This window comes from Flectobacillus longus, from assembly GCF_030056705.1.
Classification (GTDB): domain Bacteria; phylum Bacteroidota; class Bacteroidia; order Cytophagales; family Spirosomataceae; genus Flectobacillus; species Flectobacillus longus.
The window spans coordinates 1-104624 of sequence record NZ_JASHIC010000030.1; the positions used below are offsets into that span (position 1 = coordinate 1).

At 37.7% G+C, this 104624-nt stretch carries 71 protein-coding genes; 35 read left to right on the plus strand and 36 right to left on the minus strand.

Features of this window, described 5'->3' with window-relative positions:
* Positions 1-316: 316 nt before the first annotated feature.
* The 5 genes from QM491_RS20560 to QM491_RS20580 all read left to right on the plus strand — a co-directional run bounded on the left by QM491_RS20560 (position 317) and on the right by QM491_RS20580 (position 8278).
* Positions 317-883, plus strand: a complete 567-nt coding sequence (locus QM491_RS20560; protein WP_283329410.1) for a YceI family protein — start codon at positions 317-319, stop codon at positions 881-883.
* Between the two features lie 326 nt (positions 884-1209).
* On the plus strand, positions 1210-3081 hold the full coding sequence (locus QM491_RS20565; protein ID WP_283329411.1) for a M61 family metallopeptidase: 1872 nt from the start codon (positions 1210-1212) through the stop codon (positions 3079-3081).
* Between the two features lie 68 nt (positions 3082-3149).
* The gene (locus QM491_RS20570) at positions 3150-3881 is read left to right on the plus strand and encodes a hypothetical protein (protein ID WP_283329412.1); all 732 of its coding nucleotides are present in this window, start codon (positions 3150-3152) and stop codon (positions 3879-3881) included.
* Positions 3868-5490, plus strand: coding sequence for a S8 family serine peptidase (locus QM491_RS20575; RefSeq protein ID WP_283329413.1), 1623 nt, complete (start codon positions 3868-3870; stop codon positions 5488-5490). The genes QM491_RS20570 and QM491_RS20575 overlap by 14 nt, the downstream gene beginning before the upstream one ends.
* 451 nt (positions 5491-5941) lie before the next feature.
* Positions 5942-8278 (plus strand): alpha-L-rhamnosidase-related protein, encoded by a 2337-nt coding sequence (locus tag QM491_RS20580; RefSeq protein WP_283329414.1) that lies wholly within the window; start codon positions 5942-5944, stop codon positions 8276-8278.
* Positions 8279-8620: 342 nt separating this feature from the next.
* Here QM491_RS20580 and QM491_RS20585 read toward each other — a convergent pair whose 3' ends face one another.
* A complete protein-coding gene (locus QM491_RS20585) occupies positions 8621-9988 on the minus strand; it encodes a DUF4369 domain-containing protein (RefSeq protein WP_283329415.1) in 1368 nt (455 codons plus the stop codon).
* A 282-nt stretch (positions 9989-10270) separates the two neighbouring features.
* On the opposite strand from QM491_RS20585, the gene QM491_RS20590 reads away from it, so the two are divergent.
* Positions 10271-10837 (plus strand): TetR/AcrR family transcriptional regulator, encoded by a 567-nt coding sequence (locus tag QM491_RS20590; protein ID WP_283329416.1) that lies wholly within the window; start codon positions 10271-10273, stop codon positions 10835-10837.
* A gap of 148 nt (positions 10838-10985) precedes the next feature.
* On the opposite strand, the gene QM491_RS20595 is transcribed toward QM491_RS20590, so the two are convergent.
* The 3 genes from QM491_RS20595 to QM491_RS20605 all read right to left on the minus strand — a co-directional run bounded on the left by QM491_RS20595 (position 10986) and on the right by QM491_RS20605 (position 14443).
* Positions 10986-12287 (minus strand): aminotransferase class V-fold PLP-dependent enzyme, encoded by a 1302-nt coding sequence (locus tag QM491_RS20595; RefSeq protein ID WP_283329417.1) that lies wholly within the window; start codon positions 12285-12287, stop codon positions 10986-10988.
* 476 nt (positions 12288-12763) lie between these two features.
* Complete coding sequence (locus QM491_RS20600) at positions 12764-13165, minus strand: septal ring lytic transglycosylase RlpA family protein (protein ID WP_095167487.1); 402 nt, start codon at positions 13163-13165, stop codon at positions 12764-12766.
* Positions 13166-13459: 294 nt separating this feature from the next.
* Entirely contained in the window at positions 13460-14443 is a 984-nt protein-coding gene (locus tag QM491_RS20605) for an aldo/keto reductase (protein ID WP_283329418.1), read from the minus strand.
* Between the two features lie 390 nt (positions 14444-14833).
* On the opposite strand from QM491_RS20605, the gene clpB reads away from it, so the two are divergent.
* On the plus strand, positions 14834-17434 hold the full coding sequence (gene clpB, locus QM491_RS20610; RefSeq protein ID WP_283329419.1) for an ATP-dependent chaperone ClpB: 2601 nt from the start codon (positions 14834-14836) through the stop codon (positions 17432-17434).
* A 78-nt stretch (positions 17435-17512) separates the two neighbouring features.
* On the opposite strand, the gene QM491_RS20615 is transcribed toward clpB, so the two are convergent.
* From QM491_RS20615 to QM491_RS20655, 9 genes are all read right to left on the minus strand, one after another.
* A complete protein-coding gene (locus QM491_RS20615; RefSeq protein ID WP_283329420.1) occupies positions 17513-18064 on the minus strand; it encodes a hypothetical protein in 552 nt (183 codons plus the stop codon).
* A gap of 9 nt (positions 18065-18073) precedes the next feature.
* The gene (locus QM491_RS20620; protein WP_283329421.1) at positions 18074-19147 is read right to left on the minus strand and encodes an AAA family ATPase; all 1074 of its coding nucleotides are present in this window, start codon (positions 19145-19147) and stop codon (positions 18074-18076) included.
* A gap of 386 nt (positions 19148-19533) precedes the next feature.
* Complete coding sequence (locus tag QM491_RS20625) at positions 19534-20310, minus strand: RMD1 family protein (RefSeq protein ID WP_283329422.1); 777 nt, start codon at positions 20308-20310, stop codon at positions 19534-19536.
* A gap of 149 nt (positions 20311-20459) precedes the next feature.
* A complete protein-coding gene (locus tag QM491_RS20630) occupies positions 20460-21035 on the minus strand; it encodes a hypothetical protein (RefSeq protein WP_283329423.1) in 576 nt (191 codons plus the stop codon).
* Between the two features lie 347 nt (positions 21036-21382).
* On the minus strand, positions 21383-24052 hold the full coding sequence (mutS, locus tag QM491_RS20635) for a DNA mismatch repair protein MutS (RefSeq protein ID WP_283329424.1): 2670 nt from the start codon (positions 24050-24052) through the stop codon (positions 21383-21385).
* A gap of 434 nt (positions 24053-24486) precedes the next feature.
* Entirely contained in the window at positions 24487-27564 is a 3078-nt protein-coding gene (locus QM491_RS20640; protein ID WP_283329425.1) for an efflux RND transporter permease subunit, read from the minus strand.
* Between the two features lie 94 nt (positions 27565-27658).
* Complete coding sequence (locus QM491_RS20645) at positions 27659-28759, minus strand: efflux RND transporter periplasmic adaptor subunit (RefSeq protein WP_283329426.1); 1101 nt, start codon at positions 28757-28759, stop codon at positions 27659-27661.
* A gap of 19 nt (positions 28760-28778) precedes the next feature.
* Positions 28779-30047, minus strand: coding sequence for a TolC family protein (locus tag QM491_RS20650; protein WP_283329427.1), 1269 nt, complete (start codon positions 30045-30047; stop codon positions 28779-28781).
* A gap of 521 nt (positions 30048-30568) precedes the next feature.
* Entirely contained in the window at positions 30569-30931 is a 363-nt protein-coding gene (locus QM491_RS20655) for a hypothetical protein (RefSeq protein ID WP_283329428.1), read from the minus strand.
* Between the two features lie 356 nt (positions 30932-31287).
* Here QM491_RS20655 and QM491_RS20660 point away from each other — a divergent pair, with 356 nt between their 5' ends.
* A complete protein-coding gene (locus QM491_RS20660) occupies positions 31288-31794 on the plus strand; it encodes a hypothetical protein (RefSeq protein WP_283329429.1) in 507 nt (168 codons plus the stop codon).
* Between the two features lie 132 nt (positions 31795-31926).
* Here the strand turns inward: QM491_RS20660 and QM491_RS20665 are convergent, their stop codons facing one another.
* Entirely contained in the window at positions 31927-32685 is a 759-nt protein-coding gene (locus QM491_RS20665) for a DeoR/GlpR family DNA-binding transcription regulator (RefSeq protein ID WP_283329430.1), read from the minus strand.
* Between the two features lie 248 nt (positions 32686-32933).
* Between QM491_RS20665 and QM491_RS20670 the strand changes: the two genes are divergently transcribed.
* The 11 genes from QM491_RS20670 (at position 32934) to QM491_RS20720 (ending at position 50866) form a co-directional block, all read left to right on the plus strand.
* Positions 32934-36125: a SusC/RagA family TonB-linked outer membrane protein gene (locus QM491_RS20670; RefSeq protein ID WP_283329431.1), complete on the plus strand. Its 3192-nt coding sequence runs from the start codon at positions 32934-32936 to the stop codon at positions 36123-36125.
* Between the two features lie 259 nt (positions 36126-36384).
* Complete coding sequence (locus QM491_RS20675) at positions 36385-37914, plus strand: SusD/RagB family nutrient-binding outer membrane lipoprotein (RefSeq protein WP_283329432.1); 1530 nt, start codon at positions 36385-36387, stop codon at positions 37912-37914.
* A gap of 207 nt (positions 37915-38121) precedes the next feature.
* On the plus strand, positions 38122-39435 hold the full coding sequence (locus tag QM491_RS20680) for a gluconate:H+ symporter (protein WP_283329433.1): 1314 nt from the start codon (positions 38122-38124) through the stop codon (positions 39433-39435).
* A 100-nt stretch (positions 39436-39535) separates the two neighbouring features.
* The gene (locus tag QM491_RS20685) at positions 39536-40894 is read left to right on the plus strand and encodes an alpha-L-fucosidase (protein ID WP_283329434.1); all 1359 of its coding nucleotides are present in this window, start codon (positions 39536-39538) and stop codon (positions 40892-40894) included.
* Positions 40895-41057: 163 nt separating this feature from the next.
* Positions 41058-41546 (plus strand): RidA family protein, encoded by a 489-nt coding sequence (locus QM491_RS20690; RefSeq protein ID WP_166551394.1) that lies wholly within the window; start codon positions 41058-41060, stop codon positions 41544-41546.
* A 183-nt stretch (positions 41547-41729) separates the two neighbouring features.
* Positions 41730-42842 carry a D-TA family PLP-dependent enzyme gene (locus QM491_RS20695; RefSeq protein WP_283329435.1) on the plus strand — a complete coding sequence of 371 codons (1113 nt, stop codon included), beginning with the start codon at positions 41730-41732 and terminating at the stop codon, positions 42840-42842.
* Positions 42843-42942: 100 nt separating this feature from the next.
* Positions 42943-44016: a dipeptidase gene (locus QM491_RS20700; RefSeq protein WP_283329436.1), complete on the plus strand. Its 1074-nt coding sequence runs from the start codon at positions 42943-42945 to the stop codon at positions 44014-44016.
* 78 nt (positions 44017-44094) lie between these two features.
* The gene (locus QM491_RS20705; RefSeq protein ID WP_283329437.1) at positions 44095-46368 is read left to right on the plus strand and encodes a family 20 glycosylhydrolase; all 2274 of its coding nucleotides are present in this window, start codon (positions 44095-44097) and stop codon (positions 46366-46368) included.
* Positions 46369-46795: 427 nt separating this feature from the next.
* Positions 46796-48541 carry a GMC family oxidoreductase gene (locus QM491_RS20710; protein WP_283329438.1) on the plus strand — a complete coding sequence of 582 codons (1746 nt, stop codon included), beginning with the start codon at positions 46796-46798 and terminating at the stop codon, positions 48539-48541.
* 164 nt (positions 48542-48705) lie between these two features.
* Positions 48706-49368, plus strand: coding sequence for a gluconate 2-dehydrogenase subunit 3 family protein (locus tag QM491_RS20715; RefSeq protein WP_283329439.1), 663 nt, complete (start codon positions 48706-48708; stop codon positions 49366-49368).
* Positions 49369-49633: 265 nt separating this feature from the next.
* A complete protein-coding gene (locus QM491_RS20720) occupies positions 49634-50866 on the plus strand; it encodes a serine hydrolase domain-containing protein (RefSeq protein WP_283329440.1) in 1233 nt (410 codons plus the stop codon).
* A gap of 205 nt (positions 50867-51071) precedes the next feature.
* Here the strand turns inward: QM491_RS20720 and QM491_RS20725 are convergent, their stop codons facing one another.
* On the minus strand, positions 51072-52751 hold the full coding sequence (locus tag QM491_RS20725) for a M61 metallopeptidase family protein (RefSeq protein ID WP_283329441.1): 1680 nt from the start codon (positions 52749-52751) through the stop codon (positions 51072-51074).
* Between the two features lie 270 nt (positions 52752-53021).
* Here QM491_RS20725 and QM491_RS20730 point away from each other — a divergent pair, with 270 nt between their 5' ends.
* Positions 53022-53567 (plus strand): nuclear transport factor 2 family protein, encoded by a 546-nt coding sequence (locus tag QM491_RS20730; protein WP_166551401.1) that lies wholly within the window; start codon positions 53022-53024, stop codon positions 53565-53567.
* A gap of 402 nt (positions 53568-53969) precedes the next feature.
* Complete coding sequence (locus QM491_RS20735; protein ID WP_095167440.1) at positions 53970-54692, plus strand: YebC/PmpR family DNA-binding transcriptional regulator; 723 nt, start codon at positions 53970-53972, stop codon at positions 54690-54692.
* Between the two features lie 103 nt (positions 54693-54795).
* On the opposite strand, the gene QM491_RS20740 is transcribed toward QM491_RS20735, so the two are convergent.
* On the minus strand, positions 54796-54984 hold the full coding sequence (locus QM491_RS20740) for a hypothetical protein (protein ID WP_283329442.1): 189 nt from the start codon (positions 54982-54984) through the stop codon (positions 54796-54798).
* Positions 54985-55203: 219 nt separating this feature from the next.
* On the opposite strand from QM491_RS20740, the gene QM491_RS20745 reads away from it, so the two are divergent.
* Positions 55204-56277, plus strand: coding sequence for a DUF922 domain-containing protein (locus QM491_RS20745; RefSeq protein ID WP_283329443.1), 1074 nt, complete (start codon positions 55204-55206; stop codon positions 56275-56277).
* A 149-nt stretch (positions 56278-56426) separates the two neighbouring features.
* Here the strand turns inward: QM491_RS20745 and QM491_RS20750 are convergent, their stop codons facing one another.
* Complete coding sequence (locus QM491_RS20750; protein WP_283329444.1) at positions 56427-56882, minus strand: heme-binding domain-containing protein; 456 nt, start codon at positions 56880-56882, stop codon at positions 56427-56429.
* 248 nt (positions 56883-57130) lie between these two features.
* On the opposite strand from QM491_RS20750, the gene fdhD reads away from it, so the two are divergent.
* From fdhD to QM491_RS20780, 6 genes are all read left to right on the plus strand, one after another.
* Entirely contained in the window at positions 57131-57973 is an 843-nt protein-coding gene (gene fdhD, locus QM491_RS20755; protein WP_283329445.1) for a formate dehydrogenase accessory sulfurtransferase FdhD, read from the plus strand.
* A gap of 381 nt (positions 57974-58354) precedes the next feature.
* A complete protein-coding gene (locus QM491_RS20760) occupies positions 58355-60652 on the plus strand; it encodes an FdhF/YdeP family oxidoreductase (protein ID WP_283329446.1) in 2298 nt (765 codons plus the stop codon).
* 112 nt (positions 60653-60764) lie between these two features.
* Complete coding sequence (locus tag QM491_RS20765) at positions 60765-62015, plus strand: C1 family peptidase (RefSeq protein WP_283329447.1); 1251 nt, start codon at positions 60765-60767, stop codon at positions 62013-62015.
* 341 nt (positions 62016-62356) lie between these two features.
* Entirely contained in the window at positions 62357-63547 is a 1191-nt protein-coding gene (locus tag QM491_RS20770; RefSeq protein ID WP_283329448.1) for a TlpA family protein disulfide reductase, read from the plus strand.
* A 269-nt stretch (positions 63548-63816) separates the two neighbouring features.
* Positions 63817-64188, plus strand: coding sequence for a response regulator (locus QM491_RS20775; RefSeq protein WP_283329449.1), 372 nt, complete (start codon positions 63817-63819; stop codon positions 64186-64188).
* A gap of 157 nt (positions 64189-64345) precedes the next feature.
* The gene (locus tag QM491_RS20780; RefSeq protein WP_283329450.1) at positions 64346-65107 is read left to right on the plus strand and encodes an MBL fold metallo-hydrolase; all 762 of its coding nucleotides are present in this window, start codon (positions 64346-64348) and stop codon (positions 65105-65107) included.
* A gap of 341 nt (positions 65108-65448) precedes the next feature.
* On the opposite strand, the gene QM491_RS20785 is transcribed toward QM491_RS20780, so the two are convergent.
* The 4 genes from QM491_RS20785 to QM491_RS20800 form a co-directional block, all read right to left on the minus strand.
* Entirely contained in the window at positions 65449-66774 is a 1326-nt protein-coding gene (locus QM491_RS20785) for an ABC transporter permease (protein WP_283329451.1), read from the minus strand.
* Positions 66775-66815: 41 nt separating this feature from the next.
* Positions 66816-67736, minus strand: coding sequence for an ABC transporter ATP-binding protein (locus QM491_RS20790; RefSeq protein WP_283329452.1), 921 nt, complete (start codon positions 67734-67736; stop codon positions 66816-66818).
* A gap of 159 nt (positions 67737-67895) precedes the next feature.
* Entirely contained in the window at positions 67896-68291 is a 396-nt protein-coding gene (locus tag QM491_RS20795; protein ID WP_283329453.1) for a hypothetical protein, read from the minus strand.
* A gap of 250 nt (positions 68292-68541) precedes the next feature.
* Positions 68542-69069 (minus strand): RNA methyltransferase, encoded by a 528-nt coding sequence (locus tag QM491_RS20800; RefSeq protein ID WP_283329454.1) that lies wholly within the window; start codon positions 69067-69069, stop codon positions 68542-68544.
* A 370-nt stretch (positions 69070-69439) separates the two neighbouring features.
* On the opposite strand from QM491_RS20800, the gene hemN reads away from it, so the two are divergent.
* The 3 genes from hemN (at position 69440) to hemA (ending at position 74463) form a co-directional block, all read left to right on the plus strand.
* Entirely contained in the window at positions 69440-70804 is a 1365-nt protein-coding gene (hemN, locus tag QM491_RS20805) for an oxygen-independent coproporphyrinogen III oxidase (protein WP_283329455.1), read from the plus strand.
* A 453-nt stretch (positions 70805-71257) separates the two neighbouring features.
* Positions 71258-72631 (plus strand): tryptophanase, encoded by a 1374-nt coding sequence (locus tag QM491_RS20810; protein WP_283329456.1) that lies wholly within the window; start codon positions 71258-71260, stop codon positions 72629-72631.
* A gap of 632 nt (positions 72632-73263) precedes the next feature.
* On the plus strand, positions 73264-74463 hold the full coding sequence (hemA, locus tag QM491_RS20815; RefSeq protein WP_283329457.1) for a glutamyl-tRNA reductase: 1200 nt from the start codon (positions 73264-73266) through the stop codon (positions 74461-74463).
* A gap of 527 nt (positions 74464-74990) precedes the next feature.
* On the opposite strand, the gene QM491_RS20820 is transcribed toward hemA, so the two are convergent.
* Positions 74991-76364: an MATE family efflux transporter gene (locus tag QM491_RS20820; protein WP_283329458.1), complete on the minus strand. Its 1374-nt coding sequence runs from the start codon at positions 76362-76364 to the stop codon at positions 74991-74993.
* Between the two features lie 567 nt (positions 76365-76931).
* On the opposite strand from QM491_RS20820, the gene QM491_RS20825 reads away from it, so the two are divergent.
* Complete coding sequence (locus QM491_RS20825; RefSeq protein WP_283329459.1) at positions 76932-78383, plus strand: glyceraldehyde-3-phosphate dehydrogenase; 1452 nt, start codon at positions 76932-76934, stop codon at positions 78381-78383.
* Positions 78384-78621: 238 nt separating this feature from the next.
* On the opposite strand, the gene QM491_RS20830 is transcribed toward QM491_RS20825, so the two are convergent.
* The 11 genes from QM491_RS20830 to QM491_RS20880 all read right to left on the minus strand — a co-directional run bounded on the left by QM491_RS20830 (position 78622) and on the right by QM491_RS20880 (position 95574).
* Positions 78622-80328, minus strand: coding sequence for a RagB/SusD family nutrient uptake outer membrane protein (locus QM491_RS20830; protein ID WP_283329460.1), 1707 nt, complete (start codon positions 80326-80328; stop codon positions 78622-78624).
* Between the two features lie 144 nt (positions 80329-80472).
* Complete coding sequence (locus tag QM491_RS20835) at positions 80473-83619, minus strand: SusC/RagA family TonB-linked outer membrane protein (RefSeq protein ID WP_283329461.1); 3147 nt, start codon at positions 83617-83619, stop codon at positions 80473-80475.
* Positions 83620-83716: 97 nt separating this feature from the next.
* Entirely contained in the window at positions 83717-84631 is a 915-nt protein-coding gene (locus tag QM491_RS20840; protein WP_283329462.1) for a carbohydrate kinase family protein, read from the minus strand.
* Between the two features lie 14 nt (positions 84632-84645).
* Complete coding sequence (locus QM491_RS20845; RefSeq protein ID WP_283329463.1) at positions 84646-85974, minus strand: sugar porter family MFS transporter; 1329 nt, start codon at positions 85972-85974, stop codon at positions 84646-84648.
* Positions 85975-86155: 181 nt separating this feature from the next.
* Positions 86156-88864 carry a substrate-binding domain-containing protein gene (locus QM491_RS20850; RefSeq protein ID WP_283329464.1) on the minus strand — a complete coding sequence of 903 codons (2709 nt, stop codon included), beginning with the start codon at positions 88862-88864 and terminating at the stop codon, positions 86156-86158.
* A 141-nt stretch (positions 88865-89005) separates the two neighbouring features.
* A complete protein-coding gene (locus QM491_RS20855) occupies positions 89006-90589 on the minus strand; it encodes a glycoside hydrolase family 32 protein (protein ID WP_283329465.1) in 1584 nt (527 codons plus the stop codon).
* 262 nt (positions 90590-90851) lie between these two features.
* Positions 90852-91271, minus strand: coding sequence for a hypothetical protein (locus tag QM491_RS20860; protein ID WP_283329466.1), 420 nt, complete (start codon positions 91269-91271; stop codon positions 90852-90854).
* Between the two features lie 108 nt (positions 91272-91379).
* Positions 91380-91898 (minus strand): DUF2911 domain-containing protein, encoded by a 519-nt coding sequence (locus tag QM491_RS20865; protein ID WP_283329467.1) that lies wholly within the window; start codon positions 91896-91898, stop codon positions 91380-91382.
* Positions 91899-92017: 119 nt separating this feature from the next.
* A complete protein-coding gene (locus QM491_RS20870) occupies positions 92018-92857 on the minus strand; it encodes an SdiA-regulated domain-containing protein (protein WP_283329468.1) in 840 nt (279 codons plus the stop codon).
* A gap of 108 nt (positions 92858-92965) precedes the next feature.
* Complete coding sequence (locus QM491_RS20875) at positions 92966-93259, minus strand: Rdx family protein (RefSeq protein ID WP_283329469.1); 294 nt, start codon at positions 93257-93259, stop codon at positions 92966-92968.
* A gap of 89 nt (positions 93260-93348) precedes the next feature.
* Entirely contained in the window at positions 93349-95574 is a 2226-nt protein-coding gene (locus QM491_RS20880) for a carbohydrate binding family 9 domain-containing protein (protein WP_283329470.1), read from the minus strand.
* Between the two features lie 471 nt (positions 95575-96045).
* Here QM491_RS20880 and QM491_RS20885 point away from each other — a divergent pair, with 471 nt between their 5' ends.
* Complete coding sequence (locus tag QM491_RS20885) at positions 96046-97458, plus strand: APC family permease (RefSeq protein ID WP_283329471.1); 1413 nt, start codon at positions 96046-96048, stop codon at positions 97456-97458.
* Between the two features lie 345 nt (positions 97459-97803).
* On the opposite strand, the gene QM491_RS20890 is transcribed toward QM491_RS20885, so the two are convergent.
* The 3 genes from QM491_RS20890 to QM491_RS20900 all read right to left on the minus strand — a co-directional run bounded on the left by QM491_RS20890 (position 97804) and on the right by QM491_RS20900 (position 101287).
* The gene (locus QM491_RS20890) at positions 97804-98469 is read right to left on the minus strand and encodes an HAD family hydrolase (RefSeq protein WP_283329472.1); all 666 of its coding nucleotides are present in this window, start codon (positions 98467-98469) and stop codon (positions 97804-97806) included.
* Positions 98470-98560: 91 nt separating this feature from the next.
* Positions 98561-99730 (minus strand): trans-sulfuration enzyme family protein, encoded by a 1170-nt coding sequence (locus tag QM491_RS20895; protein WP_283329473.1) that lies wholly within the window; start codon positions 99728-99730, stop codon positions 98561-98563.
* A gap of 213 nt (positions 99731-99943) precedes the next feature.
* Positions 99944-101287, minus strand: coding sequence for an APC family permease (locus QM491_RS20900; protein WP_283329474.1), 1344 nt, complete (start codon positions 101285-101287; stop codon positions 99944-99946).
* Between the two features lie 489 nt (positions 101288-101776).
* On the opposite strand from QM491_RS20900, the gene corA reads away from it, so the two are divergent.
* The gene (gene corA, locus QM491_RS20905; RefSeq protein ID WP_283329475.1) at positions 101777-102721 is read left to right on the plus strand and encodes a magnesium/cobalt transporter CorA; all 945 of its coding nucleotides are present in this window, start codon (positions 101777-101779) and stop codon (positions 102719-102721) included.
* Positions 102722-103253: 532 nt separating this feature from the next.
* On the plus strand, positions 103254-104324 hold the full coding sequence (locus tag QM491_RS20910; protein WP_283329476.1) for a mechanosensitive ion channel family protein: 1071 nt from the start codon (positions 103254-103256) through the stop codon (positions 104322-104324).
* Positions 104325-104624: the final 300 nt, after the last annotated feature.

Below are 104624 nucleotides of genomic sequence, written 5' to 3' on the forward strand. Positions count from 1 at the left end.
ATTACACTTATAATCAGACTTTTGACTTCTTTTCTTTTAATAATTTTATCCTTAAAGATTCTCTAACATGTTATAGCAGTCGTTATTATTTAACCGCTATAATCTATTTAGCCTATTTGTCAACTATGAGAAAAATATCGCTGTATATACCGATATTTTAGGCTTATAGCTAAATTTTAGAAACCCTTAAATTTATTTTTTTAAGTTGGATACAATTCAGCAGTTTAATCATTGAAACTGTCAAATTATCTTTTTCAATTGCAAATTATTTTCTTTTTATACTTTATCTATTTTAACCCCAAAAACTTTCATTACCATGAAAAAAATCAGCCTTCTCTCTTTTCTTTTAGTAGCTTCATTAAGCACATTTGCTCAAAAATGGTCAGTAGATAAAGCACACGCTAAAGTTGGCTTTAGTGTTGTACACATGATGCTTTCGGATGTAGACGGTTCATTCAAAAAATTTGATGCTTCTATCACTTCTTCGAAAGATGATTTTTCTGATGCTACATTTGAATTCACTATCGACGCAAATACAATCAGCACAGATAACGATATGAGAGATGGACACCTCAAAGGCGATGGTTTCTTTGATGTAGCCAACTTTCCAAGTATCACATTCAAAAGTAATTCTGTACAAAAATCAGGCGCAAAAACTTTGAAAGTAGCTGGCGACTTGACTATGCACGGCGTAACAAAACCAGTAACATTTGATGTAACATTGAATGGTCTTGGCGAAAACCGTCAAAAGAAAAAATTAGCTGGTTTCAAAGTTGTAGGTACTATCAAGCGTTCTGACTTTGGTGTTGGTGGCAAAACTCCTACAGCAGTAGTTAGCGACGAAATCGAATTGAAAGCAAACGGTGAATTTGTTCAAAACTAATTGATTCAGATTTTCTAGAAATATCAACTGCGCTAGTGTTTAAGACCAAAACACTAGCGCAGTTTTTTTATATAGTAAAAACTTAATACTTGAGGACTTCCTCAGGACTAGCGATAATCACTCAACCCTCCTCCACTCATCACACGATACGACGTTTTGACACAATCTATCCTTCTCAAAAAGCAATAAACGCCCAGAATCTTGTATATTTGGGCAAAGCGCCCTTAGCTAATACTTTCTGAGTTCATACAACATGCACATACAAATTCCGTTGTAGGAACAAATTGAGCCTTTGTTCGCTTCAAGAACTTTAATTTTTTTATTCAATGAAAAAAACTATTTTGACGCTCTGCGCACTCGTTATGTGTGTTGGGTCTTTTGCGCAAAAAGTTACCCAAAATGCTTCGTATCAATTCTTTGTTGACTTAACTACTGTCAAAAATGATAAACTAGAAGTATCATTAATTGCACCTAAAATCAATAAGGACGAAATCACGTATAATCTCCCAAAGATTGTTCCTGGAACTTACGCCAACTATGACTTTGGTCGTTACATTACAGACTTCAAAGCTTTTGACGCTGCTGGTAAAGCCCTCAAAGTAGAAAAGCTTGACAAAAACAGTTATAAGATTGCTAAAGCTAAAAGTCTTTACAAAATCACTTATTTGGTAGATGACACTTGGGATTCTCCCGAAATCAGTGGTGAATATGTATTTGAACCTGCGGGTACGGATATTGAAAAGGATACTTTGTTTGCTGTTAACACACACGGTTTCTTTGGCTATTTCGATAATTTGAAAAACGTAACCTACAACGTCAATTTCTCGAAACCAAAGGGCTTTTATGGTGCTACGTCGATGATTGCAAGCAAAAGCGATGCAAGCAGTGATTTGTTTTCGGCAGGTAATTACAATGATTTGGTAGATGCACCAATCATGTATTCAAAACCAGATACTACAGTATTGAAAGTAGGTGGCGCAGATATTTTGATTTCGGTGTATTCTCCCAACAAAAAAGCAACTTCTGCTGAGATTGCTGCCAATGTCAAAACGTTGTTGGAAGCACAAAAAGAATATTTGGGTGGCACTTTGCCCATCAAAAAATATGCGTTCTTGATTATTTTGTCAGACAATTTGAAAAATGGTAGCTATGGCGCTCTCGAACATTCGTATTCGTCTTTCTATTATTTGCCAGAGGCTTCTGCCGAAGAACTTTCTCAAACAGTTAAGGACGTTTGTGCTCACGAGTTTTTCCATATTGTAACGCCATTGAGTATCCACGCTGAAGAAATTGGCAACTTCGACTTCAACAAACCAAAAATGTCTAAGCATTTGTGGATGTACGAAGGTATGACCGAGTATGCGGCAGGTCACATGCAAATCATGTACGACTTGATTCCTTTGGGTCAATATTTGAATATGCTTCGTAACAAAATCAACAATATGTATGATCGTTACGATGAAAAAGTGCCATTTACCGAAATGAGTGCTGATGTGTTGGAAAAATACAAAGACCAATATCCAAACGTGTACGAAAAAGGTGCTTTGATCGGCTTGTGTTTGGATATCAAACTACGTCAGCTTTCGAAAGGAGCTTACGGAACACAAAATTTGATGCGTGATTTGTCAAAATATTACGGTAAAGAAAAGTCATTTAAAGACCCAGAATTGTTCGACAAAATCACGGAGATTACTAAATTCCCGGAACTTCGTCAGTTTTTTACAAAATATGTAGAAGGCAATCAACCTCTACCACTAGAGGAAATCTTCCAAAGTGTAGGGATTGAATTCCAAAAAGAAGCAAAAGTTCGTGAGAAATCTATTGGCGTATCAGTTTACAGCCTAGGACTCAATCAAGAATCAAAAGCGATTTATATCCTCGACGACGAAGGAATTGATGCTTTCGGCAAAAAATTAGGATTGAAAGCTGGTGACGAATTTGTTTCCTTAAATGATAAAGCTTTAGATTTGGCTAACTTCCGTAATACACGTATGGACTTTATGCAAAATGCCAAAGAAAACGAAGCAATCAATATAGTTGTGATGCGCAAAGAAGGAGACAAGAAAGTCGAAGTAAAACTTTCAGCGCCTTTATTTATTCCTGAAATTATTGAGAAAAACTTGCTTAAACCAGTAGCTAATCCAACCGAAGCGCAAGTGACTTTGTTGAAAGCATGGTTGTCGCCAGCAAGTAAATAATCATTGACTTTTGCTATTTAATTAGCTATTTTCAAGTCTAGCATTTCAAACAATGCTAGACTTTTTTTATGCAAAAAATCTACCCTATCAAATGCCCAAAACTATCAGATAGTTATTGGATTCGAGGCTTACATTTCTTGGTTGTATCCTTTTTTTATGCCTGTTCATCTTCAGATTCGGTAGACTTCAAACCTAGCACTTTAGTCACAAAAGACTACCTAATGCAAGAAAAAGGGCAGTTTTGCATTTTTTCAGTTCGTCAAATTTCTTATTCGCTCAATCAAAAAGCAACAGAAACTCTTTTTATCGAAAAACATATAGTTATCGACCATCCTGTTGACAACGAAGGTGTACTGATTGCTATTTTTCGTAAAAACCAAGAAAATGCAAGTTGGATTGAAACTGGCAGAAAATTGGTAGTTTTACAGAATAGCAAAATAATAGAGATTCAAAGCAACCAAACACAGTGTATCTTGGTCAATCCAATTGAAGTTGGAACCCAATGGAATTTTCAATTATATAATCAAACAAAAGCACAGCAAGCCCAAATTATTCGCGTTCTACCTCAAGTTATCTATTCAAACAAAACGATTTCAAATCTGGTAGAGGTTGAATTGTTTAAAGATTCGAGTGCTTTAAGTTTACAAAAAAAGCAAGTCTTCTTGGCACCAAATTGGGGCGTTGTTTTCTCAAAAGAATCAAATGTTTCTTATTGTTATGAAGGCAATTGTTTGGGCAAAGGACAAATCAACTATGGAACAGTTATCACTTATGATTTGATAGATTATGGCAAAGAATAAACTTTTTTTACTACTTTTTCCCTTCTTATTTAGTCTTTCAAGCTTGGGACAAGGAGCTCTTAAATATTTGGTTTTATTAAAAGACAAAAATAATTCCCCCTATCAAGTCTCTCAAGCTAGACAATTTTTGTCGGCTCGTGCTATTGATCGGAGAGCCAAACAAAATATTGCTATCAATACGCAAGATTTTCCTGTAAATACCACCTATATCAATCAAATCAAACAAACGGGTGCCAAAGTTTGGTACACTTCTCGTTGGATGAACGCTGCTCTTGTCGAAGCCACTCCAGAAGAGCTAACACAGATTTTAGCATTAAATTTTGTAAAAGGGTTAGAAGGAAAAGGGGCATTAAGAAGCTATGCTAGTATGCTTTCGGCTGCCCGAAGAGTATCTAAATTTGCGATGGAGGATAGCCCAGCTCCGACAGGTTACGGGTTATCCGAAACTCAAAACCTTATGCTCGGCGTAGATGCCATGCACAATCAAGGTTTTCAAGGGCAAAATATGTTGATTGCGGTGTTTGATGCAGGTTTTACAGGTACCAACACAATTCCTGCCTTTAGTCATTTATTCAACAACAACAGGGTGATTCAAACGTATGATTTTGTCGAAAACAATACATTTGTCTATAACTATCACTCACACGGCACCAATGTACTGTCATGTATGGCGTCTTTACAAACTGGAAGAATGATTGGCACTGCACCAGAGGCGTCTTATGCACTATTCAGAACCGAAGACGACGACAGCGAGTCGATTTTGGAAGAGGTCAACTGGCTTATTGCTGCCGAGCGTGCCGATAGTTTAGGTGTAGATTTAATTAATTCTTCTTTAGGATATACTGAATTTGACGATGCCAATACCAATCATACCTATCAGGATATGAATGGCAAAACAACCATTGCCGCCAGAGCAGCCAAATGGGCTGCGCAAAGAGGTATCATTTGTACTATCAGTGCGGGCAATGAAGGCGCAGATACTTGGAAGTATATCTCTACCCCTGCCGATGCCGACTCGATTATTGCGGTTGGAGCGGTTACAAGCACACGTAATGTTGCATCATTTAGCTCACGCGGACCCAGTTCTGATGGAAGAATTAAGCCCGACTTATCGGCTATGGGGCAAAGTGTTGCCGTACTAAATACCGCTGGAAACGCTACAGTTTCTAGTGGCACTTCGTTTTCTTCTCCTATTCTTTGTGGAATGGTAGCAGGGTTGTGGCAAGCATTGCCTAATAAAAAAGCTCAGGAAATTATTCAATTATTGAAAGAGACAGCCAGTGACTATAGCGCACCAAACAATACAATTGGTTATGGTATTCCTAATTTTAATATTGCTTATCTAAAGGCACAAATTCCCTTATTTGAAGGCATTTCTTTGGCATTTCCTAATCCGATTAATGACCAGCTAAAAATAGCTTTATCTGATTTTTCCACTCAAAAAAACTATAACTATCAAATTTTTGACAGTCAAGGAAATGAAATATTACAAGGTAGTATTTCAAATGCAATTACTTTTATCAATAGCTCCAACTGGTCAAAAGGCATGTATATTCTCAAACTTACGGTCAATCAACAAATCGTAGAACATAAAATCATCAAGCTATAAGTAATCGTGCAGAATAAGATTTAAGTTATGTATTTAGGCACTAGGCAACAGGCACAAGGCACAGAGTGTTAAAATGTTTTTTATTACCCACAACCATGCTTTTTCCCAAAACCCACCGCCGAAAGCTGTTAACTGAAAGCCCCAAGCATAATCTTAAATTTTATTTTACCTACTAACTTAAGTATTAATGCAAAATAAAATTGCATTAATACGCTTTAAGCTGTAAGCCGTAGGCATTAGGCAAAAGAGCTTAAGTTATTTCATGAGAAATTCATTTCAACTTTTAGCCTACAGCATAAAGCCTAGAGCTTTATGCCGTGTGAATAAGTAAAGCTTTTTTACCTACGGCTTACTGCTTAAAGCGTATGAATGAATTCTGAAATCGGGGAGTATTTTTCAATCTATCCAAAGATTTTTTTATATTTATCGGATGTTTATCCCCCGCTATAGCATGAGGTCAATATTATACAAAAGTCTTTGTTTTCTTGCTGCCATCATTTGTTCACTCTCTTCTCTAGCACAGTTTCATCGCGAAGCTCGATGGATTAGTGTGACTGAACCTCAAAAAGCAAATCAGTGGATTTGTTTTAGAAAAAAAATTACCCTCAAAAAAGCCATGGCAACAGCCATGACCAAAATCGCCGTAGATTCCAAGTATTGGTTATGGGTCAATGGGCAATTGGTAGTACGTGAAGGTGGACTCAAACGTGGTCCTAATCCACAAGATACCTATTATGACAATGTGGATTTAGCCCCGTATTTGAAAGCTGGAGAAAACACTGTCGCTATTTTGGTTTGGTATTTTGGCAAAAAAGGGTTTAGTCATAACAGCTCTGGACAAGCAGGACTCCTATTTGATTTACCTACGCCAAGCGGTAGTAATTGGGTTAGTAATGCCTCTTGGCTTTGTAGAGTTCATCCTACTTTTGGAGAAACTCAAGCTCCATTTCCTAATTATCGCCTAGCCGAATCCAATATTTATTTCAATGCCCAAACTGATATTGAAGGTTGGTTTGAACCAAAATTTGATGACTCTCATTGGGAGTCTGCCAGTGAAATGGGTGCTGTTGGAGACACTCCTTGGAATAATTTAATTGAAAGACCTATTCCACAATGGCATTATAGTAGCCTACAAAACTATATAAACACCCCTCCTCTCCCACTCAATAGCCTTGGTGATACGCTAGCCTTACAACTTCCTAAAAATCTAGCCATCACTCCTTATTTTAAAATTGAGGCAAAAGCTGGGCAAAAAATTGATATTCGTACCGACAACTATTATGGTGGTAGCGAACCTAATCTTCGTACTGAATATATTACCAAAAATGGTGTACAAGAATTTGAAAGTCCCGCCTATTTTAATGGTCATACAGTCAAATATTTTTTCCCAAAAGGTATCAAAATTTTATCTGTTCAATACCGAGCCACTCGCTACAATTATGAAATTCAAGGAGATTTTACTTGTAATGATGCTTTTTTGAATAAACTAAAAGAAAAAGCGCTGACTACGCTCAACCTCAATGTACGAGATGTCATATCTGACTGTCCTGACCGTGAGCGTGCTCAGTGGTGGGGCGATGTGGTAATCAATGAAGGAGAAATGTTTTACTACTGGAATCAAGCAGGGCATCAATCTCTACAAAAAGCTATTCGTGAGTTAGTAGCTTGGCAAAAGCCCGACGGAGCGCTTTTTTCCCCTATTCCTGCGGGCAATTGGGATAGAGAACTTCCTGCCCAAATGTTGGCTAGTATTGGCGAATATGGCTTCTGGAACTATTATCGATATACGGGTGACTCGGCACTGATTGCTGAGGTATATCCTGCTATCAAAAAATACCTTTCACTTTGGGAGATAGATGAAAATCACTTAGTAAAACATCGAACTGGTGGCTGGATGTGGCACGACTGGGGACAAAATGTAGATGTAGCACTACTGGATAACGCATGGTATTATTTGGCAATGAAAGGACTATGCAAAATGGCACATTTGTTGGGTTTAGAGGAAGATGTGGCAGCGTATGCTTATCAAATGCAAGAAATGAAAGATGCTTTTAATGAGACCTATTGGCGCGGTAATTTCTATAGAAGTCCCAACTATAAAGGCATTACTGATGATAGAGGCAACGGTCTGGCAGTAGTAGCAGGTCTGAGTAGCCCAGAACAATATGGCTCCATTAGCTTATTCCTGAGTCAGGAGTTGCATGCAAGTCCATACATGGAAAAGTATATTTTGGAAGCATTATTTCTGATTGGGGAAGATAAAAAAGCTATTGCTCGTATGAAAACCCGTTACAAATCTATGGTCAATAGTCCTATTAGTACCCTGTGGGAAGGTTGGGAACTCAACAGCGCTACTTACGGCGGTGGCACTTACAATCATGGTTGGACTGGTGGTCCAGCAACTCTTCTTTCGCAATATGTAGCAGGTATTAGTCCTTTGACAAATGGTTTTAAAACTTATAAAATACAGCCCCAAATAGGCATTCTGACCTCAATAAAGGCACAAGTGCCCTGTCCAGCAGGTTTGATAAAAGTAAATATTCAAAACACCCCTCAACAATTTACACTAAACACAGAGGTACCAGTAGGCATGCAAGGAGTCATATCAATTCCGATTTTAACCGATATTTATTCCGAAATTACGTGTAACGGAACTGTGATTTTTGCTAATGACAAATACATTAATGCCCTGCCATGGCTAGACTTAGTACCTGGCAATGAGCATTATTTTAATTTTGAAGTAAAAAATGGTGGGAAGATAGTTTTTGTGGCGAAGAATAAGAAGTGAGGGATAAGGCACATAGTAGCAAAGATGCAGAGTGGCAAAGGCACAAAGTAGCAAAGGCACAAAGTAGCAAAGGCACAAAGGGAGTAATTTATACATTTTCCCTTTGTGCCTTTCTTTGTTACTCTATACCTTTGTGCCTATTTTTTCTTCCTCTTCTCCTCAGCATTAATTAATTTCAAATATGGAGGGAAAATTGTTTTGTGGCGAAGAATAAGAAGTGAGGGATAAGGCACATAGTAGCAAAGATACAGAGTGGCAAAGGCACAAAGTAGCAAAGGCACAAAGGGAGTAATTTATACATTTTCCCTTTGTGCCTTTCTTTGTTACTCTATACCTTTGTGCCTATTTTTTTCTCTTCTTCTCCTCAGCATTAATCAAATTCAGATACTGTTCTGTATCCAATTTCTTGTTGGCTAGTATTTTATAATTTGCATCTAGCAAAAATACATTAGGGTACGTTTGGGTATTATAATCATTGGTAAAGTCAATACTTGAACTATTGTCGTAGCCATGAATAAACTTTTGTGCTTTAAAATCCTTGATAAATTTCTTCCAATCCTTTTTATCTTTTTCTTGTCCGCGCACCCCACAAGCCATAAAAACTTTTACGCCTTTTGCTTGTAATTTGGGATAATCCTCCACTAACTTTTTGGTTGTTTCTTGACAATGATGACAATTGGGGTCATAAATCATAACCAAGATATACTTTGATTTGGTTTGATAAAGACTTACAGGCCTTCCAAGAGTATCACTCATTGGTAAATCTTTGAGTGTATTACCAATCAGCACTTTTTTCATACGGTAAACATATTCAAAGTTTCGTAATACTGTAGCCGAATCCCAAAGTGCCGCATTACGAATCATATATTTTTCGGCTACATGGGTGTACACAGCCTCTTTGCCTAAATATTCAGTAGAAAGGAATTTCTGGGCAATTTTACTAAATACATACTTTCTTTGATCTGATTTGGGAGGTGTTCGGTCAAGTAATTTGTCAGAAATCTTAATCAAAGTATCTGGCGAATAAGGACCTTCAACTATTTTGAGATAGCTTTCCAAAACTGGTCCAAGAAATGGCGTTCGCATCATGCGTTCGTCTTCAAGGGCTACATTATCAAAATAATGTTTGAGCAAATATTCATTGTGTCTAATCGTATCTTCAGCTGTAGGTTTGGCAGGATATGGCGGTGGTATTATCTCTGTATTGATCCGAACAATATTAGCAGCCAGAGATTCTTGCCCATATTTCTGAACAAATGCTTTTTTAAAGGCATCAATATCGGCTATTAACTTAGGGCGTTCGTTGGCAGGGGCACTTTGAATTTTAGCTCCTTTTTCATTGACTGTTCTCAAAAACTCCGCAAACTGACGAGCTTCTTCAGAGCCAACAATTTCCATTTTTCCGTATAAATCAGACTTATCGGTGTTGACACTAAAGTTTTGAGACGTAATTAAAAAATCGAATATCCTCTGATTACCTTGCACCAATATATAAAACCCTAAGGGTAAATCTTTTTTACCTTGAAATAGGATTTTTCCATCACTATTTGCTTTTGCAGTATCCAAAGCCAAATAGCTTTTTTCAAAGCCATTAACCAAATAAAATGTAGAATCTCTCAGCCCTTTTATCTGTATCTCAATACGATGTTGTGCATTCAGTTTAGCTGTCATTATGCCCAAAAATAAAAGGCATATTATCCATCTCTTCATTCTAATATTAAGTTTTGTTGAAAAACGAATTTACATAATAATCTTGTTTGTACCTTATGATTAACAAAAGATTAACACGTTCATGTTGCATTTTATCATGATTTGATAATGACCTTGACAAAGGTAATATGGTATAAAAAATATAAAAAATTGTAGGATTCAAACTATGATTTACCATTTAATAAACTCTAAGGCATTTTTTGCAATTATGCCCCCTATTCTCAGCTAAATACTTGTAAATTAGCTCAATTAATTTTTTCTAAAACTATCTTGCCATCAAGTATGCCTATTCAAAAAGTTACTAAAAATGAGATAATAGCCAAAGCCCTAAACGTGTTCAGTAATAAAGGTTACCACAACACTTCTATGTCAGACCTTGCAGCGGAAGTTGGTCTGCTAAAGGGAAGCTTTTATCATTACTTTATTAGTAAAGAAGAATTAATGGTGCAAATTCTTGAGAGTATTGATTATGAGTTGAAAAGCAACGTTTACCCTCTAGCCCAGCACAAACAATATCCTGCCTCTAAACGAATGAAGTTGTTTATGAAAGGATTAAGTAAAGTAATTGTGCACAAAAATGGAGGTTGTATTTTGGGAAATACAATTTTAGAAACGGCCAACATTTACCCGTCGTTTCGTGTATTACTCACTACTATTATGGATGGAATCATCCAAAGCTTTACTTCTATATATCAAGAGCTTTATACACAAGAACAAGCCCATATATTGGCACAACAAACCCTTATGGAGTTAGAAGGTGCCATTATGTTCTCTAAACTATATAGTAATCCGAGCATATTTCAGGATTTTCAAAAACGAATGATTCAGCGCGTCGAAACTGATTCATAGGTATTCTATTTAGTCAAATACTCCATTTACTAATCAGGCATCAAGCTTTATCAAATGCTTGATAGCGCAATTTTACACTATTATATCTCAAAATTTTATTGGCTATTGTTTCGTTAATCTTACAAGATTAACCAGATATTTCTTTGTCCTAAGGTTTTGTAGGAAGTGCCGAAGCTATTTCTTGTATTACCCTTACTACCTTTTCCATGTCTTTGATAGGCGTATAAATATGAGGGGTTACTCGCACTCCTATTATATTTTCCCAAGTAACAGGCGAGGTATAAATTCTTCCCTTTTTCATCAATGCTCCATGCAATTCCGAGGACGTCATTCCTTTAAATCCTATAAGAGCTATTGCCCCCGAAAACTCAGATTTTAGAGAGGTCTGAGTATAAAAATTTGGCAAATCCAAACAGCGAGTCAGCAGATAGTTTTTGAGATATTGTAATCTTTTTTGGATTCTTAGGGTACCAATAGCATTATGAAAATTGACAGCATGTCCTATTGCCATTTCTATCGGAAATGAGCGAGTTCCAAGTCCTTCAAATTTTCGAATGTCGTCTTTCAAAGGATTATCTGAAGGTGTATGTGTCCACAAGCTAGCAATATGTTCTTTTTTGACCCAAAGTAAACCTGTTCCAAAGGGTGCACAAAGCCATTTATGCAAGCTTGCACCCAAATAGTCACAACCTAAGTCAGGGATTTTAAAATCGATTTGTGCAAAAGTATGAGCAGCATCTACGACAACTTTCACTTGAGGATTTTTCTTTTTTACTGCCTCAGAAATGGCTTTTACGGGTAATAACTGTCCAGTCCAGTTAATCATGTGAGTAACATGAACGATTTTGGTATTAGACCCTACCAAATCAACATATCTTTTGACTAATAAATCTTTATCCTCACAAGGCAATGGGTTATGATTGACATACTTGATAATAATTCCTTCTCGCTTTTCACGCTGTCGCCAGCCATGAAGCATATTCGGATAATCCTGCAAGGACATGACTACTTCGTCTCCTTTTTGTAAATCTAAACCCAAAATAATCGTATCTAATGCCTCTGTTGCATTGCGGTTAATTGCTATTTCATCAGGCAAACAACCTGCTAAATCTGCCAATTTGCTACGAACAGCCTCACGATTTTCATCCAAAATTCGCCACATATAATAGGTTGGCGCTTCATTGCTTAGCTTGTTATAATGAGTAAGGGCGTCTTGTACCATAATAGGTTGTGGACTCACCCCAGCATTGCTCATATTAATCAAATTAGGCGAAGCAGAAAAAGCCAACTGAATTTGAGCCCAATAATCCTCGTCGGTCGTAACATCTTTTTCGGGTGCGTAGCTAAGAATACGTTGGAAATTTTGATGAGTTGCTTGACTGGCAAAAGGTAAGGCAGATAAGCCGCCTGTACCAAGTACAAGGTTTTGTAGAAAATTTCGTCTTTGCATTTTTCAGTTTATTGAGTTTGAGGTAAGAAGGTTTAGCTTAAGCACAAAGGCACAAAGGCACAAAGGCACAAAGGCACAAAGGCACAAAGGCACAAAGGCACAAAGGCACAAAGTGTTTTATCTCAGTATTTTGGGAAGCATCAAGCCAAATCCTTCCTAAATTTAACACACTATCGTTGATATTTGAAGATTTGATAATTTGAAAATTAGGAAAAGGGATTCTATCTATGTTAAAATCAAAAAATCCCCTCACAACAACTCCTCACCTAACCCATCAACCCTGTCCCCTAACCCCTATTTCCCAAAACACACTTTGTACCTCTGTGCCTGATCCCTTTGAACCTCCAAACAAAAAACTCCTTAACTAACCCCTCTCCCCTATCCCCTAAACACACTTTGTGCCTTTGTGCCTTAAAAAAACAAAAAAAATCCTCATACCCGAAGATATGAGGATTCATAGAAGGAAAAGATTGTTCCTAATTGCGAGCACTTGCATAAAGTGCATTTGGAATTTCTTGTTTAGAGAGGACCCTAACACGTACATTACCTATACCTCGTCTAACTATTCCAATTTTTTTGGCAGCCGCATAACTCAAGTCTAAAAGTACTTTTCTTCTATGCGGGCCTCTGTCGTTTACACGTACCACAGCCTTTTTGCCGTTGGATTTGTTGGTTACTTCCAACAAGGTACCATAAGGCAAACTACGATGAGCTGCTGTGTAGCCATTATTTTTGTAGCGTTCGCCACTTGAAGTCCGTCTGCCGTTGAATTTACGAGCATAAAACGAAGCTTTACCCTGAAATGACCGTGCATCTTTTGCTACAATTGATAGTGAAATTACACTACAAAAAATAAGCAATAAAATGGATTTTACCATGTCTATTTTTTGGATGATGGACTACAAAATTACGGTAAAATCCTGTCATTTACAAGCTTGCACAATACTTGTGAGTTTACGGCATTGTACTTTATTGATATACATTTAACTTTTTTCTATTTGAGTAATTTCTTTGATTAGTACAAAAAATAGGCTATCTCGACGGATAGCCCAATTTTTCAAGAAAACCAACAGATACTTTTTCTTTAGCAAAAGGCATCTAATTTTTCTAAAAAAAATATTTCTAAAAAGCCAATTTTAACAAATATTAACAAATTTCAACCCTCAAGTTGGCTAGTATTTGCCACGAATCGCAGGCTTAATTTGGGTATCATATACCTCTCTCAAAGCTGTATGAATTTCGGCAGATAAAGGTTGTAAATCACTTGAGCTTACGTTTGACTCTACCTGCGAGATTTTGGTAGCGCCAGGAATAACTGTTGTAACAGCTGGATGATCCAGAATCCAACGCAACGACCATTGTGCCAAACGCTCATCTGGCATAAGATTTCCTAGGCTCTGAGCAAATTCTACACCTTGTTCAAAAGCCACTCCTGAAAATGTTTCACCAACATTGAAAAACTCACCATTGGCATTATAATTACGATGGTCTGTGGCAGCAAAAGCCGTATTCTTGGTATATTTTCCACTCAAAAGCCCGCTCGCTAGAGGCACACGAACAATCAATGAAACGCCTTTTTCTTGAGCTTTAGCAAAGATTTCGTCCGCAAGATGTTGACGGAATAGATTAAAGATAATTTGTAAAGAAGCCAAACCTTCCTGCTCCAAACAAATAAGTGCCTCTTCGGCCGTCTCGACACTTACCCCCCAGTATTTGATTAAACCTTCACATTGAAGTTTTCTCAGAGAGTCAAAAACATCTCCTTTTTGTAATTCTTCGGTTGGGATACAGTGTAATTGTTCCAAATACAACTGTTCCAATTGAAGGTTTTGAAGAGATTCTTCTACATGGCGTTTGATGGCCTCATAGGTAAAATTTTGTGGCCAACCATTACCATTATCTCCTCGTCTTCCTAGTTTGGTCGCTACGTAGATTATTTCAGAACGGGTTTTCAAAAACTTGCCAATAACTTTCTCACTAATACCGCCACCATATACATCGGCTGTGTCGATAAAGTTACCTCCTAAATCCACAAAGCGATTAAGAATTTCGAAGGCAGACTCTTCGGTTACATTTCCCCAATCGGCACTGCCTAACTGCCAAGTACCAAGACCGATTTCACTAATAAGTTCTGTTTGAAATTTTCTGAGTTGCATGATGATTAATTGTGAATGAATGATTTAGTGATATTGTTTAATTGTAAATGAGCGAATGGTGAATTGTGAATGTAAATTTTCAATTAATTACCAGTGCTTATAATCATGAGTAATCGTGCCAAATAACAGTTTGTAAATTTTTATTGTAAAATACAGATATTACAAAATACAATCGCAATTCAGTATTAATACTAAAATTTATTCCCCTACAAATCTAAAGACAATATGACATTATAAATGCTGATTTGGGGGTATTCTACTGAAATTTTGGCTGATAAAAATTCTCTAAATATCTCAAAACAAGACATTTTTTCCGATTATACGGATTGGATTCATATTTGATAAATAATTAGCTAATAAAACAAATCAGGACAAAACAAAACTACTGATATGAACTTTAATAAATACACCACCAAAACCCAGGAGATTATCCAGCAGGCAGCTACGATTGCCTCGGGTAATGGTCAGCAGGCCATCGAAGCGGGGCACTTGCTGAAAGCGATTCTTGAAGAAGACGGCAATACTTCGGGCTTTTTGTTGAAGAAAATGGGTGTGAATGAAAATATCCTATTGACCAAACTTGAAAGTATTGTTAACTCCTATCCAAAAGTATCAGGCGGACAACCTTATTTGGCGAATGACGCCGCCGCTGCTCTGACAAAAGCCGAAAACTTATTGAAAGATTTTGATGATGAGTTTGTCAGCGTAGAAATACTTTTGATGGGTTTATTGTTAGGAAAGGACTCCGTAGCTACTTTATTGAAAGATAGTGGCTTCAAAGAAAATACACTCAAATCAGCGATTAAAGAACTTAGAGGTAACACCAACGTGAAAGACCAAAATGCAGAAGCAACCTATCGTTCACTAGAACGATATGCTCGTAACTTAAATGAATTAGCCAAATCAGGAAAAATCGACCCAGTGATTGGTCGTGATGAAGAAATTCGTCGTGTTTTACAGATTCTTTCTCGCCGTACCAAAAACAACCCAATGTTGATTGGTGAACCAGGCGTAGGTAAAACCGCTATCGTAGAGGGCTTAGCACAAAGAATCGTATTGGGCGACGTACCCGAAAACCTTCGTAGCAAAACGATTTATACCCTAGATATGGGCTTGTTGATTGCAGGTGCCAAATACAAGGGTGAGTTTGAAGAGCGTTTGAAGGCTGTTATCAAAGAGGTAACCGACGCAGAGGGTGAAATCATCATGTTTATTGATGAAATACATACCTTGATTGGCGCAGGAGGCGGTGGCGATAGTGCTATGGATGCGGCCAACTTGCTCAAACCAGCTTTGGCGCGTGGCGAATTGCATGCGATTGGTGCAACTACGCTCAAGGAATACCAAAAATATATTGAGAAAGACAAAGCACTCGAACGTCGTTTCCAAGCCGTAAACGTTGGTGAGCCAGATGTGACAGATGCCATTTCTATCTTGAGAGGTATCAAAGAGAAATATGAACTTCACCACGGGGTACGTATTCAGGATGATGCAGTAATTGCAGCGGTTGAGCTGTCAAACCGCTATATTTCAGATCGTTTTTTACCTGATAAAGCCATCGACTTGATGGACGAAGCAGCCGCAAAAATGCGTATGGAAATTGATTCTGTTCCTGAAGAAATTGACGACTTACAACGCCGTATCATGCAACTCGAAATTGAAAGAGAAGCGATTCGTCGTGAAAATAATAAAGAGCGTGAAACCATTATTAGTCGTGAATTGGCAGAATTGACTGAGAAAAAGTCTGGTTTAATGGCCAAATGGCAATCCGAAAAATCGGTGCTCGATAATGTTCGCAAAATCAAAGAAGATATTGATCGCTTGAAATTAGAGGCAGAGCAAGCAGAACGTTCTGGCGATTATGGTAAGGTAGCAGAGATAAGATATGGTAAATTACTTGAGGCGGAAAACAAGCTCAAAGAGCTACAAACCCCGAAAGTAGAAGAAAACACCATGCTTCAGGAAGAAGTTACAGCTGAGAATATTGCCGAAGTTGTAGCGAAATGGACAGGGATTCCTGTATCGAAAATGATGCGTGCCGAACAAGAAAAACTCTTGCACATGGAAGAAGAACTAGGCAAACGTGTAGCTGGACAAGAGGAAGCGATTGAGGCTATTTCAGATGCAGTACGTCGTTCACGCGCTGGTATGCAAGACCCTCGCCGTCCGATTGGTTCATTTATTTTCTTGGGTACAACAGGGGTTGGTAAGACCGAATTAGCCAAATCACTTGCTGATTATCTATTCAACGATGAGAATGCGATGGTCAGAATCGATATGTCTGAGTACCAAGAACGCCATGCGGTAAGCCGTTTGATTGGAGCACCTCCAGGATACGTAGGTTATGATGAAGGTGGACAGTTGACCGAAGCTGTGCGTCGTAAACCTTACAGTGTAATTTTGCTCGATGAAATCGAAAAAGCACACCCAGACGTTTGGAATATCCTTTTGCAAGTACTAGACGACGGACGTCTGACTGACAATAAAGGACGTATTGCCAATTTCAAGAATACGATTATCATTATGACTTCAAACATTGGTAGTCATATTATTCAAGAAAAATTGGGAGAAATGGAAGGGTGGAATGACCATATTGTTTTAGAAAAAGCCAAAGAAGAAGTCATGAGCTTATTGAAACAAGTGGTTCGTCCAGAGTTTTTGAACCGTGTGGATGAAATTGTAATGTTTGAGCCACTTTCTAAAAACAACCTTCACAAGATTGTTGAAATACAGTTCAAACAAATACAAGACCGTTTGAAAGAACAGGGTATCACTCTGGAAGCTACCGACGAAGCCTTGACTTTCTTAGCTGAAGAAGGTTATGACCCAACCATGGGTGCTCGTCCACTCAAGCGTGTATTGCAAAGAAGAATTTTGAACGAACTATCAAAACAAATTCTTGGTCATTACGTAAGCAAAGATTCTATTGTGATGATGGAATTGGGCGAAGATAAATCATTAAAATTCTCGAACGTTACAGTCGAGGTTTAAGTCAAATAGTTGGTTGAGGAGAAAAAAGGAGACTACAGGGTTGTGAGATGGGTTGTGTGGTGGTCTCCTGTTTTATTTTTAAGTTATCCAAGGTAAAAATTCAGAAGCTTTATCTTTGGTTAATACTAAAAAAGACTTAATACCAAATAGTTTTGCATAAGAACCAAATTTAGACTTATATTTTGTATTGATATTAGTAATATATGTAGAGTCTGCATCAATCCAATTAATAATTGACAAAAGCTTAATCTTAGTTGTAGAAGAAATCTCAAATGGGGAACATTGTTTAATTTCCCTACCATTTTTCGTGTCAAGTAATACTGACATGAACATACAAACTGAATCTACAGACTTTTTCAGAAGATTTTCAATCCTGTAATTTGAAATATTCTTTTTAATCTTTTGTATTTGATCTGGAGTGAAGCTAGGGTCAGTTTCCTCATTTAATAAATTATTCCTCCAATCTTTGAGTTCAATCAAGTATAAAATATCATTTTGTTGGTCAAACCAACAAAAATCCATTTCAGCAAAATTATTTTGGTTTTTCTTATACCAATCACACTGACCCAATCTAAAATAATTCTCATCTGGGAAATTTAATGTAATGTTACTTTCTGTAAAACTAGGCATAAGATAGAACTATTTTAAATCAATACTAATTTCTTCATCATACATTTTAAGTGCTTCATCAATAATTGAATTAGATGGTAGTACTCCATCAATTAAGTCATGATATGAATTAATTATCGTTTTTCCATCTTCTCTTCTCATATTCCAACACCTAACATTTAGCTCATCTCTTTTAGCACAATTTGCAAGCTGTTTTATTACAAAATAGCTATGAGATGCAAGAAATATTTGAACGCCAGCTTTACTCATAGCCACTAACATCTCTACCATTTGTCTGATTGCATCTGGATGTAGAGCAGTTTCAGGTTCGTCCATAAAAAGAATTGTACCTTTGCCAAGCTGCCTATTTGTTATTAAGGTAGTAAGTATCCCAATTTTTTTAATACCTTCTGCCGTTTGTTGCATGGCAAATTGTTGGTTACCTTTTTTGAATATAAACGGTTGTTCATTGAGTCCAGTTTGCTCAATTTTCCCCTCAAATAAATCTTCAAGTGTTTGATTTACTTGGCTTAATTCATTGGCTACTCGCCCTTTCGTAGTTGGAATATTGAGAGCCTTTATTAAATCAAGATAAGTATCATCAAAACCTACCCCAAACTGTAACTCTCTAATATTTCGAATATCATTAAATGCGGTTAATACTTCCTTTGCTGGAATAAAAAGAGCGTTAATTGTATTATTTGGCAAAGGCACAACGTGATCTATACAAGTGGATATAGACTTTTCTGTTCTTTCTCCAAATGAAAAATAAATTGGTTGTCTATATTTCCCATTGTTTCCAGCTATTGTAATATTTACATCAAGCTTCTCTTTACTACCTTTCAAAACCAAATCTCCCAGACCATTTTTACGTGGCATAAATGTGTCTAGAAGTTTGTCTGAAAGCTCTTTTTTGAAAATAACATCTGATTGTTTTGCTTTAATACTATATATTTCGAGTGCTTTCACCGTTCCATATAAAAGCTTAAGTATTCCTGTTTTTCCAGTATCGTTCTTTCCTATTATTAAATTTATTGAAGGTATGTCCCTGAGGGTCAACTCTGAGTGAACCATGAAGTTTTTTATAGTTATTGAATCTATCATATTTTTAAATCATTGGTTTATTTTCTAATTCGAAGCTATATATGAACTTCAAATCTAATGTTAATGACTTTTTTTATTTTGATTATCTATTCTTCAACATAGATTTACTTATTATTGTTTTTTTAGTGTAAAAAAGAGTAGTCATTTTGATTAACATAAACTCATACCTATAAAAATACTACATCGAAAGGTAATTATTGACTCAATAAAGCATCAAATTAAAGATCATGAATCTTGATTTAATTATGTAATCAAGATAAGCATAGTTCAAACTTCCACCCAAAATAACACTCAATTTATTGAAATGTCTCCTTATCGACCTCTTTACAACAAAGCATTTAAACACTTTGTCCCTTTATTATTTTCTTCCTTTGCCACTTAAGTTCCTAAAATATCTTCGTAAATATCAAGTCAAACACTTCTATCAAAATCAAGATAATGATAACCCATTCGAGGCGGGTGCTTTCTCTATTTTGAACTAGCTCCATAAAAAGGGTAAGGTTTTCTTGAACGATTTTGAGTTTGTATTCAATATCTTGATAACGCATTTTGAGGTCGAAGGTCTTTTTTAAACCTTTATCGATGCGTTCTAAATGTTCATTTTCCCAAGCTTCTTCGGGTGAGTCAAAAATATAGAGGTTATCGATAATACTATTTTTGATATTGATAGTTCTGCCGATAAACTTCAGGAGTTCGCTTTGGGAGCTTTTGAGCCGCCCGTGATGCTCTAACTCATCTGTCATTTGCTTGGTGCTGGTGGCAATTTTATAAGTCAATGCCTCATAATAATCCAATGCCACAGACTGACCAATATTGAGCATAATGATACGGATAGAATCATCTGTAAGCTCGGATACTGTGATAGAGTTATGCTTGAGAACAACCGAAATTGAAGGGTCTGTCTGGACGATAAAGTCATCTTCAAACTTTTCCTCAATGAGTCCTTCTGCGTAGTTTTTGATAAATTTCAAAAATTCACTCTTCTCCAAATCATTAACACCCGCAAAAACTACTAATCCATAACTCAATAAATAGATATAGGTATCGTCTTCACGCTTATAGAATAATTCTGAATTGTTGTAAAGAGAAGGTTCGCTGGTATAGTCTTGTTTAAACTTCTTGAGGTTAAAGACTTCCGATATTTGGTATGCATCGATTTTCATACAAGTATAATTTGAGGCTTTGCGTATTCGCCTAACTCAAATTTACATTTTTCAACCATAACCTTGGTTTAATTCTATATGAAAAATTTATGAAGGAGTATTTATATAGAGACGCAATGCCTTGCGTCTCTATATTAGCAGCATTTCTACTATTTCTTGGGTTTACAGTCGTAACAATAATCCGAAAGTTCAGCAATTTCGGCTAGTACTTGCGTTCTGATTTTAGTCAATTCTTCGGTGTTTTGTCCTAGCTTGGTTGCGGTTTGAATGTAGTTTTCACGCGCTTGAAGTTCTTTTTGGAGTTCTTCTTGGGCATTGGCGTAAAACTCGCTATTTGAAAAGGCTTTCTTCTCTTCAAAAAGGCGCTTTCTAAATTTACGAGCATACAATTCTGTCACATCAAAAATACACTGTGAATAGGCCACCAACTGCTGTTTTTGTTCCTCTGTATTTGCCACTAAGTAAGAGGTATTTCTGGTAAAAACTGCTTTAACTTTATTATTGAAATTCTTGGTCAACATAAACGAAGCAGCACTCATTCGAAATCCAAAATCGATACTGCAACTGGCTTGACATCCATATAAATTACCACTATTCGATGGTGACTTCGCTATAAAATCACTGATTTTCAATGGACTTTCTCCGCTCCAAACGATAACACTTTGGGCATTTGATTGGGTAATTTGAAAGATAGAAAAAAGCAAAATTAATGAGTATTTGAGCATAGTCTTATGGAGTTATTTTAAAGGTAACGATGTGTTTGGATTTGAAATTGTCGATTTATGTACCATATTGAGTGATTTAGCGATTGCTTGAATGAGTGATTAGTCTAAATATGAAATACATTTGTAGAGACGCAATGATTGCGTCTAAAGAGGTATCATGCTGAAAGATAGTATCAAAAATTAGTTTTGAACTAGGTAATGCTAGACGCACCTTGACAGTTGATCAAAAAAGGCGATCGAAAAACTAAATCTCAATCGCCTTTTTTGATACTATATTTCAAAATAATCACTCAATCGCTCATGCACTAAATCACTTAATCGGGAATGACTGTTTCCTAACTTACAATTTATTCAAGCATCTTTTTAAACTCATTCAGTTTCAGCAAGGCTTCTATTGGAGAAAGCGTATTGACGTCTAATTTCTTCAGAGCTTCCTGTATTTTCTCAAGTTTCGGATTACTTGCTTCAAAAATATTCATTTGATAATTCTGTTTTGGCATCTCTTTGATGGTAGTGCGATGTTGTTCTTTAGAACGATTGCGTTCTAATTCCGCCAAAATTTCGTTGGCACGATGCACTACACTCACAGGCATACCTGCCAATTGCGCCACATGAATACCAAAACTGTGCTCTGAACCACCTTCCATCAACTTACGCATAAAGATGATTTTGTTGCCTACTTCTTTTACCGAAACATTGAAGTTTTTGATACGTTTAAAGTCAGTAGTCAACTCATTTAGCTCATGATAGTGTGTCGCAAATAGCGTTTTGGGTCTGAAATGAGAGTGATTATGCAAATATTCGGCAATAGCCCAAGCAATAGATACCCCATCATAAGTACTTGTACCACGTCCAATTTCGTCCATCAAAACTAAGCTTCTGTCTGAAAGATTATTCAAAATACTTGCCGTTTCGGTCATTTCGACCATAAAGGTAGACTCACCTTTACTCAAGTTATCGCTGGCTCCTACACGGGTAAATACCTTATCTACAATCCCAATTTCGGCTGCTTGAGCAGGGACAAAACAACCAATTTGTGCCATTAATACAATCAAGGCTGTTTGGCGCAACAAGGCAGATTTACCCGCCATGTTTGGTCCTGTAATGATAATAATCTGTTGTTCGGCATCATCCAAATGCAAATCGTTTGGCACGTATGCTTCGCCCAATGGCAATTGCTGTTCAATTACTGGGTGGCGCCCTTCTTTAATTTCGAGAATTTTAGCATCGGTAACATTAGGTTGCGTATAATTATTTTTCTCTGCCACTTTTGCAAAGTTGGTCAGTACATCCAATACGGCTATCATCCTTGCATTTTGTTGAATTTGCAAGACATATTCATTGGCTACGTTTACCAAATCATTGAAAATACGCTGTTCGATGACAAAGATTTTATCTTCAGCTCCTATAATTGTTTCTTCGTATTCCTTTAGTTCTGGCGTGATATAACGCTCAGCGTTTACCAAAGTTTGTTTACGAATCCAATCAACAGGCACTTTATCTTTATGCGAATTGGTTACTTCCAAATAATATCCAAATACTTTATTAAAGGAAATCTTCAGTGAAGTAATACCAGTACGCTCAATTTCTCGATTTTGTAATTTTATCAAAAAGTCTTTTCCTGAATAGGCCACCTTCAATAAAGCATCTAAATCTTCATCGACGCCCTCACGAATCATATTACCTTGATTGGTCACAATAGGAACTTCGTCACGGAGTTCTTTCTGGATTTTTTCTAGTAAAAAATGACAAGGGTTCAACTGGTCAGCATAGCGTTTGAGAACGTCAGCGCCCAAATCATTACCAAAATCCAAAAGTGCTTCTTGGATATGCCCCTTGATTGGTTCGATATGTGACAAGGCTTTTTTCAATTGCAACATCTCACGAGGATTGATACGACGTACCGCTACCTTCGAAATCAAGCGTTCTAAGTCGCCAATTTGCTTGAGATGCTGCTGTAAAATATCTCGTAGTTCTACATGTTTTTTGAAAAAGGCAACGGTATTTAATCTTTCTTGAATTAATGATTTTTCTTTGAGGGGCAGCACCAACCACTTGCGCAACAAACGTGCACCCATGGGCGTATGGGTTTGGTCAATGATAGTAATCAAAGGCACTCCGCCTTCTTGTTGAGGATGAACAAGCTCCAGGTTACGAATGGTAAATTTATCTAGCCATACATACTTATCTTCCTCCAAACGGTTGATACGAACGATATGTCCTACTTCTCGGTGCTCAGTCTCAGCGAGATAATGTAAAATTACCCCAGCGGCAATGATACCTTCATTGAGCGTCTCTACTCCAAAACCTTTTAACGAATTGGTTTTGAAATGATTAATCAACAAAGGATAGGCAAAATCATGCGTAAATACCCATTCTTCTAAAGCGAAAGTATTGAACTTATCGCCAAACAGTTGGGTAAACTCTTGTCGGTATTTTTTACAATACAATACCTCGGAAGGCATAAAACTTTGTAGAAGTTTTTCAATATAAGGAGCACCTCCTTGTGAGCATAAAAACTCCCCCGTAGATACATCTAAAAACGAAATACCAATGACATCTTTTGAAAAACCTGCAAAGGAAATCGAAGCTAAATAGTTATTTTGCTTTACATCAAGTACGTTATCGTTGAAGGATACCCCAGGCGTAACTAGCTCAGTAACACCACGTTTTACGATACCTTTGGCTGTGGCAGGGTCTTCTAACTGGTCGCAAATAGCCACACGCTGACCTGCACGTACTAATTTGGGTAAATATGTATCCAAAGAGTGGTGTGGAAAACCAGCCAGTTGGTCATCAGCATTACCATTGTTACGACGAGTCAAAACAATACCTAAAATTTTAGAAGCGGTAACGGCATCTTCGCCAAAAGTTTCATAAAAATCCCCTACCCTAAACAGCAATAAGGCACCAGGATATTTGGCTTTAATTTGATTGTATTGTTTCGAAAGAGGTGTTTCGTTTGCTTTTTTAGCGGGTTTATTATCAGTATCTGTATTCTTTGAAGGTCTTGCCATTATGGTATTGATGTAATTGCTAGATTTTGGGGTCGATATAATTGGTTGATGGTATTGTTGATAATATTTTGGATATCTGCTATTTGATTATGGACTTAGAAGAATTGTTAATTTCCCAAATTCGTATCTACAGATATAACACTTAAATTTTATACAATACTAATCAAGAATAGAAAGTATGTTGACATTAACATGCTCCGCACTATGCTTTAGGCTATTCATTTTCTGAATGTGCCCACTGGCCTACAGCCATTTCCTATTCAAGCTTACAAAATTAGAGTTTTTAAAGGAATATTGTTTTGTAAAAAAGAAAAATCACTGCCAGCATTGCCGGCAGCGATTCCTAAACAGACAAATAGATTATTTAGTCTTTAAGCTAAAAGCTTGTTATATTTTTAGAAGATTAAGGAAAATGTTTCCTTATCTCTGTATTTCTATTTATTTCTATACACTCTTTCGTAGAATAATGGGAAAATAAAGAGCGTCAATATAGTTGCACCAATCATCCCACCAATTACTACAATTGCAAGAGGCTTTTGAGATTCTGAGCCAATACCTGAAGAAGTAGCGGCTGGTAACATCCCGAAAATACCCATCATAGCGGTCATCATTACTGGACGAACCCTCGATTTGACCCCTTCAGTAATCGAGTCGAGCAAGGTCATTTTCTTATGGAGGTTTTCTTTAAATACCTCAATCATAATTACCCCATTTTGAATACATATACCAAACAAGGCAATAAAACCAATACCTGCCGAAATACTGAAATTGGTATGCGTAACCAACAAGGCTACCGAACCACCAATAATCGCAAACGGTACATTAGAGAATACCAAACCTGCATCTCTCAAGCTACCAAACATTACATAGAGGATAAAGAAAATCGCAATCATCGAAATAGGAACTACTTGCGCCAATCGTTTAGACGCACGTTGTTGGTTTTCGAAATCACCTTTCCATTTCATGTCGTATCCTTTTGGTAGGCTAGGAATGACTTTTTTCACTTCTTGTTGCGCTTCGGCAATGGTACTACCCATATCACGACCACGAACAGAGAATTTCACAGCAATAAAACGCTTGGTATCTTCACGGAAAATCAAACTTGGACCTGTCAATGTTTTTACTTCTGCGATTTGCTTAATAGGTATTTTAGTACCGCTCATAGATGGCACCATCAAATTGCGAATCTCTTGCTCTGACTTACGGAATTCCGATTGGAAACGTACACGAATATCAAATTTGCGTTCACCTTCGTACAACTGACTGGCAGTCTGTCCACCAATCGCCATGGCTACTACGGCATCAGCATCGGCTGTTTGTACACCATAGAAGTTCATTTTCTGTTGGTCAAGCTCAATATGCAATTCTGGCTGTCCAAGGTTACGGATAATACCTAAATCCTCGATACCTTTTACACGGCGTAATACCTTTTCTACTTTCTCTGCTTCACCTTCCAAAAACTCAAAGTCGTTTCCATAGATTTTTACGGCAATTGAACCTTTTACCCCTGATACCGCTTCTTCTACGTTATCCATAATAGGTTGCGAGAATCCAAATACAACTCCTTGGAAAATACTCAATTTGTTTTCCATTTTTTCAATCAGTTGCGCTTTGGTTAGCTTACTAGCCCATTCTTTTTGTGGATAAATATCTACGTGAAATTCGACATTATAGAAACCCGTTGGGTCAGTACCATCGTTCGGGCGACCTGCCTGCGAAAGTACCTGACGAACTTCAGGGAAGCCTTCAAATACCTTACGAATATCGTTAGCATAACGCACAGACTCGTCCAAACTAATACTACGTGGCATTGTGGCACGCACGTAAATAGAGCCTTCGTTGAGTTGAGGCAAGAACTCTGTTCCGTGAATAGTTAAGGTCCAAAAGCCCACAACCGTAATAATACCAGTTGTAATGAAAGTAAATCTTTTATGCGTAAAACAGTAGTTGAAAAGCTTCATCGAATACTTCATTACAGCATCGACTAAGAAATTACTTTTCTCTCTTACGTTTTTATTCATTAAGATACTTACCATCACAGGCACCAAAGTCAATGTAAAAATCAAGGCACCGAGCAAAGCTGAACCCAATGTCCAAGCCAATGGCGTAAACATTTTACCTTCTACTTTTTGGAAGGCAAAAATGGGTAGCAAAGCAATCAAAATAATGATTTTTGAGGTAAAAATCGCTTTACCCATGCTCGTACCTGTACGCTTGATAATCGACATTTTAGCCAATTTATTAAAGCGCTCCATTCCCACATGCTCCGCTTGATGAGCCAAAACCACAATAAGCCCTTCGACTACCACCACTGTACCATCAATAATAATCCCGAAGTCTACCGCTCCTAATGAAAGTAGGTTTACGTTCATACCAAGAAGTTTCAGACAACAGAACGCAAACAGCAAAGCCAACGGAATAATCATCGATACAATCAAGGATGCACGCCAGTCAGCTAAGAAAATCAATACGATTAATGTTACCAAAACAATCCCTTCAATAAGGTTGTGCGTTACTGTTTCGATACAAAAATCTAGGAGCGTTTGACGATTATAAAACGTTTTGATTTTTACACCATTAGGAAGAATTTTTGAATTCAACTCCTCCACTTTCAGATTCAAGCTTTGAATTACCTCTGAAGGATTCTCTCCTTTACGCATTACCACAATACCTTCTACAGCATCATTGTCTTCGCCACGACCCACTTGTCCCAAACGAGGTAAAGCCGACTCTGTTACGGTTGCAACCGTTTTTACATAAACAGGTACGCCATTGATATTATCGACCAAGATATTTTGAATGTCTTGGATATTCTTCAATAAACCTATCCCACGAACCACGTAGGCTTGGTTGTTTTTGGTAATTACGTCACCTCCAACGTTGATATTACTTTTCTCAACAGCCGTAAATACATCTAGTGGCGTAATTTTATAGTCCTGAAGCAAATTAGGATTTACACTAATCTCATACGTTTTTACCTCACCACCAAAACTTACAATATCTGCCACGCCTGGTACTGAGCGTAAATTACGGTCAATCACCCAGTCTTGAATTTCCTTAAAACGACGTGAAGTCATCCCTTTACCTTCGAGGGTATAGCGGAAGATTTCGCCCGTTGGTCCATAAGGCGGTTGTACTTCAGGCTCTACGCCATCGGGCAGTTCAACGCCCATCAAGGCATTATTAACCTGAATACGAGCAAAGTTATTGTCAACACCGTCGTCGAACATAACCACTACTACAGATAAACCGAATAGCGTTGTTGAACGAACTGTAGTTTTCTTTTGCACCCCGTTCATCGAGATTTCGAGCGGAGCAGTTACAAATTTTTCAATTTCCTCAGCACTACGCCCAGACCATTGAGTAATGATAGTTACCTGAGTATTGGTAACATCAGGAAAGGCATCAATTGGAGTATTGATAAAACTAGAAATACCTCCAATCACTACCACAGCAGTAAAAAAGAATACTGCAAATTTATATTTGAGCGATAACGCTAATACCTTTTTCATTCGAATGAGTGATTTATAAGAATACTGTTTTGAACAATTTTTGCATAAGCTGAATAGCATTTTTTAGTCGAAAAAACACTATTTACTTTACACACTAGTTTACCAATGCGTTGTACACCAACAATTGGTTTTTGTTCATTACATTTTCACCCTCTTTCAAACCTGAAATCACATAAGTTTTATTAGAGTTTTGTTTCGCAATCTGGATTTCTCTTACCTCCAAATGCTTGGCATCCTTATAAACAACCACAAAGTTTTTGTTTTGGTCAAAAATTACTGCCGACGAAGGAATCGCAATGCTTCTATCTGCCGAACTGTAACTTACGTCTACCTGTGCAAACATTTCTGGTTTCATCAAAAAGCCAGGGTTTGGCATATTGATACGAACCTGTAAAGTACGAGTTTCAGGGTCTAGTGCATTACTCATTTTGTTTACTACCCCTTTAATGACTTTATCAGGATAAGAAATCAATTTTACTTGTACTTGAGAGCCTACATGAACTTTAGCAATATCCGCTTCATACACGTTTGCTACCACTTGAATTTGAGATAAGTCAGCAATGGTAAAAAATGCTCCTGTTTCGCCTTCGTGAAAAGACATTTTATCAGAAATGGCATTGTTTTTTTCAATTACATAACCTGAAATTGGCGCTTTCAAGGTATAAAACGCATTTTTTACACTATAAATACTAGATACTTCTTTGGCTCGTTTCAATGACCCTTGAGCTTTCAACACATCGTTTTGGGCAAAAGTCACGTCTTTTTCAGATGCCAAACCTGCTTTGTACATATCTTTTTGTACTTGCAAGTTTTTCTGAGCCGAAAGCAAATCTGAAGTAGCACTAACCGTTTGATTTTCAACGTCTGCCACCTCCGATGAGTGAACTACAGCAAGTGTTTGTCCTTTGTTGACAAAATCACCCAAATTAGCATGGATTTTTTCGATAACACCATCCACCAACGGAGATACTTTTACTTGTTTATCTTCGTAAGGCATTACTTTGCCTGTCAACTGCAATTGGGTTTGAATAGGCTCCAAGGTTGCGGGCGCCAAGCTCAATTCTTGCTTTAGGCGTTGCGAAAGTTCAAAAGGCTGATCCTCAGCTTTTGATTCATTATCTGCCTGAGAAGAGCTACAAGCAGTAGCCAAAGTTGAGATTGCAAGAATTGAAAGATACTTTATATGCTTTTTCATTGTGATGTCTGTTTAAATCTTAAAGAACTTTTTTGCCTACTACAAAATTGAGATTTTCGAATGTCTGCATTCTTGTGTTTTGAAGTGTATTGATTTGCGTAACGGTAATTTTATACGACTCTAAAAAGTCCATAAACTCTAGCAGAGTGATATTACGCTTTTGGTAGTTTTGTACTACTCCGTCAATCAATTTATTAAAACTTGGCAAATAGTTTTTATCAAGTGTCTTATACAAACGTTCGGCTTCTTGTGCTTTGAGCAAGGCTTGCAAAACGTCATTGTTAATTTGTACGTCGGTTTGTGCTAAATTTTGTTTGTTTGCTTGAATTGTATTTTCAGCAATCTTGATATTTCCTTGATTTTTATTGAACACTGGCAAATCCATCGCAATAGTTAAGCCATGGTAATTATTGAGATAACTACCTGCACGGTCATAGCTATAGCCAATCGTCAAATCAGGTGTAGCCATTGCTTTTTGCAAAGCTAAGTCTGCCGAAGCCAATCTTACAGATGCTTCTTGAATCTTACGGTCATAGCGATTATCAGTGGCATTGTTGATTAACTCGCTGAGCTGTAACCCTATTACGCTTTTTTGTTCCAAAGCATTGTCATCTACAACTGGATGTACCGTTTTGGTAGAAGGATCCGACAAAAGCACTTTGAGTATAGCCTGATTATCAGTGATTTCCAAAATGATATTTGAACGTTCTGTTTCCAGACTTACTAAAAACGACTGTAAACGAATCAGTTCTTTTTGTGGAACATTACCTCTGGTAACTTGATCAGAATAAGCATTTAAGAGCTTATTAAGTGTTTCTATTTCCTGCTCGTATGTAGCTAACGTTTTTTGTAAATAATGAATCGTATAAAAGCTACTATGTAGCTGATATGTTAAACCTCTTACGATTTCAAAGAATTGATAATCAGTAATCTCTGCATTAATTTTAGCAACATTGACTTGCTTATTCCGTTTTCCTGCCAATAAAATCAATTGTTGAATCTGCAAAGTTCTTTCGCCAAAAGCGCCAATAGGTGCATCATTGGCAATGGTCTTCTTTGTATTCAAACCTTGTTCGTAATTGATGTTAGGATTAGGCAAAAGTTTTGCCTGAATAATTGCAGCTTTGGAGGCTTCAATGTTATACTTCTGAGCCAGCAAAGTAAGGTTGTTTTTAACAAACTGTTGTTCGGCCTCGTCAACGTTTAAGCGCAATGTATCACGGCTTTGTGCTAAAGCCACATTTGCACTACACATCAGGCCGAAAATCCATACCAAATAGGATTTCATAATTTTGAGTCAAGTGATTAAAATGAAACGGACAAAACCTTGTGTATGCCCCCGCATACACACTAAGTAATAGTTCTCAGTACGTTTGGAATAGTGGGTAAAATTTCAACACCAACTAAGCCTAACTTCTGATTTGCACTATTTCTTATATGCTATCGATTCAGAAACAGAAAGTGGTTCTGAACAGAAAGCTTCATACAATCAGCCCGAATTCTGGAAAGAGTATTGAAGTAACCTGAAGCAATAAATTTGGGTCGAATGTCAGCAAAATTACGTACGTATAGAATTAATATGGCCAATAACCACATTACATACCTGTTTTACAACACCTTAAGCAAAGTTACACTTCTCTATCGAGCCTTGATTGTATAAGTAATCTAAGCTTTTAGACCAATGCAAAATCAATTTTTCTGCATAATAGCTACACAGAATTGTCCTTGCACTGTTGTCACCTCAAAGGGCTAATGTTGATTTTTAATACTGTTTTTAGGGAAATATAACGAGTGAGTAGTGTGCTATTTTCAAATTAAATAGACACAATGAAGGATAAATAACTTTTTTGAAAAGGATAAATGAGATACAAATGGCGTATCTGAGCGTTGTAATGTTTGAATTATAGCGTGTTCGGTACTTGATACATCCGTATTAGAAGTCAGTCCGTGAGAACGCTCAGAACTTTCGTCTTTCTCTTCCTGATTATCAAGAAGTACATTATTTTCAACTTCAAAATGACGACCAAATGTTCTTTTTTTACTAAACTTTGAAACAGTTTTGCTAACCTTTGTATAGCTACTTTTGATCTTTCCGTCATGAGCATAACCGCTCATTGCTATGATCCATAGCACAAGTGGTAATATCCATTTGAATAAACGAAAAGCTTTCATAGTACGCAAATTGACTAGTCTTCACTGATTTTTTAAAGAAGCTTATAGTTGCTGGTCGTAAAGATACAGATTAGTTTTGATTATCTGTTCTTAAAAACTGTTAAATTATTATAGATATTGTAAGACAGTCATTGATTTTCTTAGAATAAATTTTATGACAATTCTTTCCTAAAATAGATAGACTAATTTTGGCACATTAGTTGTAATTTTAACCTTGTTTTTCATTCGACTATCAATAAATGAGTTGAATTGTCCGTTGTTTTAGTATTCATTTCCCTAATGGATTATGTACTCGCAAGCATTCGGTAATTACTTACTTCGTTTACAATCAACCCTAATAAATCATACATATTCACATGGCTAAAAGATTTCAGGTATTAGATTCGTTTTCACACATTAGTAACTCTATTAGTGCTCCTATTCACGCCCTAGTATCGGTACAATATCCACAATTGTCGGGTTTGCAAAGTTTGCAGGATAGTATTAATTCTATTTTCAAAAAGAAAAGAGCGGTATATGTAGCCCTTTCTGACCAAAAATTGTATCATATCCACACGGTTGGTTCCTCGGTGACCTCTTCCAAAGAAATTCCGTTTGAGCATATCGAATCCATTCATATTGATTCTTCAAGCCAGCACCGTGATTTTAACGCGCCCAAGATTACTCTTTCAGTAAAAAAACAAGGAAAAAAGCCTGAATCACAAGCACTTGAGTTCATTTTATTTCCATCATTGTTTTTCCCGAACTTAAAATATTCAGAAAATCATACAGAAATTATGCAGTTTGTTCAAATGCGTGAACATTTATTGGAGAACTTGAAACAAGTAAAAGAGAAGATCGAATCCAAGGTGGAGAACGTGTAGTTTTTACTCAGATATAAACATGAATCTTCCTAAATTTTGAGATTAGGGTTATTCTCCAACCGTATCAAAAAGCGGTCGAAAATTGATTTTAGACCGCTTTTTTGATGAATAGCAGGAAAATATGGCTTCTTTTTACAAAAGTGTTGCTCCTTTATTTTGATAAGGTCCTAATTTGGCATCGTTGGGGTCGAGGTCGGTTACTAAGTAATTGATTTCTGATAAATCTGCAATTTTCATCTTCATGACAGAATCCAATTTTTCAGCAATAGACAATACTGCTACTTTTTTGGAGGCCTTAATCATCGCCTTTTTTACCAATACTGTTTCCCAATCTGAATCTGTAAATCCACCTTTTGTATCAATGGCATTACTGCCCATAATACATAAATCTGCACGCATTTCGGATAAACGTTGGTGTACTTCACCGCCTACTGCCATCTGGCTATAACGAGATAACTGTCCGCCCACCATGATAATATCAACGTTGGGTTTATCCAATAACTCTACTGCGGTCAAAGGGTTTACGGTCATAAATGTAATACGAAGCGAATCAGGAATGAGCTTGACCAACTCCCTGATGGTAGTTCCTCCGCCAACGAGCACCAACATTCCTTCTTTCAACAACCCCAAAGCTTTTCTAGCAATCTCTTGTTTAGAGCTGTGCGCATAGGTTTCTTTCACTTGAGAAGAATAGTGATAGGCTTTTGACATTGCCCCTCCTCTAATTTTTATAATCTCTCCCTCCTCGGCCAACTCATTCAAATCTCGTCGAATGGTATCTTCCGAAACATTTAATACATCCACTAGCTCAGCGAATGTTACACGGGTATGAACATTGATTTCCTTCAGTATTAAATCTTTTCGTTCTTTTTTAAGGAGGTTAACTGACATATTCAAGGAAGGTTGTTGGTTATGGTTTGCAAAGATAGCAAAAAGACCAAGTTTCTATATCCTTATTAAGTGGGAGAAAGTATTCATATTTTGCAAAAATTGAGAATAAATACTCATTATTTGAAAAATTTGCAGAATTAAATTGCAATAAATGCAGGTTTATTTAAAATTTATCCTAAGTTTGTAAATAAATAGCGCAACAAAAATTGCAAATTTTGCAAAAACCCAAATCTCCAACTAAACAAGCTATGATGAAAACTCGACTATTACCTCGCTCACAAAAGTTGCTGTGGCTATCTGTGCTAGGAAGTATGACCTTTCAAGGTTATGCTTCTGAGCTTGCAGAGCTCCATTTAGCTCATAAGAGCAATATTACATTCAATATGTTTGGCACACTTCCAGTTTCAGGTGTGATTACTTCTGCCAAAGATGGTAGTCCGATTATTGGAGCCTCTGTTTTTGTAAAAGGTAATCCCAAAATTGGTACTTCGACAGATGCCTCAGGAAAATTCAAATTGGGAATTCCTGATAACATTACAAGTATTACGTTGGTCGTATCGATGGTAGGATACGAACCGCAAACAGTGGAACTTTCGGCTAATCAAACTGCTGTATCAGTTACTTTAAAAGAAAGTGTACAAAACATCCAAGAAGTAGTAGTAACTGCTTTGGGTGTGAAAAAAGACAAAAAAGCACTTGCCTACTCAGTAACAGAAGTAAGTGGTAGCGAATTTACTCAAGCTCGTGAAACCAACTTAGCCAATGCTCTTTCTGGTAAAATTGCTGGGGTAAACGCAACAAGTTTGGCAACAGGTGCGGGTGGTTCGAGTAGAGTGGTAATTCGTGGTAATGGCTCATTATCAGGCGATAACCAACCTTTATATGTAATCAATGGTATGCCTATCGACAACAGTACGCCAGGCGGTAGCCCAACTACAGGTGGTAGTGGTCACAATGTTGACCGTGGTGATGGTATTGGTGGTATCAACCCCGACGATATTGAAAGTATCTCAGTCTTGAAAGGTGGTACAGCAGCAGCCTTATATGGCTCGCGTGCTGCCAACGGTGTTATTTTGATTACTACGAAAAAAGGTACTGTTCGTAAAGGTATTGGTGTAGAATACAACGCTACTGCTACAATCGACGATGTCGTTGACTTTACTGACTGGCAATATATGTACGGTCAAGGAGACGGTGGCGTAAAACCAACTTCGCAAGCGCAAGCCGTAAGCTGGGGACGTCGTTCGTGGGGTGCCAAAATGGACGGACAGCCTTATATTGCTTTTGATGGAAAAGAACATCCTTATTCTCCACAACAGAACAATATTAAGAACTTTTACCGTACAGGTTCGACTTTGAGTAATACCATTTCATTTAGTGGTGGTACTGAGGCCTTGAACTTTAGAGCATCAGTAGCAGACATCAATAACAAGAGTGTATTGCCAAATTCTACCTTCAATCGTAAAGTAGCCAACCTAAGCATTAATGCTAAATTAGGCGAACGTATTTCGATGGAGGCTTTGGCACAATATAACTTAGAAAAAGCTCACAACCGTCCGAGTGCTGGTGATGCGCCAGGTAACCCTAACTGGGCAAACTACATGATTGCCAACACAGTAGATATTCGTTGGATGGATCCAGGCTATGACGCAACAGGTCGCGAAGTTCAATGGAATGAAACTCCTTATGCTTCCAATTCTTACTTTGTTGTTAATAAATTTAGAAACGATGATACCAAAAACCGCTTTATTGGTCAGTTTGGTTTGAAGTATGATATTTTGAAAAACCTTTTTGTAAAAGGTAATATCAGCCGCGACTTCTATAGCTATGACTTCACAGGTATTATCCCAACAGGAACGGTGTATACAACAAATGCAGCAGGTGAATATCAAGGTATCAAATCGACAGTTACAGAAAACAACTCTATGTTGACTGTAAACTACAATACCGATTTAGGTCCGGTTCACATGAATGCGATGTTAGGTGGCAACCAACGCTCTTTCGAACGTTCTGAAATTTATACTAACGGTACACAATTCATTATTCCAAACTTTTACAGCTTTACCAACCTGACTACAGCTACGACTCGTCCAGTAACGCAACGTTTGGCGACGAACTCGGTATTTGGCTCGTTAGACCTTGATTACAAAGGTGTCTTGTTTTTAAATGCTTCAGCTCGTCAGGATTGGTTCTCTACATTGGGTATCAAAAACAATACTATTCTTTATCCAGCAGTAGGAACCAGCTTTGTATTATCACAAGCTACAGAAATGCCGTCTTTTGTCAACTATGCTAAATTGAGAGCTTCTTGGGCTCAAGTAGGTGGTGGTGTACCAGACCCATATACCTTGAATCAAAGCTATAGTATGGTAACAAGTAGCGGACAGCCATTGCAACAAATCACAATGACTAATGGTGAGTATCTTCTTAACAACCCAAGTTTAAAGCCATTTACTTCAACCACTTGGGAAGCAGGTCTTGATACCAAATTATTCAATAATCGCTTAGGAGTAGATTTGACTTATTACTTGCGTCGTACGACTAATGATATTGTAAAAACTGCTATTTCAGGAACAAGTGGTTATCAAAATACCTACGTTAACGTTGGACAAGTAGACAACTCAGGTATCGAATTATTGTTGACGGGTTCTTTGGTAAAAACCAAAAACTTTAGTTGGAATGCAAGCTTCAATATGGCTTATAACCAAAACAAAGTAGTTCAATTGACTGAAGGTGTAAATACCATTCAATTAGCTACTTCGGTAGGTTCTTGGGCTTATGTCAATACAGATGCAGGTCGTCCTTATGGTATCATCAAAGGTTATACGATGGTTACTGACTCAAAAGGTAATATCGTTTATGATACTTCTACAGGTTATCCAGTAAAAGGCCCAATCAAAGAAATTGGACAAGGCGTAGCGCCGTTGACAACAGGTTTAAGCAACTCGTTTACCTACAAAAATTGGAATTTTGATATCTTGTTAGATGGCAAATTCGGCAACGATGTATTCTCGGTAATGAACGTGTACGCAACTCGTTTTGGCTTACAAAAAAGTACTTTAGCAGGTCGTGACAATGGCTTGGTATTGAATGGTGTAACTGCCAACGGCGATTCTTACACTCGTACAGTACCAGTATCTCAGTTGCGTCTTTACTATGACAACTTGAAAAACTACTCAGACCTATTTGTGTATGATGGAAGCTTTATCAAGTTACGCCAAATCGTTTTGGGCTACAAAATTCCAGCGAAATACCTAAGCTTTGCGAAGATTCAGTCGGCATCTATCTCTTTTGTGGCACGTAACTTATTTGTGTTGTACAAAAAGACAGAAAACTTTGACCCAGAATCAAGTTATACTAACAGCAATGCCCAAGGTTTCGAGGCATTTGGTTTGCCAAGAGCACGTAGCTACGGTATCAACTTAACAGTGAAATTCTAGGATGTGGTGAACTGATGGAAAATCGGGATGTGTTTTTAGGGGCGAATTTTTTCGCCCACTAATTCAGAGAGAGTGCGGAATGAGGAGTTGTGAATATAAATTTTCAATAACCCCAATTATATCATATTCTGTGAGAAAACTCATTTTTGAAATCCCTTTTCCTTTATTCAGTAAACCCCAACATGTAGCATTTTCAACATAGGATAAATTCAAAAAATTGTGCTAAAGAGTCAGCTCAATAGCGTATTACCTGAGACTTATGAAAAAGAGACATACATTCAAAACCCTTCTTTTTATGGCTGGTGTTGCACTTTTCAGTTCGTGCGACAACGGTTTTGAAGAACTCAATATCAACCCCGATACTTCTCCCATCATTGTGCCATCTTATATGTTTAGCAAGGCACAATACGATGCACTCAACAATAGCTGTGCTAGTACGTATGAGTTTGCAGCGGGAGGTTCGATTCAACATTTTTCGACATACAAAGATGTACCAGGTATTGGAGATAAATATTTTTTCTCACAAGGTACTTACCCGTATGACTTCTTCAACAACGCTTATCCGTTAGGCGTAAACGAAGTTCAGACAGTTATCAATGCTGTTAAAAACGATCCTGCACAAGTAAACCTTTATGCGATAGCTCGTATTTGGCGTGCTTATACTTTCCACCGCATTACAGATTTGTACGGAGATATTCCATACTCTGATGCTGCACAAGGTTATACTGCTTCTAAATTCACCCCAAAATATGACTCTCAACAAAGTGTTTACTTGGATATGTTGAAAGAATTGGAGCAAGCAGCAACGAGTTTGGATGCAACCAAATCATCGTACGCAAGTGCTGACATTGTATATGGCGGAGATGTGACAAAATGGAAAAAGTTTGCTTATTCATTAATGCTTCGTTTGTCGATGCGTATGACCAAAGTAGATGCTGCAACGGCAAAAACTTGGGCACAAAAAGCCATCGCTGGAGGCATCATATTGGATGATAAGGATTTGGCAAAAGTACAATACATTGCTAACGGTCAGGACATCAACAAAAACCCTGTTTCGTTGGCTTTGCGAGGCAACAACTATGCTGTGGCAGATGGTAACAACAATACCGAAGGTGGTAAGTTTTCAAATACATTTATTTCTTTCTTGAAAACTAACAAAGACCCTCGTTTGAGTTCAATTGCAGTTGTTTGGGTAGATAAAAAGCAAGATACTACTGCTACCATACAAAAAGGTATGCAAAACGGTTTGTTACAAAAACCTGCCGATTTTATTACGTATTCTGAGCCAAATATCAACACCGTGTTGAAATTGGATGCGCCAATGGTCGTAATCAGTAATGCCGAAATGAATTTCTTGATGGCTGAAGCTATTATTAGAGGTTGGGCATCTGGCGACGCAGCAAGTTACTACCAAGGTGGTATATCTGCTTCGATGCGCAATATGGCTATCTATGGTGACGCAGCAGCTATTTCAACTGCAAAAATTAATGCTTATTTGTCGACTCATACTTTCCCTGCAAGTTTCGATGCGCAGATGGAACAAATTCACTCACAAATGTGGGTATCTTTATTCCCAGACGAAGTAGAGGTATATTCTAACTGGAGAAGAACTGGTTATCCTAAATTAACGCCAGTGAACATTACAGGTAACCTGACCAATGGTACGATTCCAAGACGTTTGATTTATCCAATTGTTGAAGAAAACCTCAACGGACCAAACCTCAAAGAAGCAATCTCTCGTCAAGGTGCTAATACGCTTACAACTCGTATATGGTGGGATAAAAACTAACCAAGTCGGCGTGTAGAATGAAGAGTGAGGAGTTTCAAAACCTCACTCTTTAATTTAAAAAACCTTATTTATCCTTTTTAATACCCCAAAATAAGACGTAAACTTTAGCGTGTGGACAATGTGTAAAGGTGATTTTTTGACTACAGAATAAAACAATTAGAAAATTAAAGTAATCTCATCACTTTTAACTCTGCACTCAAAATTCCTATGATTTTATTGCTTGTAATTGCTTGTATTGGACTATTAGTGCTACTGATTACTGTTGCGAAGTTCAATCCATTTTTGGCTTTTTTGATTACCTCCTTAGTGGCAGGTATCAGCATGGGAATGCCCCTCGAACTCATCAGCAAGTCTATTCAAAAAGGAATAGGCGACATGTTGGGCTCATTAGTTGGTGTAATTGCCTTAGGGGCCATGTTGGGCAAATTGGTGGCTCAAAGTGGCGCTGCACAACGTATTGCCTCAGTCATGATGGGACTTTTTGGCGAAAAATACATTCAATGGGGCTTAGTTTGTACAGGTTTTATTATCGGAATACCTCTATTTTATAATGTAGGTTTTGTGTTGATGATTCCTTTGATTTTTTCGGTGGTATATCAATACAAATTACCAGCTGTGTATATTGGCTTACCCATGCTGGCATCTTTGTCGGTGGCACATGGTTTCTTACCTCCTCACCCCTCGCCTGCTGCTTTGGTAGCGCAGTTTCATGCAGACATGGGGCAAACTTTACTGTACGGAATCATCATTGCGATTCCGACAATTATTATTGCTGGCCCGCTTTACTCTCTAACCCTAAAAAATATTTCCTCAAGTCCCAACTTGAGTTTTGCGACTACTTCCGAACCCAATCAAATTTTACCCAGCACCTTTCTGAGCTTTTTTACAGCCTTATTTCCTGTTTTTATGATGGCAGGAACCACTATTCTCACAAGTATTTTGCCAAGTGATTCGCCTTTGATACCAGTTTGTAAACTAATTGGTGATCCTGCCATGGTCATGCTATTGGCGGTTTTGGTAGCAACCACTACTTTGGGAGGACTGACAAGTAAAGCGCTTTCCAAAACGATGAATACTTATTCTGAAGCGGTAAAAGATGTAGCAATGGTGCTCTTAATCATTGCTGGAGCAGGTGCGCTCAAACAAGTTTTTATGGAAAGTGGAGTAAGCGATACCATGGCTTCTTTGCTCAAAAATGTCAGTATTCACCCTTTGATTCTTGGCTGGTTGATTTCCGCTTTTATTCGTGTATGCCTAGGCTCAGCTACGGTAGCGGGCTTAACTACCGCTGGAATTATGGCGCCCATGATAGAGACGCTACAGGTAGATCCTAACTTAATGGTATTATCCATTGGTGTAGGTAGTTTAATGTTTTCGCATGTAAATGACCCTGGTTTTTGGATGTTCAAAGAATATTTTAACCTTAGTATAAAAGATACCATCCGCTCTTGGTCAATGATGGAAACCCTTGTCGCAGTTGTAGGTCTGATAGGTGTACTCATCATCAATTCCTTTTTATAAGACTGTTAAATAATAAGTCCAAGACTAAGTCTTGAGCTGGGAGTTTAGCGATTATTCCGAAATCCAACATCAGAAATGAATGTTTTTTAAAGCACATATTATGAAAAAGTTATTAGTTATTTTTTTACTCGTGTTGAGTTTTTCACCAATCGGAAATGCTCAAAAACAACAAGTTACCAACCAACCTAATAGAGTCAATTGGTTTCAGAACCTTGGCTTTGGCATGTTTATCCACTGGAATGTGGACGTTACACTAGGTGCTGTGATTAGCCACTCTTTGGCTGGGGCATCCACCGAATATGTCGAAAAATACATCAATGAGCTTCCTAAATACTTTAACCCCTATAAATTCAAACCTGAAGATTGGGCTAAAATGGCCAAATTAGCAGGAATGAAATATGTGGTATTTACCGCCAAACACCATTCAGGTTTTTGTATGTTCGATACCAAAACTACGCCTTTCAATGTAATGAATACCCCTCTGAAAAGAGACATTACCAAAGAACTCATCGAGGCTTTTCGCAAAGAAGGTATCGCTATTGGCTTATATTTCTCTCCTGAGGATTTTTACTTTTTCCATAAAAACAATATCCCTATTGGTCGCTTGCAATTGCCTCAGCATTTTCCTGCTAAAAACCCTAGTTTAATGGCTTATGACAAGGAACAATTGAAAGAATTATTGACTAAATACGGCAAAATCGACATTCTATTTATCGATGGTCCAGGTGATGGTTTGAGAGAATATGCTTGGACAATCAATCCAGAATTGGTCATTACACGTGATTTGATGACTACGCCAGAGCAAAATACGCCTGACGAGCCACTTCCTCGCCCTTGGGAAGCTAATTACACCATGGGTACTGACTGGCAATACAAACCCACAAACGACCCACATAAATCTGGTACAGAAATCATCAATATGTTGGTCGAAATGCGTGCTAAAGGAGGTAACTTTTTGTTGAACATAGGACCAAAGCAAGATGGCGAAATCCAGATTGAACAAGAGGCTTTGCTACAAGAAGTAGCCCTTTGGAACTTTGCCAACTCAGAGGCTATTTACGCCGTAAAACCTTTGCCTATTGTACGTGAGGATAATGTTTGGTACACACAGTCAAATGACGAAAAGTATATCTATGCCATTGTAAGAAGAGCTAATTGGCAAGATTGGAAATACGGTACTCGCAAAAACTTGGTATTGACACACCTTGAAGGCAACGCTCAAACTAAAGTTTCGATTCTAGGATATAAAAGCGAGTTGGTAGAATACAAAGATGGCTTCGATGCAAGCACTTATGTTGCTCCAACTTCAATCGGATTAGTAGTTAGTGCTGTAAATGGGCAACGTTTTTATACAAACAACCAATGGCCAAATGCAGTAGTGCTCAAAATCGAAAATGCGAAGTTTAGAAAATTAACACATACCAAAGTAACACAATCAACTTTGGATGGAGCTAAATAGAAGCTTGAGGTTGGGTATTCTAGAAAGAGTTTATCGTTTTCCTAAATACTCAACTGTTTAAACGCTTTACAACCTTGTTTTTTCTCAAAAACCTTATTTATTTACACTCAATTTTTTGAATTTTATTTTTAATTAATATTACATTTTCAATAAAAACTATTTTATGGAACAGTTGGTAGAACAATTAACCCCTTCAGAGGCATTTGCAAAATTAGGACTTTCATTACCTCCTGCCCCACTACCATTGGGCGTATACAAACCATATCTTATCGACGGCAAATACTTATATGTTTCGGGTCATGGTCCTGTACAGGATGACAAAAGCCTTATTATTGGACGCATCGGTCGTGAGTTAGACATGGAAGAAGGCAAATTGGCTGCTCGCCAAGTGGGTTTGACCATTTTATCAACCATCCAAACACATTTAGGAAGTCTCGACCGTGTGAAGCGAGTAATCAAAGTGTTGGGTATGGTCAATTGTGTAGATACTTTCGAAAGACATCCATACATTATCAATGGTTGTAGTGAGTTGTTTGCGCAAGTTTGGGGCGAAGAAAACGGTATTGGTGTTCGTAGTGCGGTAGGTTTTGGCTCATTGCCAGACAATATTCCAGTTGAAATCGAGGCATTGTTCGAGTTAGTAAGCGAATAAATATTGCGTGAGGACTGCACGAAGGATTTTAAGAATCATTCAAATCGGATATTGGATTGCGGAGATGCAATCTCCTTTCTTGAATCTTACAGCACAATATTTCCGAAATCAGAAATCACAAATCCTCAATGGCTTAAACACTTCTTCAGCTTTCTTTTTTTGAAACAAAACTAACAAAACACCATGGCTGAAACTGCTTGGTACAACTTACAAAATTTAGATACCTTGGATACCCCCGCTTTGGTGTGGTATCCTTCGCGTATCGCTCAAAATATCGATACCTTGGTAACAATGCTACCAGAGGTAAGTCGACTTCGTCCGCATGTCAAAACGCATAAATGTCAGGAAGTAACCGAACTGATGTTAGCAAAAGGTATTACTAAATTCAAATGTGCTACCATTGCCGAAGCCGAAATGCTCGCAATATGCCAAGCACCTGATGTATTGCTGGCGTATCAACCAGTGGCGACGAAGTTGCAACGCTTTATTACCCTAATTCAAACTTATACTACTACCCAATTTTCCTGCTTGGTCGATGACTTGTCGGTTGGACAAGCCATCGCCACAGCGGCGATACAGCATGAGATTACGATAAATGTTTATATCGACCTAAACGTTGGCATGAACAGAACAGGAATCTTACCTCAAAAAGCCGAAGAACTTATTAATACACTTCTTGACTTAAAAGGTATTGCAGTAAAAGGACTCCATGCCTATGATGGTCACATTCGTGATCAAGATTTGGCGTTGAGAACAGAAAATTGTCACCAAGCTTTTGTACCTGTATTTAAATTGATTTCAGAATTTTCTGAAAAAGGAATAAGCCTTCAAGTAGTAGCGGGAGGCTCACCGACTTTTCCAATTCATGCTCAAAATCCACAGGTAGAATGTAGTCCTGGCACTTTTCCTCTTTGGGATAAAGGCTATAAGGATGCTTTTCCAGAACAAGCTTTCGAACCTGCTGCTTTGGTTTTGAGTCGAGTAATTTCTCATCCGAGTACCAACCGAATTTGTATTGATTTAGGGCACAAATCTGTCGCTGCCGAAAACGACTTGAACCGAAGAGTACATTTTCTCAATGCGCCAGATGCTCAGTTTATCGGACAAAGCGAAGAGCATTTAGTGTTGGAAGTATCAGATATACAGGACTTTCCGATTGATAAAGTTTTATATGGTGTACCAATCCATGTATGTCCAACGGTAGCCCTTTACGAAAGAGCCTATCTTGCAGAAAACCAATCTATTACTGATAGGTACTGGAAAGTTATTGCAAGAGACAGAAAGATAAATGTATAAATACAGCCATAAGCTCTAAGCCGTAAGCATTAGGCAAAATTGAATTTGTATTTTGCTTAATGCCTAAAGCTTACGACATAAAGCCTTTTTAAGAAATCCCATGTTTACTATAGATGCCCATCTCGACCTTAGCATGAATGCTATGGAATGGAATCGAGATTTAAGAAATACTGTATTTGAAATTCGTGAAAGAGAAAAAGATCTTTCCGATAAACCCGACCGTGCGAAAGGCACAGTCGCATTTCCTGAATTACGCAAAGGAAATGTAGGTTTGGTCGTTGCGACGCAAATCGCACGATATGTTGCTCCTGACAACCCACTCCCAGGCTGGGCATCGCCCGAGCAGGCATGGGCACAGACTCAAGGGCAAGTGGCTTGGTATCAAGCTATGGAGGCTTGTGGCGAAATGGCACAAATCAACGATTTGGCTAGCCTAGAAAAACATCTTGCCCTTTGGTCAGATACCACTATTCCAAACGAACAGAAAGCTATTGGTTATATCCTAAGTCTAGAGGGTGCCGATTCTATCGTAACAGTTGACCATGTCGCCAAAGCGCATGAATATGGTTTAAGAGCTATTGGTCCTGCCCATTATGGTCCTGGGCGCTATGCGCAAGGCACAGACGCCACGGGAGGATTGGGTCCGCACGGACGTGATTTGCTCAAAGAAATGGAACGACTCAATATCATCCTTGATGCTACGCATTTGTGTGATGATAGTTTCTGGGAAGCCTTAGACCATTTTCATGGAAACATTTGGGCGAGCCACAACCTTTGTCGTAGCTTGGTAAATCATAATCGCCAATTTAGTGACGAACAAATCAAGGAGCTCATCAATCGTGGTGCTGTAATAGGTGGTGCCTTGGATGCTTGGATGATGGTGCCCAACTGGGTGAGAGGCGTATCTACGCCAGAAAACATGAGCTGTAATCTGGAAGTAATGCTCGACCACCTCGACCATATTTGTCAAATTGCTGGTAATGCCAACCATATCGGTATTGGCTCTGACTTAGATGGGGCGTTTGGAAAAGAACAAAGCCCTTATGATTTAGAAACCATCGCCGACCTTCAAAAAATCCCTGATATGCTTCGTAAAAGAGGCTATTCTCAAGAAGATATTGAGAAGGTCATGCACGGTAACTGGTTAAGATTTTTAAGAAATGCTTGGAAATAGCAAGTGCAAGGGGCTTTACCCTTGCACTTTTTTTTCATACAATAACCTCATCAATCAACAATATTGACACATTGTTTTATGTGCTCCAAAACTCTTTTTTCGCTTTTCTTCGCTTTTTTATTTTTGGGGAAAACTTCTGCCCAAAATACCATTTCTATCATTCCCAAACCTGTTGAAATGCAAGTTTCAAAGGGTTATTTTAGGTTAGAAAAAAATGTTACTATCTCTTTGCAAAACTCTGCTTTGCAAGAAACTGCACAGTTACTTCGATTAGGAATACAACAAATCCGTCCGAGTTCTGTAAGTATAAAAAATAGCACTTCCAATGCAATAAAGGGCATTTACTTAGAAATTGACAGCAATCGTGTAGTACAAAAAGAAGGTTATTCTCTTGCTATCAGCGCAACAGGGATCAAGCTAATAGGCCATGATGCTGCGGGTGTTTTTTATGGTACGCAAACTCTTTTACAACTCATTCACCAACAAGGAAATCTTCCTTTTATCCAAATCAAAGACTATCCAAGATTTGGTTATAGAGGTATGCACCTAGACGTTGGACGACGTATTTTCTCGGTTATATTTCTCAAAAAATACCTCGATTTATTAGCGCTTTACAAATTCAACACCTTTCATTGGCACCTTACCGAAGACCAAGGTTGGCGCATAGAAATCAAGCGATATCCTCAATTACAAAGCGTAGCAGCCTATAGAAACGAAACCATTATTGGACATAAAAAAGACTCGCCTCATCGTTTCGATGGTAAATCTTATGGAGGTTTTTATACCCAAGAAGAAGTAAAAGAAATCGTCGCTTTTGCCCAAAAACGCCACATTACAGTCATTCCCGAAATCGAAATGCCAGGTCATGCTCGTGCAGCATTGGCAGCGTATCCGCAATTAGGATGTACAGGTGGGTCCTATCAAACTGCCACTTTTTGGGGAGTTTTCGATGATGTTTTTTGTGCAGGTAACGATAGTACGTTTACTTTTTTGCAAAATGTTTTAGATGAAATTTTGCCCCTATTTCCAAGCAAATACATACATATTGGTGGCGATGAATGTCCAAAAGTGCGTTGGAAAAGTTGTCCAAAATGTCAAAAACGCATGCAAGAAAATCATCTGAAAGATGAGCATGAACTACAGAGTTATTTTATCCAAAAAATGGAGAAATATCTGAATGCAAAAGGTAAAAACCTGATTGGCTGGGACGAAATCTTGGAAGGAGGTCTTAGCCCTAAAGCTACAGTGATGAGTTGGCAAGGCGAAGCTGGCGGTATTGTAGCAGCCCAACAGCATCACGATGTCGTTATGTGCCCCGAAAGTCACTATTATTTAGACTACTATCAATCTTTGCAAGCTTCAGAACCAATTGCAACTGCGGGTTTTACTCCTCTTGAAAAAGTGTATCGTTATGAGCCTATTCCAGCCATATTGAACCCTACAGAGCAAACTTATATCAAAGGTATTCAAGGAAATGCTTGGTCAGAATATCTCGTTTCGGAGGCACAAGCCGAATATATGCTTTTCCCAAGAGCATTGGCCATTGCCGAAACAGCTTGGTCGCCCAAAGCGCAGAAAGATTATGACGATTTTCTCCAAAGATTAAGGCTTCAAGAAAAAGTTTTAAAACAACGAAAAGTACATTATTTTAACAGATATGAAGAAATTCAGGCTCGCTTTCAAACCAATACCAACGGCTCGGAGTCTATCTATCTGACAAGTTCTTTATCTAATGCCACTATCCGCTTTACTGAAGATGGTAGTCAGCCCAATACTCAATCCAGCGTTTGGAAGGACGGACTTTCTATCTTTAAACCTACTCTTATCAAAGCTCAATTATTTGATAAAAATGGTGCGTATGGACAGGTTTGGGAACAATGGGTGAATGTTAATTTGGCGACAGGCAAAAGTATTACTTTCAAAAATGCACCTCAAACGCCCTATCTCCCAACAGATGCTTATGCTTTGAGCAATGGTATTATCGGTACACATCGATATAATACTGGACAATGGATAGGCTTTCGGGGTGAGGATTTAGAGGTAGTGGTTGATTTAGGCAAAAGTCAAAGTGTTCAAGAAATAGGCATCAGTGTTCTCAAATATCACTGGCAACGTATGTGGGAACCTACAGAACTTTCGTTTTGGATTTCGGAGGATGGTAAAGCTTATGAAAAAGTAGGTAGTTTTAAAGATTTTCCAGAAAATGCCATCAATACAGTATCTCTAAAAGTAACAAACAAAACCGCCCGATTTATCAAGGTAATTGGGGTCAATAAAGGTACTATCCCAGCAGGCGAATACGGCGCAGGCGCCAAGGCATGGTTGATAGTGGATGAGTTGTTTATTTATTGAGTGAGTGATCATTGAGTGATTTAGTGATTGTTTTTTCCTGTGGAGACACAATATCTTACGTCTCATAACAAAGATGAAGGAATTCTCTAATTACTAAATGGCTCAATAACAACCTCTCAATTAAAGGAATATGACAATATAGGGTAGGAATTTTTATAAAATGTCGTATTTTGCAATTGAAAAACAGGATGGTGAAATTGCCTTTAGAAAGCATCAACAAACAGAATAAGATTGAGTAAATTCTTCAAATAAAACTGCGTCAGCGCTTGTAAGAGACATTTTCGTATCATAATTTCATGTGCTTAAACCTTTAACCTTCGGGTTAGATTCCATCCAATTTTTGAAAAACATTTAATTTGGTAATCACATACCTCTGTATGAAAGATTATCACAAAGCGAAATAATTACCTAAAAAGCTATAAAAACTATGTTTGATTTTCAAATCAAAGAAAACAACACCGTATTCGACGTGGTGATTGTTGGTTCGGGTGCTGGTGGTGGTATGGCTGCACACGAGCTTACCAAAGCTGGAGCAAAAGTCTGTGTTTTGGAAGCAGGTCAGCCCTTCGACCCTGCCGATCCTAAAAACATTACTCAACTCAAATGGCCGTATGAATCTCCGCGCCGTGGCGCTGGTACAACTCGTCCTTTTGGTGATTTTGATGCTGCTTATGGTGGCTGGGAAATCGAAGGAGAGCCTTATACGCGTGCCGCAGGAACGAAGTTCGACTGGTTCCGTTCGAGAATGGTGGGTGGTCGTACCAACCACTGGGGACGTATCTCTCTTCGTTTTGGACCTGATGACTTCCGCAGAAAAAGTATCGACGGATTGGGTGACGACTGGCCTATTGGTTATGACGATGTAAAACCTTATTATGACCGCTTGGACAAAATGGTGGGTATCTTCGGAACAGTTGAAGGCTTAAGGAATGAGCCAGATGGTATTTTCTTACCTCCTCCAAAGCAACGTTTGCACGAGTTGATGTTACAAAAAAGTAACAAACGCTTGGGTATTCCAACCATTCCGTCACGTCTTTCGATTTTGACAAAACCTATCAACAACGACCGTGGACAGTGTTTTTACTGTAACCAATGCGGACGTTCTTGTCAGGCTTATGCCGATTTCTCAAGTTCATCGGTATTGATTAAGCCAGCGCTCAAAACAGGTAATTTGACCATGATTACCTACGCTATGGCTCGTGAGGTATTGACTGACCCAACTACAGGTTTGGCTACTGGAGTATCATACGTGAGTACGCTTGATATGCAAGAATACACTGTAAGAGGAAAAATCGTTATTTTGGCAGCTTCAGCGGGTGAAACAGCTCGTTTGTTACTCAACTCAAAATCTGCCCGTTTCCCTCAAGGCTTAGGTAACTCAAGTGGTATTGTAGGACGCTATATCAATGACTCAACAGGTGCTTCTCGTTCAGCAATTATTCCAGCTTTGTTTGACAGAAAACGTTATAACGAAGATGGCGTAGGCGGTATGCACGTGTACACTCCTTGGTGGGGCGACAACAAAAAACTGGATTTTGCTCGTGGTTACCACATTGAATACTGGGGCGGTATGGGTATGCCTGCTTACGGATTCGGTTGGGGTATCGAAGGAATCAACGGTAGCTTCCCTACTCGTGAGGGTATTACCAAAGCTGCTGGTGGTTATGGTGCATCGTTGAAAGACGATTATCGTCGTTTTTATGGTGCTTACGTAGGTATGGCTGGTCGTGGTGAACCTATTCCTTTGGAAAGTAACTACTGTGAAATCGACCCGAATGTGGTTGATAAATTTGGTATTCCTGTACTTCGTTTCCACTACAAATGGAGCGAACACGAAATCAACCAAGCCAAACACATGCAAGATACTTTCGAGCAAATCATCCATGAATTAGGAGGTATTGCTTTAGGGGCAAAACCTGGAGCCGACAGAAACTACGGTTTGGAGGACCCAGGAAAAATTATTCACGAAGTAGGTACTGCTCGTATGGGTAACGACCCTAACAAGTCGGTATTGAACAAGCACTGTCAAGCACATGATGTGAAAAACCTATTTGTTGCCGATGCTGCTCCATTTGTTTCGCAAGGTGACAAAAATGCTACATGGACTATCATGGCACTTTCGATGCGTACTTCGGAATATATTATCAATGAAGTGAAAAAGAAAAATCTATAAGACATGAGTGAGTATCAGTGCTGAATGATGAGTTGTGAATTGTGAGTGTAAATTTTATTTATCAGTATTTTATCTCACCAATCAATTAAAATCAATACATACAAATAATTGATTTACAGCAAATTCAACCAACTGTTATTTACTTATTCAAACCTTTTATTCAGATGAAAAGAAGAGATTATCTTAAAAATATTGGTTTTACTTCGTTGGGAATGGCAGTGCTTGGACCAGAAGTAAAAGCCGCTGAATTACTCGAACAGCAAAAGCCTATTAAAAAAGGCGCAAAAGTAGCATCTGCCAAATCAGACGACATCAAAATCCCTGGTGGTCGTACCAAAGATGAGGCTATTCGTGATGCCAAATTGATGGCTGAGAAGTTTTTCACAGAGCACGAAATGAAAACGATCACCATTTTGGTAGATATTATCATTCCAGCCGATGGCAAGTCGGGCAGCGCTTCGCAAGCTGGCGTGCCTGCTTTTATCGAATTTATCGCTAAAGATAGACCAAGCGAGTTTAAGACGCCATTGCGTGGAGGTCTTCGTTGGTTAGATTCACAATCAATCAAGCGCTTTAGTAAGGATTTTGTAGGTATTACGCCACAACAACGCATTGAAATTGTAGAAGACATTGCTTATCCTGCTAATGCCAAGCCACAGTTTTCGCAAGGCGTTTCGTTTTTTTCTCTTATGAGAAATTTAACTGCGACGGGTTTTTTCTCAAGCGAAATGGGTATTAAAGACATTGGCTACGAAGGCAACCGCCCTAACCAATGGGACGGCGTTCCTGAAGATGTCTTGAAGCAATATGGCTTGAGCTACGAATAAATTGTAATTTTGAAAAGGGTTTTAACAAGTGTTGTTAAAACCCTTTTTTTATTTTCTAACCTTATTTTTGCAAATAGTTTTTTCTGAAGAAATATTGAAAAACATCACTTAGTGGTGTAAATTGCAATAGAGTTTTGAGCAAAACTTCTGAAAAAACAGATACGAAGTTTGAAAAATGAGATTTTACCGCCAACAAATCACATTTTTCTAGAATTCTCTCCTCCACTGAATAACATTATATAAAACATCCTTAATTTTTAGAGTTGTGACGCAGATTACGAAGCAGTTTTTTTACTTTACCTTATTAATCGTTTTGGGCATAGTTGCCTGTTCCCATCAGCCAAACCAGTGGGGTGATACCACAACAAACAGTGCTTCGGCTCGCAATGATAGTATCGCCAAGCTTTTTGATGCTACCACAGCCTCTCGTAAAGCAGCTAAGTTGGATACTTTTTTCAGAAATCTTCAAAAAACTGCCAAATTCAATGGCGTAGTATTGGTTTCACAATATGGAAAAATCATCTATAAAGGCGCTTTTGGCTACAAAAGTTTTGCTAAAAAAGATACAAATACCACCGAAACGTTGTTTCAATTAGCCTCTGTTTCTAAGCAGTTTACGTCGGTTGCTATTATGCAATTGCACGAAAAAGGTTTGATTAATTACAACGACCCCGTTTACAAATACATTCCGAGCTTTCCTTATGACCCAAGCATCACGATTCGTAGCTTGCTGACACACTGCTCGGGTATTCCCAACTATGCGTATGCGCTCGACAAGGTTATCAATAAAAAAGAGCCTATGTCAAACGAGCAAATTGTAAACTTATTTGCCAAGCATAAGCCAGGGATTAACTATTTGCCTAATGCTCGCTTTAACTACAATAACTCCAACTATGTTTTGTTGGCCTATATCGTAGAGAAATTAACAAATATGTCGTTTAGAGAATATGCCCAAAAGCATCTTTTTGCACCCGCGGGTATGTCCAAAACCTTTATCTATGACCCTAGTAAGTCTGAGATGGTGGCCAATGCAGCCTTAGGATATACGCCAAGAAGAGGTGGTTACTGGCAAATTCCGTTCGATCATTTGGATGGCGCTGTGGGCGACAAAGGAATTTACTCGACGGTAGAAGATATGTTTAAGTGGGATATGGCATTGAATAGCGAAAAATTAGTCAAGCAAAGTACTTTACAAGAAGCTTTTGTTCCAGCCCATCATTTCAAAAATTTAATTAATAAAAACTATGGCTACGGCTGGCGTTTACAATTGATGGACGATGGCTCTTGGTTGACTTTTCATACAGGTTGGTGGCATGGTTTCAAGAACTATTATCTCCACAATCCAAAAGATAATTCCTCTATTATCATTCTTCAAAACGTAGCCAATCATGCTTTGGCACGTGTAAAAGTTGCGCAATCTATCTTATATCCTGATAAGGCTTGGTACTTTATGAAAGGTGAAGCATTCCCTGAAGAAGTAGAAGGCGGACATGAGTAGTTGCGAGTTATGAATTCAGAGTTGTGAGTTTTTTAAATTTCAGTAAGATTCAGCTTTATCATTAAAATAAAATTGATGTAGTAGCAACCGCAAGGGTTGCCACTACATTTCAAAAACTCACAAATAAGAATGCCTTCAAATAAAATAAAATTATCATAAAGCACTAATTACCAATTGAGTACTCATATCTAACACCCCACCTTACTCATTCCTTTTTCACAAACTCATACGCATCAACACTTCCTTTTCTTGGCTGAAAAGTAATCGTATATTTTTTCCCTTTTCTCAAAACTGGAATCGTCAATGTATTTGAATAACTTGTATAGGTTTTGTTGATATTAATAGAAGCTAAAATTTTGTCTCCTTCTTGTAAACCTACTTTGGCAGCTTCTGAATTGGGGACTAGTCCTTGGACAATTTCTCCTTTTTGAACTTTCATCGGTTTTGCAAAGCCCAAATCAAATAACCCTGTTGTGGTTTTCTTTACCGTATATCCTTCATAAATATCAGGTTCAGGAACAATTAACTTTCCACTTAGCATTGCCTTCCAGTCGTCTACAGCCCACTGTCCAGCCGATGAGGCTAAGAGATTTTCCCATGTTTCCTTTGTGACATATTTACCAGCTTGAGCTTGTTGGGTTATTTGGTTGATTAACCCTACAACTGTCGTTTGACTATGCGTACGCTTTAGTTTGGCTTCAAGATTGGCAAAATACATCGCCCCTCTCGAATACCCGATTGACCACGCATTTCGTCCTGACCACTTTACACTAGGTATATCTTTTTCGGAAACTTCACGAATTGCATTGGTATAATAAAGTGCAGCCTCCTCATTGACAAGCTTACCAAATTCTGCGGGTGTGTATAATCCAGCCTCAAGCGGAAGCACCATACACAAATAATCTGCAATACCCTCGCTATACCAATCATCTTCACCTTCTTGCGCATGAAGACTTCCTACAAAAGCATGTACTGTTTCATGAGCAATCAAGGAGTGAATATCGGCGGTGGTGGCATCTTCAGAAGGTGGCAAATATAGCGTGTATCCTCCCATTACAGCAACGCCACTGGCGAGTGGTCCGCCATCGTAAGTTCGGATAAAAATTCTGAAAGGGCTCTCAGAATTTCCATTCAGACGGTTACGCAAATGCGTATATACTTTTTCGACCCAGTCTGCGGCTTGATTCATTTCGTCTGACTTTCGACCTAACGCATACAAGCTAAAGCCTTTATCTCGACCTTTATCAGGATAGGTAAACATTTTTCCTACAATAAACTGACAAAACATCAATTCACCTAAATCAGCTTTTATTTGGCAATCATTTTCACCCTTTGAAGTAACAGCGATAAAACCTTTGGGTAAATGCCATTTCAAGGATAAATCGACAGATGTAAGTGTTTCAGGATATAATAAAAAACTCGTAAACGCCCCTGCCAACCCTCCTCCTGTAGCTTGTAAATCAATATGTGGGCCTCGGCGCTTAGGAATAGACACTGCCACTGGCACATGGTAATCAATCTTTATAATCTTTCCTTCTACAGCCCGATTTCCTTTCCAAACTTGAAGGTTTAAGTCATTGATACTGGTGTCGGGATAAGCTCGATAGCTTACAGCTCCTTGCATGTCTATAACAGAAAGCTGAGTCACCACATCGGTTGTTCTATCCAAATAAGGTCGTAGAGAGTTGAACAGTAATTTTAAATCGTGACCTTTGTTCGTCTCATATTGTATCGAATAACTTACATGCAAACCTACGGCTTTACCTGATTTATCAAGGTCTGGGCTCAAGTGTAGCTCTTGGATTGTTGGTATCTCCTGAGCATTTATTACTGATGTACTTATTGTGAATAAGAGTAAAAAGAAGTTACTTTTACGAAGTATCATATAAAGGTGAATTAGGAGATGGATGAACTGTAATTTAGCAGAAAATAGACAAAGTGGCAAAGGACAAAGTATTTTATTGATGCTCAAATAGACAAAGCTTATTCAGTACTTACACACTATTTGAGTTTACTATACGTTTATAGGAAAGTTTAATAACATATTAAGTGTGCAAAACTTTAAAAATTACATATCTTTACAGCCTTAGGCATTAGTGGCATTCTTTTCGCTACAAATTCCCCAAAGCTTCAATAATCAAATTTTTCCAACATCATGAAGATTAAATCATTACTTCTCGGCTTATTAATGCTGGTAGGATTTCAAATCAAAGTGCAAGCGCAATCGGAAGATGAAGGCATCAAAGCCTGCATCAACAATTACCTTGATGGAGTAATGCAAGGTGATACGGCTCGTCTCAACCGTGCTTTTCATCCTACAGCTTTGCTTCGTAGTGTAAACACCAACACAGGAGCACTACAAGACCTTTCGGTTCGGAAGTTTGTGGCAACAACTCCAGCAGGTGGTATTCAGACTAGAGGAGGTTCTACCAAGCTAGTGTCTTACTCATATATTGGTGTTTCGGCTCTTGCTACAGTCGAACTTCGTTTTGGTGATTTCAAGTATGTGGACTTATTAAGCATGTTGAAGTTTGGTGACAATTGGAAAATTGTAAGCCGTGTATTCAGCCGTGCAGATTTGGATGCTACTGTAAAAGGTACAGGCGCTGCACCAAGTGCTGGTGCTCCTGCTGCGTCAAAACCACCTGTAGTGAAAAAATCAAGTGCAAATGTAAAACCAAAAGCTGATGATGGTTGGTAGTATTGGGGCTTAGGGCTATTGGCTTTGAGCTAACAGCTTCTTATAACTCTTTAATATACTTTCTTCAAGCTCTGAAATAGATGATAAGGTGACTAGGCATAGCTTAGTTACCTTTTTTATTTTTGAACAGTTTGAAACTACTCAAAAAATGACTCTAAGTGTAGAACACTTAAACTATAAATTAAAGCACTGGAACTAGATTACTAAAATCATTTTATTCCATTCTGAAATTCCCAACTACTTTTGTACCTTTGCATTCGCAAAAAATTACCCTTTAGGTCTACTTTATTTTTTGGAATAAAGTATCAGCCTAATTTCTTGATACATAAATTACTGAACATACGAAAAAGTCTGAAAATTGTATTTTTCTAGACCCACATCAATTTCAAATGACCAAATAAAATGGGAAGAGCCTTTGAATTCCGTAAAGCCAGAAAGTTTAAAAGATGGGGCCAAATGGCCAAAACTTTTACCAAAATCGGTAAAGATATTACAATCGCTGTAAAATCAGGCGGTCCAGACCCTACCTCAAACTCTCGTTTGCGTGCAATCATGCAAAATGCTAGAGCGGTAAACATGCCAAAAGTCAATATCGAAAACGCCATCAAACGTGCTACTTCGAAAGACCAAGAGGATTACAAAGAGATTGTATATGAAGGATATGGCCTACACGGCGTAGCAGTCTTAGTAGAATGTACTACCGATAACACTAACCGTAGTATTGCCAACGTTCGTAGTTACTTTACCAAATGTGGTGGTAGCGTAGGTACTTCGGGTATGCTTGACTTTATTTTTGACCGTAAGTGTATTTTCAAAATTGCTAATAATGGTACAACTGACATCGAAGAGTTAGAGTTAGAACTTATCGACTTTGGTGCAGAAGAACTGTTCTTAGATACAGAAGCTAACCAAATCAATATTTATGGTGGCTTTACCGCTTTTGGAGCAATTCAAAAATACTTAGAAGAGCAAGGTTACGAAATTCAAGGTGCTGATTTTGAACGTATTCCTACTGATTTCAAAAAACTTACAGAAGAACAAGCTGCTGATATTGAAAAGCTTATTGATAAATTAGAAGAAGACGATGATGTTCAGAACGTGTATCACAACATGCTTGTAGAATAATATCAACAAAGGTTTTCAAAATAAAAGGGAATAAAGCTATGCTTTATTCCCTTTTATTTTGGCTAAGTAATCGTGTATTTTTCTTTACATTTATCGCATTCTCTCAATCTATCTGATTATTCTTCGAATTATAAGCAATAGCAAATACAAGTCCTTCCAATATAATTCCAACTGTAGCTGTTAGGGTATCTCCTAACCAAATTAAAATTACGCAAAAAACCACGAACAATGCAATGAGTTCGAATGTTGACAAATCGTTTTCTACTTCTTGTGAATGATGTGAATTTCCCATAGTCTTAGTCAATAGTTTATATTTTTTATTGAATATAACCAATTTGAATTATTCCTCCTAATTTTTATTTACCTTAATGTAAGTATAAGGACGTTATTAGTTAACTGTAAATCTGTTACTAGAATGAACTTATAACCAGAAGGTTATATTCAATATACACCATAGTTATATTATTAATTTATACTTTCATGTTACTTAAAAGAAAAAAATGATTTTACGATGAAACACCTCTTCTTTTTTATGATGTGCTTTATGTCTCCATTTTGTCATTGGGGACAAAATCTAGTAAAATTTATACCCTTACAAACAAGCGAACCTCCGCTTACTCCTACGTACTTCTACATCGAAAAAGTATCAGATATTCGCAATAACTCCTCTCGAATTGGCCATGCCTATGGAGTTGATAATGCTTCGTTACAACTCAAGCCAAGTTATTCTTTAAGCAAGTATAGTCGAAGTTTTTTCCGTAATCCTATACGTCGAGATACGCTTGGCTATGCCATTACCATTCATATCAAAAATCTAGATATACAAGAAAAAATTAAGGATAATATGATTCATGGGGAATGTGGCATTGAACTAGTATTTTCTTTCGACAGAGCTGGAACTGATGTTGTATTAACCAGTTTTAAAAGTAAAACCCTTTTCAAACGCTCATTAGGAGAGTACGACAATTATCAGAAAATGATTGAGAGATTATTCCGAAGGGGTGCCGAGCACCTAAATCAATGGATGTCTTTGAATTATGATAAAAATCCGATCCTCGCAAAATCTCTTGTAGTCAACATTCTCCCAGATTATCGCATCGATAATCCAGATAAAGGTGATACTTTATTTTGGAGTTCTTCAAGACCTTTACGATGGAGCGATTTTCATGGAAAACCTCCTGTTTTTACACCTTATGCAGCCCAAGTCTTTTCAAATTTTGAATATATTGGAGATGTAAAGTTTCATAAAGGAATCCTTACTGCCAATTTGCAATTTAAAGCTTACGTTCTAAAATCCTCTTCATGGAACGCCCATGCAGGCAATAACGAAGCGGCATTAGACCATGAACAACTACATTTTGATATTACGAAAACCATCATTGAGAAATTCAAAGAAAAGGCTCGCCAAATTACTTCGGTGGAGGATTATGATAGCGAAATTCAATTGCTATTTATTGATATGTATCGATTGATGAATAAACTTCAGAAACAATATGATGCCGAAACCAATCACTCTATCAATGTGATTGCTCAAGAACGTTGGCGAATAGAAGTGAGAAATGAACTGAGAGGGTATGGGATATGAATTTGAAAATTGGCAAATTTGAAGATTTGAAAATTTGAAGCCATGAGTTTTAATAATAGATACGACCATAACTTCTCATGAAATTATCAACCGTATCTACTATAATCGGAGAGCATATTGCCTACGGCTTACAGCCTAAAGCCTAATGTCTATTTAGCTAAACTATCCTGTAAGGCTTTTGCCCACGTGGCGATGGCTTTTGAATCTTGGTCAGAAAGAATAGCATCTTTATGAATCCAAGTATATGAATCAAGAGGCATCCAGTGATCTGTTACGGCTTCGGCTACCTCCTCTAATTTATGTGCAGCTTTTTTCTTTGGATAGCTCGCAAATTCAGAGAAATTCAATTCGTCTTTTCCTTCCTCTACATGATGATTAAGCCACCAACCTACTGGCTGAATATTGCTATACCAAGGATAGGTGGTATTGTTGGAATGACAATCGTAACACGATACTTTCAAAGCTTTTTGTACGTCTGCGGGTACTTCATAGTGCTTCGTAATATCATTGGCGCTCACACCCTCGGATTGATTTTTGGCAGGACGAATAAATTGAATAGCTACTGCCAATACAGCAATACCAATAAGAATACGTTGTTTGTTCATAATCTGAGGAGTTTTGTTAAATAATGGTTTGATGGCAAAGGCACAAAATTGCGTTGACTCCCCTATTCTTATCGTAGTAAGGATAAAACGCTTTGGTAATTTGTACCTGTTTGCTTACTTTTTACTTAGATTTATTTCTTTAGAAAAAAGTTTAGTCCTAATTGTATCAATTTAAGAATATTATTCAAAATGGGAAAACACTTTGTATTTCTTTATTTTTAAGTGTCATTCTATCAACCAACTAAAGTATGCAACAACGAGTAAAGCCTGTTCAAGTGATAAAATATAGTAGCCAATCTCTTGAAAAAGAGATGGATGATTTAGTAATTGTAGAAGAACCTTTGGCCATTAGGATTGGGTATGGTGATATTCATCATCGCTTACAAAAAAATCTCACCGTTACGATGCGCACTCCGGGGAACGATTTCGAATTGACCTTAGGTTTTTTGTATTCTGAGGGAATCATTCAACATCTTTCGCAGGTGCAATCTATTCGTTACTGCACTGAATTACAAAGACTAGAAGAACATGAAAATATTGTTAGAGTTGAATTAAGTCCTGATTTAGATTTGAGTCAAACCCTGTATGAGCGAAATTTTATGGCATCTTCGAGCTGTGGGATTTGTGGAAAAGCACAAATCGAATCACTCGAACAACAACAGTGTCTTACTCTCAAGAATTGGGAATATCGTATTTCTCCCACATTTTTGTGGGAAATAGAAGAGAAGCTAACACAAAATCAAAGTCTTTTTTCTTATACAGGTGGCGCTCATGCAGTGGCTATTTATGAAAATACTGGCGAATTGGTTTTACTCCGTGAAGATATAGGGCGACACAATGCCTTAGATAAAGTAATCGGTGCTAAATTAGGACTAGAAAAACAAGCCATGGCTCCTATTCTTGTACTAAGCAGTCGTGTTAGCTATGAAATGATTCAGAAAAGTATTATGGCACAATTTCCAATCATAGTGGCAGTAGGTGCTCCGTCGAGCCTAGCTGTCGAGTTGGCACAACAGTTTGGCATTACGTTGATTGCTTTTTTACGAAAAGGAAAATTCAATGTTTACACGCATGAGTTTAGAGTACAATAACAGTGAGCAGTTATTGCTTCAGTTTCAAAATTTTATTTGCCTCTTATTAGAAAAACAAAATTTCCTTTCGCCACACCTTACTTTTCTTGTCTTGACACAAGAAAAGTAACAAAAGAAAGTCAAGAAATCCTAAACTCGCCTGCGGCTCAAACAACAGGATTTCAGAAAAATAAATACAAAATTTTTTATTTTTTAATGACTTATAAATTTTAAACATACTCTTAATTCAATAATGAGAATAAGGAAGATTCAAATAATAATATATCAGTGACTTACTTTGAAAGTATCATTCTGATTATGAGCATCTTCAAATAACTGATATACTAATAACTAGTATCGTCTTCTTGGATATTTCACAACCCTTAACAATTTGCCATTACTATGAATACAATAAACCAACAACCTTCTGCGCAGCCTCCACAGGATCTGACAGGACTACAGCAAACTGAGCCTGCTCATGTAGCGGCTGGTTTTAAGGCGGTAAGTAATGCCATCAAACACGTTTTTGGTGCGATGAATGTGGCTAGAGGAATAAAGATATTATTGACACTCAATCAAAAAGGTGGTGTAGATTGTCCTTCTTGTGCTTGGCCCGACCCTGATGGCGAGCGTTCGTCTATTGCAGAATATTGTGAAAATGGCGCCAAAGCCATAGCCGAAGAGGCAACGACACTAAAGACTGGTCCCGTATTTTTTCAAAGATATAGTATCCAAGAACTTTCCCAAAAATCTGATTATTGGCTTGGTCAACAAGGGCGTTTGACCCACCCTATGATTGCCAGACATGGCGAAACTCATTATCGTAAGATTGAATGGGATGAGGCACTTGACCTAATCGCCGAACACCTCAATGCACTCTCATCGCCCGACGACGCCATTTTTTATACTTCTGGCCGAACTTCCAACGAGGCAGCATTTTTATATCAATTATTTGCTCGACAATTGGGTACCAACAACCTTCCCGATTGTTCCAATATGTGTCACGAATCAAGTGGTTCGGCATTAGGCGAGCAGTTAGGTTTGGGTAAAGGCTCAGTAACCCTCGAAGATTTTAATCATGCGCAGGTGATTATGGTTTTGGGACAAAATCCTGGCACTAATCATCCTCGAATGCTAACAGCATTGGAAGAAGCCAAGAAAAACGGTGCTAAAATCGTATCTGTAAATCCATTGATTGAAGCTGGTCTACTGGCATTCAAACATCCTCAACACCTAAGCGATATGCTTGGGAGTGGCACCAAATTGAGCGACCATTATTTACAGATAAAAATCAACTCGGATATTGCTCTCATCAAGGCTCTATTGTTGTTATTGGTCAAAAAAGAAGCTACTATCGGGAATGTATTTGACCATGATTTTATTCAAAAAAATACCCTTGGATTCGAAGAATTCTTGGCTGATTTGAGTCAGTATAAGCTTGAAGATTTAGTCAAAGAATGTGGCATAAGCCTTGAACAAATAGAAGAAGTAGCAGATTTGTTGGCTAACTCTCAACGTATTATTACCTGTTGGGCTATGGGACTAACCCAACACAAAAACTCGGTAGTTACCATTCAGGAATTAGTCAATTTGTTGTTACTCAAAGGCAGTATTGGCAAGCAAGGTGCTGGCACTTGTCCTGTACGGGGACATTCCAACGTACAGGGCGACCGAACGATGGGTATTTTTGAAAGACCTTCAAAAGCTTTTTTACAAAAAATAGAAGAAAACTTTGGGTTTACACCACCTCAAAAACATGGATACGACGTAGTGGCAGCCATAAAAGCCATGCAAGCATCCAGTGGCAAGGTATTTATGGGTATGGGAGGCAATTTTCTTTCTGCCACACCCGATACCGAATTTACGGCACAGGCATTACGCAATTGTGCCCTCACCGTACAGGTTTCGACCAAACTCAATCGTAGTCATTTAATTCATGGCAAAACGGCTTTGATTTTACCTGCCATGGGGCGTACCGATGAAGACCGTCAGGCAGGTGGAGCTCAGTTTGTAACTACCGAAAATTCGATGGGAGTAGTTCAAATGTCGAAAGGAAACCTCACTCCTCCTGCTCCAACAGTTTGGAGCGAACCAAAAATTATTGCCGAAATAGCACAACGAACTCTAGGAAAGCGCACTCAGCTAGACTGGCTTTCGTTAACACATCATTATGATTCTATCAGGGATTTAATTGAAAAAACAATTCCAGGTTTTGAAGATTATAATGAAAGGGTTCGTCAAGATGGTGGGTTTTATTTACCCAATGGACCACGTGAAGGCGTATTTACCAACACAGCTCAAAAAGCTTTATTCAAAATTTGTCCTCTCGAAACAATCCAGTTAGCAACAGATGAATACCTGATGATGACGATTCGTACTCATGACCAGTTCAATACCACTGTGTATGGCTTGGATGACCGCTACAGAGGCATTTTTAACGAAAGAAGAGTCATTTTAATGAATCAAGAGGATATTGCTTCGGCAGGCTTACAACAATATGACCTAGTGGATTTGCATAACTATCATGGTGGTGTGCATCGTTTGGCAGAAAAATTCATTGTGGTTCCGTACAATATTCCACGCCAAAACGTCGCAACCTATTTTCCTGAAGCCAACGTACTGGTTCCTATCGACAGTGTTGCCGACGTGAGTAATACTCCAACCTCAAAATCTGTCATAATCAAGTTGACAAAAGTGTAAAACTAACATAATTTAAAGGCAATAAGCTAAAAGTTTCATAACAATTTTTACCTGTTGCACATCGCCGATTGCTCAAAGCCAATTGCCGAAAGCCCAAAGCCTAAACTAACACATGTCTAAAAGAACTGGTGGCTACTTGGCAGGAAGAGTTCCTGCCGATGCCAAAAGAAGAATTGCTAAAAGTCAAAAAGCATTACCACAAAAGGTAGATTTACGTCCATTTTTAACCTCTATTGAAGAGCAAGTGGGCAACAGTTGCGTAGCCAATGCGTTGGCTGGCGCGTATGAATATCTTGCCAAAAGAGAATTAGGTGACTCCGAAGATGTAAGTCGCTTGTTTATCTATTTTAATGCTCGATATATTGGTGACAATCATGATAAAGACGAAGGTTCATATATGGAATATGCCATTCAGGGGTTAAAGGAGTATGGCGCTTGTGCCGAAAATCTTTGGCCAAACGAATATGACTATGTCAACGACGAACCAAGTTCCGAAGCTTATGATCAAGGTGGCAATTTCAAAATTGTAGATGCCGAATTTATCGAAACTGACCTCAATCTTTGGCGTGAAACTTTGGCAGATGGTTATCCTATTTCTTTTGCCCTAAATACTTTCAATTCTTTTGATGATGCGTCTAAAAACAAAGGACGTGTGCCTATGCCTCGCAAATCGGATAATGTTCGGGAAGAACACGGTTGGCATGCCATGCTGTGCGTAGGATATTCTGATATCGATAAAGTATTTATTGTTCGTAATTCTTGGGGTGTTGAATGGGGCGACAAAGGCTACTGCTACATTCCTTACGACTATGTTATGAATGAAGCGTTTAATGGTCAAGATAGTTGGATTATTAAATCAATAGAGAACCTTGATTACAGTGAAGGAGTAGAAGTAGAAGATGATTCTTCGTATTTCTATGATGAAGACTATCTAATAATCAACGACTTTTATGTATATACTGAAGATACGGATGCTTTTCTCGAAGATTTAGAAAGTCTATTAGATGAATATGTGGAGGAGGAAGAAAACTATTACTTTGAGTATGAAATAGATGAAGATGAGAATGGGACTTATGTCCAATTATCCGAGTTTTATCTTTACACCGAAAATGAAGAAGATTTCCTCTCTGATTTAGAAGATTTAGCCATCGAATACGGAGACGAAGATGGTTATGATTACAGTATAGAAGGCGAAGAAGAGGAAGAAGACGATGAAGAGGAGGAAGACGATGAGGAGGAAGAAGACGATGAAGAGGAAGAAGACGATGAAGAGGAAGAAGACGATGAAGAGGAAGAAGACGATGAGGAGGAAGAAGACGATGAGGAGGAAGATTCTAATAGTAGCAAAAGAAAACGTAGGTAAAGAATAACAATCGTTGCTACAATACTTGCATTGATATCTTCCATCTTTTAGGCTTTGATTTAAAAGGTGGAAGACTTTTGATTTATTTAGCCTCCTAAAGTAAATACGACAAACAGCACTGAACTTTTCTCCCAATTTCAGTTTTTATATCGCATCAAAGCTTTAAAAATAGCCTTCTATTATACTGGCCTTTTGGGGATAGTATTTAAAATATTTTCAATATTCTACGCTTTGCTGTAATTTTGAATACCCTAACTACTACTTGTAGATTTGTTATGCGATATATAGCCTTTATTTTATATTTTTTCTTTCTTTCAATATCCACTTTTGCACAAACCTTTATGGCGCAAGTGGATCCACCAAGTATTGGCAAAGTTTGTCCTGACTTTGGCATTTCTGTGATTACTCCTTCAGGTAATGAGAAAATCATTAATCTTCGAGAACTCCGTGGAAAAGTAGTCATCCTTGAATTTTGGGCTACATATTGTGCTCCTTGTATTCCATCTTTAAGCCATTTTGAGCGTATCAAAAAACAATATGGTAATGCTGTCGAAATCATTGCCATTTCGGACGAAAATCGTGATAAGGTAGATGCTTTTATTGCCAAACGTAATATTCACAATGTTTTATTTGGGATGGATTGGGGACATAAACTGAATGAACTTTTTTTCCATCACTTTATTCCACACACAGTCGTAATTGATAAAAATGGCGTAGTAAAGGCTTTTACTGCTCCCGATGAAATCGACGCCGAAATTGTAGGAAAGTTAATTCGCAATCAACGTGTAGAGATAGTGATGAAACAAGAATTTCAAAATGCTATTGCAAATAATAACTCTAACAACACCATTTCAAATAGAACTACTACGGTATTGTCTAACGCAAACAATACCCCCAATATCAACGAACTACGCATAAGTCTGAGTCCATACATTGAAGGAAAACCCACCGAATTTATCAAAGAGTCTGAAAAACATTGGGTATTTACCAACTGTACATTGTCATTGATATATCAGATATTGTATAACCAAAAAGATAGTAGAGTTAAATTAGAAGTACCCGACGAAAGTAAATATGCTTCAGAACCTAATAATCAATATTGTTTGACGATTCATATACCAGAAAGCATAGATAAAAGCGTCCAAGAAGTAGCATTGAATCAACTTGCGCAATTGTTTCCACTCAAAGCAAAATTCGAGTTAAGAAGTCAAACGGTCTTTGTTTTAGAAAAAGCCGATTCAAGTGTTGTTGTTAGCAGTAGCGATAGCACAGGAATTATCCAGAAAGGACTTACAATCAAAGATTTAGTAGGTTATTTAGAGAGTAACCCTCACCTAGTCAACAATTTGGCTGTATTGAACCAAACAGCCTTACCAGATACAACTTTGATAGATTTAGATTGGTTTCAAAATTATAATGATGCGGTACCTAATAAGTTGAAAACCTTAGGATTGAAAGGAACTGAGCAAATGGTAGATTTAAACTGTTTAATTTTGTACGAAGAAAAAAAGATAACTAAGGACGCACCATAACGGAAAGTTCCTAAATCTTTATTAAATTGGTCAACATTTGGATGAATCTTTACTGTAAAAAGAAGTATTCGAAATCATCTAAGCTCTCATAAATAGTGAAACAGAGTGCATTTATTTCAAGATAATTTGTCTCAAAAATTGATAGAGAGTTGCGTAATAATAAGTATTTTTACATAAATTAAGTCTTTTATAGACAAAAGGAGTAAAATCTCAATATTGAAGTAGTAATATCTTTACCCCGAAAATAATCAAATATTTATCATAAAAATATGAAGAAAGTCCTCATCGCTGAAGATAGCTCAGTCATTCAAAACCTTGCTAAGAAGATTTTGGAATTCCAAAACTTTGAAATCCATTCTGTGAAAAATGGCCAACAGGTATTAGATGCAATGGAAAAAGAAGATTTTGATATTTTATTGCTAGACATCAACATGCCAGTTATGGACGGAATGGACTGTGCCAGAGCTGTACGTGGGTTGGCTGATACCGAAAAAGCCAATATTCCAATTATCGCGATTACAGGAAATGCTCGTAACTATACGATGGATGACTTTAAATCTGCGGGATTCAACGATATGTTGGCAAAGCCATTAAACTTCGATGCTTTAGTAGCTCAAGTAAAGGCGCTTACAGAGAAATAATACCATTTTTTGTAAATAGATATAATTTTGATTGTATCATTCTTTATAGAAAAATGTTTGATAAAAAACTGTCCCAAAGGATTAGTCTTCTTGGCTAGTCCTTTGGTATTTTTGTTTGATACGGGTTGGTTTTGCCAACTTCCCAACGCTATTCTACATGAAAATTACCTTTCTTGGTACAGGTACCTCACAGGGCGTTCCGGTCATAGCCTGTAATTGTGAAGTGTGTCAATCATTGGACTATCGTGATAAACGTCTTCGCACTGCGATCCATATAGAGGTTGATGGAAAAAGTTTTGTGATAGATGCTGGACCGGATTTTCGTCAGCAGATGTTAAGGGAACGTATCCATAAGCTCGATGCCGTAATTTTTACGCATGAGCATAAAGACCATACCGCCGGACTCGATGACGTGCGGGCATATAATTTTTTCCAGAAAAAAGACATGCCTGTTTACGGTCGTGACCAAGTATTGGAACAAATCAAAAGAGAGTTTGCTTACGCTTTTGCCGAAATACGCTATCCTGGTATTCCTCAAATCAATCTTTGTCCTATCGAAAACCAAGCTTTTGAGATAGAAGATATTCCTTTTATGCCTATAGAGGTATTGCATTATAAGCTCCCTGTATTTGGTTATCGTATTGGTGATTTTGCCTACATTACTGATGTTAATTATATTTCAGCACATGAATTAGCTAAAGTCAAAGGAGTAAAAGTATTGGTATTGGGCGCACTTCGTAGAGAGAAACATCTTTCTCATTTTTCATTATCAGAGGCTATTGAAGTTTTTGAAAAAGTAAAACCTGATATGGGTTATATTACGCATATTAGTCACCAAATGGGAATGCATTCCGATGTGGAAGAAGAATTGCCCTCTAATATTCGATTGGCTTATGATGGGCTATCTCTTGTTTTGTAATATGAAAAATTAAAATAATAGCCCCACATTTGATAATCCAGAGAAATTGCTTAACTTTTGTTAATGACTGATTTTACAGTTATTAACAAACTAAGTTGATAGCGATATAGCGAGGTTAAATTATAAGACTAATCTTCTAAATACGCAATCCGTAAATTATTCTAAGAAATTACCGAAAGCTCTTCCTTGTGAAGGGCTTTTTTTATTGGTAAATGATAATAAAAAAGAAATCCTACCGTCAAAGACAGTAGGATTTACAGTTATTAACAAACTAAAATTGGCAATTGAATAGAACAACATCTGTTGTTCTGTGGGATATTCTCGACCTCAAGCTTTCACAATTATCCCTTATAAAACACCCACTTTGTGATTTCTTTCCAACTTGGTTTTTTTCCATACATCAATATACCTACACGGTACACCTTACCCGCCAACCAAGTGGTTCCGATAAATCCAAGTATTAGAAGGGTTAGCGACAAGGCTATTTCCCAGTTCGGTACACCAAATGGCAAACGAACCATCATGTCGATTGGGGAAGTTAGTGGAATAATAGAAGCCCAAAATGCAATAGGACTATCGGGCTTTTGTAAAATAAATTGTGCTAATATAAAAGATAAAATAATAGGAATCGTAACTGGAAACATAAATTGCTGAGCCTCTGACGGGCTCTCTACTGCCGAACCTATGGCAGCAAATAGCGAACTATACAATAAATAGCCTCCTAGGTAGTACAAAATGAAACAGAAAATCATTTTGCCTAATGATACATTTTCGATAGCATCGCTAATACTATTTAATGGATTCTCTGATTTTACACTTGCTTCAAACTTCTTGATCTCGTCTTTGCTAAGACCAGCTTTTACTTTAGCTTGTACTTTTTCCTCAATTTTTCCTGACATGATAGAAGAGGTAACTGTCGAAGCAGTAAAGGTCAAAACTCCCCACAGCAAAAACTGCGTAAGACCAACCATACCTACACCGATGATTTTGCCAAGCATTAATTGGAATGGTCTTACCGAAGACACTACGACTTCGATAATACGGTTGCTTTTTTCTTCAATAACGCCATTCATTACCTGCGAACCATACAAGAAAGCAGATAAGTATAGAAGAAAGCCAAATATACCTCCTAAAATCATGGCACCACCCGAATTACTCGACTTCTCGCCTCCGTCTTCGTTGAGGGTATAGGTTTGGGCGTCTACATTGATTTTGTTGTCTTCAAGGACTTTTAGGTCAATCCCAGCATTTTTGAGTTTAATATTTCTTAACTCATTCTGGATTTTGCCTTGAATGGCATGTTGTGTGCCTATTCCAACGGTTTTTCTACCCAAAATTTGTACCCCTTTAGAATTTGTCAAAATATCCTTTTCGATATGAACGACGATATCGTCATTACTTTTCTTCAAGTCTTTTTTGGCTTCCGCTAAGGTTTTTTCACTATAAATATAAGTATAGTCGCCTTCAGAGTTTAGTTTGCCTTTAAACAACTTGCTGTCATCCAATACGATAACATTTCTGGAGTCATCAGCATTGACAAATAACAATACTGGAATGGTATATACTGCTGCGATTAGAAAAGGAACCAAAATCGAAGCAATCCAAAATGATTTTTTCTTAACTCTGGTAATATATTCCCGTTGTATGATGAGTAAAATCTTATTCATGATAGTTGAGGTTTAAAATTATTGTAGGTATAAATGATAGACTATAAAATCGTATTGGCATCTTCGCCCACAACTTTGATGAATATTTCATTGAAAGAAGGTATGTTTTCGTTGAAAGCCTTCAAATCCACTTGCTGAATAGCTTGTCCAAGAAATTGATTGGCACTAGTACCATCCAATAAGCGAACTTTTGCTTTGGTTATACCTTCTACATTTTTGGCGTTGAGGATTTCAAAAACTCCTTCAATCGGAGCAAGCGCTCCTGAATACTCAAGATTGAAAGTATTGTCTCTAAAACGATTTTTCACTTCTTTCTTTTCACCACTCAATACCACTTTAGATTTGTTAATTAAAGCAATATTATCGCATAACTCCTCTACGGATTCCATACGGTGAGTCGAGAAAATAATAGTCGTACCATTTTCTTTTAAAGCCAAAATTTCATCTTTGAGTAAGTTGGCATTGATTGGGTCAAAACCAGAAAAAGGCTCATCGAGAATGACTAGTTTGGGCTGATGTACAATGGTCGCAATAAATTGTGTTTTTTGTTGCATCCCTTTCGACAAATCCTCTACGTTTTTGTCCCACCAACCTTTAATATCAAACTTGATAAACCAAGCCTTGAGTTTTTCTACAGCCTCAGCTTTGGGCATACCTTTGAGTTGGGCAAGGTATAGGAGTTGTTCTCCCACCTTCATTTTTTTGTAAAGACCACGCTCTTCTGGTAGGTAGCCGATTACTTCGATATGTTTGGGCTGAAGTTTTTCACCATCCAAAAGAATTTGTCCTTCGTCTGGTCCTGTAATTTGATTAATGATTCGAATAAGAGAGGTTTTACCTGCGCCATTAGGCCCTAACAACCCAAAGATAGAGCCTTGAGGGACCTGAATCGAAACGCCACTTAGAGCAGTGTGTCCAGCATAACGCTTTACAACATTTTGCGCTTCAAGTATAATTGACATAAGCTAGGAGAGTTTAGTTTTGGAATAAATGTAGGATTGAACGAGATTTTCTGTTGCTATTATCCATATTTGGATACAAAAGAAAAAGAGTTTGTCAAAAGTCGTGATTCTTTTTGACAAACTCTTCGATTCTTGTGATAAAAGGTATTTGTTTCGGAATTATTCTGCTGATTCTGAAGAAGGAGCCTCTTCTTCTACTGGAGCTGAAGATTTTTTACTTGAAGACTTTTTAGATTTTTCGATAGGTGCATTAGCCGCTTCTGAACCAGTTACTAGTGCAATTTTAGCATCAAACGCAGCTTTTTCAGCTTCTTTGGCTTTTGATTTTGCTACTTTTTTCGATTGTTCTTTAATTTTTTCTGCTGCTTTTTTCTCAGCTTTTTCTTTTGCTTCTTCTTCGTCTTTTTGAAGTTTTGCGTATTTCTTCGCAATTTCCTCTGAAGCTTTATCTACAGTTTTTACTAATTTCTTAGCACTTTTTTCATTAAGGCCTTTGAGGTTAGACAAAATCAAAGCCGATATTTCGTCAACGAGTTGCTTTTTATCAGATTTCATGACAGATTAATATTAAGATATTGTTAAATAATTATTAATAAATCGAAAGTATAAAAATGCCCAAAGCGAAAAAAATAAATTGTATTAAGTTTTCACTTTGGGCTCAAAATTTAACATTAGATTGTTCTTTTTCTTAGAAATGCTTGAATAATAGAGGGTTTTGAGAAGTAGATTTACACAAATCTGTTTTTAACAAACTAAGGTTGACTTTTGTAAAAAACTCTAAACTCAACATTCAAAACTCCTCACTCTATTGTATTCCTGCTACATAATGCCAGCAAATTATTCCTGCCGTAACCGAAATATTTAACGAATGCTTAGTTCCATATTGTGGTATCTCTAAACAATAATTAGCGTTTTTTACGGCTGTTTCATTTACGCCAAATACCTCATTTCCGAATATAAAAGCATATTTCTCCGTTTTCTTTGGTTGAAAATCCAACAACGATGTACTACCTTCTACTTGCTCGATTGCAATCACTGTGTAGCCATCTGCTTGTAACTTTTCGATTAATTCAACTACGTCTGGGGCATGCTCCCACTCTACTGTTTCGTCAGCTCCCAGCGCTGTCTTTTGTATTTCTCTGTGCGGAGGCGTTGCCGTAATCCCACATAGGTAGATTTTTTCTGCTTTGAAAGCATCAGCCGTTCTAAAAACAGAACCTACGTTATTCATACTTCTGATGTCATCCAAAATCAAAATATAAGGCAATTTTTCGATAGCTCTAAACTCTTCTGTAGATAAGCGATTAAGCTCATCCATTGATAATTTACGCATTTTTTTTTGATTTAAAATAATTATTTATGTTGGTAAGTAAATTTTAAAAAAGTGAAGAAGGGCAAAGGCACATAGTTATAAAGTTTAGTATTATTTTATGTTTTCAGTATGATTTTACATAAAACCAAAACTTTCCTTTTGTCTTATTGATATCACCATTTCTATTGCCAACGCTCTATCTTGTTGCGAAAGCAAAGTTACAACAAGGTAATGAAAACCAAAGGTATTTAAACTACAAGCAAAGATATATTCAATTTAAACGAGCTGTCTATTTGAGATAGCTATCCTAATCATTTTTACGCATGATAAAAATCATTCTGAAGGCTTTCGATTCATTTTAGTTTTGAGAGAAAATAATGTAATCAATATTATGTCAACGATTAGCCTTATCCAAAAATATAACGTTCCTGGGCCACGCTATACAAGTTATCCTACCGTACCATTTTGGAATGTAGAACAATTTACTGAGAAAGCTTGGATAGAAAGCTTGCAGAAAAGTTTTGCTGAAAGCAACCATCAAGGAATCAGTCTATATATTCACCTGCCATACTGTGAAAGTCTGTGCACTTTTTGTGGTTGTAACAAACGTATCACCAAAAACCACTCTGTTGAAGAACCTTACATTGATGCCCTTTTGAAAGAATGGGATATTTATACCAGCCTACTGTCGGATATACCCAAAATAGCAGAAATACACTTTGGAGGGGGTACTCCAAGCTTTTTCAAGCCTAGCAATCTCGCTCGATTAGTAAAAGGGATTTTAGCCAAAGCCAAACTAGCTGATGAAATAGAATTTGGTTTTGAAGGGCATCCTGGCAATACCACAGCCGAACATTTAAAGGTACTCCACGAACTAGGTTTTACCCGTGTCAGCTATGGCGTGCAAGATTATGACTTGCGTGTTCAAACGGCTATTCACCGTTTTCAACCTTTTGAACAAGTAAAACAAGTAACAGAATTAAGTCGCAAGATGGGCTACAATTCAATCAGTCATGATTTGGTATTTGGATTACCTTTTCAGACTTTGGAAAGTATTGAAGATACTATCCAAAAAACAATTGCGCTTAAGCCCGACCGTATTGCGTTTTATTCTTACGCTCACGTACCTTGGATTAAAGGAAACGGTCAGCGAGGATTTAAAGATGAAGACCTTCCAAGTCCTGCATTGAAACGTCAGCTGTATGAAAAAGGTAGAGCAATGTTAGAAGCAAATGGTTATTTCGAAATAGGCATGGATCACTTTGCATTGGCAAGTGATTCAATGTATATAGCGCGCCAAAATGGGACACTCAATCGTAATTTTATGGGTTATACCACCACACAGACCAAAGTGATGATTGGTTTGGGCGTATCTTCTATTAGCGATTCATGGACGGCTTTTGCCCAAAATGTAAAAGAAATCGAGGCATACATGGAAAGTATCAATCAAAATAAGTTGCCTCTTCACCGTGGACACATTCTGAATGACGAAGACCTCAAAATTCGAGAGCAAATCCTTAATCTGATTTGTCGATTCAACACCACGTGGGATACTAATACTTGGACTTTTGAAGAGAAAGAAGCTCTTGTCGAAAGACTTCAACCATTTATAGAAGACGATTTGATTGTTTTGCACGACAATGGCGTGGAGGTTTTGGAAGCTGGCAAAACGTTTATTCGCAATATCTGCATGGCGTTTGATATGCGTATGATTAGAGAAAATCCCCAACACAGGCTTTTTTCACAGACGATATAATGAAAAAGGGGATAGGGAACAGGCAAGGAGGCAACAGTTGAATACTGTAAGTGAAGAACTCTCATGTATATTAACTAATGCCTAGTGCCTCTTGCCTATCCCCTCAAATAAACTATCTTTGCACCTACAAACAAACCCAAACAAATTCATACGTAATATGGATTTATTCATTTCATCTTTATTCACTTCAAAGTCGCTCTTCCAGAATATCAAGGATAGAGACGCTTTCGCCTTGTCTGTTTGCTAATTTTTCGCTTTTCTTTTTTATTAATCTCATTTCACTGAGAGACGAAAGTCTATTGGATGATTTTGTAGAGGTGCAATATTTTGTGTCTTGAACAATCTTTCATGGGGTTTTGGATATTCTCGAAGAGATGCAAAATGTTGCGTCACTTTGGGTAAAAACCATGCCGTAGCTCATCGTCTTTCAATGATAAATATTCTTCAAATTTTATGAAAACGATCATTGAACCATTCAGAATTAAGGCTGTAGAACCCATCAAATTCACGACAGCATCGGAGCGCGAGCATATTTTAGCCGAAGCGGGCTATAACCCATTTCTTATCAAAGCTGAGGATATTATTATCGATTTGCTAACCGATAGTGGTACTTCTGCCATGAGCGCCAAGCAATGGGCAGGCATCATGGATGGTGACGAAAGCTATGCTGGTTCCCGTAGTTTTTACCGTTTCGAGGAAATGGTAAAGTTGATTACGGGTATGAAATATGTAATTCCGACGCACCAAGGGCGTGCGGCTGAAAAAATTCTGTTTTCGATTGTCGGACAAGATGGAAAATATATTCCTAATAATACTCACTTCGATACCACTCGTGCCAATATCGAGTTTTCAGGAGCCAATGCCGTGGATTTGCTTAATGAAGACGGTAAACGCCCAGAAGTTATTGCAGATTTTAAGGGTAATATGGACGTAGAAAAACTACGTGAATTTATCGAAGCCACTGGCGTCGAACATATCCCAATGGTGATGATTACCGTGACAAACAACTCTGGCGGAGGTCAGCCTGTGTCGATGCAAAATGTCAAAGACGTTCGTGCGGTTTGTGACCAATATGGCTTGCCTTTATTTATTGATGCGTGTCGTTTTGCCGAGAATGCCTATTTTATTAAAAAACGTGAACAAGGCTATGCTGATAGAAGTATCTTATCTATTTGTCAAGAAATGTTTAGCTATGCCGATGGTATGACCATGAGTGCCAAAAAAGATGCTTTGGTCAATATTGGAGGTTTTTTGGCGATGAATAATGAAAACTTGGCTATGCAATGTCGCAATGTTTTGATTGTAACTGAAGGTTTTCCGACCTATGGAGGTTTGGCAGGTCGTGATTTAGAGGCTATTGCGCAGGGACTAGAAGAAATTCTGGATGAAGATTATTTGCATTATCGTATTCGCAGTGTCGAATATTTGGGTGATAAATTAATTGAAGCAGGAGTGCCAATTATGCGTCCAACAGGCGGTCATGCGATTTATTTAGATGCCAAAAACTTTTGCCCACATATTCCAGTAGAGCAATATCCGGGGCAATCTGTAGCCATTGCACTATACCAAAAAGGTGGCGTGCGTGCTTGTGAAATTGGTAGTGTGATGTTTGGCAAATATGACGAAAATGCTCAGCTTGTGCCCGCTGCGATGGAATTGGTGCGTTTGGCGATTCCTCGTCGTGTATATACCCAAAGTCATATCGATTATGTAGCCGAGGTGATTATTGAGATTTTTCAAGAAAGAGAAAAACTTAAAGGCGTAAAATTGACTTATGAAGCCCCAATGCTACGACATTTCACTGCTCGATTTGCTTTTGTAGATTAGAGAAAGTGATTGAATAAAAAATCATACTACATACAATTTAGTGCCGTAGGTGCAACAAAATTCTGTTGTAACTAAGGTACTTTTTTGTTTTTATAATGCCTTATTTCTTCAAGTGTTGAGAAAACCTATTGATACAAAGTCCTTTTCTTAAAATCTAAGGATGTAGTAAGTCTTTGTGATATGGTTGTTGCCTAAGAGTCTTGAATCATTATAGTTTCAATCTATGAATTCATATAAAATATCGATTTGATTTATACAATTAAAGGTGCCAATTTTGTCATGTAAACATAATGCAACAGTTATTAACAAACACATAGACAAATCTATAAAAATTGCTGCTTTACCTTTATTGTCATTGACCAAAGCAGCTGTATTCATCTCTTCTAGGGTTTACTTTAGTTCGCCTATTAGTGTTATGTTTTTTTAAATGCTAACCCCAAACCCCAAGCTGACGAGTGTATGGTTTGGATGCTAGATCTAAAATCAACTTGTTTTTCTTGAAACTTATTGATGGAGCATTATATCGGGCAGGATATAAGAATTCAGAAAAGGGTTTTGCTAAAAGCACGAAAATTTTAGAAAAAGCGAATACGTTTTGTTCCTAGTACCTTAACCACTTTTTCCCAAATTCCATGCAATCTATTAAGGTAATATCGCTTTCATACAAAACTGCTGATGTGGCGGTTCGTGGACAATTGCAGTTCTCGGGAGAGGAAATACAAGTCTTTTTGGAGAAATTCCAAACCCATCACGATGTAAAATCTTTGATGTTGTTGTCGACTTGTAACCGTACCGAATTGTATTTTGAATCGGATACAACCACAGCAAAAGAAATGATTGAAGAGATGTTGACATTCAAGAAAGTGTGGATAAATGGGCATTTGCTCAAAATCATCGAAGACACGCAGGTTGCTTCTCGATATATCATGGAGGTAGCTACAGGCTTGCGTTCGATGGTGCTGGGCGACAAACAGATTATTCAGCAAGTAAAAAGTGCTTATCTGCAAAGTCAAAGCATGGGGCTTATTTCGGGGGTATTTGAGCGGCTATTTCAACAAGTTTTCCGTTCTTTCAAACGTATCAGCAACGAAACAGCATTTCTCAAAGGCTCACAATCTACGAGTTATTTGGCAGTGGAGCACGCTAAAAGGCTCGTTGGCAAACAAGCCAAGATATTGCTTTTGGGAGCTGGAGAAATCGCTAAAGACGTGGTCAAATATTTGGACTCACAAGGTTTCGAAAATGTTGTCATTGCCAATCGCACCATCGAAAAAGCCCAAGCACTTGCTAAAACACGTGAATCCTATTTTTATCTTCCTTTTTCAGAAATACCTCAATATTTCTCTGATTTTGACGTGGTAATTTCGAGTGTAGCAATAAAAGGGTTGATAAATGATAGCTATTTTCTCCAAAAAAGTTCGCTCAAGGTATTAATTGATTTGGCTGTTCCTGCAAGTATTCAATTGTCTGCAATGCTTCAACAAAGGGTTCAATTAATCAATATTGATAGTTTAGTGGAAAAAATCGATGTAAACAAAGCTGAAAGCCAAGCGGCTGTCAGTGAGGTACAAGTGATTATTGAACAAGAGTTAGCTCAATTTATGAAATGGTATAGTGCATTGCCTATTAATCATTTTCTGGCATCTTTAAAACAACATTACAAAACCACCATTCAAGAAAAACTACAGCAACATCAACAAGAATTACCTGAGGGTATTATTGATTCAATTGTGGCATCATTGCTCAAAACACCAGCGCTTGGGCTCAAAAATATGGAACTTCAAGAGTCGGTTTTATCGGTACAACAATTGAATCATATTTATCATTTTTAACGCTGTATGACTAAGTATTAGTGCTGAATTAGGACTGGATGAAGGGTTTTATGTTGTTCAGAAGCATTCCTATCATGAGCATTTTTGCAGTAGCGACACCCCTTGCGGTTGCCATGTTGAGTTGGGCAACCGCAAGGGGTGTCGCTACTGCAATTTTATTTTAAAACAAAACTTAAACCTTCGTTCAGTACTAGTGCTGAATTGTGAGTATAAAATCCTAATTTACAACATCTTATCCTATAAGTGTAATAAATAAAATCACTTTGTTTTTCCTTTTAAAAGCGCCTTAGGTGCGAAAGAAAGCAGACTATCTTGAATTCTTTCGCACCTACGGCGCTCTTTTAACCGTTCAGGGAAATGGTTCTTTACTACCAAACTGTCGCTCCTATGGAGCTTTTACAAAAATCATAAAAATGAGTCATCCCACCTTTTTGATACTCTATTTCAGAAGGGTACCTATTTAGACGCAAAGTATTGCGTCTCTACAAGTAAAATTCATATTTAAAAAAATTACTCATTTCCTAAATTTACACCTTCATGGTTCTCCAGCGACCTTTTTTGAAGAAATAGATGCCCATCAATGCCAAAATAGATTCGGCAATGGCGATGGATAAGAATACCCCAAGCGGTCCCCAATGCCAGTATTGTGCCATCAGATAAGCCAAAGGAATTTCGATAAGCCAGAAACAAATAAAGTTCATAATCGTTGGTGTGCGAGTATCGCCAGCACCATTGAGCGCCTGTCCGATGACCATTCCATAACCAAAAAAGAGATACCCCGCACTCATAATTTGCAAACACAACACTCCTACTTCTACCACTTTAAGATTGCTGTTAAAAATTGAAATAAAATTTTCGGCAAAACCTAAAAACAATAAGCCTACCAACAGCAAGAATATCATATTGTAAAAGGCTGTTCGCCATACTGATTTTTCGGCACGGTCGGGCTGATTAGCACCTAAATTTTGTCCCATTAAAGTAGCAGCCGCATTGGCCATACCCCATGCTGGTAAAATCGTAAATACGATAATTCGAATAGCAATAGTGTAACCTGCCACGGCATCGCTTCCAAAACTTGAAATAATACGAGTTAAGAAAATCCAACTTGCCGACTGAATCAAGAATTGACCTGTACCACCCGAACCTATAGCAATCAAGTTTTTGAGAACAGTCCAATCTGGTTTGAGTAATCTCAACTCCAGACGGAGATTGCCTTGACCTTTTTGCAAAGACCATAACTGATATAATACTCCGATGGTTCTACCTATAGTAGTAGCAATGGCTGCACCCTCAACACCAAACTTCAGCCCCATTATTAAGACTGCATCGAGAGCCATGTTGATGATATTAGCCAAGATAATCGAACGCATGGCCGTAGATGCATCGCCAGCACCACGGAGCGCACCGCTCAGGGTATAAAGCAAAATAATAGCTGGACTACTAATAAACATCAAGCGAGTAAACAAGGCTCCTTTTGCAATCAAGTGGGGTTCGCCACCCATGAGTGCGAGTATTTGTTCGGCAAAAATTGCCCCAGGGATTCCAACAAGTGCCGATAAAACTAAGGAAATAAGAATTACCTGAGATACAGCATGGGCAGCAGCTTCGGGATTTCCCTCTCCTGTTCGGCGCGAAACAATAGCTGTAGCAGCTGAGCTCAAGCCAATAGCTACAGAATAAATGAGCGTAAGTACCGATTCGGTCAAACCAACGGTTGCGATGGCTTCTATGCTAATTTTAGATACAAAAAAGGCATCAACAATCGCAAATAGCGATTCTCCAATCATTTCTAATATCATAGGAATAGATAGAAGAAAAATCGCACGATTGATGCTCATTTGCGTATAATTCTGTTCTTCTCCACGAATAGCTTCGAGGAATAGTTCAATGTATTTTTTCATTGAAAATTACGATACAATAAGATAATGGTAAAATAGTATAGCTTTCTCAAAAAGAGAAAAGCCTAGTTTTTGACTAGGAAAATAGGAGGGAAAAATAAAGTACCGCGTAGGGACTAAAAATTAGAAAATCATGGGCATTTGTGGCTTAAAGCCTGTTTGAGGTTGGTGTTGCAAAGGTAATAAGATTTAGGACTTTTTATAGAATGGAGGTAAAAATCTTTTGGAGAAAATGAGGAGTTTGAGGTCTTTATGTCTCTCTATAAATCGCTATGGACAAACCTATTAGTAAAAATATGGTTTAGTTATAACACCAAATTTTACTTAAAAACTACGTTTAAAAGTAATATAGAAGGATTTGGGTAAAATTTTAGATAATAATAAGTAGATATAACATCTCATTCATTTGGTTTAGCGTAAGTTTTAAGTAATTATAAAATTTATAGTATTTATACCTATAGATATTTAGCGAAATTTCGCTTAGAATTAATATTCCGCCATCTTACATTTGTATCACGATTTACATCGTATCTTTTCTTATAACAAAACAAACCTTGAAACGAGTTAATCATGATACAAGAATCTATTTATGAACAAGAACTGAGCAGTTGGATTGAAGATGAAAAAGCAGCGCTGGAGTTGGTAAATGTTGTGGGCAAACTTTGGTTTGAAAAATCGGTAGAACTTCTTCTTTTTAGAAACCAAATGTTTGATGTAAGTTCTTCTGGCTTGTTAAGTTTACATGATTACGCACAAAATTTTATAGGTCAAGCTATAACAGTACAAGTAACTTTAGAATTAGCACAGGCCATTCATGAAATCGAAATTTCGCCTTCACGTATAGACATGGGGCGTTTAGGTAGTGAGTGGTTACAAGAATCTGTTTTGTATGATAATGCCAAGCAGTTTGTAGTTACAAAATTAGGTGATTTTGTAGGAAAAGATAGATTGAGTCTGACACCAAAAGATGTAGTGCTGTATGGTTTCGGTCGAATTGGTCGTTTGGCAGCACGAATGTTGGTAGGTATGGCTGGAAAAGGAGAACAGTTACGTTTGAGAGCCATTGTAACTCGTGACCATTCGGCAGAAGATATTTACAAACGTGCAGATTTGCTCAGAAATGATTCTATTTATGGGCCATTTGCGGGAACAGTAGCCGTTGATGAGCAAAATAGATGTTTGATTATCAATGGACAGCGAGTACAGATGATTAATGCCTCTTCGCCAGAGTCGATTGATTATACACAATATGATATTGACGATGCTTTGGTGATTGACAATACTGGTGTGAAGCGTGATCGTGAAGGCTTAAGCAAACACCTTCAAGCAAAAGGAGTTAGCAAAGTATTATTGACAGCGCCAGGCAAAGGCGATATTCCAAATATTGTTGCAGGAGTAAATAATTTAGCCTATGAAGAAGGTGAAACTATTTTTTCAGCAGCTTCATGTACCACAAATGCGATTGTTCCAATTTTGTCAGTCATTCATCAAGAATTAGGAATAGAACGTGGACACATCGAAACGGTACACTCTTATACCAACGATCAAAACTTATTGGATAATTATCATCCAAAGTCAAGAAGAGGACGTTCGGCGGCGCAAAATTTAGTAATTACCGAAACAGGTGCTGATAAAGCTGTTGCCAAAGTGATTCCTGAGTTGGCTGGTAAGTTAACAGGCAATGCCATACGTGTACCAACGCCTAATGGTTCTTTGGCAGTTTTGAATTTACAAGTAGGTCGTACGGTAAGCAAAGAGGAAGTAAACGAAATCATTCGAAAAGCTTCTCTCAAAGGAGATTTGGTTGAGCAAATCCAGTATTCAATGTCCGAAGAACTAGTTTCTTCAGATATTATTGGGAGCCCAAGCCCTTCGGTATTTGATAGCCAAGCGACGATTGTATCAAAAGATGGAAATAGTGTCGTATTGTATGTATGGTACGACAATGAATATGGCTATACAAGACAAACTTTGAAAGTTGCGAAGAATATTTCTGGTGTTTTAAGGTTAATGTATTATTGAGTTAGTTTGATGGTTTAGGTTGGTTAAAACCTGTATCATTTGTTTAAGTAAAAAGGGATAGATAAGTAAAAAGCCTTCAAGATATTTCTTGAGGGCTTTTTTGTTGAAAATACTAGAAAAAAGAACAGTAGAAGGAGGAAGATAAACCAATTATTAAAACCTTCGCTCCCCCTAAAGTCTCCATTTTTCCCAATGTATATGAATCTAAGTATATAAATCACTCATTTACTCAATATCCCTAGTAACCTGGGTTTTGCTTGTATAAGCCATTGGTAAAGGTAATTTCAGCTTGTGGAATAGGTAGGTATTCGTCACGACCTGCGGTAAATTTGGCAGTATTCAAGAAAGTACGTCTTGTTTTTTCTTTGTTGATATAGGCATTGAGCGTAGGTTCGGCAATACCCCAACGAACCAAATCAAAAAAGCGAGGACCTTCAGTTGCAAACTCCATACGACGTTCCCATTGTAAAGCTTTGCGTGCATAAGCTTGTGTCCAGCCTGTAGCTGTGTACTCTTTTACAAGATATTTTGACGCAAATGTCCCATCAGCTTTTTTGAGTCTACCAGTACTTTCAGAAGCACGCTTTCTTACTAAATTGATTAATGGTAACGCACTTGCTTGCTGTCCCAATTCGATATAGGCTTCTGCTTGCATCAACAAAATATCATCATAGCGTAAAATATCGTAGTTTTTGGCAGTTCCCATAAATGGTCCAAGTTTGAAATACGAAGAACTACTTGCCAACTGTTGTGCACGCATCGAGTGGAAATTTCCATAAACCCCTGCATCACGAACCCAGCTATTGCTGAATGGCTTAGTATTATCGTATTTGTATGGGTGACCATCGATACCTACGGTATGATCAAGACGTGGGTCAACTGTAGCGGTAGTCAAGTCGATGTTTGAATCGTTGAAAGTATCAAATTTTGGCAAACCATTTTCATCGGTAGCGTGGGCGTTTACCAAGTTTTGGCTTGGTGCGTGGAATCCGCAACAGCCGTACTGAGGGGCGCCGTGAGGATAGTTTAAACCATCTTCAAAATTCAAGCGTCCAGACGTTGTACCATCGTTTATAGTAAACTGAATAGCAAAAATTGATTCAGAACCATTTTCGGTTTCTGCTAAAAAGTTATCAGCAATATCTTTACTCAAACTGTATTTACCTGAAGAGATTACTGCTTGTGTTAAAGTAACCACCTCTTGCAAACGAGTTTTATTGATATTGACTACTTGGTGTGTTTCGTTTTGTTCATAAGCTTGATATAAACGTAACTTAGCCAAGTAAGCCTGTGCTGCAACTTTGTTGGCACGTCCCAATTCTGCTTGGGTAGTAGGAAGGTTATCAATCGCAAATTGGAAATCAGCAGCGATTTTATTCCATGACTCTTCGTTGCTCAAATTATTCGAAACTTTCAGAATTTCCTCCGAAGAAGCAGCTTCATCAAAAATGGGTATATTTTTATACAAAAGCTTCATCGTAAAATAGCTATGCGCACGTAAGAAACGAAGTTCAGCCAAGCGAGTTTTTTTATTAGGATAGCTAGCTTCGCTAAGTGAGTTTACTGCACGCAATGCTACATTACATCTTGAAATCGACTTAAAAAGATTCTGCCATGTACGAGTTACAAAAGCATTTATAGAAGGCGTAACGAGGTTGTAATGCTCAATAGCATCGATTTCGCCAACGTCGCCTGTACCACCACCACCTTTATAGGCATCGTCAGAGCGGACACTTCCATAGACCCAGTTACTATAAATCGGTCCAATCATATCGCCATTACCGATAGCTGCATACGCAGCAGTAACCAATCCATCAACCGCCGTCGGTGAAGTTAAATCAGATGAGGACAGCACACCTTTGGGTGTATAATCAAGGGCATCTTTACATGAGTTCATGGTAAGTAAGCCAGTGACAAATAAGAGGGAAAATATTTTTCTTTTCATGAGTTTACAATGGTTGCTTTAGGCTGTAAGCTGTATGCGTTAAGCAATGAGAAATACAGCCTAAATGTTTTACGTAGTGTACTTTCAATACTAGCGTCAAAATATCTATTGATGCCGATAGCCTATCGCTTAAAGCCAATTGCCTTAAAACGATGCATTTACACCAAATGTGAATGTTTGTGGAATCGGCACAGGATTGATGTCGATACGCTCAGGGTCTGGACCTTGGTAGCTTTTGCTTTTAATCCAGAATAAGTTTTCGCCCATTACATATACACGTAGCTTAGAGAAAACAGCTTTTGGTGTAAGAGTATAACCCACTTGCACATTACGCATTTTGAAATACGAAGTATTCACCATAAAATAGTCCGAAGTACGAGTCTCGTTGTTATTGTCTTTTAAGGTAAGTGCTGGCACTGTTGTGTTAGTGTGTTGTGGAGTCCAAGCATCGAATACCCCTGGTCCTACGTTTTCACGGCTACGCATTAAATTGTTGTAAGTAGTGTACACATCAAAACCTGTACGACCCGCTACACCCGAACCAAATAAAGACACATCGAAGTTTTTATAAGTCATATCAAAACGAATACCGTATTCTAATGTTGGCAAAGTAGTACCAATCCAAGTGCGGTCAAGGTCATCTATTTTACCGTCATTATTAATATCTACGTAGCGGATACGTCCTGGTGCTGCGCCAACTTGTTTTGGAGCGGCATCAACTTCTGTTTGTGACTGGAATAAACCCGCAGTTTTGTAACCAAAAATATCAAATTGAGAATGCCCTATAATCGTACTCACCAAGTTGCCAGGATATGCTGGACGTACTTCTTCAGGTAATTCAGTAATTTTATCTCTAAAATGAGCAAAATTGGCAGAGATATTATATTTCAAACCGTTGTCTACTTCACCATGATAACCCAATACCAACTCCCAACCTTTGTTTGATTTAGAAGCACCGTTTACCGCTTTGGTTTGACCTTCGCCTAATGTTGCTGCTACTGGAGGAGTAATCAAAATACCTGTAGTTTGACGAGTAAAGTAATCGAATGAACCAAAGAATTTATTATTCAAAAAGGCAAAGTCGATACCTGCGTTTACTTCGTCAGTAGTTTCCCATTTCAACCCTGCGTTGGCTGCTTGTGTTTGTACAAAACCTGATGGTAAAGTCCCCGTATTAGCTCCAGAAAGAGAATAAGCCGTTCCGATGTTCATGTATTGTTCCCAAAAACCACCTACTAATTGGGCTTGTGTAGTACCATAACGAGTGTCAAACAAACCAAAGCGAGCAATATCTCCAATTTGTTGGTTACCTACACGACCAATACCAGCACGAAGTTTTAATTCAGAAACAGTATTATTGTTTTTCAAGAAATCTTCTTTATCTAATTTCCAACCCAATGATGCCGCAGGAAAAATACCATAGCGGTTGTCAGTACCAAATCTTGACGAACCGTCACGACGAACCGTTAACGCTGCCAAATATTTATCGCTGTAAGTATAATCTACACGTCCGAATTGTGAGAATAGAATATTGCCTGTTACGTTACCCGTAAGTGTTGTATTTCCTGTACCTGCACTCAAAGTAAAATAGTCTTCGTTTTGTAAAGCATATCCTTCTTTTTTCAAGAATTGCGTATTGAGGGTAGTTTTAATATATTCTGTACCCAATAAGAATTTGAATTGATGTTTGTCGTTCAAATCCCAGTTATAGCGAAGTGTATTTGACCAAGTTAGGCTCAAATATTGGTTTTGGTCAAACGTCAAACTGTTAGTAGTACGGTTAAAAGCACCTTCTGAGAAAGTTGGCGTAATAATCTTGTTTTGGTAACTAGCGTTATCTGCTCCTAAGTTAGTTTTGAAGAACAAATTTTTGATAGGTTGTACCTCAATAAAGATATTTCCGAAAGTACTCAAGCGATTGGCATTGTTCCATTTTGCAATATCCTGCATGTGCAATGGGTTGTTACGATCAGAGTAACCGCCACCCGATGCACCCGCATAAGTCACACCGTCTTTTTGGTACACTGGAATAGTTGGAACTAAGCTCACAGCCAATCCTGTCGTAGTAGCACCACCTAAATCGGTAGCGGTAAGAGTTTCGTTTGAGTTAGCCACGCGAAGGTTTAAGCCAATACGAACTTTATCGTTGAAGGCACGCGTCATAGCATTGACACTACCACTTAAGCGGTCATAATTAGTAAAACGAAGCATACCTGTATTTTTCAACTGACCAAAGTTTACTTCCAATGATGATGTCTTATTACCTGTCGAAATCGTGAAATCGTTGCGAGTAACTACGCCCATTCTGTACATAACCGACTGCCAATCTGTATCGCCAACGGGTGTGTTTGGGTCGCCACCTACGAATGGTTTTGGAGTAACGCTATTGAGTATAGGATTGCTAAAATTTTTGTTCCAATCAAAATTGTAAATCTCACCATATCCCGAAGCAGGGTCTTGTCCATCGTTGATAGATGCCTGCCAAAGAGCTCTACCACGGTCAGCGGCATTGAGCATTTTGAAGCGCATCGCTTTTTCTGACTGGAAAGAAACACTACTATTGAACTGGAATTCTACTTTTCCATTGGTATTACCACCATTTTTGGTCGTTACGATAATTACCCCATTAGAAGCACGAGCACCATAGATAGACTCCGCAGAAGCATCTTTTAGAACTTGTACAGATTCGATATTGCTAGGACTAATATTCTGAAAAACCTCAGGACGAGTTGTCGGAATACCGTCAATGATATACAAAGGGTCGTTATTGCCCAAAGTATTGGCACCACGAATCAAAATACGGCTGTTTGAGCCATTAGGCGAGCCATCTTTTTCGATATATAAACCAGCTACACGACCTTGTAAGGCTTGCATCGGGTTACCCGAACTAATATTTTTGATGGGCTTCATGTCTACCACTGCTACCGAACCTGTGAGGTCTTGCTTGCGTGAAGAAGTATAACCTACCACAACAACTTCGTTCAATTGATTGCTAGATTCAAGCGCAATGACTAGATTGGTCTGTGTACCAATGGTAACTGTTTGAGTGGTATAACCTACATAAGAAACAGTCAAACTTTTTGCCGTTTCTGGAACAGTCAACGTAAAGTACCCCTCGGCATTGGTAGACGTTCCTTTGGTAGTGCCTGAGATTTGGATATTGGCACCAACCAAGGTTTCTCTGGTTTCGGCAGCTATTACTTTACCCGTAATACTACGCTGTTGTGCAAGCGATTGCTGGGAAAGCCCCAACATCGACAAGAGGAAAAAGAGTAATAAATTTTTTCTCATTATTTTAGGATTTATTAGTTATAAGATTTTTGAGGAACAAAGTGGCCAAGGCACAAAGGCATGGAGTGTTTCTATGTCGAAGAGATACATTAGTCCTCTATGACATGGTCATATTTTTCTTGTCTGCTTGCACCTTTTTCTCTAAACATTTTTCAATACTTTCTTCAGAAATAAACGGTGTAGCACCATGATGAGTGGCGACCAATGCCCCCACTACACAGGCCTTTTGTAGAGCGTATTCATAATTTTCATTCTGTAAAAAACTAGAAAGAAAACTTGCCAAAAATGAATCTCCGCTACCTATTGTATCACATACGTTTACAGGAAAACCTTCACTGCGATAAAACAAACCTTGATGATAGAGCACAGCACCGTCTGCACCTAGTGTTACACAAATGGTCTTTAGTTGAAAATGAGTAGCCAGTTTTGAGATTTGTTCTTCGAGTGTGTTTTCTACAAAAAACCAAGAGCTGATTTCGGCTAACTCATGGTGATTGAGCTTCACCATATCGGCTTGTGTCATCAGATACGATAGCGTAGTTGTATCATAGTAAGGAGGTCGCAGATTGACATCTAATACTTTGAATTTGGCTACTTCTAATAGTTCTTTTAAAGCTTCAAAACTCTGCTGTGAGCGTGCTGACAAACTTCCATATACCAGACAGTCAGCCTGAGCAACGGTGTCTAAAGCAGATGGTTCGGACTGGATATAGTCCCATGCCACAGGTTTGACGATTTTGTAGGTCACATTGCTTTTGTCATCCATGTTGACTTTTACAACACCCGTCAAATGGGTATTACCTTGCTGAATAAGCTGGCAGTTGAGTTCTTTACTTTTGACAAAATCCATTAACTCTTTGCCAAGGTCATCGTTTCCGATACGACTAATAATAGATACCTGATGACCAAAATGTTTGAGATGGATGGCAACATTCATAGGAGCTCCACCTGGGATTTTTCCACTAGGAAGCATATCCCAAAGCATCTCGCCAAAGCATACAAATTGTTTCATTTGAAATAAGTAGATTAGTGTGCTAATACGGTTATATCGGTATTTTCGAGACTTGTGCCTTTTGTTTCAGGCATAATTTTCCAAGCAAAAAAACCTTGCAATACCATCATCAGGGCAAAAAAACTAAAGGTGATTCCTCCTCCGAGAGTCTCTGCCAAATAAGGGAAAGTAAACGTGATGATGGCTGCTAATATCCAATGCGTAAAACTTCCGAGGGCTTGTCCGTAAGCACGTACTTCGTTGGGAAAGATTTCGGCAATGAATACCCAAATCACAGCGCCTTGCGAAAAACCAAAGAATCCAATAAATAGAAATAGATAAAAAGGAACCCAAAGGCTATTGCCTCCAAAGTAAAAGGACTGTGCAACCAATACTAGCGCTACAACAAGGCCTATCGAGCCCCAACGCATAAGTGCTCTACGGCCGAATTTGTCGATAATGGCAATCCCTAAAAGCGTAGAAAGTAAGTTAACCAAACCTATTCCTGCCGAAGAAAGAAGCGAAGAGTCTTTGCCTAATCCTGACATTTCGAAAATGCGTGGGGCAAAGTAGATAATGGCATTAATACCCGATACTTGGTTAAATACCGCAAATAGTACCGATAAGGTCAACGGACGGCGATAAGCAGGTTGCCAAAGTAAGCTGAATTTGCTTTCGCCTTGTGATTGAGCATTTTCTTGAATTTGTGCTAAAATCTTTTCTGCATTTTGCGCATCGATTGTTTCAAGAATGGTTTTAGCTGTCTGAAAATCCTTTTTGACCAATACCAACCATCGTGGACTTTCTGGAATGAGAAGAACTGTAACGATGAATAAGATAGAAGGTAAGGCTTGAATACCGAGCATCCAGCGCCAAGCTTCTGTAAATACTTCAGATAAAAGGAAGTTGGATAAATACGCCATTAGGATTCCCAGCACTACATTGAACTGAAACATGGCAACCAAACGACCTCTTTTGCTAGGCGGTGCGATTTCAGAAATATACATGGGTGCTACCACCGAAGAGATACCTACGCCCAAACCTCCCAAAAATCGAAATACCAAAAAGATACTCCAGTTGGGCGCAAAAGCAGTGCCTAATGAGGCAATCAAGTAGAAGATAGCAATTAATAATAGAGTAAAACGTCGACCGTAACGCTGTGCAGGAATACCTCCCAACAAAGAACCTAATACCGTTCCGATAAGGGCAATTGAGACGGTAAGCCCATGCTCAAATACATCGAGATTCCAAAGCTGCTGGAGAGTTTGCTCTACGCCCGAAATAACTGCCGTGTCGAAGCCAAATAGAAATCCTCCTAATGCAGCAGATAACGACCATAATACTAGTTTTAAATTCTGATTCATGATAGACTTAGTGAATTTTGATGAACCAAAATTAGACTAAGCTATGGTCGTTTGCTGTCAGTTTTCATTCAAAGAGTACCAGAATTGATACATCTATGCAATATTTTGAATATCAACAAGTTAAACATTTAACGAAAAATAAATTCATTGCTTATGTTGCATAGATTCAAATAATGTTACATCAACTATTCCGCCATTCTGAAGGAGTTTGATTAGTCTTTTGCTTGAAGAAAGTTGTGAAGTAACTAGGATTGTTGAATCCTAGTTCATAAGCTATTTCAGAGATAGTTTTATCAGATTCTTTGAGCAATGCTTTAGCTTTTAATAGTTTAAAATCGGCAATATAGTCTGTTACATTTTTGTTGGTTAAGGCAGAAATTTTTCTAAAAAGCTGAACCCTCGACATACCCAATTCTCGACTAAGTTTTTCGACAGAAAGAGTGCTTTCTGTAAGGTGTTTTTCTAATAGTAATTCAAATTCTACTAAAAACTTCCGTTCCCCTTTTTGTATTTGACTTGGATTAGTAATTTCTCCTGAAAATCTTCTTCGCATTCTATCTCGATTATCGAGGAGGCCTTTGATTTTTTCTTCTAAAAGCTGTTGGTTAAATGGTTTAGGGATATAAGCATCTGCTCCTGCACGAGTTCCTTCAATTTGATTTTCGGTTTGCCCTTTGGCTGTCAACAAAATCACAGGAATATGCGAAGAGCGAAAATCATTTTTGATTTTTTGAGTTAATGAATATCCATCCATACCTGGCAACATGACATCGCTAATAATTAAATCGGGAATATTACTGAGAATTTCGGACCAACCTGCTTCGGCCGTTTCTACGCTTACGACATTGTAGAATTGCTGCAATTTTTGTTTCAAGAAAAGTCGTAAATCTGGATTATCTTCAATCAAAACCAATGTGTTTTCGTGATGCTGAGCGGCAGGGGTATCTATTACGACCGTTGGCTCAATATCCTCTTTGGAATAATGTGGCATCAACGAAACTCCTTCTGAGTTTTCGGAAGTAAGCATCGGCAAAATAATTTTAAAGGTTGTCCCTTTTCCTTTTTGCGATTCTACTTCTATTTCACCTTGGTGTAAGGTCAAAAACTCTCTGGAAAGAGCCAAGCCCAAACCTGTTCCTAAAGAAATATTCTGATTGCCTCGATAAAATAAGTCAAAAGCTCTTTCTTTCTCTTCTGGAGTCATTCCTATACCATTATCAGAAATCAGTATCTCTAACTTTTCTACATTCTTCAACAAAGAAATATGGATAGCGCCACCATCGGGGGTATATTTGAACGCATTTGAAATGATGTTAAAAAACACCTTATCTAATTTTTCGGCATCAAATACAAAAGGTAAAGTTTTAAACGGGCAAATAAACTGTAAATCAATTTGTTGACTTTTGGCTTTTACCTGAAAATCATTGACAATATCTTTGATAAAGCTTACTAAATCATGCTGTTGGCGATTTAATTCCATTTTTCCAGAATCTACCTTTCGTAATTCCAATAGTTGGTCAACTAGTCTTAAAAGCCGATTTGCGTTTTTTTGAATCAACAAAAAGGCTTGTCTAGTTTCTTTGGCATCCAAAGTTTTTCGATGAAGAATATCTTGCGTTGGAGTCAAAATAAGACTTAGGGGTGTTCTAAACTCATGAGAAATATAAGAGTAAAAACGTAGCTTATCTTCGGTGGCTTGTTTTGCCAATAGCGAAATACGTTCTATTTCATTTTTTTGATTCAAAATAGCCTCATTTTGCTCCGACAAACGAAAATTGGATTCCTGACGATCTCTGAAAAGATAGAATAACACGGCACCTAGCAGTAATAACAAAATCAAGAAGAAAAAGGATAAATACAAAACGGCCTGTTGCGACGAAAATATCTTAGTCAGGTCTTTGATTCGAGTAGCTTGGTGCTCAATATCAGCATGTTGCTCACGCAACTTATTGAGTTGAGCCAACATAATATTCACATTTTGTGCATCGATTACACTTGTGAAAAGTTGGTTTTCCTTTTCAAATGCTTGTTTACGAAGTATTTTGGCCGCTACCCGAATCGACTCTTCGCCACCTGTTGGGTATAGAATAGTAGCATGAATAATACCTTTTTTCACTAAGTCGAGTCCTAAATTATTTCCAACCAAACCATCAACGCCAATAAGCTTTATTTTTTTCTCGATACCCAATTCTTTACAAACTTGATAGGCTATCAAGGCGCAACGGTCGTTATGAGCAAAAATCAAATCTGTTAAATCGGGGTTCTTTTTTAGTTGTTGCATAAGTGCTCCCCTCAAATCTTTATCAGCCCAGTCTTTATTCAAATAATCGACGTATTGTATGTGAGGATATTTTTGAATAACAGAATAAAAACCATTATGTCTACCAATAGCAGGTGCGGTATGTGGGCCAAAGCCTATTTCTAGTACTCGACCGTGTCCATTGAGCAAAATATTGGCATATTCTCCTGCATGCTGCCCTACTACGTAGTTGTTGGCACCAACAAATGCGGTAAATTGGTCAGAAAAAACCCTGCGGTCAACCACCAACACAGGAATCCCTTTTTGGTAAGCTTTGGTAATAGTAGGCTCAAGGTACTTACTGTCGTTGGGCGATACGATGAGCAAATCAACGGGAAGGTTAATAAGTTCCTCTATTTGAGCATATTGAACCTTATTATTCCATTTAGAATCTTTTAGAATCATACTAAGCTCTGGATAAAAACTTAGCTCTCTGTTCATGCCTTCGACCATTTCTTCACGCCAACGGTCGCTCATACCACATTGAGAAAACCCAATACGAAAGTGCTGTTTTTCATTTGAATGGCACGAACTGCATATCAAAAGAATAAGAGCCAAAAGCCAGATATAGGACGACGAGTGTTTTTTCATGACGATGAAGAAATAGATTTTTTACGAATATCCCTAAATGACAAAAAGATAAACAGTGTTTTGTTAAACACAGCTTATCTTTTTGAGAGGGGTCAGGTTATTATGCTTTACGCCTTAAAATTCTTAAAATTATTAGAGTTGTTACCAAGATTTTTTCAAAGCCCAAATTTTTAGGTTTTTCACTTTCAAGCCTACCTCAGTCGATTGAATACTGAATTGACTAAAGTTTTCGCTTGGGAAAAAGATATCTGTCATAACAGTTTTGCCATTATCTGCAAAAAGCTCGGCCGAGGCTACATCTACAAACAAATGTAATTTGACCGTATTACTTTCGGTAAAACGTGGAGCAACATCAACTTTTTCAAAAAATTCTTTCGAAAAACTATGGTCGCCAGCTTGGCTTCTATCACTAAAAAATTGATTACTTTGGCTATCGTAACCTATGCTATATTTCTCGCCTTTCGTATTTGAAAACACCAATGAAACTTTTCCAGAACGAGGTTTTTCGAATTCTATTTCTAGCTCTGATAAAGTTGGTTTAAAGTCCAATTTAGGTGTCCAAGATTCAGTCGTTAAAGTTTTTGTTTGTGACAATACAAAGCTTTTTTGAGGAACTCTCAAGCCTTTTAACTCTTTTACTGGTTCAGAAATTAATCGATAGCCTTGTGTTGTTTTCTGTAATGACAACACACGTGGTAATGTAGCTGCACTACGCCAATTTTCTGTAGGCACTTTTTGGGCATATTGCCAGTTGCTCATCCAACCAATCAAAATTCTACGCCCATCTTTTTGAGGAATATCCGACCAAGTTACTCCAGCATAGTTGTCACGACCATAATCCATCCACAAGCCTTTTTCATGCTGCACATACGTTTTTACACCTTCATCAAGAATGAAGTTTTTCCCATCAAAATCACCTATAAAATATTGTGTGCCAGAACCCCCGTTTGGAGCGCCAGGGTTGATATTGATGATAAGCACCCATTTTTTACCTTCTGGGGTTGATAATTGGAATAAATCTGGACATTCCCAGACACCCCCATGATTTCCCCATTGTTTTCCAAAACTACTAGCGAATTGCCAATCTTTTAAATTTTTAGAAGTCCAGATTTCTGCATGATCTTGTACCGCCAAAATTACAACCCACTGTTGGTGCTGTTCATCCCAACTTAGTTTTGGATCTCTAAAATCACGGATATTAGGATTTTTAATAACTGGATTTTGGTCATATTTAGTCCAAGAACGGCCATTATCGTTGCTATAAGCAATACCTTGTGTTTGATAATCTATAGCACCTGCTTTTTCTGCTACCATATTATGATAAGTAAACATGGCAACTAAAGGAGGCTTATTATTCTTACCAAAACCGCTTGTATTTTTCCAATCTACGACTGCACTTCCTGAAAAAATATATCCTAAAGAATCAGGATATAGGCCGATAGGGAGGTTTTTCCAATGCGTAAGATTTGTGCTGATGGCGTGCCCCCAGTGCATAGGCCCCCAAATACTCTTGTTGGGATAATGTTGATAAAACAGGTGATATTCACCTTGATAATACACCATTCCATTGGGGTCATTCATCCAGCCTTTGGGTGGCGAAAAATGATATTGTAGGCGATGAGGCTCGTCGTACTTGGATTGAGGAACGGTAGCTTGTTGAGCTTCAACAGAAAAGATAGGAAGTATGCCTAATGACAAATATGTGACGATAGCTTTTACAGACATAGTTTTGTTATAGATATGGGATTTGATTTTTTTGTCACTCAAAACTACTATGACCTTAATTATCCTTCTTTTATAAAATGAACAGATACTATCAAAAATGTTACATTTTTACAATTAATTGATATCCAGCACATTACAAGCCATCAAAAAAGCAATTATATTCAAAATGTTACATGACTATCAATATTGTTACAAGTCTTGATTCAATATACTTGCGATACATTTTTTATGATATCCGCTTGAAGGCTTCTTTGATAAATATTTAATTTTTATGTCGAGTGCTTTTTTTAACAAATGCCATATCCCTAAATCTTAAAGCACTCCAATCCTCATCAATAGCAACCATACGAACTGTCTCTAGATTGTGTGAAGTCACAGCAGCCCAGCCGTTATCACGGTTAAATTCACAGCGATATTTTTTGGAAGTACCTTTAGGATAGCAGAACCACACAACGGCATCTTTCCCTAATTTGGGAGCTATTGCATTAATAGCAATTTCGATGTCTCGGAGAGTTGTCACAAAACTTATGACAAAATCAATAATTTCGATATCTTCAATGACAGTAATAATTTCTGCTTGACTACGGATTTCGTCTAAGGTTTGCTCAAAAGACTCTGGTGCATCTTGCACCAAAACCGATGTTTGATTTTTATAGTTTAGTTTAGAAAAAACACTTGCCATAATATCAGAATTTAAAGATTTAGATTTTACTTACATAGCCCACAAAAATAAGGTCTTTTGTCAGCTTGACAAAAGACCTTATTCATTATCAGATACTTATCTAAAATATTATTTCACGTTGAACGCTACAACAGCTTTGTCCCAAGCCAAAGTTACTTTACCTGAATTTTCAGCAGTAATTGTAAACTTTTCGGTTAAGGCACCTGATTTTGCTGGTACAGTTACACGCAAAGCATCATCTGATTCTTTGTAGTCGTAAGCACCCCATTGGTTTGATTTTTTGTTGAAAATAATCACCCATTCTTTTTCATTAGGGATAGAGAACAAAGCATATTTTCCTGCTTTCAAAGCTTTTCCTTCAACTGTTACGTCTTTCGAAACTTCAAAAACAGTAGCCTCATTGGCACCTGTACGCCATACTTTACCATAAGGAGCCAAATCTCCAGCCCATACGTTACGACCTTTTACCGATGGTTGGCTATAGTCAATCTTGATTGTAGCGCCGTTTACTGTAGCTGTAGCAGTCGCTGGAGGCGAAGGTCTTTTTGCTTTGTCACCAGCTCCATGTTGAGCTTTGCCTACGAAAGCAATAAGAGTTAATAAGGATAAGAAAAGTAACTTTTTCATTTGATAAAATGGTTTTGATTGAAAGTACTAAATACTATTTCATTTAAGGTATTAACGAAATTCGCGTCGAAAGTTCTTTAAAAACTTACTGAGTTTTTAATTTTTTCCCTGAACAACAACTATTTCACGCTTTTCGGAGAAAATTGCAAGATATAACCCGACTTTCCACTTCCTTCCGAAGAAATAAATAACTCACCCTGAGGGGTAAAGCAAATACCTTCGGGTTGTGTGTATAGGCTAGGATCTAAATCTATAATTACTTTTTTGTGACCATCTGCTGCCAATACCAACAGTTTTTTGCCTTGTGAGGCTATAATATATGTATCGCCCGTTAGAGGATCAATCGCAATACCTGAAGGTCGAAACTCTTTCCCTCCTTTATCGGTCTTTACTTGAGACTCAGGTATGCCAATATATTTAAACAAAGATTGATTATTAAGATTATAGGCATAAATCATCTTTACATCATCTTTATCTTTGCTTCTTTGTTTGGCTGCCAGCAACAGGTAATTCTTTTTAGAATCGTAACTCAAGCCTTCGTATTCTTTGACATCTTTGTGCGAACAGTCAAGGTCTCTTTCAAAAGGTTCTTCTATTTTGAAGCTATGAATTTTGCCATTGCTTTTTAGTACAAATATTTCGTCGCCTACAACTTCAACTCCCTCATAGTCGCCCGACTTACCAAAATCAACTTTTTTGATAATCTCTTTTTTGATAAAATCATAAATAAAAAGCGTTCCTTCTTCATCGTTAATACAAGCCAATTGGTTTTTCTTGTAAAATGATAACCCTGATATTTCATCGAGTGCTCTAGGCAATAGATACTTTTGAACGGGTTTGTTTAAGTCGTAGGGAATGCTTTCGCCTTTAATCTCTTCTTTTTCAGTTTTGTCGGCTTTTTTGGCAGAACAAGCCACCAAGAGACTAAGTGTGCAAAATCCCAAAATAAGTTTCTTCATAGGAGTTTCATTATACGTGATAAGTCTGGAATGTTTAATTTAGTGCTTTTATTTTCCTTGCCTAAGACTTATTGTCTGTAGTGTAACTAGAGAGATTCTATTACATATTCATTTTTTATCTGAATGTCCAAGGCTTTTTTCAGGGCAAACTTTATCTCGCACCAATTGCTTTAATTCTTTAATTTCGGGAAAACGTCCTTCTCTTTTTCGATCAAAAAGAACTTCATCTTCGACCATGATGGTAAATCGCCCTGCTATTTCGGAAGGAATCAACGCCACTTCTCCCAAATCATCAGCAAAAGTAGTAAGTAATTCTTGCGTCATCCAAACAGAACGCATCAACCAATTACATTTGGGACAGTACTCTATCGACAAACGGGGTTTTGTTCGAATTGTTGTCATTTTTGTATGAGTTTTAGAGGGTATAGGGGTTAGGCAAAGAGTTAAAATATTTTTCTGATGCCTCTTTGCCTAACCCCTATACCCTGTTTTTACACATTCCACCAATAGGTCATTTTCAAGACGATTGCTCGGTCTTTTATGCCGAAAGAGTTCGGAACGTAATTGTCGGTGTACACCAGGAAAATGTCCGATGCAGGTTTGTAGCGCCATTGAATACGGGTATTGAGGTTTACATTTTTTTGTTGTTCGTTGTATTGAAAATATGTTGTCCAGTACAAATTATTGGTAAACGTAATATCTACTTTTGAACGAATCAAGAAAAATTTTTCTGATTGTTTAGATATAACATCGCTGGCACTATTAGCGACTGATACATTACGGATATCATTATAATCTGCTCCTACCGAAAAGCTTACATAGGGCTGAAAACGATAGCCCACTAACCCCGTAATTCCTACACGTGTTCCATCGCCATAATAACCTCCCACACGAGTAGACAAAGTGTATGTCAAAAGCCTTTTGGAAGTCGAAACATAATCAAATCCTGCCGAATTCCACGAATGTTCGCTTTGATTAGCCACATAATACTCCGATGTATATGGATTGAGTGGATTAAATTTGAATTGCAGTTTTACATAGTCTTTAGCAGTCCAAAGAGTTAAGGCGCTTCTATTTTTCATCTGAATAGCATAGGCAAATATATTGGTATAGTCTGTACGTTCGCTTTTTGTATTCCAATAATTAACAGATTCTACAGACGGACCGTGCACAAAAACTTTACTGTTTGGACTTTTGGGATATAGCAAATGGGTTATAGCTGGGTCTATTTTGAAATACCCTAAGCGAGGTACATATCCAACTTCAGCGTTATAATTTTTGCCTACATATTCGTGTTGCCACTGCAAAACCCAATGAGTGCCATTATGCATTAGATTAAGGGCCTGTACAAAATCATCTCCTGTAGTTGGATTACTTACAGTTTTAGGGGTGAAAGATTTAAGCAGTAATAATTTCCCTGTCCACAAGTTGCTTGGAGAGGCCAAATTGTATTCAAATCCAAGATTACGGTTGTATTTGGAATAACCTACGTTTTTATTTTCATCAAAATTAAGTGCTTCTTTATTCAAAAACATCAGGCCAATATTAGACCTTGAAAATATCTTTTGTTGGAGCACCAATGTCGAAAAATTTTGAGTGGGTTTTCCGAGTCCACTATTAGGATCTGTTTGCATGTCCATCAAACCAATACGCAAATTGTTATTGATTTTTCCACTCAAACGAGCCCCAAATTGAATAGGTGAGCCTAGACCGATTCGACGTGAGAAAAATGGTCGAATATTTTTGAAGCCAAAATTGTTGAACAAATCAGAATTTTCTAGAAAAAACTGCCTCCTTTCAGGAAAGAATAATTCAAAACGATCAAGATTTGTGACTTGTTGGTCAACATCTACCTGTGAAAAGTCAGGGTTTACTGTCAAGTCTAAATTCAAAGCCGAAGACACCGCTATTTTGGCATCTACTCCAACGTCCTTTCTGATAGATGCATCAGTGCCTTTGGCGTAGTCTTTATTGACTCCCGTCAAAGCGTACGGAATAATCGAGAAATTGTTTTTGGGTGTTGGCGGTGGTGTATCCCATACTAATGACCCCGTATATGCCAAGGTAATACTAAAGAACTGTTTGGGAATTCTGGCCCAAGATGATTTTTCATTCGATTTTAAATCTAGGCGACTAAAATTCATGCCCCAACGAGTTTCTCCAGCCTTATAACGGAGCGTTTTGAAAGGGATAGCAGCTTCTAAAACCCAATAATCGCCCATATACTTCGTAGCCGAGTACCATTTGTTATCCCAGTTGGCATTGAGATTAGTACCCTCTGAGATAATACCATCAAACTGTGCACCAGCAGCGTTGGTACCAAATACAAAACCATTGGTTAGGTCATTGAAAGGCTCTAAAATCAACCAAAGGTTATCGTTGTTGCCAAAGTTAAAATCTCGTTTTAGTGACTCTACGATATAAGATTTGTCTTTGATTGACTCATGACAAATAGCGGCCACGTACAAAAAATGCTCATCGTAAGTAAAACGAAAATCAGTTTTACCCTTGGCTTTGGCCGTATCAGTAGGTGTAATCATCCAAAAATCACCTCCCAACTGAGTATCTTGCCAAGCGGGGTCTTCAAGATTGCCATCTATATGTATTTTGCCTGTAGCAGGTTTAATATGATATTGTGTCGACTCGTTGATTTTTTGTGCTTGAGACGATATAATGTTGATAAAAAAAATAGAAAGAAGTAGTAAAGTTTTCTTCACAGTTTGGCTATTGTTAAGTGTTAAGGTAATCCATCAAAGGTAAAATATTTACTTGGAATAAAACGATACTTATGTGATGCTCTGTGAGGTAATTACTCACAGCGTAAGTACTCAGTATGACTTTAAAATTTTTATAGTTACCACTACTTATTTATGAGTAATTCTTCGCTTATCCAGTATTTACAAAGCAAAATTACTTAGTTAGAACCTCAAAATTAATGCAGTATATTTGATTTATACCCAAATTTGAGGTGTAGTTTTTACCATTCAATCATTCGGTTTTAGAAAGCTTAGTAAAGAGCTTCTTCGTGACTCTGTAGGTTGATAGAATTTGGAACTAAAAGGCTTATTGACTAATTTGTAGAAACTTGTCTTTTCGAAAAACAGTCAGAAGTATTATTTTTTGAAAAATCAAAAACCTTTTTTCACAAAAAATAAAAGTCTTATCCTCTTCATACCCCAAACCACACTATGCAAAATTCTTCCGACAATCAAGGAAAATTAGTTCGTTCGATTGGATTAACCTCCGCTATTGTACTTGTAATCAGCTCTGTAATAGGCACTGGAGTATTCAAAAAAATTGCCCCAATGTCGGCCGAATTACAATCGCCAGGATTGGTACTCACAGCATGGTTAGTTGCGGGATTAATTAGTTTGGCAGGTACCCTCAGCAATGCCGAAGTAGCCAGTATGTTGGCCGATTCGGGAGGAGATTTTGTATATTATCGTAAAATCTACAATCGCTTTTTTGCCTTTTTATTTGGTTGGACCAACTTTGCTGTGATTCGTACAGCCTCAATTGCATCCATTGCGTATGTGTTTGCTCAATCTTTGAATAGCCTCATTCCTATTCCTAACTCATCGCCCGAAATGAGTGAAATGAGTTTTCTTGGATTACACTTTCTCGATAATTTAGGTATCAAACTTGTCGCCATTGCCCTAATAGTATTTCTAACGTTCTTTAATACTAGAGGTTTAAAACTGGGCGAAAAACTCAGTAATACCCTCGTAACGCTGATGATTATTGTGATGCTTGGTATTATTGTTTTGGGGCTTACTTCGAGCGTAGGAAACTGGGAATATCTCAAACAAAATAGCGTCAAATTCAATCCTGAAGAAATGCAAGGAGGCACCTTATTCAAAGCTCTGGCATTGGCATGTCTTAGTGCATTCTGGGGATATGAAGGTTGGAATAGCGTAGGATACATTGGTGGTGAAATCAAAAACCCTCAAAGAAACCTTCCTTTGGCACTTACTATTGGGATGATTATCATTATTGCAATGTATATGATGATGAACTTTGTGTACTTGTATATTTTACCGATTGATGAGTTTATCAAAATCCATGAAACCAAAAATGGTATTGGCGCAGTAGCAGTGGTTACGCATTTTCTTGGCTCATGGGGAGGCGTCTTGATTTCATGTTTGATTTTGGTAACTACTTTCAATTGCACTAGTAGCACTATTTTGTTGGCTTCACGTCTTTTTTATGCGATGGCGCACGAAAAAATGTTCTTTAAACATGTAGACTATATTCATCCAAAATATAATACTCCTTCAAAAGCATTGGCTTTACAGGCAGTTTGGGCGTCATTATTGGTACTTTCGGGAACATTTGATCAACTTACGGATATGCTGATTTTTGCAGCCTTTATTTTTTATGGTGCTACAACGTTTGGGGTTTTTATTTTACGTAAAAAAATGCCCGATGCACCACGTCCGTACAAGGTAATCGCCTATCCATTTGTACCAGCAATCTTTATACTTTTTTGTATTGTACTTTTGGTAAATACCTTAATAGAGCGCCCAAGCGAAGCCTTAATTGGGCTAGGGCTCATGGCTACGGGTTTGCCATTTTATTTCTATTGGAAAAAGGAAAGTTAATTTGAAGATTTGGAAATTTGAAGATTTGGAAATGGAATTAATGATGGGATAGTTTGAAAGAGTTGCCCCGCTCAAAATGGCAACCGCAAGGGTTGCGACTATAATAATTTTATTTCAATGGCTACAACCTTCTACGTATTAAAAACAGGCGGTAAAACTTCGTTTTACCGCCTGTTTTTAATACATCTATTTCAACATTTTCGTCATGGGTGAATAAATTCACCCACTAAGTGGAATTGTTGGTCAAGAACTGGTTATGCTATTAACTTTAACCCTATCCAATTATTAGATTTTCAAATTTCTAAATCGTCTAATTCTCCAATCATAGAATCTTCAAATCAAAAATTATTCCACCCCCAACAACTCTACCAACGTATCGTAGTTAATTGTAGTAAAATCTGGTACTTGTAAGTGCGTATGCGCCAACTCCTCAGCTGTATGTGAGGTTGTGATACCGATTACTTTCATTCCTGCACTCAAACCAGCTTGGATTCCTTGCATAGCGTCTTCGGCTACTACACAATGTTCAATTGGGACACCTAATTTTTCGGCTGCTTTCAAATAAATATCTGGTGCTGGTTTACCATTTTTTACCATAGAAGCATCTACAATTTCATCAAAATAATGGCGAATACCTGCATTGTCCAAAGTAAAATCAACATTGGCTGGCGGAGCAGAAGTACCAACTGCCAATTTTACGCCTTTGGCTTTCAATGATTCCAAAAGCTCTACCAAACCATTGGCTGGCTTGATATGTGGTAAATAAATTGAGCGATAAATCACTTCTTTCTCTTCATTTAGTGCGTGCGCCAATTCTGGTTCTACTTCACGTTTGAAGAAATAATTCATGGTATCTTGCGCATTTTTACCATTCAAGTTTTGAAAAAACTCCTCACGATTTAAAGGAATGTTTTTATCGGCACAAAACTCTAACCATGCTGTTACATGAAACTCAAGGTTATCTACTAAAACCCCGTCCATGTCAAAAATAAATGCAATTTGTGTACTCATACGATATTGGGATATGTTTGTCGTAGCAAAGCATTATCCATTATTGAAAAAATAGTTTTTTAAGTGAACGGTAGATAAGAGACTAAAATATCTACGACATCGCCTCTAGGGCTTGGTTCAAATCCTCTTGAAGCTCTTCTACACTTTCCAAGCCAATATACAATCGCACCATACGGTGTTCCTCATTGTTTGAATCATAATTTTCAGGACGAATACCTGCTGCCTTGGGCATCACTAAAGATTCATGTCCGCCCCAGCTTACCGCTAATAAAAAATGCTTGAGTCCTGTAGCAAATTGCTCAATTTGCTCATACGATACTGGTGGTAGCACAATAGTTAGCAACCCACAAGCGCCCGTCATTTGTTTACGTGCCAATTCATACTGAGGAAAATCGGTATCGAAAGGAAATATCACTTTTTCGATTTTCGGATGATTTTTCAGGAAAGGCAACAAAGCCATCGTACTTTCAGTAATGTGTTTCAAGCGGATAGGCAAAGTTCGTAAGCCACGCAACAAAAGCCAAGCATTAAATGGCGAAAGACTCGTTCCTGAATTGGAAAGTTCTGAATCAAATATCTTTTTCAACCGAGCTTTCGAACCAGTAATCACTCCTGCTACAGTATCCGAATGTCCTGAAATATACTTCGTTGCCGAATGCAAACACAAGTCGATACCATAAGCATGTGGATTCTGAAAAAGCGGTGTACAATAGCTATTGTCTATTATAGTAGTAATGCCTCTGGCACGGGCAAAGTTCCCTACCGCTTCCAAATCCTGCAACTCAAAACTAAATGAATTAGGGGATTCTAGATAAATTAAAGTCGTATTTTCCTGTAAAGCCTCCTCAAAATTACGAATATCTTTTCCGTCGATATAAGTGTGTGTCACATTGAATTTTGGCAATACAACTTCAAACATATTTCGAGCCCACGAATAAGGTTGTCGGACAGAAATAATATGGTCGCCAGCTTTTACATTCGCCAAAATCGAACAAAAAATAGCCGAACTTCCCGAATTAGTCACAAGGGCATCTTCAGCACCTTGTAAAGCCGCCAATTTTAGCCTAAGCATATCCACCGTTGGATTTTTGGCTTTGGTATAAATATAATCGCCAGCGTATTCATCCTCAAAAGTAGAACGCATACTAGCAAAATCCTTAAATGCGAAATTGGAGGTTTGCATAATTGGCGGAGCCACTGCCTGAAAATACAAGTCACGCTCCTCGCCAAGTTGGTTGATGATTAAAGAAATGTCTTCCATAAGTTTTGTTTTTGAGGGGTTAGGGGTTAGGGGTTAGGGGTTAGGGGTTAGGGAATATCTCAAATTTTCATAATAACTTTACTATTTGCCTCAACTTTTTCCCTTTTTCCCTTTTTCCCTTTTTCCCTTTTTCCCTTTTTCCCTTTTTCCCTTTTTCCCTTTTTCCCTTTTTCCCTTTTTCCCTTTTTCCCTTTTTCCCTTTTTCCCTTTTTCCTATATCTTCAAATTATCCATTGCTTTTTTTAGAATGTAATACAGTGGCAAGCCCCCTAAAAATAAGCCGATGGCTGTTGGTAAATTCTCCTTATTTTCTACTAATGAACTTATGGCAACTACGGTGTAGACTACAATGAAAATAACTGGAAAAAGAACTTTGCCAAAACCAATCGTATAGGTTTCACCTAGTATCTCTTTGCTCTTTTTTCGAAGTAAAAAAATCGTTGCGGCCGAGGTTATCATACCTACAGAGTCGCAAAACATCACATAGTTTAATAACTCTTTAAAGGAATCCGCAAAGAATAAAAAGAGCACCAAAAACGAAGCAAAGACACTGAGAGCAAACTCCTGTACTTGTGATTTATCGTTTTGTTTTTTGAAAACCTGTGGCAAAACGCCATCTTCTGCCATCGCAAAATATACCCTTGGATTGGTCAGCATAGCAGAGTTCACAAAAGTCAAAACCGAAATAAACAATAGCACAGAGGTAAACTTGAACCCAATTTCACCAAAGAAAACCTTTGCCAAATCAGCCGTAAGTGATTTGGATTGCGCTATACCTTCGATTCCTAAAACTTTGTAATAAGCAAAGTTGATGGCCAAATATAAAAACATCACTAAGCTACAACCAATAAAAATTCCTTTGGGGGTATTGCGTACAGGATTCTCGATATCAGTACCAAAGTTGATGGTTTGTTGATAACCTCCGTAAGTAAAAAATATCGGAATAAAACTTACTGCCAATGCCTTGAGGTAGTCTGTAAATTGCCACGATTCTTGCGCAATGGCAAAATTGGTATGACTCACTGGCGAAGGATGTCCTGCAAAAATAGTCAGAATCAACAAAGCCATAAGTACCATTTTGATCATCGATAATAGATTTTGGGTTTGTGCCGAAAGTCTAATACCTACAAAATTGATGATATACAAAATGACAATCGTTGAAATTGAGGTAATTTTGATACCCAGCGGATTCTGAAGTGATGCTGGCATAATGATAGGATTGATATACTCTGCACCCACAATTGCCACAATAGAAGTGGCTCCTGCATTAGATATTACCAACATCCAATTGACCATAAACGCAAAAGCTGGATGATAGCAGTACGAAAATATTTTGTAGAAACCGCCTTTTACGGCATATCTCGACCCAATTTCAGCATAAGTAAGTCCACCCAAAAAACTTACCACACCCCCTAATATCCAAGCTAAGAAAAAAATGGAGGGACTTTGTGCAGACTTGGCTACTTCGACTGGATTACGAAAAATTCCCATTCCGATGATGAGACTGACCACAAGCATAGTGGTGTCAAACAGATTTAGTTTATTCTTTGCAGACATAGTTTGAGGATGAGCGTACGACGAGTACTTGAGTTAATTTAGTTTAGCTTTAGGTGAAAAGTAACAAGTTTTATCGTACTTAAAATACCAAAAAGTAAGACCTTCTTATCTATTTAAAGTATCGACTGATTGTTTTTTACACATGAAAAAGAAATTTACTAAATTCTCATCAAAAAGAGAATAGTCCAAAAGTTGAGTAAATAGTCTATATAACTTAAACACAAGCATATTTTTCATAATTAACTAAAAAACAAACACTTACTTATCAATCCATCTTTATAAACTTTTGAAAAGATAGGATTTTTCTGAGTTAGTACCCTACAGTACCCTCCAAAAACCCTTATATTGTTTGTATTAATGTAAGATGTTTTATATTTTCAAAAGCTCATTAGTAGCTAACCTAAATCATAAACTATATCTCGGTTGCCTAAGTGCGACGAGTGTTGAACAAGTCTTGGATATTACTCCAACGCCAAAACAACTACTGACATGGTAAGAATCTTTTATAAGGAGAAAAAACAAATCAGAAAGGAAAATGACGTGAGAATGCTCTCACAAATTCCGAATGTGATTTGGGTGGACTTGCAATCGCCAAGTCCCGAAGAGGAAGAATGGATAGAAAGCAAATGTCAAGTTAGTTTTCAGACCCCGCAAGAAATCGTGGAAATTGAAAGTAGCGCTCGCTTTTTTGAGCAGGGCGATATGATGGTGGCCAACTCCAATTTTTCTAAAATAGACCAGCATGGCTATCATAGTTATCCTGTTTCATTTTTGATAAAAAACACTACCCTTTTCACTTATCGTCAGGGCGATTCTAAAACATTTGCAGATACTGTAAAAAAAATGCGGGTCTATGAAGAACCTTTTGAAACAGGTATTGATATTTTCTTGCTTTTACTAGAAACTAGAATCGAAGCCGATGCCGATTTGCTGGAAAATATGTCTCGTGAAATTACCAATATAAGTAAATCCCTTTCTAACGAAAAAAAACCAAAACAAGAAATACTCCTCAAAATCAACACATTACAAGAAAATTCTATGATGCTTCGCGAAAGCATTATTGACAAACAGCGTGTATTATCAAGTATTCAGCGTAGTAGATTATTTCCCGAAAGTTATCGAGAAAGATTAAGAATTATCTTAAAAGACGTTGGCTCATTAACAGAATACACCACTTTCAATTTTGAGCGCTTAGAATACCTTCAAGATACATTTACGGGTTTGATTAACCTCGAACAAAACCAGATTATCAAAATCTTTACGGTTGTGACCATCGTTTTCCTCCCTCCTACGCTCATCGCTGGGATTTTTGGGATGAATTACCAAGTCATGCCAACGGTATTGCATCCCTATGGATTCTATCTAGCCTTGATTCTAATGATGCTATCTTCTACCGCAGTACTTTGGTTTTTTAAGCGTAAACACTGGATTTAATGGACAGATGATTAATCATTGGTTTCTGTTTTTCAATTTTGACTGAATTACAGAAATACGACATTACAGCTCAAAATCTAATCTAATTCGATTCTAATTTTTTATTAATTGGACTTTAAGTCTAGTGTATTCTCTTTGTACTATCAGACTTAAAGTTTCGTTATGTAATTGTACAATACGATTTCAAAAGACTTATTTCATTGATATTTAACTTTTTAAAATCATAACTCATGATTCTGCATAAATACTTAGCTAAGTAGTACATGGTATTTTTCAGAAAAGCTTTCCTTAAGAATTGTACAGGCACAAACGATATTACTTGAGTGTATTTTTTAAAAATTTACATCTTGTCAAACTAAAATGAATTAATTGCTAGAAAAGCAATTTTGAGAATCAAAACTTAGCACTCCTACTTATAAAAGACTTTTCCACTATTTTGTCGTATAAATTTTATCTCAGGTAAAATGCTTGAGCCTTGCTTTTCATTTTTTAATCTATCGCTTTTCTACTCAAGCGAACAACTTTGAACATAATGATACAATCAAACTGGATAATATTAGTATTCCTCTTAGGGTGGATTTGTGCGGGTGTGGGTATTGCCAAAACAATCCAAACAATCTGGCGAGGACGTGTAAAGTCTGCTTATAACAACTTTGACACAATTCACTCAGAAGCTAGTTTCAATGACATTTTATTAGTAAGTATTCACAACAATATTGTACCCTTACTAGCGGCTATTTTCTTAGAAATGGGCGTTGAATATTACAACAAAGAATTAGGTCATTATCAAATCTACGGAGGTCGGATTGCACACATCTTTTTGATTTTTAGTATTGCCAAAGCCTGTGCTAATTTCTTGACAAGCTTGGCTAATCAAAAAATGCCACAAGTCAATGGTTCTGTTCCGACATCGTCTATTATTACCAATATCATTCGAGTAACGATATATATTGGCGCACTGGTTATGATTTTACAAAGTGTGGGGGTTTCGGTTGCACCAGCCCTTACAGCACTGGGAGTTAGTGGTTTGGCTGTGGCACTAGCATTGCAAGACACATTGTCTAACCTTTTTGCAGGTTTGCAGTTATTAGTTTCAAAGAAGATTCGTCCACAAGATTATGTACAATTATCTACAGGCGAAGAAGGTTATATCGAAGATATAACTTGGCGAAATACCACAATTAAAACAATGGCCAATCATATTGTGATTGTGCCCAATTCCAAAATTTCGACTAATGCGCTCAAAAACTATAATTTTCCAGATACCGAAACACCCGCAACTGTCAGCATTGGTATTTCGTACGATTGTGATTTGGAATATGTAGAAAAAGTTGCTATCGAAGTAGCACAAGCAACTATGAGTCGATTAGAAGGAGCTGTCGAAAACTTTACACCAGTAGTAAGGTTTAACTCTTTTGAAGAATCCTCAATCAAGATGACCATAATCATGAGAGCCAAAACCTTTAGTGACCAATTTTTGATCAAACATGAGTTTATGAAAGATATTCATAAAAAATTTAGAGATGAATCCATCGAGATACCATTTCCTACCAGAACAATGATCATGAAAACACCACAGGAAATGGCAGTGCACGAGGAATAGTAGAAGTTTTACGGTTGTAGATTGGGAATTACTGATTTCGGAAATATGGCAAAATATGGTTATCCAACATCCGTACTCAAAATTAATCACTAAAAACGATTTATTACCTTCCACTAAATATAGAGTGCTCCCCAGTTGGGGAGCATTTCTTGTTTATGATTAATGGAGTACGAAGGATTTCCAACTATTTCAGATTTGGGATTTCTGATTTCGGAAATAAAGTAAAATACCTTTAATTTTTACAAAATATAGAAAATTACACTTCCGAAATAAACAGTTTTTGAATCCTTCGTACAACCC

What these genes read in the sequence shown, in the direction of transcription:
- QM491_RS20560 (WP_283329410.1), top strand. Translation starts at nt 317, where the DNA reads ATGAAAAAAATCAGCCTTCTCTCTTTTCTTTTAGTAGCTTCATTAAGC.
- QM491_RS20565 (WP_283329411.1), top strand. Translation starts at nt 1,210, where the DNA reads ATGAAAAAAACTATTTTGACGCTCTGCGCACTCGTTATGTGTGTTGGG.
- QM491_RS20570 (WP_283329412.1), top strand. Translation starts at nt 3,150, where the DNA reads ATGCAAAAAATCTACCCTATCAAATGCCCAAAACTATCAGATAGTTAT.
- QM491_RS20575 (WP_283329413.1), top strand. Translation starts at nt 3,868, where the DNA reads ATGGCAAAGAATAAACTTTTTTTACTACTTTTTCCCTTCTTATTTAGT.
- QM491_RS20580 (WP_283329414.1), top strand. Translation starts at nt 5,942, where the DNA reads ATGAGGTCAATATTATACAAAAGTCTTTGTTTTCTTGCTGCCATCATT.
- QM491_RS20585 (WP_283329415.1), bottom strand. Translation starts at nt 9,988, where the DNA reads ATGAAGAGATGGATAATATGCCTTTTATTTTTGGGCATAATGACAGCT.
- QM491_RS20590 (WP_283329416.1), top strand. Translation starts at nt 10,271, where the DNA reads ATGCCTATTCAAAAAGTTACTAAAAATGAGATAATAGCCAAAGCCCTA.
- QM491_RS20595 (WP_283329417.1), bottom strand. Translation starts at nt 12,287, where the DNA reads ATGCAAAGACGAAATTTTCTACAAAACCTTGTACTTGGTACAGGCGGC.
- QM491_RS20600 (WP_095167487.1), bottom strand. Translation starts at nt 13,165, where the DNA reads ATGGTAAAATCCATTTTATTGCTTATTTTTTGTAGTGTAATTTCACTA.
- QM491_RS20605 (WP_283329418.1), bottom strand. Translation starts at nt 14,443, where the DNA reads ATGCAACTCAGAAAATTTCAAACAGAACTTATTAGTGAAATCGGTCTT.
- clpB (WP_283329419.1), top strand. Translation starts at nt 14,834, where the DNA reads ATGAACTTTAATAAATACACCACCAAAACCCAGGAGATTATCCAGCAG.
- QM491_RS20615 (WP_283329420.1), bottom strand. Translation starts at nt 18,064, where the DNA reads ATGCCTAGTTTTACAGAAAGTAACATTACATTAAATTTCCCAGATGAG.
- QM491_RS20620 (WP_283329421.1), bottom strand. Translation starts at nt 19,147, where the DNA reads ATGATAGATTCAATAACTATAAAAAACTTCATGGTTCACTCAGAGTTG.
- QM491_RS20625 (WP_283329422.1), bottom strand. Translation starts at nt 20,310, where the DNA reads ATGAAAATCGATGCATACCAAATATCGGAAGTCTTTAACCTCAAGAAG.
- QM491_RS20630 (WP_283329423.1), bottom strand. Translation starts at nt 21,035, where the DNA reads ATGCTCAAATACTCATTAATTTTGCTTTTTTCTATCTTTCAAATTACC.
- mutS (WP_283329424.1), bottom strand. Translation starts at nt 24,052, where the DNA reads ATGGCAAGACCTTCAAAGAATACAGATACTGATAATAAACCCGCTAAA.
- QM491_RS20640 (WP_283329425.1), bottom strand. Translation starts at nt 27,564, where the DNA reads ATGAAAAAGGTATTAGCGTTATCGCTCAAATATAAATTTGCAGTATTC.
- QM491_RS20645 (WP_283329426.1), bottom strand. Translation starts at nt 28,759, where the DNA reads ATGAAAAAGCATATAAAGTATCTTTCAATTCTTGCAATCTCAACTTTG.
- QM491_RS20650 (WP_283329427.1), bottom strand. Translation starts at nt 30,047, where the DNA reads ATGAAATCCTATTTGGTATGGATTTTCGGCCTGATGTGTAGTGCAAAT.
- QM491_RS20655 (WP_283329428.1), bottom strand. Translation starts at nt 30,931, where the DNA reads ATGAAAGCTTTTCGTTTATTCAAATGGATATTACCACTTGTGCTATGG.
- QM491_RS20660 (WP_283329429.1), top strand. Translation starts at nt 31,288, where the DNA reads ATGGCTAAAAGATTTCAGGTATTAGATTCGTTTTCACACATTAGTAAC.
- QM491_RS20665 (WP_283329430.1), bottom strand. Translation starts at nt 32,685, where the DNA reads ATGTCAGTTAACCTCCTTAAAAAAGAACGAAAAGATTTAATACTGAAG.
- QM491_RS20670 (WP_283329431.1), top strand. Translation starts at nt 32,934, where the DNA reads ATGATGAAAACTCGACTATTACCTCGCTCACAAAAGTTGCTGTGGCTA.
- QM491_RS20675 (WP_283329432.1), top strand. Translation starts at nt 36,385, where the DNA reads ATGAAAAAGAGACATACATTCAAAACCCTTCTTTTTATGGCTGGTGTT.
- QM491_RS20680 (WP_283329433.1), top strand. Translation starts at nt 38,122, where the DNA reads ATGATTTTATTGCTTGTAATTGCTTGTATTGGACTATTAGTGCTACTG.
- QM491_RS20685 (WP_283329434.1), top strand. Translation starts at nt 39,536, where the DNA reads ATGAAAAAGTTATTAGTTATTTTTTTACTCGTGTTGAGTTTTTCACCA.
- QM491_RS20690 (WP_166551394.1), top strand. Translation starts at nt 41,058, where the DNA reads ATGGAACAGTTGGTAGAACAATTAACCCCTTCAGAGGCATTTGCAAAA.
- QM491_RS20695 (WP_283329435.1), top strand. Translation starts at nt 41,730, where the DNA reads ATGGCTGAAACTGCTTGGTACAACTTACAAAATTTAGATACCTTGGAT.
- QM491_RS20700 (WP_283329436.1), top strand. Translation starts at nt 42,943, where the DNA reads ATGTTTACTATAGATGCCCATCTCGACCTTAGCATGAATGCTATGGAA.
- QM491_RS20705 (WP_283329437.1), top strand. Translation starts at nt 44,095, where the DNA reads ATGTGCTCCAAAACTCTTTTTTCGCTTTTCTTCGCTTTTTTATTTTTG.
- QM491_RS20710 (WP_283329438.1), top strand. Translation starts at nt 46,796, where the DNA reads ATGTTTGATTTTCAAATCAAAGAAAACAACACCGTATTCGACGTGGTG.
- QM491_RS20715 (WP_283329439.1), top strand. Translation starts at nt 48,706, where the DNA reads ATGAAAAGAAGAGATTATCTTAAAAATATTGGTTTTACTTCGTTGGGA.
- QM491_RS20725 (WP_283329441.1), bottom strand. Translation starts at nt 52,751, where the DNA reads ATGATACTTCGTAAAAGTAACTTCTTTTTACTCTTATTCACAATAAGT.
- QM491_RS20730 (WP_166551401.1), top strand. Translation starts at nt 53,022, where the DNA reads ATGAAGATTAAATCATTACTTCTCGGCTTATTAATGCTGGTAGGATTT.
- QM491_RS20735 (WP_095167440.1), top strand. Translation starts at nt 53,970, where the DNA reads ATGGGAAGAGCCTTTGAATTCCGTAAAGCCAGAAAGTTTAAAAGATGG.
- QM491_RS20740 (WP_283329442.1), bottom strand. Translation starts at nt 54,984, where the DNA reads ATGGGAAATTCACATCATTCACAAGAAGTAGAAAACGATTTGTCAACA.
- QM491_RS20745 (WP_283329443.1), top strand. Translation starts at nt 55,204, where the DNA reads ATGAAACACCTCTTCTTTTTTATGATGTGCTTTATGTCTCCATTTTGT.
- QM491_RS20750 (WP_283329444.1), bottom strand. Translation starts at nt 56,882, where the DNA reads ATGAACAAACAACGTATTCTTATTGGTATTGCTGTATTGGCAGTAGCT.
- fdhD (WP_283329445.1), top strand. Translation starts at nt 57,131, where the DNA reads ATGCAACAACGAGTAAAGCCTGTTCAAGTGATAAAATATAGTAGCCAA.
- QM491_RS20760 (WP_283329446.1), top strand. Translation starts at nt 58,355, where the DNA reads ATGAATACAATAAACCAACAACCTTCTGCGCAGCCTCCACAGGATCTG.
- QM491_RS20765 (WP_283329447.1), top strand. Translation starts at nt 60,765, where the DNA reads ATGTCTAAAAGAACTGGTGGCTACTTGGCAGGAAGAGTTCCTGCCGAT.
- QM491_RS20770 (WP_283329448.1), top strand. Translation starts at nt 62,357, where the DNA reads ATGGCGCAAGTGGATCCACCAAGTATTGGCAAAGTTTGTCCTGACTTT.
- QM491_RS20775 (WP_283329449.1), top strand. Translation starts at nt 63,817, where the DNA reads ATGAAGAAAGTCCTCATCGCTGAAGATAGCTCAGTCATTCAAAACCTT.
- QM491_RS20780 (WP_283329450.1), top strand. Translation starts at nt 64,346, where the DNA reads ATGAAAATTACCTTTCTTGGTACAGGTACCTCACAGGGCGTTCCGGTC.
- QM491_RS20785 (WP_283329451.1), bottom strand. Translation starts at nt 66,774, where the DNA reads ATGAATAAGATTTTACTCATCATACAACGGGAATATATTACCAGAGTT.
- QM491_RS20790 (WP_283329452.1), bottom strand. Translation starts at nt 67,736, where the DNA reads ATGTCAATTATACTTGAAGCGCAAAATGTTGTAAAGCGTTATGCTGGA.
- QM491_RS20795 (WP_283329453.1), bottom strand. Translation starts at nt 68,291, where the DNA reads ATGAAATCTGATAAAAAGCAACTCGTTGACGAAATATCGGCTTTGATT.
- QM491_RS20800 (WP_283329454.1), bottom strand. Translation starts at nt 69,069, where the DNA reads ATGCGTAAATTATCAATGGATGAGCTTAATCGCTTATCTACAGAAGAG.
- hemN (WP_283329455.1), top strand. Translation starts at nt 69,440, where the DNA reads ATGTCAACGATTAGCCTTATCCAAAAATATAACGTTCCTGGGCCACGC.
- QM491_RS20810 (WP_283329456.1), top strand. Translation starts at nt 71,258, where the DNA reads ATGAAAACGATCATTGAACCATTCAGAATTAAGGCTGTAGAACCCATC.
- hemA (WP_283329457.1), top strand. Translation starts at nt 73,264, where the DNA reads ATGCAATCTATTAAGGTAATATCGCTTTCATACAAAACTGCTGATGTG.
- QM491_RS20820 (WP_283329458.1), bottom strand. Translation starts at nt 76,364, where the DNA reads ATGAAAAAATACATTGAACTATTCCTCGAAGCTATTCGTGGAGAAGAA.
- QM491_RS20825 (WP_283329459.1), top strand. Translation starts at nt 76,932, where the DNA reads ATGATACAAGAATCTATTTATGAACAAGAACTGAGCAGTTGGATTGAA.
- QM491_RS20830 (WP_283329460.1), bottom strand. Translation starts at nt 80,328, where the DNA reads ATGAAAAGAAAAATATTTTCCCTCTTATTTGTCACTGGCTTACTTACC.
- QM491_RS20835 (WP_283329461.1), bottom strand. Translation starts at nt 83,619, where the DNA reads ATGAGAAAAAATTTATTACTCTTTTTCCTCTTGTCGATGTTGGGGCTT.
- QM491_RS20840 (WP_283329462.1), bottom strand. Translation starts at nt 84,631, where the DNA reads ATGAAACAATTTGTATGCTTTGGCGAGATGCTTTGGGATATGCTTCCT.
- QM491_RS20845 (WP_283329463.1), bottom strand. Translation starts at nt 85,974, where the DNA reads ATGAATCAGAATTTAAAACTAGTATTATGGTCGTTATCTGCTGCATTA.
- QM491_RS20850 (WP_283329464.1), bottom strand. Translation starts at nt 88,864, where the DNA reads ATGAAAAAACACTCGTCGTCCTATATCTGGCTTTTGGCTCTTATTCTT.
- QM491_RS20855 (WP_283329465.1), bottom strand. Translation starts at nt 90,589, where the DNA reads ATGTCTGTAAAAGCTATCGTCACATATTTGTCATTAGGCATACTTCCT.
- QM491_RS20860 (WP_283329466.1), bottom strand. Translation starts at nt 91,271, where the DNA reads ATGGCAAGTGTTTTTTCTAAACTAAACTATAAAAATCAAACATCGGTT.
- QM491_RS20865 (WP_283329467.1), bottom strand. Translation starts at nt 91,898, where the DNA reads ATGAAAAAGTTACTTTTCTTATCCTTATTAACTCTTATTGCTTTCGTA.
- QM491_RS20870 (WP_283329468.1), bottom strand. Translation starts at nt 92,857, where the DNA reads ATGAAGAAACTTATTTTGGGATTTTGCACACTTAGTCTCTTGGTGGCT.
- QM491_RS20875 (WP_283329469.1), bottom strand. Translation starts at nt 93,259, where the DNA reads ATGACAACAATTCGAACAAAACCCCGTTTGTCGATAGAGTACTGTCCC.
- QM491_RS20885 (WP_283329471.1), top strand. Translation starts at nt 96,046, where the DNA reads ATGCAAAATTCTTCCGACAATCAAGGAAAATTAGTTCGTTCGATTGGA.
- QM491_RS20890 (WP_283329472.1), bottom strand. Translation starts at nt 98,469, where the DNA reads ATGAGTACACAAATTGCATTTATTTTTGACATGGACGGGGTTTTAGTA.
- QM491_RS20895 (WP_283329473.1), bottom strand. Translation starts at nt 99,730, where the DNA reads ATGGAAGACATTTCTTTAATCATCAACCAACTTGGCGAGGAGCGTGAC.
- QM491_RS20900 (WP_283329474.1), bottom strand. Translation starts at nt 101,287, where the DNA reads ATGTCTGCAAAGAATAAACTAAATCTGTTTGACACCACTATGCTTGTG.
- corA (WP_283329475.1), top strand. Translation starts at nt 101,777, where the DNA reads ATGGTAAGAATCTTTTATAAGGAGAAAAAACAAATCAGAAAGGAAAAT.
- QM491_RS20910 (WP_283329476.1), top strand. Translation starts at nt 103,254, where the DNA reads ATGATACAATCAAACTGGATAATATTAGTATTCCTCTTAGGGTGGATT.